The organism is Paraburkholderia sp. SARCC-3016 (assembly GCF_031119615.1).
Classification (GTDB): Bacteria; Pseudomonadota; Gammaproteobacteria; order Burkholderiales; family Burkholderiaceae; genus Paraburkholderia.
Window position 1 is genome coordinate 55430 of the sequence record NZ_JAVHZD010000004.1, and the last position, 114940, is coordinate 170369.

99 protein-coding genes and 2 pseudogenes (2 of these 101 cut by a window edge) are annotated in these 114940 nt (G+C 64.0%); 49 read left to right on the top strand and 52 right to left on the bottom strand.

Annotated elements, in window-relative coordinates; translation table 11 throughout:
• From cydB to QYH69_RS05625, 12 genes are all read right to left on the bottom strand, one after another.
• Nucleotides 1-446 carry the 5' portion of a cytochrome d ubiquinol oxidase subunit II gene (cydB, locus tag QYH69_RS05570; protein WP_308830895.1) on the bottom strand. It extends 556 nt beyond the left edge of the window, so the window shows 446 of its 1002 coding nt (coding positions 1-446); the start codon lies at nucleotides 444-446; the stop codon falls past the left edge of the window.
• Between the two features lie 57 nt (nucleotides 447-503).
• Entirely contained in the window at nucleotides 504-1895 is a 1392-nt protein-coding gene (locus QYH69_RS05575) for a cytochrome ubiquinol oxidase subunit I (protein WP_308830896.1), read from the bottom strand.
• Between the two features lie 295 nt (nucleotides 1896-2190).
• A complete protein-coding gene (locus QYH69_RS05580; protein ID WP_308830897.1) occupies nucleotides 2191-2382 on the bottom strand; it encodes a 4-oxalocrotonate tautomerase in 192 nt (63 codons plus the stop codon).
• Between the two features lie 42 nt (nucleotides 2383-2424).
• Nucleotides 2425-3201, bottom strand: a complete 777-nt coding sequence (locus tag QYH69_RS05585; protein WP_308830898.1) for a class II aldolase/adducin family protein — start codon at nucleotides 3199-3201, stop codon at nucleotides 2425-2427.
• 109 nt (nucleotides 3202-3310) lie between these two features.
• A complete protein-coding gene (locus tag QYH69_RS05590) occupies nucleotides 3311-3874 on the bottom strand; it encodes an N-acetyltransferase family protein (RefSeq protein ID WP_308830899.1) in 564 nt (187 codons plus the stop codon).
• Nucleotides 3875-4041: 167 nt separating this feature from the next.
• Nucleotides 4042-4689 carry a TetR family transcriptional regulator gene (locus QYH69_RS05595; RefSeq protein ID WP_308830900.1) on the bottom strand — a complete coding sequence of 216 codons (648 nt, stop codon included), beginning with the start codon at nucleotides 4687-4689 and terminating at the stop codon, nucleotides 4042-4044.
• A 5-nt stretch (nucleotides 4690-4694) separates the two neighbouring features.
• Nucleotides 4695-8000 carry an efflux RND transporter permease subunit gene (locus QYH69_RS05600; protein WP_308830901.1) on the bottom strand — a complete coding sequence of 1102 codons (3306 nt, stop codon included), beginning with the start codon at nucleotides 7998-8000 and terminating at the stop codon, nucleotides 4695-4697.
• An 11-nt stretch (nucleotides 8001-8011) separates the two neighbouring features.
• Complete coding sequence (locus QYH69_RS05605) at nucleotides 8012-9295, bottom strand: efflux RND transporter periplasmic adaptor subunit (RefSeq protein WP_308830902.1); 1284 nt, start codon at nucleotides 9293-9295, stop codon at nucleotides 8012-8014.
• A gap of 138 nt (nucleotides 9296-9433) precedes the next feature.
• A complete protein-coding gene (locus tag QYH69_RS05610) occupies nucleotides 9434-11029 on the bottom strand; it encodes an efflux transporter outer membrane subunit (protein ID WP_308830903.1) in 1596 nt (531 codons plus the stop codon).
• A 592-nt stretch (nucleotides 11030-11621) separates the two neighbouring features.
• Nucleotides 11622-12725, bottom strand: coding sequence for a TAXI family TRAP transporter solute-binding subunit (locus tag QYH69_RS05615; protein WP_308830904.1), 1104 nt, complete (start codon nucleotides 12723-12725; stop codon nucleotides 11622-11624).
• Between the two features lie 75 nt (nucleotides 12726-12800).
• Nucleotides 12801-13913: a hypothetical protein gene (locus tag QYH69_RS05620; RefSeq protein WP_308830905.1), complete on the bottom strand. Its 1113-nt coding sequence runs from the start codon at nucleotides 13911-13913 to the stop codon at nucleotides 12801-12803.
• 493 nt (nucleotides 13914-14406) lie between these two features.
• Nucleotides 14407-15927, bottom strand: a complete 1521-nt coding sequence (locus QYH69_RS05625) for an MDR family MFS transporter (protein ID WP_308830906.1) — start codon at nucleotides 15925-15927, stop codon at nucleotides 14407-14409.
• Nucleotides 15928-16083: 156 nt separating this feature from the next.
• Between QYH69_RS05625 and QYH69_RS05630 the strand changes: the two genes are divergently transcribed.
• The gene (locus QYH69_RS05630) at nucleotides 16084-16842 is read left to right on the top strand and encodes a TetR/AcrR family transcriptional regulator (protein ID WP_308830907.1); all 759 of its coding nucleotides are present in this window, start codon (nucleotides 16084-16086) and stop codon (nucleotides 16840-16842) included.
• A 99-nt stretch (nucleotides 16843-16941) separates the two neighbouring features.
• On the opposite strand, the gene kdgT is transcribed toward QYH69_RS05630, so the two are convergent.
• Entirely contained in the window at nucleotides 16942-17988 is a 1047-nt protein-coding gene (gene kdgT, locus QYH69_RS05635; protein WP_308830908.1) for a 2-keto-3-deoxygluconate transporter, read from the bottom strand.
• Between the two features lie 325 nt (nucleotides 17989-18313).
• Here kdgT and QYH69_RS05640 point away from each other — a divergent pair.
• A pseudogene (locus tag QYH69_RS05640) lies at nucleotides 18314-18639 on the top strand (IclR family transcriptional regulator C-terminal domain-containing protein); the annotation flags it as partial.
• Between the two features lie 291 nt (nucleotides 18640-18930).
• Nucleotides 18931-19323, top strand: a pseudogene (locus tag QYH69_RS05645) (response regulator); the annotation flags it as partial.
• Between the two features lie 196 nt (nucleotides 19324-19519).
• Here QYH69_RS05645 and QYH69_RS05650 read toward each other — a convergent pair.
• The 3 genes from QYH69_RS05650 to QYH69_RS05660 form a co-directional block, all read right to left on the bottom strand.
• Nucleotides 19520-20086, bottom strand: coding sequence for a Fur family transcriptional regulator (locus QYH69_RS05650; protein WP_308830909.1), 567 nt, complete (start codon nucleotides 20084-20086; stop codon nucleotides 19520-19522).
• 34 nt (nucleotides 20087-20120) lie between these two features.
• A complete protein-coding gene (locus QYH69_RS05655; RefSeq protein ID WP_308830910.1) occupies nucleotides 20121-20747 on the bottom strand; it encodes a glutathione S-transferase N-terminal domain-containing protein in 627 nt (208 codons plus the stop codon).
• A 78-nt stretch (nucleotides 20748-20825) separates the two neighbouring features.
• Nucleotides 20826-21452, bottom strand: a complete 627-nt coding sequence (locus QYH69_RS05660; protein WP_308830911.1) for a glutathione S-transferase — start codon at nucleotides 21450-21452, stop codon at nucleotides 20826-20828.
• Nucleotides 21453-21655: 203 nt separating this feature from the next.
• Between QYH69_RS05660 and QYH69_RS05665 the strand changes: the two genes are divergently transcribed.
• Nucleotides 21656-23365, top strand: coding sequence for an ATP-binding domain-containing protein (locus tag QYH69_RS05665; RefSeq protein WP_308830912.1), 1710 nt, complete (start codon nucleotides 21656-21658; stop codon nucleotides 23363-23365).
• Here QYH69_RS05665 and QYH69_RS05670 read toward each other — a convergent pair.
• The gene (locus QYH69_RS05670; protein ID WP_308830913.1) at nucleotides 23343-24290 is read right to left on the bottom strand and encodes a phosphoribosyltransferase; all 948 of its coding nucleotides are present in this window, start codon (nucleotides 24288-24290) and stop codon (nucleotides 23343-23345) included. The genes QYH69_RS05665 and QYH69_RS05670 overlap by 23 nt on opposite strands.
• Before the next feature lie 364 nt (nucleotides 24291-24654).
• On the opposite strand from QYH69_RS05670, the gene QYH69_RS05675 reads away from it, so the two are divergent.
• A complete protein-coding gene (locus QYH69_RS05675) occupies nucleotides 24655-25074 on the top strand; it encodes a molybdopterin-dependent oxidoreductase (RefSeq protein WP_308831075.1) in 420 nt (139 codons plus the stop codon).
• Nucleotides 25044-26939: a hybrid sensor histidine kinase/response regulator gene (locus tag QYH69_RS05680; protein WP_374992353.1), complete on the top strand. Its 1896-nt coding sequence runs from the start codon at nucleotides 25044-25046 to the stop codon at nucleotides 26937-26939. The genes QYH69_RS05675 and QYH69_RS05680 overlap by 31 nt, the downstream gene beginning before the upstream one ends.
• Nucleotides 26940-26987: 48 nt before the next feature.
• Here QYH69_RS05680 and QYH69_RS05685 read toward each other — a convergent pair whose 3' ends face one another.
• Together QYH69_RS05685 and QYH69_RS05690 are read right to left on the bottom strand one after the other, a co-directional pair.
• Nucleotides 26988-27842 carry a helix-turn-helix domain-containing protein gene (locus QYH69_RS05685; protein ID WP_308830914.1) on the bottom strand — a complete coding sequence of 285 codons (855 nt, stop codon included), beginning with the start codon at nucleotides 27840-27842 and terminating at the stop codon, nucleotides 26988-26990.
• Nucleotides 27843-28054: 212 nt separating this feature from the next.
• Nucleotides 28055-28789, bottom strand: a complete 735-nt coding sequence (locus QYH69_RS05690; RefSeq protein ID WP_308830915.1) for a GntR family transcriptional regulator — start codon at nucleotides 28787-28789, stop codon at nucleotides 28055-28057.
• A gap of 194 nt (nucleotides 28790-28983) precedes the next feature.
• Between QYH69_RS05690 and lhpH the strand changes: the two genes are divergently transcribed.
• From lhpH to zwf, 3 genes are all read left to right on the top strand, one after another.
• On the top strand, nucleotides 28984-29991 hold the full coding sequence (gene lhpH, locus QYH69_RS05695) for a trans-3-hydroxy-L-proline dehydratase (RefSeq protein WP_308830916.1): 1008 nt from the start codon (nucleotides 28984-28986) through the stop codon (nucleotides 29989-29991).
• 110 nt (nucleotides 29992-30101) lie between these two features.
• Nucleotides 30102-31064, top strand: coding sequence for a bifunctional Delta(1)-pyrroline-2-carboxylate/Delta(1)-piperideine-2-carboxylate reductase (gene lhpI / locus QYH69_RS05700; RefSeq protein WP_308830917.1), 963 nt, complete (start codon nucleotides 30102-30104; stop codon nucleotides 31062-31064).
• A gap of 306 nt (nucleotides 31065-31370) precedes the next feature.
• Nucleotides 31371-32855: a glucose-6-phosphate dehydrogenase gene (zwf, locus tag QYH69_RS05705; RefSeq protein WP_308830918.1), complete on the top strand. Its 1485-nt coding sequence runs from the start codon at nucleotides 31371-31373 to the stop codon at nucleotides 32853-32855.
• A 150-nt stretch (nucleotides 32856-33005) separates the two neighbouring features.
• On the opposite strand, the gene QYH69_RS05710 is transcribed toward zwf, so the two are convergent.
• On the bottom strand, nucleotides 33006-33965 hold the full coding sequence (locus QYH69_RS05710; RefSeq protein WP_308830919.1) for a LysR family transcriptional regulator: 960 nt from the start codon (nucleotides 33963-33965) through the stop codon (nucleotides 33006-33008).
• 666 nt (nucleotides 33966-34631) lie between these two features.
• Here QYH69_RS05710 and QYH69_RS05715 point away from each other — a divergent pair.
• The 3 genes from QYH69_RS05715 to QYH69_RS05725 all read left to right on the top strand — a co-directional run bounded on the left by QYH69_RS05715 (nucleotide 34632) and on the right by QYH69_RS05725 (nucleotide 36437).
• On the top strand, nucleotides 34632-35549 hold the full coding sequence (locus tag QYH69_RS05715; RefSeq protein ID WP_308831077.1) for an AraC family transcriptional regulator: 918 nt from the start codon (nucleotides 34632-34634) through the stop codon (nucleotides 35547-35549).
• 139 nt (nucleotides 35550-35688) lie between these two features.
• Nucleotides 35689-36015, top strand: coding sequence for a hypothetical protein (locus QYH69_RS05720; RefSeq protein WP_308830920.1), 327 nt, complete (start codon nucleotides 35689-35691; stop codon nucleotides 36013-36015).
• A gap of 119 nt (nucleotides 36016-36134) precedes the next feature.
• Entirely contained in the window at nucleotides 36135-36437 is a 303-nt protein-coding gene (locus tag QYH69_RS05725) for an antibiotic biosynthesis monooxygenase (RefSeq protein WP_308830921.1), read from the top strand.
• Nucleotides 36438-36443: 6 nt separating this feature from the next.
• On the opposite strand, the gene QYH69_RS05730 is transcribed toward QYH69_RS05725, so the two are convergent.
• Nucleotides 36444-37877: a sensor domain-containing diguanylate cyclase gene (locus QYH69_RS05730; RefSeq protein ID WP_308831078.1), complete on the bottom strand. Its 1434-nt coding sequence runs from the start codon at nucleotides 37875-37877 to the stop codon at nucleotides 36444-36446.
• 234 nt (nucleotides 37878-38111) lie between these two features.
• Between QYH69_RS05730 and QYH69_RS05735 the strand changes: the two genes are divergently transcribed.
• Together QYH69_RS05735 and QYH69_RS05740 are read left to right on the top strand one after the other, a co-directional pair.
• A complete protein-coding gene (locus QYH69_RS05735) occupies nucleotides 38112-38501 on the top strand; it encodes an MAPEG family protein (protein WP_308830922.1) in 390 nt (129 codons plus the stop codon).
• A gap of 62 nt (nucleotides 38502-38563) precedes the next feature.
• Entirely contained in the window at nucleotides 38564-39235 is a 672-nt protein-coding gene (locus QYH69_RS05740) for a dienelactone hydrolase family protein (RefSeq protein WP_308830923.1), read from the top strand.
• Between the two features lie 88 nt (nucleotides 39236-39323).
• On the opposite strand, the gene QYH69_RS05745 is transcribed toward QYH69_RS05740, so the two are convergent.
• Together QYH69_RS05745 and QYH69_RS05750 are read right to left on the bottom strand one after the other, a co-directional pair.
• Nucleotides 39324-40376 (bottom strand): AraC family transcriptional regulator, encoded by a 1053-nt coding sequence (locus QYH69_RS05745; RefSeq protein WP_308830924.1) that lies wholly within the window; start codon nucleotides 40374-40376, stop codon nucleotides 39324-39326.
• 229 nt (nucleotides 40377-40605) lie between these two features.
• Nucleotides 40606-40830, bottom strand: coding sequence for a hypothetical protein (locus tag QYH69_RS05750; RefSeq protein ID WP_308830925.1), 225 nt, complete (start codon nucleotides 40828-40830; stop codon nucleotides 40606-40608).
• A 36-nt stretch (nucleotides 40831-40866) separates the two neighbouring features.
• Between QYH69_RS05750 and QYH69_RS05755 the strand changes: the two genes are divergently transcribed.
• From QYH69_RS05755 to QYH69_RS05780, 6 genes are all read left to right on the top strand, one after another.
• Nucleotides 40867-42273 (top strand): GH1 family beta-glucosidase, encoded by a 1407-nt coding sequence (locus QYH69_RS05755; RefSeq protein WP_308830926.1) that lies wholly within the window; start codon nucleotides 40867-40869, stop codon nucleotides 42271-42273.
• 102 nt (nucleotides 42274-42375) lie between these two features.
• Entirely contained in the window at nucleotides 42376-43656 is a 1281-nt protein-coding gene (locus QYH69_RS05760; protein ID WP_308830927.1) for an ABC transporter substrate-binding protein, read from the top strand.
• A 211-nt stretch (nucleotides 43657-43867) separates the two neighbouring features.
• Nucleotides 43868-44701, top strand: a complete 834-nt coding sequence (locus QYH69_RS05765) for a sugar ABC transporter permease (protein ID WP_308831079.1) — start codon at nucleotides 43868-43870, stop codon at nucleotides 44699-44701.
• Between the two features lie 3 nt (nucleotides 44702-44704).
• Entirely contained in the window at nucleotides 44705-45667 is a 963-nt protein-coding gene (locus QYH69_RS05770) for a carbohydrate ABC transporter permease (protein ID WP_308830928.1), read from the top strand.
• Nucleotides 45668-45715: 48 nt separating this feature from the next.
• Nucleotides 45716-46861 (top strand): ABC transporter ATP-binding protein, encoded by a 1146-nt coding sequence (locus QYH69_RS05775; protein ID WP_308830929.1) that lies wholly within the window; start codon nucleotides 45716-45718, stop codon nucleotides 46859-46861.
• A 26-nt stretch (nucleotides 46862-46887) separates the two neighbouring features.
• Nucleotides 46888-47913 carry a substrate-binding domain-containing protein gene (locus QYH69_RS05780; protein WP_308830930.1) on the top strand — a complete coding sequence of 342 codons (1026 nt, stop codon included), beginning with the start codon at nucleotides 46888-46890 and terminating at the stop codon, nucleotides 47911-47913.
• Nucleotides 47914-47940: 27 nt separating this feature from the next.
• On the opposite strand, the gene QYH69_RS05785 is transcribed toward QYH69_RS05780, so the two are convergent.
• The 3 genes from QYH69_RS05785 to QYH69_RS05795 all read right to left on the bottom strand — a co-directional run bounded on the left by QYH69_RS05785 (nucleotide 47941) and on the right by QYH69_RS05795 (nucleotide 50452).
• Entirely contained in the window at nucleotides 47941-49554 is a 1614-nt protein-coding gene (locus QYH69_RS05785; RefSeq protein WP_308830931.1) for an AMP-binding protein, read from the bottom strand.
• A gap of 170 nt (nucleotides 49555-49724) precedes the next feature.
• Nucleotides 49725-49895 carry a hypothetical protein gene (locus tag QYH69_RS05790; protein WP_308830932.1) on the bottom strand — a complete coding sequence of 57 codons (171 nt, stop codon included), beginning with the start codon at nucleotides 49893-49895 and terminating at the stop codon, nucleotides 49725-49727.
• Nucleotides 49892-50452 carry an FAD-dependent monooxygenase gene (locus QYH69_RS05795; RefSeq protein WP_308830933.1) on the bottom strand — a complete coding sequence of 187 codons (561 nt, stop codon included), beginning with the start codon at nucleotides 50450-50452 and terminating at the stop codon, nucleotides 49892-49894. The genes QYH69_RS05790 and QYH69_RS05795 overlap by 4 nt, the downstream gene beginning before the upstream one ends.
• A 429-nt stretch (nucleotides 50453-50881) precedes the next feature.
• Here QYH69_RS05795 and QYH69_RS05800 point away from each other — a divergent pair, with 429 nt between their 5' ends.
• Nucleotides 50882-52273 (top strand): FAD-binding oxidoreductase, encoded by a 1392-nt coding sequence (locus tag QYH69_RS05800; RefSeq protein WP_308830934.1) that lies wholly within the window; start codon nucleotides 50882-50884, stop codon nucleotides 52271-52273.
• A gap of 61 nt (nucleotides 52274-52334) precedes the next feature.
• On the opposite strand, the gene QYH69_RS05805 is transcribed toward QYH69_RS05800, so the two are convergent.
• On the bottom strand, nucleotides 52335-53639 hold the full coding sequence (locus QYH69_RS05805; RefSeq protein ID WP_308830935.1) for an MFS transporter: 1305 nt from the start codon (nucleotides 53637-53639) through the stop codon (nucleotides 52335-52337).
• Nucleotides 53640-53721: 82 nt separating this feature from the next.
• The gene (locus QYH69_RS05810; RefSeq protein ID WP_308830936.1) at nucleotides 53722-54672 is read right to left on the bottom strand and encodes a LysR substrate-binding domain-containing protein; all 951 of its coding nucleotides are present in this window, start codon (nucleotides 54670-54672) and stop codon (nucleotides 53722-53724) included.
• 280 nt (nucleotides 54673-54952) lie between these two features.
• Here QYH69_RS05810 and QYH69_RS05815 point away from each other — a divergent pair, with 280 nt between their 5' ends.
• The 9 genes from QYH69_RS05815 (at nucleotide 54953) to QYH69_RS05855 (ending at nucleotide 69864) form a co-directional block, all read left to right on the top strand.
• Nucleotides 54953-55972 carry a spermidine/putrescine ABC transporter substrate-binding protein gene (locus tag QYH69_RS05815; RefSeq protein ID WP_308830937.1) on the top strand — a complete coding sequence of 340 codons (1020 nt, stop codon included), beginning with the start codon at nucleotides 54953-54955 and terminating at the stop codon, nucleotides 55970-55972.
• A gap of 15 nt (nucleotides 55973-55987) precedes the next feature.
• The gene (locus QYH69_RS05820) at nucleotides 55988-56905 is read left to right on the top strand and encodes an ABC transporter permease (protein WP_308830938.1); all 918 of its coding nucleotides are present in this window, start codon (nucleotides 55988-55990) and stop codon (nucleotides 56903-56905) included.
• The gene (locus tag QYH69_RS05825; protein ID WP_308830939.1) at nucleotides 56902-57822 is read left to right on the top strand and encodes an ABC transporter permease; all 921 of its coding nucleotides are present in this window, start codon (nucleotides 56902-56904) and stop codon (nucleotides 57820-57822) included. Before QYH69_RS05820 ends, QYH69_RS05825 begins: the two co-directional genes overlap by 4 nt.
• Before the next feature lie 45 nt (nucleotides 57823-57867).
• Entirely contained in the window at nucleotides 57868-58971 is a 1104-nt protein-coding gene (locus QYH69_RS05830; protein ID WP_308830940.1) for an aminotransferase class V-fold PLP-dependent enzyme, read from the top strand.
• Nucleotides 58972-59162: 191 nt separating this feature from the next.
• Nucleotides 59163-66905, top strand: coding sequence for a hemagglutinin repeat-containing protein (locus QYH69_RS05835; protein WP_308830941.1), 7743 nt, complete (start codon nucleotides 59163-59165; stop codon nucleotides 66903-66905).
• Between the two features lie 2 nt (nucleotides 66906-66907).
• Complete coding sequence (locus QYH69_RS05840; RefSeq protein WP_308830942.1) at nucleotides 66908-67417, top strand: Imm42 family immunity protein; 510 nt, start codon at nucleotides 66908-66910, stop codon at nucleotides 67415-67417.
• Nucleotides 67418-67506: 89 nt separating this feature from the next.
• On the top strand, nucleotides 67507-67704 hold the full coding sequence (locus QYH69_RS05845; RefSeq protein ID WP_308830943.1) for a hypothetical protein: 198 nt from the start codon (nucleotides 67507-67509) through the stop codon (nucleotides 67702-67704).
• Nucleotides 67705-68088 (top strand): DUF6572 domain-containing protein, encoded by a 384-nt coding sequence (locus QYH69_RS05850; RefSeq protein WP_308830944.1) that lies wholly within the window; start codon nucleotides 67705-67707, stop codon nucleotides 68086-68088. It begins immediately after the preceding gene.
• 48 nt (nucleotides 68089-68136) lie between these two features.
• Nucleotides 68137-69864, top strand: coding sequence for a ShlB/FhaC/HecB family hemolysin secretion/activation protein (locus QYH69_RS05855; protein WP_308830945.1), 1728 nt, complete (start codon nucleotides 68137-68139; stop codon nucleotides 69862-69864).
• 37 nt (nucleotides 69865-69901) lie between these two features.
• On the opposite strand, the gene QYH69_RS05860 is transcribed toward QYH69_RS05855, so the two are convergent.
• Nucleotides 69902-70378 carry a hypothetical protein gene (locus QYH69_RS05860; protein ID WP_308830946.1) on the bottom strand — a complete coding sequence of 159 codons (477 nt, stop codon included), beginning with the start codon at nucleotides 70376-70378 and terminating at the stop codon, nucleotides 69902-69904.
• Between the two features lie 354 nt (nucleotides 70379-70732).
• Nucleotides 70733-71686, bottom strand: coding sequence for a LysR family transcriptional regulator (locus QYH69_RS05865; RefSeq protein ID WP_308830947.1), 954 nt, complete (start codon nucleotides 71684-71686; stop codon nucleotides 70733-70735).
• 96 nt (nucleotides 71687-71782) lie between these two features.
• On the opposite strand from QYH69_RS05865, the gene QYH69_RS05870 reads away from it, so the two are divergent.
• Nucleotides 71783-73072, top strand: coding sequence for an MFS transporter (locus tag QYH69_RS05870; RefSeq protein WP_308830948.1), 1290 nt, complete (start codon nucleotides 71783-71785; stop codon nucleotides 73070-73072).
• A gap of 43 nt (nucleotides 73073-73115) precedes the next feature.
• On the opposite strand, the gene QYH69_RS05875 is transcribed toward QYH69_RS05870, so the two are convergent.
• The gene (locus QYH69_RS05875; RefSeq protein WP_308830949.1) at nucleotides 73116-73589 is read right to left on the bottom strand and encodes a hypothetical protein; all 474 of its coding nucleotides are present in this window, start codon (nucleotides 73587-73589) and stop codon (nucleotides 73116-73118) included.
• 363 nt (nucleotides 73590-73952) lie between these two features.
• On the opposite strand from QYH69_RS05875, the gene QYH69_RS05880 reads away from it, so the two are divergent.
• Nucleotides 73953-74999 (top strand): diguanylate cyclase domain-containing protein, encoded by a 1047-nt coding sequence (locus tag QYH69_RS05880; RefSeq protein ID WP_308830950.1) that lies wholly within the window; start codon nucleotides 73953-73955, stop codon nucleotides 74997-74999.
• Between the two features lie 85 nt (nucleotides 75000-75084).
• Here the strand turns inward: QYH69_RS05880 and QYH69_RS05885 are convergent, their stop codons facing one another.
• Entirely contained in the window at nucleotides 75085-75246 is a 162-nt protein-coding gene (locus QYH69_RS05885; RefSeq protein WP_075160405.1) for a DUF1328 family protein, read from the bottom strand.
• 368 nt (nucleotides 75247-75614) lie between these two features.
• Between QYH69_RS05885 and QYH69_RS05890 the strand changes: the two genes are divergently transcribed.
• Together QYH69_RS05890 and QYH69_RS05895 are read left to right on the top strand one after the other, a co-directional pair.
• On the top strand, nucleotides 75615-77537 hold the full coding sequence (locus QYH69_RS05890; protein ID WP_308830952.1) for an AAA family ATPase: 1923 nt from the start codon (nucleotides 75615-75617) through the stop codon (nucleotides 77535-77537).
• Nucleotides 77538-77631: 94 nt separating this feature from the next.
• Nucleotides 77632-78345, top strand: coding sequence for an SDR family NAD(P)-dependent oxidoreductase (locus QYH69_RS05895; protein WP_308830953.1), 714 nt, complete (start codon nucleotides 77632-77634; stop codon nucleotides 78343-78345).
• A 40-nt stretch (nucleotides 78346-78385) separates the two neighbouring features.
• Here the strand turns inward: QYH69_RS05895 and QYH69_RS05900 are convergent, their stop codons facing one another.
• Nucleotides 78386-78697 (bottom strand): hypothetical protein, encoded by a 312-nt coding sequence (locus QYH69_RS05900; protein ID WP_308830954.1) that lies wholly within the window; start codon nucleotides 78695-78697, stop codon nucleotides 78386-78388.
• 364 nt (nucleotides 78698-79061) lie between these two features.
• On the opposite strand from QYH69_RS05900, the gene QYH69_RS05905 reads away from it, so the two are divergent.
• The 3 genes from QYH69_RS05905 to QYH69_RS05915 all read left to right on the top strand — a co-directional run bounded on the left by QYH69_RS05905 (nucleotide 79062) and on the right by QYH69_RS05915 (nucleotide 82149).
• Nucleotides 79062-80117 (top strand): ABC transporter substrate-binding protein, encoded by a 1056-nt coding sequence (locus tag QYH69_RS05905; RefSeq protein ID WP_308830955.1) that lies wholly within the window; start codon nucleotides 79062-79064, stop codon nucleotides 80115-80117.
• A 161-nt stretch (nucleotides 80118-80278) separates the two neighbouring features.
• Nucleotides 80279-81229 carry an ABC transporter ATP-binding protein gene (locus QYH69_RS05910; RefSeq protein WP_308830956.1) on the top strand — a complete coding sequence of 317 codons (951 nt, stop codon included), beginning with the start codon at nucleotides 80279-80281 and terminating at the stop codon, nucleotides 81227-81229.
• Complete coding sequence (locus QYH69_RS05915) at nucleotides 81226-82149, top strand: ABC transporter permease (protein ID WP_308830957.1); 924 nt, start codon at nucleotides 81226-81228, stop codon at nucleotides 82147-82149. The genes QYH69_RS05910 and QYH69_RS05915 overlap by 4 nt, the downstream gene beginning before the upstream one ends.
• 128 nt (nucleotides 82150-82277) lie before the next feature.
• Here QYH69_RS05915 and QYH69_RS05920 read toward each other — a convergent pair whose 3' ends face one another.
• The gene (locus tag QYH69_RS05920) at nucleotides 82278-82838 is read right to left on the bottom strand and encodes a cytochrome c (protein WP_308830958.1); all 561 of its coding nucleotides are present in this window, start codon (nucleotides 82836-82838) and stop codon (nucleotides 82278-82280) included.
• Complete coding sequence (gene soxC / locus QYH69_RS05925) at nucleotides 82831-84141, bottom strand: sulfite dehydrogenase (RefSeq protein ID WP_308830959.1); 1311 nt, start codon at nucleotides 84139-84141, stop codon at nucleotides 82831-82833. The genes QYH69_RS05920 and soxC overlap by 8 nt, the downstream gene beginning before the upstream one ends.
• Nucleotides 84142-84450: 309 nt before the next feature.
• Between soxC and QYH69_RS05930 the strand changes: the two genes are divergently transcribed.
• Entirely contained in the window at nucleotides 84451-85788 is a 1338-nt protein-coding gene (locus QYH69_RS05930) for an LLM class flavin-dependent oxidoreductase (RefSeq protein ID WP_308831080.1), read from the top strand.
• 38 nt (nucleotides 85789-85826) lie between these two features.
• On the opposite strand, the gene QYH69_RS05935 is transcribed toward QYH69_RS05930, so the two are convergent.
• From QYH69_RS05935 to QYH69_RS05945, 3 genes are all read right to left on the bottom strand, one after another.
• Nucleotides 85827-86552: a sulfite exporter TauE/SafE family protein gene (locus QYH69_RS05935; protein WP_308830960.1), complete on the bottom strand. Its 726-nt coding sequence runs from the start codon at nucleotides 86550-86552 to the stop codon at nucleotides 85827-85829.
• A 107-nt stretch (nucleotides 86553-86659) separates the two neighbouring features.
• Nucleotides 86660-87070 (bottom strand): VOC family protein, encoded by a 411-nt coding sequence (locus QYH69_RS05940; protein ID WP_308830961.1) that lies wholly within the window; start codon nucleotides 87068-87070, stop codon nucleotides 86660-86662.
• Nucleotides 87067-87627 (bottom strand): AraC family transcriptional regulator, encoded by a 561-nt coding sequence (locus QYH69_RS05945; protein WP_308830962.1) that lies wholly within the window; start codon nucleotides 87625-87627, stop codon nucleotides 87067-87069. The genes QYH69_RS05940 and QYH69_RS05945 overlap by 4 nt, the downstream gene beginning before the upstream one ends.
• Before the next feature lie 223 nt (nucleotides 87628-87850).
• Here QYH69_RS05945 and QYH69_RS05950 point away from each other — a divergent pair, with 223 nt between their 5' ends.
• Entirely contained in the window at nucleotides 87851-88111 is a 261-nt protein-coding gene (locus QYH69_RS05950) for a type II toxin-antitoxin system prevent-host-death family antitoxin (RefSeq protein ID WP_308830963.1), read from the top strand.
• Complete coding sequence (locus tag QYH69_RS05955; protein ID WP_308830964.1) at nucleotides 88108-88377, top strand: Txe/YoeB family addiction module toxin; 270 nt, start codon at nucleotides 88108-88110, stop codon at nucleotides 88375-88377. The genes QYH69_RS05950 and QYH69_RS05955 overlap by 4 nt, the downstream gene beginning before the upstream one ends.
• Before the next feature lie 58 nt (nucleotides 88378-88435).
• Here QYH69_RS05955 and QYH69_RS05960 read toward each other — a convergent pair whose 3' ends face one another.
• The 3 genes from QYH69_RS05960 to QYH69_RS05970 form a co-directional block, all read right to left on the bottom strand.
• The gene (locus QYH69_RS05960; RefSeq protein WP_308830965.1) at nucleotides 88436-89578 is read right to left on the bottom strand and encodes an ACT domain-containing protein; all 1143 of its coding nucleotides are present in this window, start codon (nucleotides 89576-89578) and stop codon (nucleotides 88436-88438) included.
• 220 nt (nucleotides 89579-89798) lie between these two features.
• Complete coding sequence (locus QYH69_RS05965) at nucleotides 89799-91772, bottom strand: SMP-30/gluconolactonase/LRE family protein (RefSeq protein WP_308830966.1); 1974 nt, start codon at nucleotides 91770-91772, stop codon at nucleotides 89799-89801.
• Between the two features lie 519 nt (nucleotides 91773-92291).
• The gene (locus tag QYH69_RS05970; RefSeq protein ID WP_308830967.1) at nucleotides 92292-92819 is read right to left on the bottom strand and encodes an N-acetyltransferase family protein; all 528 of its coding nucleotides are present in this window, start codon (nucleotides 92817-92819) and stop codon (nucleotides 92292-92294) included.
• A gap of 62 nt (nucleotides 92820-92881) precedes the next feature.
• Between QYH69_RS05970 and QYH69_RS05975 the strand changes: the two genes are divergently transcribed.
• Nucleotides 92882-93439, top strand: coding sequence for an XRE family transcriptional regulator (locus tag QYH69_RS05975; protein WP_308830968.1), 558 nt, complete (start codon nucleotides 92882-92884; stop codon nucleotides 93437-93439).
• A 10-nt stretch (nucleotides 93440-93449) separates the two neighbouring features.
• On the opposite strand, the gene QYH69_RS05980 is transcribed toward QYH69_RS05975, so the two are convergent.
• Nucleotides 93450-94331 carry a LysR family transcriptional regulator gene (locus QYH69_RS05980; protein WP_308830969.1) on the bottom strand — a complete coding sequence of 294 codons (882 nt, stop codon included), beginning with the start codon at nucleotides 94329-94331 and terminating at the stop codon, nucleotides 93450-93452.
• Nucleotides 94332-94557: 226 nt separating this feature from the next.
• On the opposite strand from QYH69_RS05980, the gene ampC reads away from it, so the two are divergent.
• Together ampC and QYH69_RS05990 are read left to right on the top strand one after the other, a co-directional pair.
• Nucleotides 94558-95703 (top strand): class C beta-lactamase, encoded by a 1146-nt coding sequence (gene ampC, locus QYH69_RS05985; RefSeq protein WP_374992354.1) that lies wholly within the window; start codon nucleotides 94558-94560, stop codon nucleotides 95701-95703.
• A 315-nt stretch (nucleotides 95704-96018) separates the two neighbouring features.
• Entirely contained in the window at nucleotides 96019-97389 is a 1371-nt protein-coding gene (locus tag QYH69_RS05990; protein WP_308830970.1) for a hypothetical protein, read from the top strand.
• Nucleotides 97390-97472: 83 nt separating this feature from the next.
• Here the strand turns inward: QYH69_RS05990 and QYH69_RS05995 are convergent, their stop codons facing one another.
• A complete protein-coding gene (locus QYH69_RS05995; protein ID WP_308830971.1) occupies nucleotides 97473-98528 on the bottom strand; it encodes an aliphatic sulfonate ABC transporter substrate-binding protein in 1056 nt (351 codons plus the stop codon).
• A 259-nt stretch (nucleotides 98529-98787) separates the two neighbouring features.
• Between QYH69_RS05995 and QYH69_RS06000 the strand changes: the two genes are divergently transcribed.
• Genes QYH69_RS06000 through QYH69_RS06015 form a run of 4 tightly spaced genes read left to right on the top strand, consistent with a single transcriptional unit; the run spans nucleotide 98788 to nucleotide 102792 of the window.
• Nucleotides 98788-99783: an ABC transporter substrate-binding protein gene (locus QYH69_RS06000; protein ID WP_308830972.1), complete on the top strand. Its 996-nt coding sequence runs from the start codon at nucleotides 98788-98790 to the stop codon at nucleotides 99781-99783.
• A gap of 26 nt (nucleotides 99784-99809) precedes the next feature.
• The gene (locus tag QYH69_RS06005) at nucleotides 99810-100874 is read left to right on the top strand and encodes an ABC transporter permease subunit (protein ID WP_308830973.1); all 1065 of its coding nucleotides are present in this window, start codon (nucleotides 99810-99812) and stop codon (nucleotides 100872-100874) included.
• Nucleotides 100868-101698 carry an ABC transporter ATP-binding protein gene (locus QYH69_RS06010; RefSeq protein ID WP_308830974.1) on the top strand — a complete coding sequence of 277 codons (831 nt, stop codon included), beginning with the start codon at nucleotides 100868-100870 and terminating at the stop codon, nucleotides 101696-101698. Before QYH69_RS06005 ends, QYH69_RS06010 begins: the two co-directional genes overlap by 7 nt.
• 59 nt (nucleotides 101699-101757) lie before the next feature.
• Nucleotides 101758-102792, top strand: a complete 1035-nt coding sequence (locus QYH69_RS06015; RefSeq protein ID WP_308830975.1) for an ABC transporter substrate-binding protein — start codon at nucleotides 101758-101760, stop codon at nucleotides 102790-102792.
• On the opposite strand, the gene QYH69_RS06020 is transcribed toward QYH69_RS06015, so the two are convergent.
• The 9 genes from QYH69_RS06020 to QYH69_RS06060 form a co-directional block, all read right to left on the bottom strand.
• A complete protein-coding gene (locus QYH69_RS06020) occupies nucleotides 102753-104018 on the bottom strand; it encodes an acyl-CoA dehydrogenase family protein (protein ID WP_308830976.1) in 1266 nt (421 codons plus the stop codon). The two genes, QYH69_RS06015 and QYH69_RS06020, sit on opposite strands and share 40 nt — an antisense overlap.
• A 34-nt stretch (nucleotides 104019-104052) precedes the next feature.
• The gene (locus tag QYH69_RS06025; RefSeq protein WP_308830977.1) at nucleotides 104053-105015 is read right to left on the bottom strand and encodes an ABC transporter substrate-binding protein; all 963 of its coding nucleotides are present in this window, start codon (nucleotides 105013-105015) and stop codon (nucleotides 104053-104055) included.
• Between the two features lie 67 nt (nucleotides 105016-105082).
• On the bottom strand, nucleotides 105083-105724 hold the full coding sequence (locus QYH69_RS06030; RefSeq protein WP_308830978.1) for a cysteine dioxygenase: 642 nt from the start codon (nucleotides 105722-105724) through the stop codon (nucleotides 105083-105085).
• Complete coding sequence (locus QYH69_RS06035) at nucleotides 105724-106554, bottom strand: class II aldolase/adducin family protein (RefSeq protein WP_308830979.1); 831 nt, start codon at nucleotides 106552-106554, stop codon at nucleotides 105724-105726. Before QYH69_RS06035 ends, QYH69_RS06030 begins: the two co-directional genes overlap by 1 nt.
• Before the next feature lie 34 nt (nucleotides 106555-106588).
• Entirely contained in the window at nucleotides 106589-107665 is a 1077-nt protein-coding gene (locus QYH69_RS06040; protein WP_308830980.1) for an LLM class flavin-dependent oxidoreductase, read from the bottom strand.
• Between the two features lie 522 nt (nucleotides 107666-108187).
• Nucleotides 108188-109384 carry a cytochrome P450 gene (locus QYH69_RS06045; RefSeq protein ID WP_308830981.1) on the bottom strand — a complete coding sequence of 399 codons (1197 nt, stop codon included), beginning with the start codon at nucleotides 109382-109384 and terminating at the stop codon, nucleotides 108188-108190.
• Nucleotides 109385-109504: 120 nt separating this feature from the next.
• On the bottom strand, nucleotides 109505-110470 hold the full coding sequence (gene tehA / locus QYH69_RS06050) for a dicarboxylate transporter/tellurite-resistance protein TehA (RefSeq protein ID WP_308830982.1): 966 nt from the start codon (nucleotides 110468-110470) through the stop codon (nucleotides 109505-109507).
• A 525-nt stretch (nucleotides 110471-110995) separates the two neighbouring features.
• Nucleotides 110996-112405: an ATP-binding protein gene (locus QYH69_RS06055; RefSeq protein WP_308830983.1), complete on the bottom strand. Its 1410-nt coding sequence runs from the start codon at nucleotides 112403-112405 to the stop codon at nucleotides 110996-110998.
• The gene (locus QYH69_RS06060) at nucleotides 112402-113064 is read right to left on the bottom strand and encodes a response regulator transcription factor (protein WP_075160422.1); all 663 of its coding nucleotides are present in this window, start codon (nucleotides 113062-113064) and stop codon (nucleotides 112402-112404) included. Before QYH69_RS06060 ends, QYH69_RS06055 begins: the two co-directional genes overlap by 4 nt.
• Before the next feature lie 202 nt (nucleotides 113065-113266).
• On the opposite strand from QYH69_RS06060, the gene QYH69_RS06065 reads away from it, so the two are divergent.
• Together QYH69_RS06065 and QYH69_RS06070 are read left to right on the top strand one after the other, a co-directional pair.
• Nucleotides 113267-113863, top strand: coding sequence for a cytochrome b/b6 domain-containing protein (locus QYH69_RS06065; protein WP_308830984.1), 597 nt, complete (start codon nucleotides 113267-113269; stop codon nucleotides 113861-113863).
• Between the two features lie 359 nt (nucleotides 113864-114222).
• A protein-coding gene (locus QYH69_RS06070) for a universal stress protein (protein ID WP_308830985.1) crosses the window boundary here: on the top strand, nucleotides 114223-114940 show its 5' portion. 287 nt of this gene lie beyond the right edge of the window; the window shows 718 of its 1005 coding nt (coding positions 1-718); the start codon lies at nucleotides 114223-114225; the stop codon falls past the right edge of the window.

Sequence of the window (114940 nt, forward strand, 5' to 3'; positions counted from 1 at the left end):
GCGCTGCCGGCGAAGCTACCGTTTTCAACGGGGATGCCCTGCAGGAACGCGCCGAGCGCAATGCCCTGGAAGAACGCAGCGCCGGTCGACCCGCCGATAAACGCAAGGTCCCACAAATGTTTGGTGCGATTCGCCTTTGCGCGGATTTCGAACGACACGCCGCGGAAGATCAGACACCCGAGCATGAACACGAGCGGCAGATACAGCGCCGAGAGCACGGTCGCATAGACCATCGGAAACGCGGCGAATAGCCCTGCGCCGCCGAGCACGAGCCACGTTTCGTTGCCATCCCAGACCGGCGCGACGGTGTTCATCATCAGGTCGCGTTCCTTCTCGTCGGGAAAGAACGGATACACGATGCCGATGCCGAGATCGAAGCCGTCGAGCACGACGTACAGCAACACGCCAAGCGCGATGATCGCGGCCCACACTACAGTGACGTCCATCTTGTTCCTCGCAAATATCGATCAGGTTCAACGCGCGATGCAAACGCGGTATTCGAATCACGCAACCGGCAACGCATGGCGGGCAGGGCGGCCGCGCACGTCGTCGGGGACGCCGTCGGGTGTCGTGCCGGGCAGCGCCGGACCGTTGCGCATCAGTTTCAGCAGGTAGTAGACGCCCGTGCCGAACACGAGAAAATAGATGACGATAAACGCCATCAGCGAGATGCCGACTTGCTGCGCCGTGAGCGGCGAGACCGCATCGACAGTGCGCTTCATCCCGTACACGACCCACGGCTGACGGCCCACCTCGGTCGTGACCCAACCGGCCAGCAGCGAGATAAAACCGGTCGGCCCCATCGCGACCGCAAATCGCTGGAACCACTTCGCTTCATACAGCCGATCGCGTCGGCGCATCGCCCAGGCAGTCATCGCGAACGCGATCATCAGCATGCCGAGGCCCGCCATCACGCGGAAGCTCCAGAACACGACGGTCGAATTCGGGCGGTCTTGCGGCGGAAATTCCTTGAGGCCGCGAATCTGGCCATCCCAGCTGTGCGTGAGAATCACGCTACCCAGATGCGGAATCGACAGCGCATAGCGCGTGGTTTCTGCCTGCATGTCGGGAATGCCGAACAGATTCAGCGCGGTGCCATTCGTTTCGGTATCCCAGATACCTTCGATCGCCGCGATCTTCGCAGGCTGATATTCGCGCGTATTCAGACCATGCTGATCGCCGACGAATGCCTGGACGGGCGCGAGAATCAGCAGCATCCAGAGCGCCATCGAAAACATTTTTCTCACTGCGGCGTCGCGCCGGCCCTTGAGCAGATGCCATGCGCCGACGGCCGCGACCACGAGCGCGGTCACGATAAAGGCGGCAAGCGCCATATGCGCGAGGCGATACGGAAACGACGGATTGAAAATGATCTTGAACCAGTCGACCGGCACGACATGGTTGTCGACGATCTCGATGCCTTGCGGCGTTTGCATCCAGCTATTCGACGCGAGGATCCAGAACGTCGAGATCAACGTGCCGATCGCGACCATCAGCGTCGCGGCGAAGTGTGCACGCGGGCTCACGCGCTGCCAGCCGAACAGCATGATGCCGAGGAAACCCGCTTCGAGAAAGAACGCGGTCATCACTTCGTACATCAGCAGCGGGCCCGTGACGGGTCCGGCGAAAGCGGAGAAGCCCGACCAGTTCGTGCCGAACTCGTAGCTCATCACGACGCCCGACACGACACCCATGCCGAACGCGACGGCGAAGATCTTCGACCAGAACAGGCACAGGTCCTTGTAGTACGCCTTGCCGGTTCGCAGCCAGCGCCACTCGAGCACGGCGACAAAGCTCGCGAGACCGATCGAGAGCGCGGGAAAAACGATGTGAAACGAAATGGTGAAGGCGAACTGGAGACGAGCCAGATCGAAGGCGGAGAGGGCGGTGTGCATTTTTCGATACCGGGAATCCGAACCACGCACGGCGACCCATGTCGGCGTGCACCGCCTTTTTGTCTGGCAGGTGAACGCAAGCGTAAGGGAGTGTGAAAAATCGTGCTGCGCCGCGACGTGTGTCGAAATTACGCAGCGAGGCGCGTTGCCGCAGCGGCCGAACGCGGCGTAAATAGTTGATTGATATCAGGAAATGCGCATTGGATGAAAGCGCGCGGCGAACCAGGCGCCGATGCGGCGTGCGGCAATCCACCGCGCTGCAACATCGGCTGAACGAGGAGGGAAGCGGGCGAAATCAGGTCTGCGGATCGCACCACAGGCGACCGCCCGTGGCCCAGTTTTCACGCGGCACGTCCACGAGAATGATGTCGACCGATGAAGGCTCGACCTTCAGCGACTCGCAAGTCGCTTTCGTGATCGCTTCGACGAATTCGCGCTTCTGCGCGACGGTGCGGCCCTCGAAGAGTTCGATGCGAAAGGTAGGCATAACTACGTCTCCTGGTTAAGAAATTGTTGAAGCAGTCCGGCTTCAGTCGCGATACGAGAGGTCGATGCGATCGAGCTTGCGCAGCAAGGCCGGCCACTCGATGCCGCCTTCAATGGCGCCGCCATCGTGGAGTTGCCCGGCCGCGCGCCCGGCAACCGCCGCGGACGGCAGCACGAGATGCGTGCCGCCCGCTTGCGCCTGCAGCTGGATTTCGCACGCTTTGATCAGCGTCGCCATCAGCACATACGCTTCGGCCACCGTGCGGCCTGCCGTCAGCGTGCCGTGGTTGCGCAATAGCATGGCGGGCTTGTCGCCGAGATCGGCGACGAGCCGTTCGCCATCGGCCGGCGAGAACGTCACGCCTTCGTAATCGTGATACGCGAGATAGCCGTGAAAGCGCAACGCATGCTGCGAAGCGGGCAGCAAACCGGCGGGCTGGATCGACACCGCAATGCCCGCCGTGTTGTGCAGATGCATGACGCAGAACGCGTCCGGGCGTGCCGCGTGCACTGCCGCATGCAGCGCGAAACCCGTTGCGTTGACCGGATGCTCGCTCGCGCCGACGATATTGCCGTCGATGTCGATTTTCACGAGGTTCGAGGCGCACACTTCATCGAAACCGAAGCCGAACGGGTTGATCAGAAAATGGCCCGGTTCGTCGGGAACGCTCGCGGAGATGTGCGTGTAGACAAGATCGTCCCAACCGTTCAACGCGGCCAGCCGGTAGGCGGCGGCGAGGTCGATGCGCGTGCGCTGCTCGGCCTCGGAAGTCGGGCCGGACGCGGCGACGCGATTCGCAGGGGTGTGGGCGAACGACATGGATGTCTCCTCGTGTGTGCAGGGCGGATGCGAAGCATCAGCACGAGGATGATAGCGGGTTATGTCGAAGCGAGCCGGTCGGCGGGCGCATCGTCCGGCAGCGAGGCGTTTAGCCCGCGGCCGACGTCTCGCCCGTATCGCGCAGCGCGCGCTGCATCAGCGTCGTATCGAGCCAGCGCCCGTGCTTGAAGCCGACGCCGCGCAGCGTGCCGACAAGTTGGAAGCCGGCCTGCCGATGCAGCGACAGCGAGCCGCCTGTGCCGCCGTCCGCGATGACCGCGATCATCTGACGCCACGGGCCCCGCTCGCATCGTTCGATCAGCGCCTGAAGCAGGGCGCGGCCGACGCCGCGGCCACGCAATGCATCGTCGACATAGATCGAGTCTTCGAGCGTGTGCCGGTATGCGATGCGCGGCCGGTACAGCGTTGCATAGCAGTAGCCGGCGACGCGCCCTTCGATTTCCGCCACGAGATACGGCAAGCCGAGTGCGAGCACCGATGCGCGTCGCGCGTGCAGATCGTCGACCGAAGGCGGCGTCTCTTCGAACGATGAGACGCCGGTCAGCACATGGTGCGCGTAGATGGCCTGGATGGCGGGCAGATCCGCATCGGTTGCGTCGCGGATCGCCGGGCCGGACGAAGGGGAAGAAACGGCGGAACCAGGGGCATTCATTGGTGTTCGCTATCGGTCGTGCTTTGGCAACCCTTAATATGCCCGATCAATCTTGCAAATTGAAGCGCGTCAAAAACAACCGGTGCGCCGTCGATGCGCGATCCTGCTCGACGCTGGCAGCGTCGCACTGCTCAAAGCGAGCGGCGCGGTGCTAAAAATGCAGCCGGCTAACCCGCCGCGGTTTCCTCGCGCCGCAGCGCCGGCGAATTCCTCAGCATGCCGATACACGCATCGGCAATCAGCTTCGCGTCGCGCGGCAAGTCCACCGACCCGTAGTCGAGCAGCCAGTCGCGCAGCACGCCGCCGAGAAACATCAGCATCAGGCCCGCGGCACGCGCGGTATCGAGTTCGCGCGGCAACTGGCCCTTGTCGATCGCGTTGCGCAGGCCCAGTTCCATGCGCGTGCGGCCGTCGCGCGCGGCGATGCGTTGCCGCTCGAGCACGGGCGCCATTTCTTCCGTGTATTCGCACTTCGTGAACAGCACTTCGAAAACGCGGCGGCTATGCGGCTCGATGGCGGCCTTGGCGAGACAGAACATGAAAAGATCGCGGATCCGGCCCAGTGGATCCGCTTCGCGAGGGTCGAACGTGGCCGTGACGAGCATTTCCATCGGCAGCTTCACGCGCTCGGCCATCGCACTGAACACTTCGCCCTTGTTCCTGAAGTGTCCATAGATGGCGCCGCGCGTGAGCCCCGCTTGCCCGGCGATCCGGGCAAGCGTCGTATGCGCGAAGCCGTGCTCGAAGAACGTCACTTCGGCCGCGTCGAGAATCCGATCGCGCGTCTTCAGCGCGTCTTCGCGTGTCCGTCTCATTGCCGTTACACGTTCGCTTCCTGCGGATCGCCGTCGTCGTGATGCTGGATCTTCTTCGACGGTTCATCGAGCTTGTCGCCGAGCAGGCGCCGCACGGTGACGTAGAACACCGGTATCAGCATCAGCCCGAAGAACGTCGCGAACAGCATCCCGCCGATCACGCCCGTGCCGATCTCGTGACGCGACGCGGCGCCGGCGCCCGTCGACAGCACGAGCGGCACGACACCGAGGATAAACGCCATCGACGTCATCAGAATCGGCCGCAGACGCAGGCGGCCCGCTTCGATGACCGCATCGTAGAGCGTCATGCCGCGCGCCTGGCCTTCGACGGCAAACTCGACGATCAGAATCGCGTTCTTCGCGGCAAGACCCACCACCGTCACGAGACCGATCTTGAAGTAGATGTCGTTCGGCACCTTGAACCACAGACAGAACGCGAGCATGCCCAGCATGCCGAGCGGCACGACGAGCAGCACGGCCACCGGAATCGTCCAGCTTTCGTACAGCGCCGCGAGACACAGGAACACCACGAGCACGGACAGCCCGAGCAGCACGGTCGCGGAGCTGCCCGCGAGCAGTTCCTGATACGACTGGCCGGTCCAGTCCGCCGCAAAGCCGTTCGGCAGCTTCGTATCGACGATGTTCTGCAGCGTGTCGATCGCCTGACCGGTCGAATAGCCAGGCGCCGAGTTACCGACGATTTCGATCGCCGAGTAACCGTTATAACGCGGCAACACGAGCGGACCAATGCTCCATTGAGTCTTCACGACGCTCGACAGCGGCACCATGTTGTACGGTGCGATGCCGGTGTTCGCAGCCGACGGATTGACCTGCGTCAGATATCCGCTGCTGTTGGCCGCGCCGGTCGAGCTCGACGATGACGTGCTGGCCGTTGTCGCGGTGCTCGCGCTCGACGTCCCGCTCGTGATGCCGTTGGTCCCGCCGGTCGCCTTGGTCGGCGTATACAGATGCTGGAACGCATCGAGACCCATCCGGTACGGCGCGTCGGCCTGGATATACACGCGCTTCACGCGGCCGCCGTATGTGAACTGATCGATATAGAACGGCGCCAGTTGCATCTGGATCGTCGCATAGACATCGCTGAGCGACAGTCCCATCGCTTCGGCCTGCACACGGTCGACCGCGATGTCCAGCTGCGGTGCGGTCGGCAGCGAGTTCGGCCGGATGCCGAACAGCACCGGGCTCTTGGTGGCGTCGGTGACCAGCGTCGCCGTTGCCGCGTCGAGCTCCGCGCGCGACTGGCCTTCACGCGCCTGCAGATACATATCGATACCGCCGAACTGGCTCAGGCCGCGAATGGTCGGCAGGTTGGTCGCGAAGATCTGTGCATCGGGAATTGCGTGCAGGATCTGATTCACTTCGGGAATCAGCTGCATGGCAGTCTTCGAGCGCTTGTCCCAGTCGGTCAGCTTGATAAACGCCATACCGACGTTTTCGCTCGTGCCGACGAAACTGAAGCCTTCCGGCTGGAAGATGCTCGAGATGTCCTTGCCGACCGGACTTTTCAGCAGCGTCTCGCGCACTTCGGTCATCACGTGGTTCGTGCGCTGGATCGTCGCGCCCGGCGGCAGGTTGATCAGCGCGAGAATGAAGCCCTGGTCTTCGTCCGGCACGAAGCCGGTCGGCAGCTTCGTGTACAGGAACCCGGCCAGCACGGTGACGATCAGGAACAGCGTCATCCAGATCGGCACGCGGCGCGCCGAGTGGCCGACATGGCGCACGTAATGGTGCGTCAGCCACTCGAAGCCGCTGTCGAACTTGCGGAACAGCCAGTTCTTCTGCACATGCGAGCCCTGTTTCAGGATCGCCGCGCACAGCGACGGCGTAAACGACATCGCGAGGAAGGCCGAGAAGATCATCGACACGGCGATCGTCAACGCGAACTGCGCGTAAATGATGCCGGTGGCGCCCGGTTGCAGCGCGGACGGCACGAACACGGCCGACAGCACGACCGTAATCGCGACGATGGCGCCCGTGATCTGCTTCATCGCCTTGATGGTGGCGGTGCGAGGGTCGGACTTGTCCTCCGTCATGATGCGCTCGACGTTTTCGATCACGACGATCGCATCGTCCACCACAATGCCGATGGCAAGCACCATCCCGAACAGCGTCAGCTGGTTGAGCGTGTAGTGAAGCGCGGACAGGCCGATGAACGTGCCGAGCAGCGCGACCGGTATCACGAGCGTTGGAATGATCGTGGCCCGGAAGTTCTGCAGGAACAGCAGCATCACGAGGAATACGAGGATGATCGCCTCGGCGAGCGTATGCACGACGTCCGCGATCGACGCGGTGATGAATGGCGTGGTGTCGTACGGCACGCTCCACGACACGCCGTTCGGCAGGTCTTTCGCGAGCGACGTCATTTCCGCTTTCACCGCCTTCGCGACCGCCAGCGCGTTTGCGCCCGGCAGCAGAAACACCGCGAGGCCGCCGGCCGGCTTGCCGTCCCAGACCGGCGAGATGCCGTAGGTCTGCGCGCCGAACGTGATGTTCGCGACGTCCTTCAGACGCACCACCGTGCCGTTGCTGTTCGCCACGATGATGATGTCCTCGAACTGCTTGCGCGTCGAGAACAGCGAATCGCCGGAGACGGTGGCGGTGAACACCTGGCCGGGCAACGCCGGATCCGCGCCGAGCGAACCGGCCGCGAACTGCGCGTTCTGCGCGCTGATCGCGGTTTCCACCTGCGTGGTCGACAGACCGTACGACTGCAGCTTGTCCGGGTTGAGCCAGATGCGCATCGCGTATTCGGAGCCGAGCAGCGTGGTATTGCCGACGCCGTTCACGCGTCCGATCTGCGGCTGGATGTCCGATGCGAGGATGTCCGAGAGGCGCCCGGCGTCGATCGCCGGATTATCCGAACGCAGCGCGAGGAACAGCAGAATATCGGGGCTCGCCTTCGCGACCACGACGCCTTGCTGCACGACCGCGGACGGCAGCAGCGGCTGGGCCACCGTGATCTTGTTCTGCACCTGCACCTGCGCGATGTCGGGATTCGTGCCGGTCGCGAACGTCAGCGTGATGACGGACTGGCCGTTCGAACTCGACTTCGAACTGAAGTACAGCAGATTGTCGATGCCGGTCAGCTGCTGCTCGATCACCTGCGTGACGGTGGTTTCCATCGTCTGCGCGCTCGCGCCCGGATAGGTCGACGTGATCGTCACCTGCGGCGGCGCGATGTCCGGATACGAGTCGATCCCCATCGAGCGCATCGCGATGTATCCGAACAGCGAAATCAGGATCGCGACGACCCACGCGAAGACCGGGCGTTTGATAAAGAAACTCGGCATGCCGGAAACTCCTATTGCGCGCGGCTAGCCGCGTTCGCCGTGTCGGGTGCGGACGCCGCCGCGGCGCTCGCCGTCATGGCGCCCGATGCGGCCGGGGCCGGGGCCGCCGCCGCTGGCGCGCTTGCGGCCGCGGCGCCTGATGCGGCGGCTGCGGGCGGCTGCCATGCAACGGGCACCACCGGCTGGCCCTCGTGGACGCTCTGCAGTTGCGTGACGAGCACGCGGTCGCCGTCGTCGAGTCCGCCCGTGACGATCCAGCTGTCCTTGTACTGATAGGCCGCGGTGATGTCCTTGCGGACGATCTTGTTGTCCGGGCTCACCGTGTACATGTAGGAACCGACCGTGTCGCGCAGCAGCGCCTGCTGCGGCACGAGGATCACGTTGTTCTGCTGGCCGAGGTTGATCGTCAGGTTCACGTACATGCCGGGCAGCAGCACCTGATTCGGGTTGGCCACGAGCGCGCGCAGATTGACCGCGCCGGTCGTCGCATTGACGGTCACGTCGGTGAAGTCGAGCGTGCCGACCTTGTCATACAGGCTGCCGTCGGGCAGCGTGACTTCGACCGTGGTCCGGTTCTGGTTCGATAGCGCGACCGAGCCCTTCGTCGCAGCCTGGCGCAGCGTGACGAGATCGGCGGCGCTGATCGTGAAGTTCACGTACGACGGGTCGATCTGCTGGACCGTGGTGAGCAGCGTGCCCGCCGCGCCGGCGTCGCTGTTGCCGCTGCCGACCACCGCGCCCGCGGTGACGAGTTGCTGGCTTGCGATGCCGCTGATCGGCGACGTCACGCGCGTGTAGTCGAGATTGATACGCGAGCTTTCGACGAGCGCCTGATCCGCTTTCACCTTCGCGGCCGCACTGCGTTCGGCGGCATCGGAGTTGTCGACGGTCTGTTGCGACACCGAGCCGACAGGCAGCAGCTTGCGATTACGCACCGCGGTGATGTGGTCGTTGACGTAGGTCGCCTGGTCCTGCGCGAGCTGCGCGAGGTTGTTGTCGAGCTGCGCCTTGTAGAAGGTCGGGTCGATCTGGAACAGCAGTTGCCCTTCGCGCACCTGGCTGCCTTCCTTGTAGACGCGCTTGAGCAGCACGCCGGACACGCGCGCGGTCACGTTCGCGCTGTAATACGGCGAAAGCCTGCCGACCAGATCCCTCGTGAGCGGCACGTCCTGTTTGTGCACGGTCACCACCGACACATGCGGCGGCGGCGGTGCGGCCGGCTTCTGTTTGCTGCAAGCGGCGAGGCCTACGAGTAAAAGGCACAGCAAAGGCCCGCGTAGCGGGAATGACTTCATGAAGACTCCATTCTTGCTTGACGGCAGTGATGACGACAGCCCGAGGCATCCGGCGCGGCATTCGTCGCATGACGAAGCCGGAACATCGGCCGGAGCACCGCGAGTAGCGGGGGTTCAACCATGCAGGACCGTCGCGGTTCAACGCGGCGGCGGCGTCGACGCCTGCTGCTGCTCCGACGCCGCATCCGGCGCCGAAGCGGTCGTCGCCTTCGAAGACGCGCCGTTGCCGGCGGCCTGCATGTCCTTGTAGTCCCAGCCCCCGCCGAGATTCCTGACGAGTGCGACGCTGCTCTGCGCGAGCAGCGCCTGCGTGTCGCTCAGGTTCTGCTCGGCGAGCAGCAAGGTTAGCTGCTGGGTCAGCACGTCCTGCTGGCTGGCCGCGCCGGCCTCGAACTGCGCGTTCGAACTGGCGAACAGCTGCTGGTTGCGCGTGAGAATATCCGTGAACGACTGCGCCTGCTGACGCAGGTGATTGACCGAGGACAGGCTGTCTTCGACGTTCTGGAACGCGGTGAGCACCGTGTTGCGGTAGGTCGCGACATCCTGGTCGTAGGTGGCGCGCGCCTGGCGTACCGCGGCTGTGCGTTCGCCGCCGTCGAAAATCGTCTGGGCGATATCGGGGCCGAGCGTCCAGAAGCGGTTCGGCAGCGAGAACAGATTGGCGAACGTATTGTGCTGGAAGCCGCCCGTGGCCGACAGCGTGACGGTCGGGAAGAATGCGGCCTCGGCCACGCCGATCAACGCATTGGCCGACGCCGCCGTGCGTTCGGCGGCCACCACGTCGTAGCGGCGCTCGAGCAGTTGCGACGGCACGCCGAGCGGGATTTGGGGCTGCACGAACGCGTAATTCGGATCCGGCGCGATCGAGAAGTTGCCGGGCGGCACGCCTACCAGGACGGCGATCGCGTGCTCGTCCTGCTCGCGCGCGATCAGCGTGGTCTGCAGGTCGGCGATCACGACCTCGAGGTTGTCCTGCGCGGCGAGCACCTGGTCGTTCGACGCCTGGCCTTCGCGATACGCTTCCTGCGTCATATAGAGGATGCGGCTGTCGATGTCTTTTTGTTGCGTGAGCAACTGGATGTCGACGTCGGCCTGGCGCAGTTCGAAATAGTCGATCGCGATGCTCGCGGCGATCGAGAGCCGCTGCCCGGCCAGTTGCGCGTCGGTGGCTTCCGCGGTGCCTCTCGCCGATTCGACCTGGCGCCGGATCGCACCCCAGAGGTCGAGTTCCCACGACGCCGTTGCGCTTGCGACGAAGTCGTTGTTCACGCCCGGCGCGAACGAGCCCGTGGCCGAGCGCGACGTTGCGCCGGCCGGCGTGCCGCTGCGCGTGCCGGACAGGTCCGCCGTGACGATCGGGAACAGCTGCGCCCGGTTCTCCTGGACGATCGCGAGCGCGGCGCGGTACGCGGCTTCGGCGGCGGCGATCGTGAAGTTCGCCTTCTGCGATTGTTCGATGAGCTCGGTGAGCTTGTCGTCGTTATACATGCGCCACCAGTCGCTCGACAGCGATGCCTGCGGGTTCGCCTGGGCGCGGTTCCAGTCGGCGCCTTCCTTGAAGCTTTGCGGCACCTGGACATCCGGCCGCTTGAAGTCCGGGCCTAGCGCGCATGCCGTGACGGCGAGCGTGGCGGCGAGCGCCACGCCGCTCTTCAACAGGCGCCATGCCGGCGACGGCGGCAAGGCGCGCGGCGCTTTAGATAACGATGGGGCAATCAGCGAAACAATTTTCACGCAGGCTTCCTGTCAAGGAATCGAGTGGCAAGTGAAATGCGACGGTTGCAAAAATGAACGTGCCGCTTTGCTCTGTGAGGAACGCTCGTCGCGCATCCGGCGATTCTAGTCGGTATGAGTGAAGTTATGACTGCAGGTTTTGATTACGGCGTGTTTCGTATGGCGACAACAACGATAGCCATGCAAACGGCTATGTAAGGTTAATGAAAAAATATACGGATGGCGACTATTGGAATTGCGTGAATTGTCGAATTCGCACGACGCCGATTGCGAAGTCTGATCGTTCAATGCGAAGCGGAGATGGTCGAAAAATCGTGGAAAGAGGCGAAATCCGGCGAGACGGAATAAGTCGCTCGCAATATTGCTTACATAAAGCTTTTGGACTGTTGTGTCGTGCAGCGCAAGTAGTGGGCAATGCGCGTATCGTTGTTGCGTCATTGCAATAATGCATTGCGGTTTAAGAAGTAATCGTTACGCTGTTTCGTCTAAGCCCCGGTTTTAATCTCGCGCGTCCCGCGCATGATTAACGGGCATCGTGCAAAGAGAAGGGCGTGTCATGCACACCCTTCTTCGGCATTGCGCTTAGGGTGGGTTACTTGCCGCACAGTAGCAGCAGACGCTCCTGATCCGAACATGGCCGCCGGTTCGTTTTCTGGGCGGCGGCGGCGCGCTCCGGTGTGGCCGCCGTGCCCGCCGCTTGCATCGCGGCGCGATGCGCGAGGCACGCCTTCAGATGTTTCTCGACCGGCGGGTAGTATTGCCAGCCCTTGCCGAGACTCGGCAATTCGAGCTTCACCTGTTTCCACTTCGGATGACCATGCTCCTGCAGGTTGTCGAAGTTCTCGCATAGCGAGTCGGCGAAGCGGTTCAGATTGCCGACCGTGTCGCGCAGATTGTAGTCGTAGGTGACAAGAAACGCCTTGACGGTCCACGTCGGCACGTCTTCCTTGAGCCAGTTCGGGTAGCTCGATACGCGGATCGTCGCGGGGAAGTAGGTTTGTCTCACGCGCGCGCTTTGGGGTGCGTTCGGATCGACGCGCAGAAAGCGGATCTGCTGCAGCAAATCGGGGTTCATGTCGGTGAAGAGCTTGGCGGGTTGCCCGGCGACGACGATCGCAACGTCGATCTTCTTCACGATCAGCGCAGCGAGCGCATCTTCGTTGCTCAGGTGCTGGACGTTCTGCTCGGGAATCGGCTGGTTGAACATCAGGCGGTAGAGCGTCGTAGCCGACTGCGCGGTGCCGCTGCCGATCAGCCCGACACTGATCACCTTGTCCTTGATGTCGTTGATGTTCTTCATCGGCGAATCGTTGCGCACGACGAAATAGATCTCTTCGTCGTAGAGCGGCATGATGAGCCGCAGCGGGCGGATCGTCGTGCCGGCATCCTGATTGCCGGAGTTAGCCATGTCCACATAGGCCTGATAGACATCGGACTGCACGAGTGCGAGCTTGACGCCAGGCTCGAAGCGCATCCGCTGCACATTCTCGGCGGAACCCTTCGATGGAATCACTTCGAGATCGATGCCTACCGGCTGCGCGACCCATTTCGACAGGTCATTGCCGATCTGGATATACGTGCCGCGTTCGGGGCCGGTCACGATCTTGTAGTGCGCGTTTGCCGCCGCGGCGACGGCGACTGCCGCGAAGAGCAGGGCGATCAGGCCCGCCAGTCCCGTCAGAATGATTTTCAGCATGGTCTCTCTCCCATTTTCGGCATCGATGTGCGTCAGATTTCAAGACACTTTGGAATACGTATGGTTGACGTGCGGCTAACGTGTGGCATCGGGCGGCGCGGCGTGCTTCCATCCCGATTGCCTGATCGTGCGCTCCTGTGCATCGATACCGTTGTCGTTGCTTGCCGGCGTGGTGGTGCTGGCGGCGGCGGCCGGTTGGTTCGTGTTCGTGCCGGGGTTTGCGGCTGATGGCACGCTTGCCGGTGCGCTTGTGAGTGCGCTTGCCGGTGCACTTGTGGACGCGCTCGCAAGCGCACTGGTTGTCGCGCCGGCGGGGCCGCGCGATGTGCGCGGCAATGGAGGCAGCGCCGCGGCGCCGCCCGGCGATGCGCCCCAATCCTGCGACGACGGCAAACGCATGCTGCTCGCGCCGCGCGGTAGCGGCGGCTCGGACGCGGCCGTCGTGCCCGATGCGGCGGCGCCGGCCTGCGATCCCTTTGGCGGTGTCAATGGTGTCCAGCCTGTCGACAGGATCGCGCGTTCGAGCAGCAATTGAGCGCGCGCGCTGCTCGAATCGATCGCGAGCGCATCCGATGCCTGCCGCTGCACGCATCCCCATGCGCGCTCGCTTGCGCATCGGTCCGCGCTTTGCAGCGCGGTGTCGCGCCGCTGTTCGCGCGCGGCGATGTCGCGTTGAAGGTCGCGCGCGTCTTCGTTGTCGGCCTCGCGCGCGAGTGCGGCGTCCGTCGCGGCCTTCGCATCGGACAAGTTGTTTTGCGCGAGGCTGGCGCGTGCGGCGCGAAGGCTGTCGGGTACGTCCTTGAATTGCGGCATCACGCGCGGTCTGGGCGTGGGCGAAGGCGTACGTGCATCCGCAGCGGGCGGCATGGCATTCGTCTGTTGCGTCGAGTAGGGGGAAATCGAGCCGCCCGATGAACTGGCGATCTGGTCATCGGGTGTCGACTCCGGCGTCCGGTTTTCGCCGAGCAGCACATATGCCGCGTAGCCGAGCGCGACGATGAACGCGAGCAGCAGCAGTCCCTTCGCAACGATCCATTGCGTCGTATGCCGGAACGGCGACTGACGCTCGATCGCGGAGTCGTCGCGGTAGTCGGGCTTGACCGGCGCTTGATCGGTTGCCGCGGCCTCCCCGGTCGACAATGCGACCGGCGCGGGCGTGGCCGGCGCTGCGGGACCGACGGCTCTCAACGTCGCATCCGGGCGCGTGCGCGCCACGGTTTCGAGTGGACGATCCGTGCCGCAGTAGGGGCAAAAATCGACATGCTGATAGAGCACACCGCCACAACGCTTGCAAGGCGTGGGGAAACTCTGGTCACGAGTAATCTGAGCAGACATGCTGTCGACCCACCGTTATGGCGATGCCATTTCGGCATGCTCCGGATCGTCGTTGATGCGATCGGCCAGGACTCGCGGAACTCACGACCTACATGCGCAGGAAAGCGGCGAGGCTGGACCGAGCGCAGCCGCTCGAAGAAAATATGGGTGCTTTCCAACAGCGCGTCAATCGCCGTTGTTACCTACCGCACACACGCGTTGCCGCCTCAAGAATCTGAACGATCGGCGCGAGGGAATTTTCACAGCGAAAACACGTTTGCGTAAGCCGGTTTTTTTAATCATAAGAATAGCTAAACGAGTGACGCGGCGCGTTGACGGATTCGAGCCGTTTCGCACGCGCGGCTCATCAATGCTTGCGTAGCGGATGATCGCGCATGAGCCACGCCAGCGCGAATGCAAGAACGACCACGCAGGCCGCTGTCAGATATACGGTATGCAACGCGCCCGCAAACGACTGAAGATAGACGCTGCGCAATGTATCGGGGAGTTGGTGGATTGCAACAGGGCCGAGCGAGCGCGGCAACTCGGTACCTGCGGGCAACGCCGCTTGCAGGCGCGCCGCAAGGCCATTCGAAAAGATCGCGCCGAAGCCCGCAACGCCGACCGAGCCGCCGATCGAGCGGAACAGCGTCGCGCCCGATGTCGCGACACCGAGGTGCCTGAACTCGACCGTGTTCTGCACCGCGAGAATCAGCACCTGCATCACCATGCCGAGGCCGCAACCGACGAGACCCATATACACATACATGGTGTGCACGGGCGTGGATACTTTCAGCGTGGCGAGCAGCGCCATGCCCGCGGCGACGAGCAGCGTACCGACGATCGGGAACATGCGGTATTTGCCGATGCGGCTGATAAGCCTTCCGCTGATGATCGACATCACGAGCACGCCGCCCATGATCGGCAGCATCTGCATGCCGGCTTCGGAAGGCGTGGAATGCTTGACGACCTGCAGATACATTGGCAGAAACGTGACTGAACCGAACAGCGATACGCCGACGATAAAGCCGATCGCGCTGGACAATAAAAACGTGCGCTGGCGAAACAGTTCGAGCGGCAGGATCGGTTCGCGCGCGTGACGTTCTTCGTAAATGAAGCCGACCACGCATACCGCGCCGAGCACGAGCGTCATCCACAATTGCGCCGACGACCATGGCAACAAACCCCCGCCTTCGCTCGTAAACAGGATGATGCAGGTGAGGGCGCCCGCGAGAAACGCGGCGCCCATGTAGTCGATCGAATGTTTCACCTGCAACGTGCGCGGTTTGAATACCGCACCGATCACCACCAACGCGACGATGCCGAGCGGCACGTTGATATAGAAGATCCAGCGCCACGACAGGTGGTCGACGAGGAAGCCGCCGAGCAGCGGGCCGACGACGGTGGCAAGACCGAACACGCCGCCGAATATGCCCTGATAGCGGCCGCGTTCCGCCGGTGGAATGACGTCGCCGATCGCGGCCATCGTGATGACGAGCAGGCCGCCGCCGCCCAGACCCTGCAGCGCGCGCAGCAGCACGAGCTGCGTCATGTTCTGCGCGACGCCGCATAGCGCCGAGCCGATCAGGAACAGCACGATCGACGTTTGCAACACGATCTTGCGGCCGAACAGATCGCCGAACTTGCCGTACAGCGGCACGACGATGGTGGAAGTGAGCAGGTAGGCGGTGACGACCCACGACAGGCTGCTGAGCCCGCCCAGCTCGCCGACGATGGTTGGCAACGCGGTCGACACGATGGTCTGGTCGAGCGCGGCGAGCAGCATGACGAGCAGCAGCGCCGGAAACAGCAGCCGCAGCGACGGGCGCTGCGCGGTGTGTTCGAAGGGCGCGGGAGCGGGGGAATTCACGTCGATGTCCAGATTCATGATGCGGCAAGCGAACGGGAAGCGCGCTTGAAATTAATTAACACGAAGATTAATATTATTCGACGTCGGCCGTTTCGTCAAATTCGAACGGGGCTCGGGTTCCGGCGATAGCGGACGGGAACGAGGCCTTATAGTCGAGGCCGGGAATGAAGTCTTATGAAAGGCTGGTTTATGGCAAAGGCAGCGCAATCGGGTAATGCGGCAGCAGCGGCAGCAGCGGCAGCAGCGGCAGCAGCGGCAGCAGCGGCGGCAGCGGTGGCAGAGGCGCCGCTGTCGAACAGGGCACGCCGTCCCGGCCGGCCGCTGGGCGCCGCGCGCGCGCCCGAGCAGCGAGCGCGGCTGCTCGACGTCGCGCTCGCGCTATTTGCGCGGCAGGGCATCGTCGATACGACGCTTGGCGCGATCGCGCGCGAAGCCGGCTACACACCGGCCATGGTTCACTACTACTTCAAGACGCGCGATCAGCTCATCGACGTGCTGATCGACGAGCGCTTTATGCCGTTGCGGGTTGCGCTCGCCGGCGCGTTTCGCGAGAACAGCGAAGATCCGGTCGCGGCCGTTACGGAACTGGCTCGCAGGCTTGTCGCGATGGCTCACGACTATCCGTGGTTTCCATCGCTCTGGGTACGCGAAGTCATCAGCGAAGGCGGATTGCTGAAGCGGCGGATGAACGAGCGCTTCGGCGATGCGAAACAGAAGGCCTCGCTGGCCCGCATCGCGAAATGGCAGAAGGAAGGGCGGTTGAATCCCGCTATCGAGCCGTCGCTACTGTACGTGTCGATACTGGGGCTGACAATTCTGCCGCTGGCCGCGTCGAACGCATGGCGCAACGACCCCGCGCGCAGCCGGCTCAACGCCGACGATATTGCGCGCAATGCAGTCGCGTTGCTGACAGGCGGCGTCGGACCTCGCTAACAAGCGTTGTTCATGTGACGCTGGCCGCGTGCGGCCGGCGCGAATCGCGCGGACCGTCGTCGAAGTTTGCGTTTCCCCGCGAACCTGGCTCCCGGTCGCTCACTGTTCGAGCGGCCTGCGTTCGAGCTGCGCGTCGAGCGCTTGCGAATCGGCCAGCGCATCGAGCGATGCATAGGCCGCATCGCGATACTTCGCCGACAGCACGCCCCAGCGGCGCGCCCAGAGCGATGTGACGATCGGCGTCAGCAATGCCGTCACGACAACCGAGGTCGCAACCAGTGCCGTTGCGGCCGGTGCAACCGCCGCATAGCGCGGCTCGATACCCGCGATGATCTGCGGCACCGCGACCGCTGCGCCGGCCGTCGAACAGGCGCCCACGCCCGCCGTGCCGTTGCCTCTCGCGAGAAAAATATCGGCGAGCACGAGCGTCGTGCCGGTCACGAGCATCACGCAGATGCCGACCAGGATGCCAAGCAGGCCCGTGCTCGCGATCACCGCGAAATCGAGGTTGTTGCCGAGCGCGAACGCGAAAAACGGCACCATCACCGGTACGGCCGACCCGAAGAAGCGCCGCAGTTCGGGATCGAGATTGCCGAGCGCGAAGCCGATCAGAAACGGCAGCAGCGCCCCGAATAACGTCGCATACGGAAAGCTCGCGAGGCCGGCGATGCCGAGCGTGACCATCGTCATGAACGGCCCCGATTCGAGCGACATCAGGCAGAACGCGCCAGCTTCCTCTTTCGTGCCGTACTGCTGCATCAGTGCCATATAGAGGCCACCGTTCGTCTCGTTCATCACGCAGATCACGGTCAGGGCGGAGAGACCCGTGAGGAATCCCGACGTGATGCCGCCTGGCGGCAGGAAGTGCGAAGCGGTCACGCCGGCGAGCGCGGCCGTCGCCACTTTCGTCGCGACGAGCACGCCGCTTTTGCGCAGTACGACCGGCGTCGCCTTCAGGCTGATGCTGGCGCCCATGCAGAAGAACCAGACAGCAAGAATCGGCAGCGTGCCGGTGATCAGCGCGTTCGAAAACGAGCCGAGATATTTGCCTGCGTGCGGCGCGAACGTGTGCACGCATGCGCCGAGCAGCAGCGGAACCAGCATCAGTCCGCCCGGAATGCGGTCGATGGCCTGTTTGATCTTCATGCCGCAGTGCTCCTCCACGAAACGGGTCGTGCCCGATCGGTTCTTATTTCTTATGGGTGCGCTGCCGGTGCGTCGTGCGCGCCGAACAGTGCTGGACTGCAATTTATCACTGGTTCGGAGCGGTCTTCTGAAAATATTCGCATTGCTATGCGATCGTTTACACCTACTTCGTTGACTTGATGGGCATCCATGCAGCATAAGATGCGTTGGTGCGCGCGTGCGTCGCATCGGCGTATTCGGGAGGGAGCAAACAATCGTGGACCGCTGTTCCGAAAACAGTTGACCATAATGCCTATGGCCGCGTTGCTTGCCTTGATGAACCGGGGAGGCACGCAATGTGCTACCGAGAGTGGTGTTCCGAAAGTCGACGTCGAAGACACTGGCGTCGGCCGAAGCCGTACCCGGCATCGTGCGCGTGTTCATGAGCTGGGCTACGGCGACGACAACGAAGAGCAGGAGGAAGGGCTGCAATGCATCACGGTACCGGTATTCGAGCGGTTCGGGCGTGTGATCGCGGGGCTTCAGATTTCGTTTCCGGGCATGCGTTGCGGCGCCGATACGAACGCTCGTTATATTGCGTTGCTGAAGGAGGCCGGGCGTGCGATTTCAGCACAACAGGGCTATCACGACAGTGTTCGCGCACCGGATTGAGCATTGTGCGGGGTCCGCATGGTCACGCGCGCGCCTTAAAGTTGGGCTATGTTGGCGTCGCCCGCGTCGCCCGCGTCGCTGCGGTGCATTGCGCAGCAGCGTACACTTCCTTGCAACTCGTCGGACGCAGTGAGGTCAATGGACGGTAGATTGATGGAAACCGCCTGGCGAACAGCGCGCCGGCAGTTTCGAGCAGGTACGTCGTGTAAATCTGCAAGGGTGGCGAAGCTCGTACAGTCAATTCGCTGTCGGCGCTGGCGCGGTGCAAGTACCTGACAAGACCACGTCAGAATGCATAAACAGCTGAACAACAGCTGCTTTTTAGGTAACAACGCAAAAATGAACGGTGCATTAAGGCTCGATCAGGCGACGATCGTGCTTGTAGAAGACGACCCGCAAAATCGCGAGTCGCTCAAGAATTTGCTGGAGTCCGAAGGCGCGCATGTGGTCGCGGTGTCGGACGCGGAGGAGGGAGTCGAAGCGGCGGTGCGTGTGATGCCCGACGCCGTCGTGTGCGACATCGACTTGCCCGCTATGGACGGTTTCTATCTGATCCAGCGGTTGCGCGATCACGAGATTCGCGGCGATCACGCACCTGCGGTTGCGGTTGCGATTACCGGCCATACCGATGAAGCCTACCGCCTGCGCAGCATTGGCGAGGGATTCCAGCACTTCATGACGAAACAAGTCGGAGGCCAAGCGGTCTTAGGAAGACAAAACATTCTACCAACTCCTTGGCTCACAGAACGACATGGCTACGATCCGACTTGGGACGCACGCTTCATGCGTCTGCACGCATCGGCGTCGGCGTGCGTTCTCGAGGGGCCGGGGCCTTGTGCCCTGTCGTGCCCGGCGTCGTGTGTTTCGTGCGCTTCGTGCTTCAGTTGCCGGCGGCTTGCGCCGCCTGGCACGCTGCGCACAGCCCTTTCAGTTCGATCTCTTCGCCGGCGAGCCGGTAGCCCGCGTCTTCGACCTGCGCGATCAACGCTTCGCGCAGCTTCGGCTGATGCAATTCGGCGACGCTGCCGCATTGCTGGCAGACCACTAGCATACCGTGCTGGCATTGCGTCAGATCGTGGCAAACAGTGAACGCGTTGATCGACTCGATGCGGTGCACGAGGCCCGCGGCGAGCAGGAAATCGAGCGCACGATATACGGTGGGCGGCGCCGAGCCGGGATGGATTTGCCGCATCTCGTCGAGCAGCGAATACGCTTTGGTCGCGCGCCCCGAATTGAGCAACAGTTCGAGCACCTTGCGGCGGATCGGCGTCAGTTTTTCGCCGCGCTCGCGGCAGTATTCATCGGCAAGCGCGAGCGCCGCTTCAGGCGAAGCGGGATGGCGATGCGCGGCGTCCCCAGTGTGGGCGGTATGCGCGCGTGCGCGGGCGGGCGCCCGTTTTTCGGGGGCCGGCTTGTCGGTGGCCACCCATGCCTTTGCGGTTTTCATGCGGTGATTATAAAGGGCCGGCACGCTTGCGGATTCAGTCGAGTTTGACCTCGAAACCGCGCCGCACCGCGGGCCGCTCGAACATCATCCGATACCAGCGATGCACGTTCGGGTAGTCGGCGAGATCGACCTTATGGCGTTCATGGCGCCACGCCCAGCCGAGAATCGCGAAATCGGCGACGGACAGATCGCCCGCCACGTATTCGGTTTTGCCGAGGCGCGTATCGAGCACCGAGTAAAGCCGCCGCGTTTCCGCGGAAAAACGCTTGAAGCCGTACGCGCGGTCGCTTTCCGATTGCAGCGTTGCAAAGTGATGTACCTGGCCGGGCATCGGCCCGAAGCCTCCCATCTGCCACATCAGCCATTCGAGCACCGGCACGCGATCGCGCAAGCTCTTCGGCAGGAATTTGCCGGTTTTTTCGCCGAGATAAAGCAGGATCGCGCCCGATTCGAACACGCTGATCGGCTGCCCGTCCGGTCCTTGCGGATCGACGATCGCCGGTATCTTGTTGTTCGGGCTGATGCTCAGGAATTCCTCCTGGAATTGCGCCTTGTTGCCGATGTCGATCGGCTTGACCGAGTACGGCAGTTCCATTTCCTCGAGCGCGACGCTGATCTTGCGTCCGTTCGGCGTGTCCCAGGCGTAGAGCGTGATTGTCATGTCGTGGTGGAGTGAAAGTAAGTCGATCGCGAGGCGCTCGTGCGTGTCTGCGTCTTGCGCACGCGCGCCTCACGTTCATCAGGTGAGCGGGAAATCGACGTATTTGCGAAAACCCGAACGCGTCGCGAGGCGCGAATACCAGCGTTCGAGGTTCGGCAGCGACGGCCGCTCGATACCTTCGAGGCCGAACCAGCGCTTCGCATACGAGCCGATCACCACGTCGGCCAGCGTGAATTTTTCACCTTCGATGTAAAAATGCTTTTGCAGTTGCGCATCGAGCATCTTCCAGATGGCGCCGACCGTGGTCACGTCGGCGGCGAGCTTCGCGGTGTCGCGTTGTTCGGCCGGTGTGCGCACGACGGCGAGAAACACGGGCCGTTCGGCCGGCACGAGCATCGCGAGCGTCCAGTCGAGCCAGCGGTCGATGCTCGCGCGCGCTTTCGGGTCGTTCGGATAGAGGCTGCTCGATTCGCCGTATTGCATCGCAAGATAGCGAAGGATGGCGTGCGATTCCCACAGCACGTAGTCGCCGTCGACGACGGTCGGAATACGGCCGGTCGGATTCATCGCGAGATATTCGGGCGTGTCGTTGCGCCCGAATTGCAGGCCTGCATCGATGCGGTCGTATGGCAGCACGAGCTCGTCGCAGCACCACAAAACTTTCTGAACGTTAACGGAATTGCTGCGTCCCCAGATCGTAATCACCGGCAAATCCCTTTTATGACACGGTTGGCAAGCCGCCCACATGCGCGGCGTTCAATCGTTAACGATACACGAAGCCGAATCATCCGACCGAAGCGCAAGGAGACCGCGGCGCGCGCCTTAATCGCGTCGTAGCCATTGCGTACAATGAGCGCTCGCCGCGAGAGCGGCATCGACAACACGCGTCACTGACCACGAGGCATTGCATGGCCCGCATCGTTCCCGACGACTGGAAGCACGTCGCCGCCGCCGGCGCCGCCGCACGCGAAATCGAAACGCTGAAGCTGCTCGAAGAAGCGCTGCCCGCCGGCTACACCGTCTATCACGGCGTGCACTGGACGCGCGTCAATCAGGGCTTTTCGGTATTCGGCGAAGCCGATTTCGTGATCGTCTCGCCGTCGGGACGCGTCATGATCGTCGAACAGAAAACGGGCTTTCTGCGCGAAACGCCGAAGGGCCTCGTCAAGGCGTACCTGCAGACCGAGCGTAACGTGGCGATTGCGCTCGCGCGCACGATCGAAGGACTTCATCGGCGCTTTACCGCGGCCTTCGGCGCGGGTGCATATTTCATCGAAGGGCTGCTGTACTGCCCCGATCATGCAGTCAGGGATGCGGCAATTGCCGGCGTGGATCCGGCGCGTATCGTCGACGCGACGAGAAAGGAGCGGCTCGCCACGATCATTCGCGAAGCGTTGCCGGCAGATGAACCGCGTTTGCCATGCGCGGCAAAGATCCACCATTTCCTCGCCGACGAACTGTCGCTGACGCCCGATGCGAGCGCGCTGGTCGGGCAGGCGGGCACGCTCGTCACACGGCTCGCGGGCGGCCTCGCGACGTGGGCGCGCCGCCTCGAATTCACGCCGTTCCGGCTGCGCGTGATCGGCACGGCCGGTTCGGGCAAGACGCAGCTCGCGGTACAGGTGATGAACGACGCGGTCGCGCGCGGCGAGCGGCCGCTTTACGTGTGCTTCAACCGGCCGCTGGCCGATCACATTGCGCGCGTCGCGCCGCCCGAAGCGAAGGTCGCGAACTATCACCAGCTTTGCGACTGGATTGCGCGCGACAGCGGCCGCACGCCGGACTTCGCCGCGCCGGACGTATTTGCGCAGCTCGAAACGGTATTCGCGCAGACGCCGATCGATTCGCGCTGGCAATACGACGTGCTGATCGTGGACGAAGGGCAGGACTTCCGCGAGGCATGGGTGCCGGCGCTCGAACGCGTGCTGCGGCCGGGTGGCGCGTGGTGGTGGCTCGAAGATCCGTTGCAGAATCTTTATATGCGCGAGCCGGTCGCGCTGCCGGGCTGGACCGTGCTGAAGGAATCGACGAATTACCGCAGTCCGCGCGACATTCTCGAGTATCTGCGCGACGTGGTCGGCGCAACGGTGCCGCATGCGGCCGGTCTTACCGCGGCGAGTCCGTTTGACGGCTCCGACATCGCGCTATCGACCTACGACGAAGCGCAAGCCGCCGACAGCTGCGTCGACGCGACCAAGCGCGCGATCACGCAGGCGCTGTCGCTCGGCTTTCGCAAGCAGGACATTGTCGTATTGTCGTTTCGCGGGCGTGAAGGCTCGGTGCTCGCGTCGCTCGATCAGTTGGGGCCGCATCGCGTGCGCAGCTTCACCGGCAAATACGATCTGTTCGGCAGCCCCGAGTACCGCGACGGCGACGTGCTGCTCGAATCGATCTATCGCTTCAAGGGCCAGGCCGCGCCGTGCGTGATTCTGACTGAAGTCGACTTCGATGCGTTCGACGAGCGCAGCGCGAGGAAACTTTTCGTCGGTGCGACGCGCGCGACGATGAAGCTGATCGTCGTCGCGTCGGAGCGTGCCGCGCGGCATCTGCAGCCAGGTACGGGTGAAGCGGGCGAAAACGCCGGGACGGCCGCGGTCAACCCCAGCGCGACGCATTGACGAGCGTGCCCGAACGCGTTTGCGCATCCCACCAGATCACGCGCAGCAACGGCGCCGCCTGCGCGATGCGCAGCGCCTGCACCGGATCGCTTTCGATGAAATGCGTGACGCCGCAGCGCAACGCCGCCGCGGCTTTGTGCGCGGCGGCGCCGAGCGGCGTTTCGTCGTGCTTGTCGGGCACGCGCATCACGAGTTCGAGGTGCCCGAAGCCGTGGCGTTCGAGCCACGCGCGCGTGCGTTCGAGGTCCGTTTGCGGCCGGCCCGTGATGACCGCGCGCACATGCTGCAAGTCGATGCCGGGCAGCGCCTCATACGGTTGCAGCGCATCGCGCTCGGCGAGCGCGGCGCCCAGGTCGGCGTCGTAACGCGTGAGCGGCACATCGGGCAGCAGAATGCCGTCGAGGTCGATCGCGTAGGTTGCGTACTGGTGATCGTGCGACATCGATTGCGCGGCGCCGGCTTCGACCTGCAGCCAGTCTTCACGATACCCGTCGGTGTACGCCTGGCGCTCCCACGGGAACAGCGCGAAATAGCCGCTCGCATCGTTGGCGAAGTCGGGGCGGATGCGGCTCAGTTCGTCGAAGGCGCCTGTCAGCGTCTTGACGATGAGTCCATGCTGTTCGAGAAACGCAATGCAGTCGACGAGCGTAAAGCCGCGGCCCGCGATGTCTTCGCATAGCAGCACTTTCGAGCCCGGCGACGGCAGCGGCAGCGACGAATCCCATGTGACGTGGCGCGCACGGCGCTCGTAGCTCAGGAACGCGACCGGCACGCCGATGCTGTGCGAGGCCATCAGTGCGAGCGGCGCGCCGCCGCGCAGAATGCCGATGGCGGCCGAAAATCCTTCTGCGAGCAAGGCGGGCTGCAACGATTCGATCCAGTGGTCGAGCTGTTCGTAAGTGAGCGGAAGAACGGGCTTTTTCATGGGCTGGCGTTCGGTTGCGTTCAGGGCGCGAATTGATGTTGGAAGAGGGCCGATGGGTCGATACGCATGCGCCGCCGGCATGACGGCTTTTTCGGGATGGAGGCGATATTATGCATGCGGTTCACGGGTGCGCGCTCACGATCGTGCGTCGCATGCGAAGAAGCGCACGGTGGGCCACCACGAACAACGGAAAAGAACAGGCCAGATCATGCGGGAAGAACATGGGAAACTGCACGGGAAACCGCGCGAAGCACGGTACGCGCCGGCGCGGCATGCGAGCCGCCGGGGGCGCGATGCGATATGTCACAAGCTGACCTTTGCGATACTCGGATGCTGCGTCGCAGCGGCGGCTCATGCGACGCCAATGGCGCTCGACGTGACGGGCAAGATCGCGAACACGACGGACAGCGCGCACCACGTGTTTCATTTTTCGGAAGCGCAGATTATCGCGCTGCCCGCGCACTCGATTACGACTTCCACCTCCTGGACGCCGAAATCGACCTTCACGGGCCCGCTGCTCGCGGATATCCTGAAAAAGGTGGGCGCGTTCGGCAAGCGCATCGAAGTGCACACATACGACGACTACACCTACACGGTGCCGGTGTCGGACACCGATCGCTACGGCGTGATCGTCGCGTATAGCATGAACGGCCAGCGGCTCAAGATCAGGGATTTCGGACCGCTTTTCCTCATTTATCCGCGTGACGCGTATCCGGCGGAGCTGACCGGCGCGGCCACGGATGCGAAATTCGTATGGCAGATCAAGGCTTTGATCATCAAGTGACGCAAGGGCGGCCGCGACCGCCGGCGTCGATGCGCCGCGCGCTGCGACCGTGGCGGCGCCGCATCGTTTATGTGCTGATCTGGCTGACGGCGCTGGCTGCGCCGACCGCGGCGATCGGCTATCTGCTGTACGCGACGCTGCTGAGCCCGCGCGTCACCCAGCTCGCGGATTCGTACGACGGCGTCTACTGGGACGCGGCGCAGTTGCAGATTGCCTATGCGCGCCTCGAAAGCCAGCTGCTTCAATACGAAACGGGCATCGACGGCGACTACGCGAAGCTGCGGCTGCAATATCACGTGCTGCAGTCGAAGCTGCGCGTGATGGCCGGCTCGACGCGCCAGCTTGCCGGCAAGGCGGTGCAGTCCGAAGAGCAGCAGCGTGAAATAGCGGCGCTGGCCGGAATGCTCGACGCGCTCGGGCCGACGCTCGACGCGCTGCCGCGCGACCCGTTGCTGGCCAACAAGATCGTGCTCGAACTGCGTCGCCATTGGGACGAGATCAACCATCTCGCGCTGTCGCGCCGTTCTTCGGAAGTCGCGACCCGCGCGGCGCTCGATACCGATTTCCTCGCGAAGCGGCGCATGCTGTTCGCGGCGGTCCTCGTGCTGATGCTGCTGTCGGCGGCGGCGAGCGTGCAGCTCGTCGTCAACGCGCGGCGGCGCACGAAGCTCATCAGACAGCAGCGCGCCGCGCTCGAAGCCGAGCATCAGGCCACGCGCGCGGCCCGCGAAGCGAGCCTCGCGAAGGACGCGTTTCTCGGCATGATCAGCCACGAGCTGCGCACGCCGCTGCACGCAATCGTGTCGTCGATCGAATTGCTCGGCTTCAATTTCCACTCCGAGGCCGATCGCAAGGTCATCCGCCGTCTCGAATCGGCTGCGCGCCAGCTCGAAACGCAGATGAAGGACCTGACCGACTATGCGCGGCTCGGCGCGGGCAAGCTCGAACTGCGCGACGAGCAGTTCGAGCCGCGCGAACTGCTCGCGTCGGTCGTCGACGAAAGCGAGCCGGCCGCGCACGCACGCGGCCTTGTGTTCGCGAGCAGCGCAAGCGGCGTCGAGGGGCTCGTCGAGTCGGACCCGCACCGCATCCGTCAGATCGTCACGAACCTTGTGACGAATGCGATCCGCTACACCGAAAAGGGCACGGTAACGCTGCATTTCGAGCAACGCAGCGACGCGCTGGCGATCGTGGTCAGCGATACCGGGCCCGGCGTGCCGAAGGCGCAGCTTCCGTTGATCTTCAAGGAGTTCACGCGGCTCGACGAATCGCGCGCGCGGCGTTTCGACGGCGCGGGCATGGGGCTCGCCATCGTGCAGGGACTCGTCGACCTGTTTGGGGGCGAGCTTACGGTCGATAGCCTCGTCGGCGTCGGCACGACCTTTACGGTGACGATCCCGGTGAAGCCGGTCGAGCCGCCGGCCGCCGCAAGCCTGGGCGCGCGAGCGCGGCGGCGCGGCGCGCGCCCTCGCGTACTGGTGGTGGACGACAACCAGCCCGTGCGCGAATCGCTGTGCGAGATGGTCGAGCACATGGGCTACGAAGGCGCGGCGGTCGGCGGCGCGGATGCCGCGTTCGCGTGGCTCGAGACGCAGCGGTGCGAACTGATCCTGCTCGACCTGCAGATGCCGGACAAGGACGGTTATGCGTTCATCGTCGAATTCAACGCCGACGAGGCGCGTGCGCGCGGCGTGCCGGTAATCGCGGTCACCGCTTATGCGCCCGAATTGCAGACGCATGGCGCGGCGCCGCTCTTCTTCGACTGTCTGACGAAGCCCGTGCATTACGACGTGCTGCATGCGGCCGTGCATCGGGCACTGGCCGCGCAAGGGAGTACGGCGGGCGGCGCGGCCGCGGTTCTATGAGCCATGGCCGCGGGCCTGCGACGGGCGGCCGCGCCGCGCGTGCGCGACCTATAACCGGCGCAGCCGCTTCGACAGATCGGCCACCAGAATCGCCATCCGCGCGGGCTTCTCGTAGCACGCGACATCGAATGCGCGCACGATCTCGCTGATATCGGACTCGCTGGCCTTGCCCGTCAGCAGTTCGCCGGTCAGCACGAAGATCGGCGCGTCCGGGTTTTCCGACGCGCGCACCGCGCGGATCGCGTTGGCCGATGTCTGGTCGCCGAACAGCCAGTCGATTACGACGCCGTCGAATACTTGCGTCTGCAACGATTCGTTGAACGCCGCGAGACCGTAGATCGCCACGGCCGCGAAGCCGTTGCGCTCGAGATAGTCGCGCAGGTTGTCGGCCGATGCACGATCGTCGTCGACGACCGCGATCAGCGGCTTGTCGGTTTCGGCACGCCGCGGGTAGATTTCGATCTTGTGGACTTCGAACGCGTTCTGATAGAGCGCGCCGTCGCAGCGCACGACGCGCCACTGGTCCTGCTTCGACCACGCGATGAATTCGGGCCGGCTGCCCGGCTCGATCGGTGCGCCGACCCAGGCGGTGCAGGCGATCTCGGCTGTGCCGATGCTGAACAGCGCCTCCTGTGCCGTTGCGCCGACCATGCCGGGGTCGAGCGATTGCGCGCCGAACAGTTGCGCGGCGGGCTCGCCGAACACTTCGGCGACTTTCCTGATCTGGGAGAGCGTCCACGGGCTGTTGCCGCGCAGTTTGCGATGGCCCTGCGAGAAGCTCAGGTCCAGGATGCGGCACAACTCGCTGGTTTGCTGGCGCTTGGCAATGCCGTGCCGGCTCATCAGTTCGCGCACGCGTTCGGCAACAGCGAGAGAGTCGGCGGAAAGGGCGTCGTTAGACATGCTGGATGTAGGTTCAGTCGTCGAGTTATTCATTGGGCATCGTGCGCCTCACGTATTCTAACGAGGAAGTGCATGCGAATTGCATCAGGATGACTACTGGATTGACGCTTGACGTCCGGCGCCGATAAGACGAAGTGCTCCCTTCACTACGTTACCGTCGCCGCGTGGCGTTTATTCGGGTGTGCTCATTGGGGGCGCTCATGTTGGGACGCTCATCTGGGCGCAATGTCCCGACGCACACGCATGATGTGCTGCTCGACGTAAAACGCCGCGGCATCACCGTCTCCGTTGACGATCGCCTCGTAGATCAACCGGTGTTCGGACACATAGAGACGGATGCGGCCAATGTCGTAGATCGCGTCGTCCTTCAGACGCTTCCACAGCGGCTGGTTCATTGCCTTTGCAACTTCATCGGCGATCTTCACGAACAGCGCGTCGCCGGTCATGATGGCGAGCTGACGGTGGAACAGCCGGTCGCTGTCGTTCCACAGCGCGCGTTGCGCGGCGTCGGTTACGTCGGTCAGCGAATCCATCTGCGCGAGATAGTGCTCGGCGATCTCGTCGCGCCGCGCGTGCATGGCCGCGCGCCTTGCAATAGCGGGTTCGAGCACGAGACGTACGTCGAGTGCCGAGGTCGGGCTGAAGTCGGCATCGGCGCCGAGCGCCGCGCCGCCGCCTGGCGCCGTGGCGAGCCGCTGCAGCGCATCGGCGCAGACATAGGTGCCGGAATTGCGCCGCGTCAGTACGAGCCCTTCGTTCTGCAACGCGCCTATGGCCTCGCGCACGGCGGGCCGCCCGACGCCGAAGCGCGCCGCGAGATCGCGCTCGGACGGCAGACGCGACTCCGGCGCGAACTGCCCGTTGCGGATATCGGCGCGCATCCGTTCGGCGACCTGTTCGTAGATCTGTTTGGGACGAAACGGGTTATCGGGCGGCAGCAATGTCATGGCCGGAAGCGCCTCAGTCGACTGATCCAGAATCAAACCAGTTCGAGGCGGTTTTTTTGAAATTGGTTGATATGGAACCAAAGCTGGTCTACATTCAGCGCCAGTATAGAACAGTCTGAGTCGGAGACAACAATGGTCTGCATAAAGGATCATTCGTCGGCATTGCCACAAGCAATGCAGGGAGCCGGGAAGCCATGAAATTGAACCGCGTGATCAGCACGGTCGAAGTCCATACCGCGGGTGAGCCGTTTCGCATCGTCACCAGCGGTCTGCCGAAAATTCCGGGTAAAACCATCGTCGAACGGCGTGCCTGGCTCAAGGAGCACGCGGACCATCTGCGCCGCGCGCTGATCTTCGAGCCGCGCGGCCACGCCGATATGTACGGCGGGTATCTGACTGATGCGGTCAGCGAGGGCGCCGACTTTGGCATCGTTTTCGTTCACAACGAGGGGTATAGCGATCACTGCGGGCATGGCGTGATCGCGCTGGCCACCGCCGCCGTATCGCTTGGCTGGGTCGAGCGGACCGAACCGGAGACGCGCGTCGGCATCGATGCGCCGTGCGGGTTTATCGAAGCGTTCGTCAAATGGGACGGCACGCACGCGGGCAGCGTGCGCTTCGTCAACGTGCCGTCGTTTATCTGGGAGCGCGACGTGACCGTGCGTACGCCGAGCTTCGGCGAGGTGCGCGGCGATATCGCGTTCGGCGGGGCGTTCTATTTCTATACGTCGGGTGCGCCGTTCGAACTCGCGGTGCGCGAGTCGGAGATCGACCGGCTGATCCGCTTCGGCGCCGAAGTGAAGCGCGCGGCCAACGACGCGTTCGAGGTCCGGCATCCGCATATTCCCGAAATCAACCACGTGTACGGCACGATCATCGATAACGCGCCGCGCCATGCGGGCTCGACGCAGGCGAACTGCTGCGTGTTCGCGGACCGCGAGGTCGACCGGTCGCCGACGGGTTCGGGCACCGCGGGGCGCGTCGCGCAGCTTTATCTGCGCGGACGGCTGAAGGACGGCGAGACGCTCGTCAATGAATCGGTGATCGGCACGATTTTTCGCGGCCGCGTACTGAGCGAGACGAAGCTCGACCGCTTCGATGCGGTGATTCCCGAGATCGAAGGCGATGCCTATATTTGCGGATTCGCGAACTGGGTTGTCGATGAGCGCGATCCGTTGTCGTATGGGTTTCTCGTGCGCTGACGCGGCTCCCGGCTTGCGCCGCACGCACGCGACATGGGAAAGCACCGCGCGAAGGCGCAGCCCGATCCGGTCGTAGCTCGACCGACTGCATTGACGGAGGCTTCATCGATATGCCGCATAGCCTGTCCACACCGCTTTTCGATGCCGCCGAGACCGCGCGGCTCACACCGTATGCGGCGCTGGTCGACGCGCTGGCCGGTGCCGTCGTCGATTACACCGGGAAGCGCATCGCGAGCCCCGAGCGGCTTGTCGTGCCGCTCAACGACGATGGCGTGCTGCTGTCGATGCCGGCCACCGCGCCGGACCTCGCGATCCACAAGCTCGTGAACGTCTGTCCGCGCAACCGCGAGCGCGGGCTGCCGACGATCCACGGCCAGGTGATGGCGATCGAGCCCGACACCGGCGAGACGCTGTTTATCCTCGATGGCCCGACGGTGACGGGCCGCCGCACCGCCGCGATGACGATGCTCGGCGTGCGCCTGCTGAGCCATGCGGCGCCGCGCGATGTGCTGCTGATCGGCACCGGCACGCAGGCGGCGAATCACGTCGAGGCGTTGAGCGAACTGTATCCCGACGCGCTCGTGCGCGTGCGCGGCAGCACGCCGGCGCGCTCGCATGCGTTCTGCGGCGAACAGGCGGCGAAGTTGCAGACACAGGCGGGGGCGCAGGCACGCGCGTGCCGCTTGCAGCCGCTCGACGAAACGACGGTGCCCGCTTCGGTCGACCTCGTCATTACGCTGACGACGAGCCGCACGCCGGTCTATGACGAAGTGCCGCGCGCGGAACGGCTCGTGGTCGGCGTCGGCGCATTCAAGCCCGATATGGCGGAGCTCGGCGCACGGACACTGCATGGCAGCGCGCTGTTTGTCGACGACCCGGCCGGTGCACGGCATGAGGCGGGGGATCTGATTCAGGCGAACGTGGACTGGGCGACAGTCGCGGGGCTCGCGGCCGCGCTGAGCGGCTCGGTGCGTGACGGTGACGGTGCGCCGCGGGTCTTCAAAACGGTCGGCTGCGCGGCGTGGGATCTCGCGGCGGGGCGCGTCGCCCGAGGCGTGCTGGACGCCGCTTAGCGGGACCCGCCGCGGGAGTCGCACGACCGTTCACTATCCAGGCCCGGCCGCGCGCAACGTGCAAACAATGCGAAAACGTTGCAACATAGGCGTCTCGCGAAAACGCTGCGACCGGATACCGGACGTCCGATCCGGCTCCCTTCGGCCACGATCGGCGACTAGGGGCGACTAGGGGCGACTACGGCGACTACGGGCCGCCACCGGCCCGGTTCGCCGAACCCGCATGACGTCACCCCGGGCTCGACCGCCGCGTTTTTTGCCGATCCAGTTCCTCGACCGCTGCTTCTTATTTGGTGCGACCGCGCTATGACCACTTCCAACGCTTCCGCTACGCCGGATCTCCCGCTCGACATGATCATCTTCGGCGGCGCCGGCGATCTGTCCGCCCGCAAGCTGCTGCCCGCGCTCTTCATGGCGCATTCGCACGGCAATCTGCCCGCCGACACGCGCATTCTCGCGATCGGCCGCCGCGACTGGACGCGCGAACAGTATGTGAACTTCATGGAAGAGCATTCGAAGCCGTTTATCGAACGCAAGGCGCTCGATGCGGCCGCGTGGGACAAATTCCTTGCGCTGTTCGACTATGTGCGCATCGACGTCGACAAGGGCGACGACTATGCGCGTCTTGCCGAGGCGTCGCGACCGAACGCGCGGCGCATCTTCTATCTCGCGACGTCGCCCGAACTGTTCACGACGATTTGCGACAACCTCGCCGCGCATGCGCTGATCGACACCCATTCGCGCGTCGTGCTCGAAAAGCCGCTTGGCCATAACCTCGAATCGGCGCAGGCGATCAACAACTCGGTCGGCAAGCACTTCGAAGAAACGCAGATCTACCGGATCGACCACTATCTCGGCAAGGAGACCGTGCAGAACCTGATGGTGCTGCGCTTCGGCAATGCGATCTTTGGGCCGCTGTGGCAGGCGCCGTATATCCGCAGCGTGCAGATCACAGTGGCGGAGACGGTCGGCGTCGGCAGCCGGGCCGGCTTCTACGATCAGACCGGCGCGATGCGCGACATGGTGCAGAACCACTTGCTGCAGCTGCTGTGCATCGTCGCGATGGAACCGCCCGTGTCGCTCGATCCCGATGCGGTGCGCGACGAGAAGCTGAAGGTGCTGCGCTCGCTGCGCCCGATGACGGCCGAGGATATTTCGCGCGACACCGTGCGCGGTCAGTACACGGCGGGCGCGGTCGGCGGCGAACCGGTGAAGGGTTATCTCGAAGAAGACAACGTGCCGAAGGACAGCCGCGCCGAAACCTTCGTCGCATTGCGCGCGCACATCAACAACTGGCGCTGGGCACATGTGCCGTTCTTCCTGCGCACCGGCAAGCGGATGGCGAAGAAGCTGTCGGAGATCGTCATCGAATTCGCGGATCTGCCGTTCTCGATCATGCCGAACAGCCCGTGCGGTCCGCGCAGCTGCGGCAACCGGCTCGTCATCCAGCTGCAGCCGGCCGAGTCGATCCAGTTGCAGATGCTCGCGAAGGAGCCGGGCAGCGGCATGCGCACGTTGCCGGTCAACCTGAATCTCGATCTCGAACAGGCGTTCACGGGCCGCCGCGCGGAAGCGTACGAGCGCCTGCTCATCGACGTCGTGCGCGGACGCCTCACGCACTTCATGCGCCGCGACGAACTCGAAGCCGCATGGGCATGGGCCGATCCGATCATCGAAGGCTGGAAGCAGGCCGGCGACCGGCCGCGGCCTTACACGGCGGGCACGTTCGGGCCGGGCGCGTCGACCGCGCTGGTGACGCGCGAGAATATGGTCTGGTCGGAAGAGTCTTGACTTGCCTGCCTCGATCGCTTCAAACCCGCTTCAAATCCGCTTCAAATTCGCTTCAAACGAATCGATGGACTCGCGGGGCAGCGTCGCTTGATAAACGCGGTCGCCCCGCGAGATCGTCCAGTCGACATAACGGTTTTTCAGACGGCCCCCTCACGCCGTATGCAAGCCCCCACGCATCAATTCGCGCACGCGCGACATGTCGGCCTCCACGTGTCCCGTGCGCTCGAACAGCTCCGCGAGCCAGTCGACGAACGCGCGCACGCGCGGCGACACGCGCCGACCCTTGACGTACGCGATCGAGACGGCGGTCGGCACCGGTTTCCACTCCGGCAGCACTTCGCGCAGCAAGCCCGCGTCGAGCCACTGCTGCGCGGCGATCCGCGCCGGCTGGATCAGCCCGAGCCCTTGCAGGCCGCAGGTCAAACAGGCCTGCTCGTCGTTGACGTTGACGAAACCGTCGACCCTCACCGCAAGCGGGCTGCCGTCCACTTCGAAATCGAAGCTGGCCGAACGCTCGCTTTGCCGCGCCGTGCAGTTCACTGCGACGTGCCGCGCGAGATCGTCGAGCGTCGCGGGCACGCCGCATCGCTCGAGATATGCCGGGCTCGCGCAGGTCACATGCTCGAGCGTGCCGAGGCGCCGTGCCGCGAGGCCCGAGTCGGGCAGCTCGCCCAGCTGGATGCTGCAATCGACGGCCTCGCCGACCAGATCCACCATGCGGTGGCTTACGCCGATCGACAGTTCGATGTTCGGAAAGCGCGCGTGGAAATCGTCGAGCGCGGGCAGCACGAGCGCGGTCGCGACCGCGCCCGGCATTTCGACGCGCAGGCGTCCGCTCGGATTCGCGTCCGTCTGCCGCAGGCTCGCTTCCATTTCGTCGATATCCGCGAGAATCTGCGCGCAGCGCTCGTAATACGCAGCGCCTTCCGGCGTGAGACTCAGGCGCCGCGTCGTGCGGACCAGCAACGCGGTGCCGAGCAAGGCTTCGAGGTTCTGCATGATCGTCGTCGCAGTCGCGCGCGGAATGTTCAACGACTCCGCGGCGCGTGTGAAGCTGTTCGTATCGACGATCCTGATGAAAGTGCGCATAGCCTGAATACGGTCAATCACAGTGACTTCTCCAAGGAGAGCTACTTGACAAAAACATGCAGCAACGACGAGCGGCCGGCGCACCTATCGGAAAGGCACGCCGGCACTGCGGGGCGAGACTCGGTTATGCCGCTGGACTGCGCGCGGCGGCTAATGGGCAGTTAATCGGCGCGATGCCGAAAACGCGGTACTACCGCCCGTCGTGGTCATGTGGGTTCCTGCAAGAGAGGCCTTGCGGCCGCAGCCTTCAAACAGGCGGCAGGCTCGCTTCGTTCGGGTCGGCGCGTTTCCGGCATCGGCATCGGGGCAGGCGTAGCTGAGGTACGCAATCGGCACGGCGAACGCTATGTGACGTGGATCGAAGCGCGAATCGAAGGTCTCTCGTCAGGGTTCCTATACTACGGAGCGAAAGCGTCCCGGGGAATACCTGAACGTCTTGAATATTTGCCTATTTCTCGCGCCGCCTCACTGAAAAGCCCATTTAGTGCTAGATTTCAAGCCTTATTCTGTTGCGCGCGAGAATTGTGTGTGCGGCGGGCGCACTCCGTCCGCACCGTTTCGACGCAACGCCGTTTCATCTCAGGTATGGCAATGACCTTCGCTCCCGATCTCTCCGTTATCCCCGCTTCGCACGTTGCGCCGGACGTGCGTTCCAGGCCGCGTCCCGTCAGCCGCGCGCAGCGGCATATGGTCGAGTTGTTCGACCGCCTCGCGCCGACCGACGGCTTTACGTATTCGTGTGTCAATGGCGTGAAGCTGATGCGCGCCAGCCGGCCGATGCCGCGCCACCCGGTCATGTATGAGCCGAGCATCGTGATCGTCTGCCAGGGGCGCAAGCGCGGCTTTCTCGGCGGCCAGTCGTACGTGTACGACGCACAGCAGTACCTCGTGCTGTCGGTGCCGCTGCCGTTCGAATGCGAGACCGAGGCGAGCGAAAAGGAGCCGTTCCTCGGGATTGCGATCGATGTCGATCTGGCGATGGTCGCCGAACTGCTGATGCTGCTCGAAGAGAGCCGTACCGACACGCACGAGGCGCCGCGCAGCATCTACTCGACGCCGCTCGACCCGACGCTTTGCGATGCGGTCGAGCGTCTGCTCGAAGCGCTCGCCGCGCCGCTCGACGCGCGCGTGCTTGCGCCATCGATCGTGCGCGAAATCTGCTATCGCGTACTGACCGGCGTGCAGGGCCATGCCATTCGCGCGGCACTGACGCATCAACAGCACTTCGGGCGCATTGCGAAGGCGCTACGGCGCATTCATAGCGATTACGACCGCGCGCTCGACGTCGACACGCTCGCGCGTGAAGCCGGTATGAGTCTCGCGGTATTCCATGCGCAGTTCAAGATCGTGACGTCGACCTCGCCGATGCAGTACGTGAAGACGACGCGCCTGCATCAGGCACGTCTGCTGATGGTGCAGGACGGCGTCAACGCGAGCGTGGCGGCCGCGCGCGTCGGTTACGAGAGCGCGTCGCAGTTCAGCCGCGAATTCAAGCGCTTCTTCGGCCTTACGCCGACCGACGAAGTGCGGCGCATGCGCGGTGCGCTCGAAGCGCCGCCGGCAAGCATCGCGCCGCCGCCGCGGCATCTGGTCGAGGCGCGCTGATATCCAAGCGCCGCCGTTGTTGCGCAGCGCCGCACCGTGGTAATCGCTATACCAGCATGAGCGCTTGACTGGTTAAAGCCGCGCGGCTTTCATACGATGGTCTTTCGCAGTCCCCATTCGCACAGAGGGAGAGAGACGCATGAAACGCTTTCATATCGCCCTGGCCGTCGCCAATCTCGAAGCATCGATCGAAGATTACAGCCGCCGTCTCGGGCAAACGCCTGCGGCGGTCGTGCCAGGCCGTTACGCCATGTGGCGCACCGATCTGCTCAATTTTTCGATTAACGAGAATCCGCCGCGCGCGGGCCAACTGCGTCATGTGGGCTTCGAAGACGATGGCGCCGAGGGGTTCACGAGTACCGTCGACGTGAACGGCATCGAATGGGAGCAGTTTTCCGCGCGTGAGCAGGATCGGCGTATCGTCGGGATGTATGGCGTGCCGGTGCGATCTGAAGGCGGCGCGTAAGGGAAAGGCGCGCAAAAACACGGCGAACCGTGCGCCGTTGCGCGCCTCGCTGAAGCCCTTTAGACGCGCGACTATACTGATCGGACCCAACGCGATGTACTCGAACACAGGAGGAGCAAATGGTCAAACTCGCGCTTTACGTCCGTCTCGAAGCCAAGCCCGGCAAGGAAAACGATGTCGAGCAGTTTCTGCGTGGCGGCTTGCCGCTTGCCGAAGCGGAACCGGAGACAATCGCATGGTTCGGCGTGCGGCTCGGCCCGTCGACGTTCGCGATTTTCGACGCATTCAACGATGAAGCGGGCCGCAACGCGCATCTGTCAGGCAAGGTCGCTGCCGCGCTAATGGAAAAAGCGGGCGACCTGCTCGCCGAGCCGCCGAAAATCGAAAAGATCGACGTGCTCGCGGCGAAGCTGCCGCACTGAAACGGCCTATGGTTTCGTTGCCTCGCGCGCCTGCGCTTCGTCGTTTGCATAAAGCGCGCGTTTGTCCTCGTACATCAGCAGATCCGCGCGCTGTACGCCCGCTTCGAGCCGTTCGCCGCGCTGCACCGTGGCGGCGCCCATCGAAAAGCTCAGCGGCGTGCCCGGATAGAACTGATTGTTGAGTTCGACCAGTTGCCGGATCGTCTCGATCATCGTCGCGCCGCCGCGCTCGTCGGTGCCGGGCAGCAGCACGGCGAACTCGTCCCCGCCGATGCGCGCGGCGACGAACGGGACTTCCATCGCCTTCGCGAGCACCTCGCCCGCGCGACGCAGCAGCGCGTCGCCGGCCGCATGCCCGAGCTGGTCGTTCACGCGCTTCAAGCCATTGAGGTCGGCCATGATGACGGTAACCGGATACGGGCCTTTGCGCTCGAGCCGATTCAGCTCGTCGACGTAGAACGAGCGGTTGCGCAGTTTCGTCAGTACGTCGTGCTTGCCGAGGTACTCGAGGTACGCTTCGGCCTTCTTGCGCGCGGTGATGTCGGTCAGCGCGACGAGTACGAGATCCCAGTTCCGTTCGTGGCCCGGCAGCACCGAGAATTGCAGGTGCACGTGCAATTCGCTCGCATCGAGCGAATAGTTGAGTACTTCGCGCTGCTGGAACAGCTTGCCATCCCACAGGTCGATCAGCTGCTCGCGGAAATGCGGGCGCATGTCGTCGCGGAACACGTCGGCGAGGCGCGCGAGCAGCGTGTGTTTGTCAGGTGCGGCAAACATTTCGAGCGTGTGCTGGTTGACGTCGAGCACATGAATTTCCTGCATGCAGCGCTCGACGAATTCCGGATGCACATCGGTAAACGTGCGGAAATCGACGATGCCCTGCGCGCGCGCATCGTCGAGCAGGCGCTTGACGGCGCTGAAATCTTCGACCCATAGCGACACCGGCGAATGCTCGAATAGCCCGCGCGCGTATTGCTCGGCGTGCGCGATGCGTAGACGCGTGCGTTCGAGTTCGGTGACGTCTTCGACCGACACGAGCACGCGGTCCCATAGCAACGCGTGGCCGGGCAGCACCTGGCCCTTGAGCAACACGTCGAGACGCCGGCCGCCAAGCGTGTAGTTGACTGTCTGGCTCGTGAAATGCGTCTGGCCGGACCACAGTTGGCACAGTTCTTCGAGATGCGTCTTCAGCATGTCGTCGCGGAACACGGCCGAAAGGTTGCCGGTCAGCTCGCCGAAATCGGTCGCGTCGAATAGCGCGAGCGTCTTGCGGTTGACCTTGATCACGCGGATGTGACCTGCGCACTCGGCCACCCGCAGCGGATTGGCCTGCAGGAACGTGCGCAGATCAGTCACGCCTTGCGCGCGCCAGTCGTCGAACAGCGCGCGCACGCCGCTGAAGTCTTCGAGCCACAGCGAGACGGGGGCGAGCTCGAACATATCGGCGTCGTCGCTGGGCGTGGCGTCGCCGGGCGGGCGCGGATCGACCGGGGCGGGGACTGGCGGGAAAGTCGGCATGGCAGCTTTGAATTCGTCGAAGCCGCTATTTTAAGATGCGACGGGGCGCGCCAGAAAGCAGGGTAAGTTTGAGTATCTGCACACCGCAATAATCAACTGACCGCGACACCCGTTCGCCGTAACCGGCGTTTTCGCCGAAAGCCAGGGAAACGACAAATGACCATCGAACTGACGCTGCTCGCGTGGACGCTCCTGCTCGCACTGATCCAGGTGCTATTGCCCGCGCTGTTGCGTAACCGCGAGACCGGCATTGCGTACAACACGGGCGCGCGCGACCAGCCGGGCGCGCCGGTCGGCAAGATCACCGGGCGGCTCATGCGCGCGCAGAGCAATCTGTTCGAGACGCTGCCCGTGTTTGCCGCAGCCGTGCTGATCGCGCACGTCGCGGGCCGCGACGATGCGCATACCGCACTCGGCGCGTGGCTGTATCTGTGCGCGCGAGTCGTGTATGTGCCGCTCTACGCGGCCGGCGTGCCGTATGTGCGCTCGCTCGTATGGGTGGTGTCGCTAGCGGGTATCCTGCTGGTTCTCGGCCGGCTGATCTGACGCCGGCCTTTATCCACGAGCGCCGCCATTGCCACCCGTGTCACGAAAGGAGCCTTGAACACATGAACGATCCGACGTCGACGATCGAAATCGAAACCGCGCCGAACCCCGAATTCGCCGTGATCCTGATGCATGGCCTCGGCGCCGACGCGAACGATTTCGTGCCGCTGATCCCCGAACTGCGCCTCGCCGGCGCACCCGCGGTGCGCTTCGTGTTCCCGAATGCGCCCGAGATTCCGGTGACAGCGAACAACGGCTGTGTGATGCGCGCGTGGTACGACATCCTGTCGTTTCAGGGCATCAACCGGCAGGTCGACGAAGCGGGCATCGACGCGTCATGTGCGACCGTGCGGCAGCTGATTGCCGAACAGAACGCACGCGGCATCGCGACATCGAAAGTGTTTCTCGCGGGCTTTTCGCAGGGCGGGGCGATGACGTACTCGGCCGGGCTCACGCATCCGGACGCGCTCGCCGGCCTGATCGTGCTGTCGGGCTATCTGCCGTCGCAGCCGTATGTCGAAAGCCGTGCGAGCGAAGCGAACCGCCGCACGCCGGTGTTCGCCGCGCATGGCACGCAGGACGACGTGCTGCCGGTCACGCTCGGCGAAACGGCGCGCGACTATGCGCGGGCGCACGGCAACGAAGTTCAATGGCATGCGTATCCGATGCCGCATTCGGTCTGCGCGGAGGAGATCGTCGCGCTGCGCGCGTGGCTCGTGGCGCGATTGAAGTAAAAAGCAAACGCGCCATCGAACGAGCGGGCGGCAACGGAAAAGCGCGGCACGCGCGAGGCGCCGCGCGCCGCCGCCAGTACCGCTTCGCTCATGCCGACGACGGGGCGGCTCCAGTCGAAGGCACGGCCTGCGCGGCTTTCGACGCGTCGTCGCCGGAAGCGCAAACGACATCGCAATCGACCTCGCCGGTGCCGTTCGCGGCCGCGGTTTTTCGGTTTGCCGCGTAAGCACGCGGTGTCATCCCGTAGCGTTCCTTGAACGCGCGGCTAAAGTGCGCGGCGCTTGCGAAGCCGCACCGATACGCGATTTCCTGAATCGCGCCCTGCGGCGCACCGGCCAGCATCCGCGTCGCGTGTTCGAGACGCAGCGTCCACGCGTAGCGCATCGGCGACAGCCCGTTTGCTTTCAGCGCGCGCGTGAGACAGCTCGCCGAGATATTGAGCTCTTCGGCGATGCGCACGACGCTCAGATCAGGATCGCCGATACGGCGCGCGATCACCTGTCTCGCGCGCAGCATCGTTGCCGCACTCGCGCGGCGCGACGCACGCGAATCGCGTTCGGTGACGAGCACGTCCATCAGATCGAGGCACTGGTCGCCGAGCCGCTCGAGCAGCGGCTCGCTGGCCTTGCCGGCCTGCGCCGTCAGATTGAGCACGAACTCGCGAACGGCGCCGACGTCCGCCGACGCCGCATCGGGACGGCACACCATCGGGAAGCGGTGGCGCAAGCCACGCTCACGCAAGGCCGCTTTCGGAAAACGCAGGACCGCGAGGCGCGTCGGCTCGCGAAACGATTCGTTGAACATATGCAGCGGATCGACCACGGCGATGTCGCCGGGGCCGAACTTGACGGTCTGTCCACGCTGTTCGACCGACATCATGCCGCTTCTGACCACCTTCACGAACAGATGATCGCCGTTCCAGGACGGCGGACGCTGCATGATCGGCGAAACGGACTGCCACGCGATGTCGACGTTGATGATGTCGGTTTGCCCCGCGTGCGCGAGATGCGCGGTCGATGGGGCCGAGCAGGTCGTGTCGAGCCGGCAGTGCAAACCATGCGTCGTCGAGATTGCGTCGATCCATGCGCTGCGACCCGATGGCGCGCCGTCCCAGCTGTGTTCGATAAAACGGGTATCCATGGCCGTACATCTCCTTTCCTGTGGGGCGCGAAGCCTTGGACGAATGCAAATGCGGCATTGCTGCGAGTCGTCCCGTGGATCGACATGCCTCGCTCAGAGCGGCGCTGAGGCGGTGCAACCAGGTCCGGTACGCGGCACCTCCCGTATAAGCCGGGAGAACAGCGCAAAAGCGAAGAATATTCCGTTCGCGCCGTGTGAGTCGACGAATGCTGATATGCGCCGCGCACAGTCAAATCATTTGCCTTGCACGGTCAATATCGCGCGTGTATCCGTGCGCGGCGAACCCGCTACGACAAACCCGCCGGATGCGGCGCGCATGCGGGATCTTGCGCTTTTCATGCGCGCCGCGGCACGTTGCCTTCTCCTCCAGACAAACCCGGATTGCTGCGTCAAAAGCGCCGCTGATATCGTGCGCAACGGACGGATGGAAGCGCTTCCATTCCTGCTTGATCAACGATCCCTGCGGTTCAACCTTGCCTGAGGAGTGCCCGTGGCTCAAGACGCAGTTGAATCCCTCGATGTCGCCGGCGGCAGCAATGTGGGCGGCGATCCATTCACGCCCGCTGCCGGTTCCGCGCTGTGGCGCAAGAACTTCCTGATCGGCGCGGCGACGGCCTCGTATCAGATCGAAGGGGCCGTCAACGAAGACGGCCGCCTGCCGTCGATCTGGGACACGTTCTCGGCCACGCCCGGCAAGGTGCTGCACGGCGATACCGGCGCACAGGCGTGCGACCACTACCACCGCTGGGAAAGCGACGTCGAACTGCTTGCGTCGCTGAATTTCGAAGCGTACCGGCTATCGATCGCCTGGCCGCGCGTGATGGACGAAGCGGGGCGGCCGAACCGCAAAGGGCTCGACTTCTACAAGCGTCTGCTCGGCAAGCTGAAGGACAAGGGCCTGCAGACTTTCGCGACGCTCTATCACTGGGACTTGCCGCAGCATCTCGAAGATCGCGGCGGCTGGCTGAACCGCGACATCGTCTACCGCTTCGCCGATTACGCGGATCTGATGAGCCGCGAACTCGCCGGCCATGTCGACGCATGGATGACGCTCAACGAGCCGTGGTGCTCGGCGTTTCTCGGTTACGGCAATGGCCATCACGCGCCGGGCCGCGCGAACCTGCGCTATGCGGCGCAGGCGATGCATCATCTGCTGCTCGCGCATGGCGAGGCGCTCGCGGTGCTGCGCGAGAACGATCCCGCATCGAAGAAGGGCATCGTCGCGAACGTCGGGCGCGGCACGGCCAACACGCAGAGCGCGGCCGACACGCACGCCGCGCATCTGTTCGAAGTGCAGCACAATGCGTGGATTCTCGATCCGCTTCTGAAGGGCACCTATCCGGCCGATCTGTGGACGCTTTGGCCCGGCGCGGAACCGCTCGTGCTCGACGGCGACATGCAGACCATCAGTGCACCGCTCGATTTCCTCGGCATCAACTATTACTTCCGCACCAATGTAAAAAGCGACGGCGCGAACGGCTATATCGAAGTGCCGCTCGCCGGCGTCGAGCGCACGCAGATGGGCTGGGAAGTCTATCCCGACGGCCTGCGCGATCTGTTGACCGGCTTTCACCGCAACTATCGCGCGCTGCCGCCGATCTACATCACCGAAAACGGCATGGCCTCCGACGACAAGGTCGACAACGGCCAGGTCGACGACGCGCAGCGCATCGCGTTTCTGAAGCGCCACCTCGCGGCTGTCGACGAAGCGTTTGCGCAAGGCGTCGACGTGCGCGGCTATTTCGTCTGGTCGCTGCTCGATAACTTCGAATGGGCGTACGGTTACGAGCGCCGCTTCGGCGTGGTCCATGTCGACTACCGGACCCAGCAGCGCACCGTCAAACGCAGCGCGCAACTGATCTCGAAGTTCCTGCAGGAACGCGCCGCGCGCGCCTGATCCTGCATCTTTCGTCCTCGTTTTCATCGGGCTTGCCGGCGGCGCGCCGGCAAGCATGCAGCCGACTTCAAACAAGCAGGCGCAACGCCTGGAGGAGATGCGATGAAGAGCAGAAGACCCGCAGCGCGCACGAACATCGCCGTGGCAAGCGCTTGCGCGCTGGCCCTATGCGGCGCGTTCGCCCAGCTGGCCGCCCCGGTAACCGCACAGGCGGCCGAGCCGCTCAAGGCGAACGTGATTCACTGGTGGACGTCGGGCGGCGAATCGGCCGCGATCCGCCAGTTTGCCGAGGCGTACGACAAGGCCGGCGGCCAGTGGGTCGACAACGCGGTGGCCGGCGCCGATCAGGCGCGCGCGACCGCGATCAACCGCATCGTCGGCGGCGATCCGCCGACTGCCGCGCAATTCAATACGTCGAAGCAGTTTCACGATCTGATCGACCAGGGCTTGCTCAACAACGTCGACACGGTGGCCGCGAAAGAAAACTGGGCGGCCATTTTCCCGCCGTCGATTCTGAACAGCATCCGCGTGAACGGCCATTACTACGCAACGCCGGTCGATATTCACATGCAAGGCTGGTTCTTCTATTCGAAGCCGCTGTTCCAGAAGGCCGGCATCGCCAACGAACCGCAGAACTTCGACGAGTTCGTCGCCGATCTCGACAAGCTCAAGAAAACCGGCGCGATTCCGCTCGCGTTCGGCGGGCAGCCGTGGCAGGAAAAAATCACGTTCGACGCGATTTTCGCGGACGTCGGCGGGCAGGACCTGTATCTTAAGGTGTACCGTGATCGCGATGTCAACGCGGTGAAGTCCGATGCCTTCAAAAAGGTGCTCGCCTCTTTCAAGAAGCTGCACGACTACGTCGACCCTGGCTCGCCGGGGCGCAACTGGAACGATGCGACCGCGCTCGTCATTTCGGGCAAGGCCGGCGTGCAGATCATGGGCGACTGGGCGAAGGGCGAGTTCTCGGCGGCGAAGCAGTCGGCGGGCAAGGACTTCGGCTGTTTCCCGGGCTTCGGACCGCATTCGCCGTATCTGGTGGCCGGCGATGTATTCGTGTTTCCGAAGACCGACAATCCGAATGCGATCAAGGCGCAGAACCTGCTTGCGACGGTGATGACGTCGCCCACGGCGCAGGTGGCGTTCAGCGAGCGCAAGGGCTCGATTCCGATTCGCCCGGACGTCGATACGAGCCAGCTCGATATGTGCGCGAAGGAGGGCATTGCGATCATGAAAGACAAGTCGCGGCAGTTGCCGAATCCGGAGATGCTGATTTCGCCCGATGTGCAGGGCGCGTTGACCGACGTCATCACGAACTTCTGGAATAGGAACCAGTCGGTCGACGATGCGCAAAAGGCCTTCGCCGGCGCGTTGAAGGGCTGAGCGAGCGATGAGCGCGCTCAAATCGCAGGCTCTCGCGGACGTGGCCGGCAAGCCGCGTCATGGCGGCGCTCATGCAGGCGCGGGTTCAAGCCCAGGCACGGGCGCAGGAACAGGCGGCGAGACTGCCGCCGCGCACCGGCGCCGGCCCTTGCGGCCCAGGCGTCCGTTAAGCAGGCGCTGGCCGGTCGCTGCCTGGATCGCGCTGTTGCCGATGCTGCTGACGGTGATATTCGCGTATCTGGGCACGATGGTCTGGACCGCGCGCGTGTCGTTCAGCAACTCGCGCACGTTTCCGTCGAACGACTTCGCCGGTTTCACGCAGTACGCGCGGCTCTTTCATAACGACCGCTGGCTCGTGTCGCTGCAGCATATCGTGCTGTACGGCGCGTGCTTTATCGTCGCGTGCATCGTGCTCGGCATGCTGCTCGCCATCTTCATCGATCAGCGCGTGAGTGCCGAAGGCGTGTTGCGCACGATCTTTCTCTATCCGTATGCGATGTCGTTCGTCGCGACCGGCCTCGTCTGGCAGTGGATCCTGAATCCCTCGCTCGGCGCGCAGGCCGTGCTCAGAAAGATCGGCTTCGCGCATGCGCATTTCGACTGGATCGTCGATCAGGACCGGGTCGTCTATACGCTCGTCATCGCAACGGTCTGGCAGGCGTCGGGGCTCGTCATGGCGCTGATGCTCGCGGGGCTGCGCGGCGTCGACGACGAGCTATGGAAAGCCGCGCGCCTCGACGGCATTCCGCGCTGGCGCGTGTACGTGAGCATCGTGATTCCGATGCTCGGGCCGTCGCTTTCGACGGCGTTCGTGCTGCTGTTCGTGATGGTCGTGAAGCTCTACGACGCGGTGGTCGCGATGACGCAAGGCGGCCCCGGCACCGCGAGCGAAGTGCCGGCGAAGTTCATCATGGATTACCTGTTCGGCCGCGCGAACATCGGGCTCGCGTCGGCGGCATCGGTCGTGATGCTGCTGACGGTGCTCGCGATCCTCGCGCCGTTTTTCTATGCAAGAAGCCGCGCCGCTGCGCGAAAGGACGTGTGACACATGAGCACGCTCGATCCTGCCGAAGGCGCCGCCGCTTCGCCGCAACGGCGCGGCCCGGGCAAAGACGCCGTAGCCGCGGCAGCGCGCGCGCCGCGTCCGCGTGCGCGGCGCCCGCGGTTTTCTCCGGCACGCCTTGGCATCTACGCGTTCCTGATAGTCTGCGCGATGTTCTTCCTGCTGCCGCTCTACGTGATGCTCGTGACGTCGGTGAAACCGATGGACGAAATCCGTCTCGGCAATCTGCTCGCGTGGCCCGCGCATCTGACGTTGCGGCCGTGGGTCGACGCATGGCAGGCCGCGTGCACCGGGCTCGACTGCAACGGCATCCAGGTCGGTTTCTGGAACTCGGTGCGCATCGTCGTGCCGAGCACCGTGCTGTCGATCGCGGTCGGCGCCGTGAACGGCTACGCACTGTCGTTCTGGCGGCCGCGCGGCGCTGGATGGCTGTTCGGCGTGCTGCTCGTCGGCGCGTTCATTCCGTATCAGGTGATGATCTATCCGATGGTGCGCGTGCTCGCGGGCGTGCACCTGTTCAGCTCGCTGCCCGGCATCGTGGTGATCCACACGATATTCGGCATGCCGGTCATGACGCTGCTGTTTCGCAACTACTACGCGGGCATACCGCTCGAGCTGTTCAAGGCCGCGCGCATCGACGGCGGCGGCTTCTGGCGCATCTTTTTCCATCTGATGGTGCCGATGTCGCTGCCGATCATCGTCGTCGCGATGATCCTGCAGGTGACCAATATCTGGAACGACTACCTGCTCGGTCTCGTGTTCGCGGGCACGAAAAACCTGCCGATGACGGTGCAGCTGAACAACATCATCAATACGACGACCGGCGAGCGTCTCTACAACGTGAACATGGCCGCGACGATCCTGACGTCGCTCGTGCCGCTCGCGGTCTACTTCGTTTCGGGGCGCTGGTTCGTGCGTGGCATCGCGTCCGGCGCGGTGAAAGGTTGAACGGAGTCGTAACGGAGCCGTAACGGAAACGTAAAAGAAGGGGAAAAGATGGCGACCGTAGCGAATGGCGCGGGCCTCGCGAATGTGGCGGTGCGCGACCTCAAGGTGCAACTGGGCGCGAACACCGTCATCGACGCGCTCGATCTCGACGTGCGCGGCGGCGAGTTCGTCGTGCTGCTCGGCCCGTCAGGCTGCGGCAAGTCGACGCTGCTGCACAGCATCGCGGGGCTCATCGACGTGAGCGACGGCAGTATCGAGATCGGCGGCGAAGACATGACATGGGCGGATCCGAAGGACCGCCGCGTAGCGCTCGTGTTCCAGTCGTACGCGCTGTATCCGACGATGAGCGTCGAGCGCAATCTGTCGTTCGCGCTGCGCATCAACGGCACGCCGAAGGCCGAGATCGAGCGGCGCGTCGCGCGCGCATCGGACATGCTGCAACTGGGGCCGCTGCTCAAGCGCAAGCCCGCGCAACTGTCGGGCGGGCAGCGGCAGCGCGTCGCAATCGGCCGCGCGATCGTGCGCGAGGCCGACGTGTTTCTGTTCGACGAGCCGCTGTCGAACCTCGACGCGAAACTGCGCACCGAACTGCGCCGCGAGCTCAAGCAACTGCATCAGCGCCTGAATGCGACGATGATCTACGTGACGCACGATCAGGTCGAAGCGATGACGCTCGCGACACGCATGGCCGTGATGAAAAGCGGCGTGATCCAGCAGTTCGGCACGCCGGCCGAGGTGTACGCGCGGCCCGAGAACCTGTTTGTGGCGACGTTCCTCGGCTCGCCGGCGATGAATCTGCTCAACGGCACGCTCGTGGTGCAAAACGACGGCGTGCGTTTCGCCGGCACGCATTTCACGCTCGACGTGTCGCGCTATCCGTTTCGCGAGGCGCCTGCGGCGGGCCGGCCATGCGTGCTCGGCGTGCGGCCCGAAGACGTGCGCGTGCATATCGGCAACAGCGGCGAGAGCGGCGAGAGCGGCGCGGACACGGCCGCGCATGCCGGCGAGCGGGCAAAAGTGTCGCTTGTCGAGCCGATGGGCAACCACCGCGTTATTTGGCTCGATTATCATGGCGCGCAGATCGCGTCGATCGATCAACAGAAAACGCCGGTCGCGGTGGGCGAAACCACCGCGTTTACGGTCGACGGCGCGCATATCTCGCTGTTCGACGAGGCTAGCAGCATGCGCCTCTGACCAGCACACCGGCAGATGGAGGCACTGTGGCAACCCTGAAAGACGTGGCGCGGCGCGCCGGAGTCGGGCTTTCGACGGCTTCGCGCGCAATTTCCGGTAAAGGGCCGGTGTCGGCCGATGCGGCCGCGCGCGTGCACGCGGCCATCGCGGAACTGAACTTCCGGCCGTCGTCGATCGGGCGGGCGATGGCGACACGCTCGCTCGGCATCATTGGCCTGTTCGTGCCGACCTTTTTCGGCTCGTACTACGGCACGATCCTCAAGGAAACCGACACGCAGTTGCGCGCCGTCCACCGTCACGTGGTGGTCGCGACAGGCTGCGGCGAGGCGTCGCCGCGCGATCAGGCCATGGAAGCCGTGCGCTTTCTGATCGGGCGCGATTGCGACGGTGTGGTCGTCATCAGCCACGATCTGCACGACGAAGACCTGCATGCGCTGCACCGCATGCATCCGCGCGTCGTGTTCCTGAACCGCGCATTCGATGCGATGCCCGACGCGTCGTTCTGCGCCGATCACCGCCGCGGCGGCGAACTCGCGGCGTCGACCTTGCTTGCGCACGGCCACCGGCAGATCGCGGTGATTTCCGGGCCGTTCACGGCATCGGACAATATCGAGCGCCTCTCCGGTTTCTTCGACGAGCTCGCGCGGCACGGTATTGCGCGCGAAACGGTGCCGTTGATCGAATCGGACTTTTCGCCCGAAGGCGGCTATGCGGCCGCGCAAGCGTTGCTCGATGCGAAGCGGCCTTTCACGGCGCTGTTCGTGGCGAACGACACGATGGCGATCAGCGCGCTCGCGAAATTCCAGCAGGCCGGCATCGTCGTGCCGCGCGACGTGTCCGTGATCGGCTACGACGACGACTATGCGGCCGCGTACGCCGCGCCTGCGCTGACGTCGGTGCATATTCCGACCGCCGAGCTCACGCAGAACGCGGTCAGGTGGCTGATCAACCGTTGCTATCGCACGTCGTGGGATATCGTCCGCGAGTTTCCGGTGACGGTGACGATGCGCGCGTCGGTCGGGCCGGCGCCGCGCATCGCGTTCAACGCGTGACTATGCAACCGCGCGGCATCCGCATGTTCACGATCCGGCCGTGAAGCGTTCACGCAGCACGTATTTCTGGATCTTGCCCGAAGGCGTTTGCGGAAAACTATCGACGAAGCGCCAATGCCGTGGCGTCTTGAACGCCGCGAGATGCCGCCGGCAGTGGTTGAACAGTTCGTCCTCGTTCAGTTGCGCGCCTGCGGCCGTGCGAATGAACGCGACCACCACTTCGCCCCACGTCGTATCCGGCGCGCCGACGACGGCCGCATCGGCCACGCCCGGGTACGTGACGAGCACGTCCTCGATCTCGCGCGGATAGATGTTTTCGCCGCCGCGGATGATCACGTCCTTCAGTCGTCCATGAATGCTGCAATAGCCGTCGGGATCGATGCTGCCGAGGTCACCCGTGCGCAGCCAGCCATCGGCATCGAGTGTCAGGGCAGTCGCTTGCGGATTGTCGTAGTAGCCGCGCATGACCGCGTAACTGCGCGCGCAGATTTCGCCGATGTCGCCGACCGGCACGATCTCACCAGTGTGCGGGTCGACGATTTTCACTTCGGTGTTCGGCAGCGGGCGGCCTACGGTCAACGCGCGGCGCTCGAACGGCTCGTCGGGACGCGTGTGCGTGATATACGGCGAATGCTCGGTCAAACCGAAGCCGATCGTCACGCGCGCGGGCACGGTGTTCTCGATGCGCTCGGCGAGTTCGGCCGACACCGGCGCACCGCCGAGCCCCGCAATCCGCCACGACGACAGGTCGCGCTGCGCGAGCGTCGGATGTTCGAGCAGCGCAATCGCCATGGTCGGCACCGAAAGCGTGAACGAACCGCGTTCCGACTCGATCAGTTCGAGCATCAGGCCCGCATCGAAGCCGGGCAGCATCACATGCGTGCCGCCCGTCTGCAACGCGCCGAGCGTGACGAGGCCGCAGCCGGCGGTGTGGAACATCGGCAGCGGGTTGATCCAGACGTCGCGCTCGCGCACGCCGGCCGCTTCGGCGTTGAAGCGCGCATTGTTCACGAGCCCGCGATGACGCAGCATCGCGCCCTTTGGAAAGCCCGTCGTGCCCGATGTGTACTGGATCTGCGCGATGTCGCCGGGTTGCACGGCCGGCAGCCGCGCGTCCGGCGATTCGTCGGCGCTTGCGTACGGCAGGTCGTGCAGCGACGCGATCTCGCGCAGCGCGGGCAATTGCGCGCGCACGCCGGCGAGCGTGGCGAGCATGTCGCGGTCGCGATAGTGCGGCACGGCGAAGCAGCCGGCCGCGCGCGACTGCTTGAGCACGTACGCGAGCTCCGCTTCCTTGAAGGCCGGATTGACCGTGACGAGCACGAGGCCAGCAAGCGCCGCGCCGAATTCGAGCAGCAGCCATTCGGGGCTGCTATTGCCCCATACGGCGATGTGTTCGCCGGGCTGAAAGCGCCGTGAGAGGCCGAGCGCGATGCGCTCGGCTGCGTTCAGCAATTCGCCGTAGGTCCACGCGCGGCGCGCGTGGCGGTCCGCGCTCCCCTCGACCAGTGCGATATCGCCGGCATAGACGCGTGCTGCGCTGCGCAGCGCGTCGCCGACGGTTCGTTCGATGACCGGGTTCGACGGATCGGGGAGCCAGTGCGAATGCTGCAGGCGAGCGCGGACGGACGGCGGCGTCATCGGGCGATTTCCCTTCGTTCGTTATGGGGCGGGTCGCAACGACGCGTTCACCCGCCTACGAAAACAACGAAGGGCTTGGGTTTATTCCGCGAAACGGCGCCAGGGCACTGGCGCATGCGGATCGAAGATCGATCCGGGAGCGCGCCTCGATACACGCCGCCGGTCGGGCTTCAGACGATCTGTGCGTGCCTTAGCCACGCGTCGATCGCGTCGGCCGAAACCTGCGCGCTGCGCCAGCCGATATAACCGTCGGGCCGCACGATCCAGCCCATGCCGCCGATGCCGCCGTGCGCGCCGAACGCGGCGGCGAATGCGCCGGCCGTATCGATCAAGGTTGTCATTGTTTCGTCATGCGGCGGCGTGCAGCCGGGCGCGGCGAAGCGATGCGGTGGCTCACGCGATACACCACCGAACCGCGCACCGGTACGGCCGCGAGCGACGACACAGCACGCATGGCATCGGACCAGTTGAAACGGTACATCGGCCCGCGCGGCAGTGCCCAGTCGACATCGACGTCGGCAAGCGCAAAGGTCTGCGGATAGCGTGCGCCTTCGTACGGCAGATTCAGTTGCGCGCGCACCGTGCTGCGCGCACCGTCGCAGCCGACGAGCCATTGGCAGCGCAGCGTATGCGTCTCGCCTTGCGGACCGCGTAACAGGGCCTCTACGTCGTCGTTGGCTTCGCTAAACGCCTCGAGCGTCCAGCCATATTCGACGTGGCCGCCGTGCCGATGCAGTGCTGTTTCGAGCAAGCGTTCCGTATCGAATTGCGCGAGCGACAGCGCGCCATACGGCAGCCCTTGCAGCTGCGACAGCTGCATGCCGCCCGCGGGCGCGCCGTCCTGCCATGTTTCGCTGCCGGTCAGCCATACGCCGGTTCGGCTTGAAACGCGGTGCATACCTGTGTGCGGCAGCGCACATTCGCGCGCGGGCGCCGACCGTCACGATGATAGGCGATCTGTCTGCGCATGACGAGCGCGCCGCACGTAGCCGCCGGATCGGGAAGTTAGGAGCGCTTGTCTTCAATGACCATTCAATGACCACATCGCATCGGCATGCACCCGGTAGTTGAGGGCGCAAGCATCGAATGCACCGACCGCGGCGTCGCCGCAATCGCCGCAAACGCACGCGCGGCGAACGCCCGCATGAGCTGAACGTAATACGGCATGCCACGCCGCTTATGGAATAACGCGTGGATGCTAGCTGTTCTAGTTGCGTTGCCGCGGTCGCCCTCATGCGTTTTGCTGTTGACGGCACGGCCTTTTCCAGCCGGTCCGGCGACATCCGGGCCGAGATGTCCCCCTTCGACTCTTTCTGAGGAAAAAACAATGCACGCAGCCACGCTAAAGCAGCGCGACGGCAAGAACGTCGACCCCGCAGCCATCGCCACGTTCCGCAGCGAATTCAAAGGAGAGGCGTTGTCGCCCGGCGATGAAGGTTATGATGCGGCGCGCACGATCTGGAATGCGAGCATCGACAGGCATCCGGGTCTGATCGCGCGTTGTTCGAGCGCGTCCGACGTGATTCGCGCAGTGAAGTTCGCGCGGGCGAACGACCTGCTCGTGTCGGTGAAGAGCGGCGGCCACAACGTCGCGGGCCGCTCGCTGTGCGACGACGGCCTCGTGATCGATCTGTCGACGATGAAGCGCGTGTCGGTCGACGCGGCAACGCGCACGGTTCATGTGCAGGCCGGCGCGCTGCTCGCCGATGTCGACCGCGAGACGCATCTGCACGGCCTCGCGGTGCCGGCCGGCGTGGTCTCGAAGACCGGTATCGCGGGGCTCACGCTCGGCGGCGGCGTCGGCTTCCTCGTGCGCAAGTACGGGCTCACGATCGACAACCTGCTGTCGTGCGAAGTGGTGACCGCGAACGGCGAGCTCGTCACCGCAAGCGCCGATTCGAATCCCGATCTGTTCTGGGGGCTGCGCGGCGGCGGCGGCAACTTCGGCGTCGTCACGTCGTTCGTGTTCCGCGCGCGTCCGGTGAAGACGGTGCTCGGCGGCCTGCTGCTCTATCCGCGCGCCGATGCGCGCGACGTGTTGCGCCATTTCCGCGAGTTCATGGCGACCGCGCCCGAAGAGCTGACTGCGTATGCGGGCTTGCTGTCGACGCCGGACGGCGTGCCCGCGGTCGGCATGATCGTGTGCTATTGCGGCGGCGACCTCGCCGAGGGCGAGCGCGTGCTTGCGCCGCTGCGCCAGTTCGGCACGCCGATGCTCGATGCGATCGAGCCGATGCCGTTCCCGGTCATGCAGTCGTTCCTCGAGCAATCGTTTCCGGACAAGTCGTACAACTACTGGAAATCGACGTTCGTCAAATCGTTCAGCGACGATCTGATCGATCTGCTGATCGACCATATGGCGCGTCCGGTTTCGCCGCTGACCGCGGTCGTGGTCGAGTACTACGCCGGTGCGCCGACGCGCGTGCCGGCCGCGGAAACGGCGTTTCCGCATCGCGACCATCTGTATTACATCAACATCATGCCGCAGTGGCTCGACCCGGCTGACAACGATCGGCACGTCGCCTGGGCGCGCGGCCTGTTCGATGCGCTCCGGCCGTATTCGAACGGCGCTTATCTGCCGAATTTCTTCAGCGACGAAGTGCCCGAGCAAAGCCGCGTCGCGTATGGCGATAACTATGCGCGCCTTGCCGAGCTGAAGGCGAAGTACGATCCGTCGAACTTCTTCAGCCTCAACCAGAACATCAAACCGACCCGTTAGGCGACGCGGGTTGCGATCGCGCCTGCTATTGCGTTTGAAATTGCGCTTGAAATTGCGCCTGTTACGCGCGCGCCGCTTCGACCGGTAACTTCGTGTCTTCGACAACGGTGTCGTCGATCGGAAAGTGCAGTAGCGCCGCGAACAGGCTGGCCAGCGCGGTCGCCCCCCAGACCAGCGAGTACGAGCCCGTCACGTCGAATACGAAGCCGCCGAGCCACGCGCCGAGGAACGAGCCGAGCTGGTGGCTCAGAAAGACGACCCCGAACAGCGTGCCGAGATGCCGCGTGCCGAACACCTTCGCAACGAGTCCGCTCGTGAGCGGCACGGTGCCGAGCCATGTCAGTCCCATCACGGCCGCGAACAGCACGACCGACGTCGTCGTCTTCGGCAGCAGGAAGAATGCCGCGATGGCCGCGCCGCGAATCAGATAGAGCCAGCCGAGCACGATCTGTTGCCGGTAGCGTCCGCCGAGCCAGCCGCACGCCCAGCTGCCGGCCATGTTGAACAGCCCGATCAGCGATAGCGCGGTTGCGCCGAGGCCGATCGGCATATGGCACAGGAAAAGATAGCCGGGCAGATGCGTTGCGATGAACGCGAGCTGGAAGCCGCACGTGAAAAAGCCGAGCGTGAGCAGACGGTAGCCGCGATGGCGCGATGCATGGGCGAGCGTTGCACGTAATGAGGCCGGCTGTGCTTCGCTCGGCTTCCCCGCCGTGATGGGTGTCGCGATGGATGCCGCCACGGCGCGCGGTGCATTGGCAGGCTGCGCGCGCTCGCGGCGATCGAGCACGATGCCGAGCGGCGCCGCGAGCAACATCACGAAGGCAAGGACCAGCAGCGACGTGTTTGCGCCCGAATCGAGCCGCACCGTCTGTGCGAGCGGCACCATCAGCACCTGGCCGAGCGACCCGCCCGCGCTTGCAAGGCCCATCGCAAGGCTGCGCTGTTCCGCCGATGCCACGCGCCCCACCGCGCTCAGCACGACGCCGAAGCTCGTGCAGCTGATGCCGACGCCGACCAGCACACCGAGGCCAGCCACGAGCATCCAGCCCGACGACGAAGCCGCCGCAAGCGCGAGACCCGCGGCAAACACCGCAGCGCCGAAGGCGACCACCGGCGCTGCGCCGTGACGGTCGGCGGCCGCGCCTGCAAACGGCTGCGCAAAGCCCCAGACGAGGTTGTGCAGCGCGATCGCAAACGCGATCAGCGTGACCGGCACGCCGCGATCGAACGAGAACGGCCCGATAAAGAGGCCGAAGGTTTGCCGCACGCCCATCGCCGCGCTCATGACGAGCGCGGCCGCGGCGATCACGAGCAGCAGGTGGGACCTAAAGGGTTGCGCAGGACTGCGCAGGGCCGTCGACATCGTGGGTTCCTCCTCGCGGCCATAGTGGCAGCGCTTCGGAACGGCGACAAAGGAAAAGATTTTGATGACAGGTGAAAAATTTTCATGTCTCTTCCGGCACGCCGGAACCGGTTGCGTCCGCAACCGGTTCGACGCTCGCCGCTTCGGCGAGCAGCCAGCGCCTGAACGCAATCATTTCGGGGCGTTCGTCGTCGGCGTGTGCGCTGACGAGCCAGTAGGCCGGCCCGGCCGTGACGACGAGGCCGCTTGCGGCGACGAGCGTGCGGGCGGCAAGGTCTGCGTCGGCGAGCGGCAGCCGGCCGATGGCGACGCCGAGTCCGCCGGCGGCGGCCTCGAGCGCGAGCTGGACCGTGTCGAAGCGCAGGCCGCTCGAGGCGTCGAGGTCCTTGCAGTTGGCATCCGCGTGCGCCCCGTCCAGCCACGCTTGCCAGTCGGCGCTCGCGGTATCGACATGGATCAGCGTCGCGCGGCGCAGGTCGACCGATCCGTTGTCGCGCCCGATCAACGTCTCGAGATACGCCGGGCTGCACACGGGCACGAGCCGCTCGCCGAACAGGCGGTCGCACGTCGCGCCGGCAATCGGGCCGCGCGATAGACGCAACGCGAAATCGAAGCCGTCGGCCGGAAAGCCGACGAGCCGCCGCGACGTGTCGACGGTAACGTTGACGTTCGGCCAGCCTTCGCGAAAGCGCGCGAGGCGCGGCACGAACCAGCGCATCGCGAGCGTCGGCGCGCAGCTGACGGCGATGGTGCGGTTCGCGCGCCGGTCGGGCAGCCGCTGCGTGCCGATCGCGATCAGCGCAAAGGCCTCGGCGATATACGGCAGATACAGCTTGCCCTCGCGCGTCAGCGACAGTCCGCGGGGCTCGCGCACGAACAGCTCGACGCCGAGCGCCTCTTCGAGCCCGACGATGCCGTGACTGACCGCGCTCGGCGTCACGTTGAGCTCCGCCGCGGCGAGCTTGAAGCTTCGATGCCGCGCGGCCGCTTCGAAAAAGCGCAGCGACGATAAGGGCGGTAAGCGAAGCGGCATCGAATGTCCCCGGTGGCGTTGTGCGAGTCGTAAGGTCGGGCGAGCCCCGCCCCGCGAGGCGGCCCGACACTGAACGATAGCAAAAACGATGAAATAATCAGCCCGCTCAGGCGTTGTCCTTCGAATAGGTGCACCGCGTTCATTGCAAACGAGGCTTGAAATCGACGTGAAAGAACACCAACCCCAACACCCGGTCGCGCACGTTGGCCTGCGAGGACGCACGGCTGGCCGCATCGAGCGGCGTCGCTCGGTCTTGCGGATGCTCGGAGCCGCCGCCGTCATGGCGCGGTTCGCCGGCTCGCCGTTCGCGCGTGCGGCGACGGTGCGTCAACTGAATATCTACAGCTGGCCCGACTATTTCTCGACCACCGATCTGCGTGCCTATGCGCAGCAGTCCGGCGTCACGCCCGCGGTGTCGACATTCAATTCGAACGAGACCCTGTTCGCGAAGCTCAATAGCCCGGCGGGCGCGGGGTTCGACATCGTGATTCCGTCGTCGAGCTGGATCGCACAGTTCGCGAAGCGCGGGCTGCTGCAGGAGCTCGATCACGGCCGGCTCGATCTCGCATCGCTCGACCCGAAGCTGCTCGATCGCGAATACGACCGCGGCAACCGCTATTCGATACCGAAGGATTGGGGGCTCCTCGGCGTGCTCTACGATCCGCAAGTGACGGGCGAGATCGTCACATGGGAGGACTTCTTCAAGGCCGGCGAGAAGCCGGGCGTATCGGGCAAGGTGCGTCTGTCGGTATCGGGCTGGGAGACGATCGGGCCCGAACTGTGGATGCGCGGGCAGGACTGGAACAAGGCAAGCGCCGATCAGATCCGTGCGGCGGCCGAGCCCGTCAAACGCTTTGCCAAGCACGTGAAAACCTTTGCGACGCTGCAGCCCGATGCGGCGGCGAACGGTTCGATCGTGCTTGCGCAGACGCATCAGGCCGGCGCGCGCGCGGCGATCATGCTGAATCCGCGCCTCAAATGGGTCGTGCCGGGTCCGTTGAGCGAGCTTTGGGTGGACAACTATGCGATTGCGAAGCATGCGCCGCATCTCGACGACGCGTACGGTTTTCTCGCGTATCAGTTGCGGCCCGAAGTGCAGGTCGCCGAAACGCGCTACCTCGGTTTTCCGGCGGCGATCGCGGGTCTGCGCGACAGGATCGGGCCCGACGTGCACGACGCGGATCTGATCTTCGGCGGCAAGGGTCTCGACTTCAGCAAGCTGACGTCGTTTGTCGTCAACCCGGAAACGATCGGCGTCTATCTGCAGACGCAGACCGAAATCCGCGCGGCCGCGGGCTAAGGGCGGGGCATCGCGATGCGCGGCTTGCGCGGCGATTCGTCCACGTCGGCGTCCGGGTCGGCTAAAACGCCGTCGCGCGCGGTGCCGCTCGCCTTGCGCGAGGCCCCCGATCATCTGCTTGCGGCGCTGCCCGCGTCGTGGCTCACGGTGTTCTTTCTCGTACCGCTTGGACTGACGGCTGTATTTTCGTTCGGCCACTCGACGTTCGGCGGCGTCGAGGCCGGTTTTACGCTCGATAACTATGCGTCGGCGCTGACCGGCTTCTACGGCGCAACGCTCGCCCGAACGCTGCGTTTTGCCGCGACTGCGTCGCTGCTATGCGTCGGTGTGGCGTATCCGGCTGCCTGCTTTATCGCGTTTCACGCGCGCCGCAAATTGCTCGCATTGACGCTGATTCTGGTGCCGTATTTCTCGAGCTTCCTGATTCGCGTGATGTCGCTGCGCATGGTGCTCGCGCGGCACGGCCTGGCCGAAGCGCTACTCGACGCGGTGGGATTGCATACGGGCGCACTCGATGTGCTCGATACGCCGGTTGCGGTGTTTATCGGCATGGTCTACGTCTATTTGCCGATTGCGATCGTGCCGCTTGCGGTCGTGCTTGAACGGATTCCGCGCGAACTGATCGACGCGAGCGAAGACCTCGGCGCGACGCGCTGGCGCACGTTCTGCGCGGTGATTCTGCCGCTGAGCCGCCCCGGCATCGCGACCGCGCTGTTGCTGACCGCCGTGCCGATGCTCGGCGAAATGGTTATTCCGACGCTGCTCGGCGGCGGACGCGGCGTGTTGATGGGGCAGGCGATTGCCGAGCAGTATCTCGATGCGCAGAACTACGCGTTGGGTTCGGCGATGGCGATGGCCGTGCTGATTGCCGTCGCGGTACTGGTCGCGTTGCTGGCGCGCGTAACAGCGGGCTTCGCGGAGACGGGGCGATGAACGGGCAGCGTGCTTCGTCGTCCGACAGGTTGCGTGCGCAACAAGCTGCGACGCGACCGCGCTTCAGTTCACGCTTGAGCTTCGCGCAAACGGGCCTCAGGGCCTGGTACGCACTCGTCGTCGTGTTTCTGTTCGTGCCGATTGCGACCGGCATCGTGTATTCGTTCAATCTCGGCGTCGACAACAAGCAGACCGCGACGCTGACCGGCTGGACGCTGCAATGGTATGCAGCCGCGTGGAGTGACCTGTCGCTGCGGCATGCGGTTGAAGAGAGCGTAATCGTCGCGGCGTGGTGCGCGCTGCTGTCGGTGCTGCTCGGCACGATGCTCGGGTTTGTCGTCGTGCGGCATCGGGTGCGGCGCGTGCGGCGCCTGCTCACGCTGATCACGTATCTGTTGCTGATCGTGCCCGAATCGGTGATCGGCATTTCGCTGCTGCTGTTCTATGCGGTGACGGGCGTGCCGCTCGACACGGCGACGCTCGTCGCGGGCATCACGCCAACCGGCATCGCCGTGGTCGCGCTCGTGGTGCGCGCGCGCATGCTGACGCTCGATCGCGACCTCGAAGACGCCGCCGCCGATCTGGGCGCCACGCGCACCGCGACGCTGCGCCATATCGTGCTGCCGCAACTCGCGCCGGCCGTCGCGGCGGGCGGCGTGATGGCTTACACGTTCTCGTTCGATAATCTCGTGATTTCGGCCTTTCTGACGACGCCGCAAACAGGCACGCTGCCCGTGTATCTGTACGGCAGCCTGCAGTATGGTCCGTCGCCGGCCGTGTACGCGGCTGCGTCGGCGGTGTTCGTCTTTACGGTGGCGATGCTCGCGGTGGCGGCGCTGTTGTATCGGGCGATGCGGCAGCGCTCGTCGTCGCGGGTTTGTTCGCCTGAACACGCTGCGCAGACCGCGTCCGCGTAAGCGATCGGCGCTAACGGGCAAAACGCTCAAAGGTAAAGGTATTCGATGTCCCGCTTCGATCTTCGCTTGCTGCTCGATCCGCCGCGTTATCCCGCTGACCGTTACGCGCCGCTTGCCGATCGCATCAAGCGGCTGTTCGCGACGACGCGAGGCGACGTCGTGTTCGTGCAGGCCGAGGCGACTCTCGCGCTCGAGGCCGTGGCAACGAGCATCGCGCGGCCCGGACTGGTCGCCGTCAACGTGGTGACGAGCCCGTATGGCGCCTGGTTCGGCGCGTGGCTCGCGCGCGGCGGCGCGACGGTTCATCAGGTGAACGCGGCGCCGGGGCAGCCGATCGAGGCCGCCGCGGTGTCCGCCTGTGTCGACCGATTGGCGCATGTGGATGTCGTCGCGGCCGTGCATGCGGAATCGTCGAATGGCGCGCTCAATCCGCTGGGCGCATTGGCGGCGCTCGCGCGATCGCGTCAGGCCTTGTTCGTTGTCGATGCGGTCGCTTCGGTGGGCGGGCATCCGATCGACTTCGACGAGCATGACATCGATATCGCGGTGATCGGGGCGCAAAAAGCGCTCGCGGGGCCGGCCGGCGTCTCGGCGGTCGCGGTCAGCGCGCGTGCGTGGGCGCATATCGACGCTCGGCCGGACTTCGCGCCGTCGAGCCTGTCGCTTGCGGAACTCAAGCGCAACTGGCTCGACCGTGGCCGGCTTGCGTTGCCAGGCACGCCGCCCGCGCTCGAATTCTGGGCGCTCGATGCGGCGCTCGATCGCGTCGAAGCCGAGGGCGTCGCACAGGTTATCGCGCGGCATCGGCAGGCGGCGCAGGCGAGCCGTGCGGGGTTGCGTGCGCTCGGCGTCGAGCCGTGGATAGCAGCGGACGAGGCGGCGTCCGCGCTCGTGACCTCGGTGCGGGCGCCGGAGGGCATTCATGCAAACGTCCTGATCGCGGATGCGGCGAAGCTCGGCGTGGAATTGCTGCCGGGCTTCGGCGAAATCGAAGGACGGATCGTGCGGCTCGATCACACCGGTTTGCGCGCGTCGTTCGACGCGGTGCTCGCGAATGTGACGGCGTTTGGCGCGGTTCTCGAGCGGCGCGCAGTGAAGGTCGATATTGGTGCGGCGGTGAGGGCCGTGAGGGATGTCTATGCCGTCTGAGCGCGATGTGCATCGTTAGAAGCGACATCTCCTGAATGGGCTAACGCTTTAGCGGCTGGTGCTCGATAGGAGAAATCCGATTTAGCGCGAAGCGTTGTATCCGGCTCATTGCTGTCTCGTGTGACGAGACGGAAAGCGCGGTCGCGCGTTAGTTTACGCGTCGTTAGAAGTTAGCAATCCAAACGACGCGGATGAACCGGAATAACTACCGGCTGATTTATAGCCGGCTCAGAGAAATGCCTGTCGCAGTCAGCGAAACGACGGCGGCAAGTGGAAAAGAAACGGGGCGGACTGGAAGGACCCGAAGCGCGGCGCGGAAAATTCCTGCTGTCTTGCCGTTCGAACTGAAACAGATCGCCATTGTCGCGTCGGTGCTAACGGGCGCTTTGCCTGCGGGGGCTGATGCGCAGACGCCGGGCGGAATCGTTCCGTGGGGTCCGAATGCGCCTGCAATCGTTCAGACGCACAACGGACTGCCGCAGGTGAATATCAACCGGCCGTCCGGCGCGGGCGTGTCGATGAACACCTACGGCCAGTTCGATGTGCAGCCGCGCGGCGCGATTCTGAACAACTCGCCGGCGATCGTGCAGACGCAGCAGGCCGGTGCGATCGACGGCAACCCGAACCTGCGCGCCGGCGAGGCCGCGCGCGTCATCGTCAATCAGGTCAACAGCGGTGCCGCTAGCCAGATCAACGGCTATCTGGAGGTGGCAGGCCGACGCGCCGAAGTGGTCATTGCCAACGGCAGCGGGATTTCGGTCAACGGCGGCGGATTCATCAACACTTCGCGGGCGGTGCTCACCACTGGAACGCCGAACCTTGCAGCCGACGGTTCGTTGTCCGGCTTCAACGTATCGCACGGGAACATCAGCATCGCGGGCGCGGGGCTCGATGCGTCCAGTGCGGATCAGGTCGACCTGCTTGCGCGAGCAGTGCAGGCGAATGCAGCGATCCATGCGAAGAACCTGAACGTCGTGACCGGCGCGAACGCGGTCGGGCATGACACGCTCAACGCGACGCCGATTGCCGGCGACGGTCCTGCGCCGGGTGTGTCGATCGACGTCGCGAGCCTCGGCGGCATGTACGCGAACCGTATCTGGCTGGTCGGCACGGAGCACGGCGTTGGCGTGTCGACGAAAGGCGTGCTCGCGGCGCAGGCCGGCGACCTCACGCTGACGACAGAGGGCAAGCTGGTGCTGGCGGGCCAGGCGAACGCGAGTGGCGATCTGATCGTCACTGCGCGCGATGGCATCGACAATATCGGCACGACGTACGCAAAGCAGAACGTGATGCTGAGCACGGCCGGCACGCTGGCGAACAGCGGTCTGTTTGCCGCGCAGCAGAACACGACCGTCAGCGCCGGCTCGGTGAGTTCGACCGGCACGCTCGCGGCCGGCCTGAACGGCGATGGGTCGCTCGCGCAGTCTGGCGACCTGAATGTCAGCGCGTCCGGCGCTGTCACGGCGACTGGCCGCAATGCGGCGGGCGGCAATGCGGTCGTAAGCGGTGCGGCGGTCAATCTCGCGGGCAGCACCACTTCTGCCAACGGCGCGATAGCGCTCGCGGCGAACGGCGGGGACCTGAATCTGTCGGGCGCGACCACGACCGCGGGCGGCTCGCTCGACGCGCGCGCGGCAGGCACGCTCACGAACGACAGCGGTGCGATGTCGTCGGGCGGCGCGCAGACTATCACGGCGCACGCGGTTTCGAACCGGGGCGGGCGGATGGTCGCGCCGCATCTGACGGTGACAGCGAGCGGCACGCTCGACAACAGCGGTGGCGACATCGACGCAAACGAGCTCGCGCTGCACGCGACGAACCTGCTGAATCACGCGGGCACGATGACGCAATACGGCCTGTCGTCGATGGGATTCGACGTTAGCGGCACGTTCTCGAACGTCGGCGGCCAGATCATCGCGGCGGGCCAGATCGACATGCAGGCCGGAAGTCTGAACAACGCGCAAGGCGTGGTCGCCGCACACGGAAACATCGCAGCCACGATTGCGGGCGACCTCAACAACGCGCAAGGCACGGTCCGTTCGCTCTCGTCGCTGTCGCTCGCAAGCGGCGGCACGCTGACGAACACCGATGGACAGATCCAGTCCGGCACGGGCACAGCGGGCGACGCGGGCACGCTCGCGATTCATGCCGCTGCCGTCGAGAACACGGACGGTCTTATCAGCAACCTCGGCACGGGCAACACGACGGTGCAGGGCGGCAGCCAGACCGTCAACCGCGGCGGCGTGATAACGGGCAACGGTCGTGTTGCCGTCGACACGTCGGCACTCGTGAACACGCAGAGCGGCCAGCGCGGCGGCCAGATCAGCGGCGCAAGCGTCACGCTGCACGGCGATACCGTCGACAACAGCGGCGGTCAGATAGGCACGCTCGCCGGCTCATACGGCGACGTCGCAATCACAACGAGCGGCGCGCTCACGAACGCGAACGGCCGGATCGGCGCGACGCACGACCTCGCCGTCCATGCCGCGACGCTCACGGGCGGCGGCTCATATAGCGCAGCCCATGACGTTGCAGTGACCGTTCAGAGCGATTTCGCGGTGACGCCCGATGTCCGGTTCAACGCGGGGCGTGACCTGTCCTTTACGCTGCCGGGTACGTTCAGCAATGGCGCGCTGGTTGAGGCGGCGAACAACCTGAATATCCGCGCGGGTGACGTGCGAAACAGCGGCACGATGATGGCGGGCGGCATACTCGCGACGCATTCGGACACGCTGGAAAACACAGGCGCGATGGTCGGAGGCAGCGTCTCGCTGAATGCGACACAAAGCCTGTCGAACGTGGGGCCGACCGCGCTGATCGGCGCGACCGACAGCGACGGCACGCTCGAACTGCTCTCGAACGACATCGAAAACCGCGACGACACGACGGCGACCGACACCCAGGCGACGACCGCGATCTACGGTTCCGGCAAGGTGGTGCTCGCAGGCGGCAAGGACGCGAACGGCAACTATACGAATGCGGGCCTGGTCCGCAACCAGTCGGGGCTGATCGAATCCACCGGCGATATGGAACTGCACGCCGGTCAGGTGACGAACACCCGCACGACGATGACGACGACCGGCCTGAACCAGCCGGTGGACCCGGGCCTGCTTGCCGGGCTCGGCATCGGCCTGTCGGGCTGTACGGCGATTCACATGGACGCCTGTTCCGCGGAGCATCCGTATGTCGGCTGGACCACGCAGGGCGACGCGAACGCAATCGGCGGCGCATACATCGAACCGCCGCACGGCGGCCAATGGAACAGCGGCTACCAGTACACGACCTACACGGGCGCGGCGGTCGCGAACCTGATTGCCGGCATCAGCCCGCAGGCGCAGGTCATCGCGGGCGGCAACCTCGATGCGTCGAATGTGGGCGTGTTCCGGAATCACTGGAGCGCGGTGGCGGCGGCCGGCGACATCGCTGCGCCCATGGCGCTCGACCAGGACAGCTGGCAGGGTCAGACAGCACCGGGCGTACAGGTTACGTATTCGGGCTACTACCACTACACGAACTACGACCACAGCGTTACGGACTGGACCTTGCCGTTCGGCGATGCGCCGTTCATCGGCTCGCGGCCGGGCGGTTACGCGCAGGCCGCGCCGGCCGATGTCCGCCATTACGCGCTGCCGTCGTATGAGTCGAGCTTCGTGGCGGGCGGCACGCTATCGGGCAGCGGCATCCGCATCGACAACACGGCGGGCAATGCGGGCGTTCCGCCGGCAGGTCTCGCGCCGGGTCAGGCGATGCCGGGCGTCGATATCGGCGGCATGGTCAATCCTGTCATCGCCGGCGCGACGGCGCAGGCCGTGCTGCAGAACCTGTCGATACCCCAGGGGGGCCTCTTCAGTCCCGCAACCGCGCCGGGCGCAACGTATCTCGTCGAAACGAACCCGGCGTTCACGAACCGGAAGACGTTCATTTCGAGCGACTACTACCTGCAACAGCTTGGCCTCGATCCGCAGACGACTGCGAAGCGCCTGGGCGACGGGTTCTACGAGCAGCAGCTCGTGCGCAACCAGGTGACGTCGCTCACGGGCAAGGCGGTGCCCGGCCCGTACACCGACCTCCAGTCGATGTACGAGTCGCTGCTCGAGGCGGGCGCGTCGCTGTCGAAGTCACTCGATCTGCCGCTCGGCATGAGCCTGTCGCCGGAACAGGTGGCGGCGCTGACGGGCAACGTCGTCATCATGCAGACCCAGGTAATTGACGGGCAGGCCGTGCTCGTGCCTGTCGTCTATCTCGCGAAGGCCAGTCAGCAGAACATGAACGGCCCGCTGATTGCCGCAACCGACATCGACATCCAGAACGCGCAGACGTTCACGAACAGCGGCACGGTGCAGGCTGGAAACGCGATGTCGATTCAGAGCAACCGCATCGGCAACGCATCTGGCACGCTGCAAAGCGGCGGCCTCATGTCGCTGACGACCAGGGGTGATGTCGACCTGACATCGGCAACGGTGAACGCCGGCAGTCTCGCGCTGAACGCGGGCGGCGACCTGTTGCTGAACACCGCGGTCAGCACAGTCGATCAGGTGAGCGCGACCGGCGCGACACGCAGGACGACGACGCTCGGCCCGATGGCGAACCTGAATGTCGCTGGCGATGCCGTCATCGTGACGGGCGGCAACGTCGAGCAAAACGCGGGCAATCTGAACGTCGGCGGCAACCTCGGTATGGCCGTGGGTGGCAACTATGCCATCGGCTCGGTGCAAACGGGCGAACACAAGATCGTCGAACGCGCGAACGGGGTGTCGAATACGGATATCAACCAGGCGACCGGTAGTTCCATCAAGGTCGGCGGCGTTTCGCAGATTGGCGTTGGCGGCGACCTGACGGCGACCGGCGCAGACATGAATCTCGCGGGCGGCGGAACGCTTGCCGCGAACGGCAATGTGACCCTGCACGCTGCGAAGTCAACTTCAACGGTCGACAGCAACAGTTCAGGCAGCGACAGCCACGGCAGCTACTCGGAATCGCTGCACCGTTCCGACGATACGCTGACGGCGACCACGCTCAATTCGGGCAATTCGCTGAGCGTCGTATCGGGCAAGGATATCAATGTCACGGGCAGCGCGATCAGTCTCGACAAGGGTACTGCGACGCTTGCGGCGGCGGGCAACGTCAACATCGGCGCAGCGACGGCAACACACGGCGAGAATTCACAGGAGCAGCATAGGCACAGCAACGTCGTGAGTGGCAAGGACGTATCCAGTTCGGGCAACGCATCCGCCACGCTCTCGCAGGGCAGCATGGTTTCGGCAGATGCCGTGACCATCGCCAGCGGCAAGGACATCAACGTGAACGGCAGCACGATTGTCGGCACGAACGACGTTGCGGTGAGTGCGGCGCATGACGTGAACATCACGACGACGCAGGACATCATGCGGTCGTCCAGCAGCTACCAGGAGAAACGCACTGGCCTGGGCGCGAGCGGCCTGACCGTGACGGTTGGCACGAACAAACTCGCGACGACGAATGAAGCGTCGAGCGTCACGAACAACGCAAGCACGGTCGGATCGCTGAACGGCGACCTGTCGATCCAGGCGGGCAACACCCTGCACGTCACGGGCAGCGACCTGGTTGCGCGCGGCAATCTCGCGGGCACGGCAGCGAACGTCATCATCGACGCGGCCGCCAATACGTCGCACGAGGCGCAGACGCAGAAGACCAGCAGCAGCGGCCTCACGATTGGTCTGGCGGGTTCGGTCGGGGATGCGATCAATAACGCCTATTCGGAAAGTCAGGCGGCGAAGCACTCTGCCAGCACGGGCAACGACCGCGCTGCTGCCCTGCACAGCATTGCCGCGGCGGGCGATATCAGTCTGGCGGGCTTAGCCAGGGCCGGCATGACACCGGACGGCAAGCCCGACATCGGCGTCAAGGTCAGCATCGGGTCGAGCAGGAGCGAAAGCCAGTCGTCCGAAGACCAGACGGCACACCGCGGCTCCAGTGTGCAGGCACGCGGCACAGCCGGGTTCGTGGCGACGGGCGGCGACCTGACTATCGCCGGGTCGAACGTCAGCGCGAACGACGTCATGCTGGCGGCGAAGAACCAGGTGAACGTCGTCAACACGACCGACACGGATTCGACGCGTAGCTCGAACAGGTCGAGCAGTGCAAGCATTGGCGTGCAGTACACCGCGGGCGGCGGCTTTGGCGTTTCTGCTGCGATGTCGAACGCACATGGCGACGCTAATAGCGATGCGTCGATCCAGAATGCGTCGCATGTGAACGGCGCGAACAGCGTCACGGTGGTATCGGGTGGGGACACGAACATCGTCGGCTCGCAGATCAACGGCAGGCAGATCGCGGCGGACGTAGGTGGCAACCTGAACATCACGAGCGTGCAGGACGTGACGAACAGCGCCGCGCACCAGAGCAGCACGGGTGGTGGATTTACCGTCAGCCAGGGCGGCGGCAGCGCTAGTTTCAGCGCGCAGAACGGCCATGCCGATTCGAACTATGCGGGCGTAAACGAACAGGCCGGCATCAATGCGGGCGACGATGGATTTGACGTCGACGTCCGGGGCAACACGGGCCTGACGGGCGGCGTGATTTCGAGCACGGCGCACCCGTCGAAGAACAGCCTGACGACTGGCACGCTCACGTTCAGCGACATCCGGAACCGGTCGCACTACAGCGCGAACAGCAACGGCATCAGTGCGGGCGTGGGTGTCGGCCCCAACACAGGCAAGGCAACCGGCCCTGGCTCGGTGCCGGGTTCGGGCGGCGTCACGCCGATGATTTCGCAGAACGAGAACGGCGATTCGAGCGCGACCACGCGCAGCGCAATCAGTGCGGGCACGATCGACGTGACGAACGGTGCGGGCCAGACGCAGGACGTTGCGGGCCTGTCGCGAGACACGACCAACACGAACGGGTCCGTTGCAAAGACACCAGACGTGAACAACATCCTGAATCAGCAGGCCGACACGATGGCGGCGGCACAGGCTGCGGGTCAGACGGTGTCGCAAGGCATCGGTGCGTATGCGGATATGAAGCGCGACGATGCGGCGGCGGAGTACAAGGCCGCTTCTGACCGCGGCGACAGCGCGGGCATGGCCGCGGCGGCGGCGGACTACAACAACTGGAAGGAAGGCGGCGATTCGCGTGCGGAACTGCACGTCGCAGGCGGCGCGCTGATTGGCGGGCTCGGCGGTGGCAGCGCGTTCAGCACGATTGGCGGCGCGGCTGGCGCGGGCATGGCGTCGAAGATGGCTGGAGCGCTGAGCGATATCTCGAAGGGTGTCGCGTCAGCGACGGGGTCGGACCTTGTCGGCAGTCTTGCCGCCAATATTGCTGCGGGCGTGAGCGGTGTTGCGCTCGGCGGTACAGCGGGTGCGGCGATGGGCTCGAACGTCCACCTGTACAACCAGTCGGTCGACGATGAACGAGCGCTGACGGGCGATCCTGAGAAGAAGTCAACGTCATTGTTCTCTCTCGCGATGCAAGGCATTGCGAACGGCTTGAGCGCGATCGTTGGTATGGGCGGTGGCGAACCCCCTGTCGCAAGTCCTGGGTTAGTTCTCGCAGATGCGAGTGCCGTAAACGCCGCGTTGACAACGCCGGGATATGTGCCAGGCAACGCGATCTTCTCAAAGGGTTCGGACAACGGCACCCCCAGCCCTGCGCTATCAGATGATCCCTATAACCCGTCAAACGTTGATGCTCGGGTGAAGCCCACCTACCAGACGAATCCGGCGCACGATACTAGCAGCCCACTGTATAACCCCAAAAAAACTCCCGAGCCGGCAGATGCTCAGAGTGCGTACCAGGACGGCGCGGTGCGTGGGGGCATGGGAACTTGGTACGCGCTGGGTGAGACCGGCTACTATCAATACTTCTCGGACAACGCTGGGACAGTCCATTTCAGCGGCACGATCCCGGCTTCGAAGGTTCCGGCGAGCGTTCTGAAAATCTTAGGGAAATGAGAATGCTACACGGCGATAAAGCAAGGTTTGGTATTGAGTTTGAACTGGACGAACATTCTGGCGGCGCGTGGATGTTTGGCAAATTTTGCTATTGGATCGGTGGAGAACAAGTCGGTGACTTTGACGAAGGAACATCCTTACGCGATGTCCTGTTTTCGATGCGATACATCATTGGCGATGCTGGAAAGCGCACGGCACCGTCTGTGGCGTCGTGCGATGGCAGAGATATCTTTCGCGTTATCTATGGATACCTGAACAAGAATGGCGACGACCTGATAAAGCTGGTACCAACAGATGCCATGCCGGCGTGCTTTGACGTTTGCCCACCTGTCGACATTTTCAGAGCTTGCCATATCTACCTGGTGGATACGGGAGAGCTTTCTAAAATCGTTTACTCGAGCGACGGCGGATGTACCGTCAAGGCAGTTGAGTTAGCGGCAGGTGAATTCGACGGAATCGCATCGACTGTCTACGGTGAACTCAACCAACTTCTGGGAGCGAAGCAGGAATAGGTAATGAGAGCCAATGCTGTGACGACTTCTCAACTTATACGGAACAGCAGGACTGGATAAGTCTGACGCCTTCTCGAAGGTCGAAAAATATGACGCGCAAAATTGCGGGAAATCAGGAGGCGGCCTTCGCGGTATTGGTGAGCGAAGGCGCGGTAATCGTCGGGAAAGGCACGAATTGCGAAGGTGTTGTTGTCGGCAAGGGAAAGCCGGGGTTTCCTGGCGGGACGGTGATTCCGCCAACCGAAGTTAAGATCGTCCGCCCGCCCACAGTGAACGGAGGGAAATGAATGTCCATTTTAGACACGGACGTCGTTGACGTTATCGGCATCGACGCGGCCAACGGAATCGCTCGCTTGGGGATATCCGATCATCTGGAATGGGATCAGGCGGAACAGGACCACCTTGCGCTCTTGCAAGACAAGATCAACACCTATCTTGTCGATCTGGAGAGTGGACAGGTCTACGAAAACAATCCAAATACAAGGGATTGCAAATTCGTCGTTGAGGTTATTTCGAAATACGACCTTTCTCCGCGGGCCTTGGATTTTTTCAAAGAAGCACGCGCTATTGTCCGCGGAGCTGGCTTTGAGCTTGCCTACAAGGTTCCACCGTCCGGTGAATCGTCCCAGGCTGCGATGCTCATTGAAAAACTAGAAACGCTAAACGCTTAATCAGTACGCTGGATGTCAGACGGGGTCCGGCGCCATCTCGCATCTCCTATGAAAATCAAAAACAGCCTGGCGGCTTTGCCGCTCACGGCTTTGGTCGTGCTCGCGCCCAATGTACAGGGACAAAGCCTCGGTGGCCTTGAAACCGAACAGAACCAGCAGCAGCGGCGCGACGCACAGCAGCGTGAAGCGGCGGTAACGGCACCCACCGTGCGGTCCACGTTGACGAAGCTCGAAGCCTTTCCTGCCTTGCCTTCCGAAACGCCGTGCTTCCGCATCGACCGGTTCGCGCTCGACGTACCCGACAGCCTGCCAGCCGCAGCGAAAGCAAAAGGCGCTTCGGCATTGCCGCTCGACCCGTTCGCATTCGCCCGCGAATGGCTGGACCACTACAAGGGGCAATGCGTCGGCAAGCAAGGCATCGACATACTGATCAAAGCACTGCAGCAGGCGGTGCTCAGTCGCGGCTACGTGACCACCCGCGTACTGGTGGTACAGCAGGACCTGACGGCCGGCACGTTGTCGTTCGCGCTCGTGCCCGGCCTCGTGCGGCAGGTTCGACTCGCAGACCCTTCCATGCGGGGCACATGGAAGACCGCGTTTCCCGTCACGGGCGGCAGTCTGCTGAACATGCGCGACCTTGAACAGGGTCTCGAGCAGATGAAGCGCGTCGCGAGTCAGGACGTGGACATGAAGATCGAACCCACCGATAGCCCAGGCGAAAGCGACGTCGTCGTGACGGTCAGACGCGCGAAGCCCTGGACTTTCGTTGCATCGGTCGACAACGCGGGCACGTCGTCGACAGGAAAATGGCAAGGCAACGTCAGCCTCGGCATCGACAACCCGCTCGGGCTCAACGACATATTTTACGTAGGCGCGAATCAGGACCTGTCGTTCGGCAACAAGTCGCTCGGTTCGCACGGCTTCAATGGTTCGTACTCCGTTCCGTTCGGCTACTGGACCGCGACCCTGTCGGGCAACACAAACACTTACTACCAGCACATTGCCGGCGTGAACCGGACGTTTGTTTCGAGCGGCAATTCACAGACCGCCGCCCTGCGCATCGCGCGCGTGCTGTCGCGCAGCCGGAACGACGTGCTCGGCGGTTATGTGCAGCTCTCGAAGCGCTTCGGCGACAGCTTCATCGACGACGCAACGATACCGACACAAGCCCGCAACAACACGTTTTTCGAACTCGGCGTAACAGACCGGCATTACTTCGGCGCGGCCCAGTTCGACGGCACGCTCGCCTGGCGCCAGGGAATCGGCGGCCTTGGCGCAACGCCAGACCCGTACATCGACGGCCCGACGTACCGTTTCCATATGGCCGCGCTCGACGCGAACCTGTCCGTGCCGTTCGCAATTGCATCGCAGAATTTCCGCTACGTCACGACACTACATGGTCAATACACGCGCGACACGCTGTTCTACATCGATGACCTGACCATCGGCAGCCGCTACACCGTGCGCGGTTTCGACGGGGAAACGATGCTTGCCGCAGAACGAGGTTTCTTCTGGCGCAACGAACTGCAATGGCCGGTCCTTGCAACCGGACAAACGCTATACGTGGGACTCGACTATGGGCGCGTATTCGGACCGAACACGGCATTTCTGGCGGGGACTCAACTGGCAGGCGCGGCGATTGGCCTCCGCGGCGCCGTACCCGCGAAGTATGCCGGCGTGACCTACGATCTGTTCGCGGGAACCCCGCTGTACAAACCAGCGGCATTCCCGACTGCGCGCGTGACGCTTGGCGTCTCGCTGGCCGCAAGCTTTTGAACGCACGAGCCACGGCACCGGCTCGTCCTGGCAGCACTCACCCGATCTGCTGCTTGAACCGCTTCCAGCGAGGCGTGTGCTTCAGCTGCGCGATAGACATATGCTCCATATCCATGCGTGCCTCGGACGCGTAGTTTCGCGCGAGGCTTTCGAGCCCCTCAAGAAGCGCCTTCCGTTCTCTGGACGATCCCTGATCGCGCGCGATCATGCCGGCCATGGCGCTGATCTGGTCGAGTTGCCGGCTCGCCCGGATCGCCTGATGAACAGCCGCTACGCTGAAGCGCTCCAGATGCGCGTACCGCTTCTTGCGCTGTTTGGGCGAAATGGATTGGCGCGTGTCGTTCGACGCGTCACCCTGGGCCGTGTCGAGCGCGATCCGTTGCGCGTTTCGCAATGTCTCGTCGCGAAGCTTCCGTTGTTCGTTCGAAACTGTTTTTGCGTTATTGGTCATTCTGCTTCCTCCGCTATAAGAGAAGGCCCGCGACCCAACGAATGAAAGGGTGAGCGGGCACATGACAGGGTTAGCGGACCGGCGTCGAAACCAAAACCGGCAGACCCGAAGGCCTCCCTGCCAAGGCCCGCCCGTTGAGGGCAGACGTGCAGAGGGAAAGCACGGCCTGCTTGCGCAGGCGTGCCGGTTTCGACTGATCAGGCCGCTAAACCTGAGCCATCAAATCGTGATGGAATCCGAAGTATAAAGCGCCGCACATGCTCGAGGCCAACCATATAAGCTATTTTATCACCCGTCGGGATATGAATATTTCTAATCCTAAATAAATGAATGAAACCTCGTCGAAATCTCAAGTCTATTAAGCAATTTCGCGAGGCATATAGAGAATTCGCATGTCGTTCTACAAACCCCATGCACTTACCGCACCGACGAAACAATGCTCTCCACAGAACGCGATGTCTCGTCAGCAAGAGCTTGCTCTTGTCCCAGCATCCCTGCCAGCGCATCGCGCATCAACGCAACGGGCCGCACCAAACGCCCGGGCAGGGCCGCATGGACGAGCCAGATATTGAGCATGCTCTCGAAATCCGTTGCATCCATAACCTGCAACGACTCGCGATGCGGGCTGCGCTCGAGCACCTCGGGCGAGGCAAGCCCAATGCCGAGTCCACGCGCAACAAGCGACAATTGCAGCTCCGAGCCGAATGCTTCCACCGCGACGTTCAGCTCGAGGCCTTCGGCCGACATCGCGCGGCTCAACGTCGAGCGCATTCCACAGCCATCCTGATTCAGTACCCACGGGTAGTGCGATAGCTCGGCAAGCGTCTTCGGTTCATCGTCGAGGCCGAATGCGCGCGGCGCGACGATGACCGAGGGCTTGATGCCGAGCAGCGTGGCGCTCAGCGTATCGGGTATCGCAATGCCGGCCGGCACGAGTACGACGGCCATATCGAGTGCGGCCCGCTCGACGTTCTGCACGAGACCCGGCGACCAGCCCGCCGTGACGCGCAGCGTCAACTTCGGAAACGCGCTGCGCAGCATATCGATAGGTTGTTCGAGCGCCAGATCGGACAGGAACGGCGGAACGCCGATTTTCATTTCGCCGGCCGGCTCGCTGTCGGGCGAAGTGACGGCCATCAGGTCGTCGACGGCGCGCAATACCGCGCGCGCCAGGCCGTAAACCTCCTTGCCCGCCGCCGTCGGCTTCAATGGTTTGCTTTGCCGGTCGAGCAATTCGGCACCCAGTAACGTTTCGAGGTTTTGCACGCGGCGCGTGAGCCCCGGCTGCGTCAGGAACAGCTTCTCCGCCGCGCGAATCATCGACCCGCTTTCGACCACCGCCACAAACGCCTGCAAGTCTCGCGTGTTCAAAACAACCTCGCATAATCATTATCGAGATATTTCAATTGTCGCATAGAGTCGGTGTCCGTACGATAACCGGATCGCTATAGAAACGGACTCCGCACGATGACCCAATCCGCCGATAGCTGTGCGCGCAGCCTGCCGCATGGGCCTTCCACACTCGCCGAGTCGGCGGACCATCCGGCCGCGCCCGAGGCCGTGCTCACCGCGCCGCTTACGTTTTTCTTTGCCGCGGCAGTCGGTGTGATCATCGTGAACCTCTCGGCGGCGCAGCCGCTGACGGGCCCGATCAGTGAATCGCTGAAACTGCGGCCCGAACTGGCCGGGCTCGTCGCGATGCTGCCGCAGCTCGGCTACGCGGCCGGCCTGCTGCTGCTCGTGCCGCTGTGCGATCTGGTGGAAAATCGTCGGCTGATCGTCCGGACGCTATTGAGCTGCGCGATCTTTCTTGGCGTGTCGGCGCTGGCGCGCTCGGGCTCGTCGTTTTTCGTCGCCGCGTTTCTGGCGGGCGCGACATCGAGCGTGATCCAGATGCTGGTGCCGATGGCGGCGTCGATGGCGCCGGCGCATCGGCGCGGCCGCGCGGTCGGTAATGTGATGAGCGGCGTGATGCTCGGCATTCTGCTGTCGCGTCCGCTTGCGAGCGTCGTGGCCGGTTCGTTCGGCTGGCGCGTGTTCTACGGAATCGAGGCCTGTGCCGACGCATTGCTCGCCGTCGTGCTGGCGATGCGGTTGCCGAGACGCACGCCTCATGCTCACGCGCGCTACACCGCGTTGCTGCGCTCGTTGTGGACACTGCTGCGCACCGAACGCGTCTTGCAGCAACGCGCGACGCTCGCGGCGCTCGCGCTCGGCGCCTTCAGCGCATTCTGGACCGCCATTGCCTTGCTGCTCGCACAGCCGCCGTTTTCGCTCGGCATGCAGGGCATCGCTGCGTTTGCGCTGGCCGGCGCGGTAGGCGCGATCGTCACGCCGCTCGCCGGTTATCTCGGCGACCGCGGCGCCGAGCGCGTCACGCAGGTCGTCGCCCATCTGCTGACGATTGCCGCTGTCCTCGTGCTCGCCGTGGCCGGCGCGGGGTGGGGCGGATTTTCGCCGGCCGCGCATCCGGGGCTCGCACTCGCGCTGCTCGTCGCGGGAGCGGCGTCGCTCGATGCGGGCATCATCGTCGATCAGACGCTGGGCCGGCGCGCGATCAACCTGATCAATCCGGAGACGCGCGGCCGGATGAACGCGCTGTTTGTCGGCATTTTCTTTGTCGGTGGGGCGCTCGGTGCTGTGTTGTCCGGCGCGGCGTGGGCGGCGGCCGGATGGAGCGGCGTTTGCCTCGTCATGCTAACGTTCTCGATCGCGGTGTTCGTGTGCGGCTTCGTCGCCCGTGAGCGACGTGGTTGAAGAGCAGATCGAGACGACGAACACCGGCACGCTTGCATCGCCTTTACTTCGCTGCGCCAACCAGCGAAAACGCATCCCACTTCTGATCGACCGGCGTATGCGGGTTGTGCTCGAGCGCTTCTTCGACGAGCGGTTCGCAAGCGCCGTAATCGGACCCGATGCTATCGCTATGCGCTTGCGGGAAATTGACCTCGAGCACTTTGCCGCCCCAGCGCTCGACCGTCGCCGTCATGCTGCATTTGCCGGCGCCGCCAATTTTCAGGTCGAGCACGAGCGCATTCAGATCGAGCGCCGCGTCCGAGTTCGTGAAGTTCCATTGCGCCTCCATCCGGTCATTCGGACCTCCCGTATCGACGAGCTTCATCGTTTTGTCGGGAATGCCGACCGACTGCACCAGATCGAGAATGTTCGAACCGATCAACTCGCCTTGCGGATCGCGTGCTTCGTGCGTTCTGAATGCGCCGCACGCCGTTAGCGTGGTTAAAGCAAAGGCAAGGGGAATCGTCAGGTATCGCATGCATGCTCCCAATAAATGAACGGGTTGGCGTCCGGCACGCACTCACGCGGTGCGAGCAACGCTGTGTGCGAACGGCGCAAACCATAGTGCGACAAGCCTGCATGGACCGGGTTCCATGCATGGATGGTCGCGCTCGAGCGCTAATGCCGCGCTGACGGTCAGCGAGAAGGAATGCGGCCCCTCGCTGCCGTTGCTCGAACAGGCGACCGAGCGTCCGTTATAGTGGAAAACCCGTGACTGCCCTTCAGAAGAAGCCTGTCGTTACCGTAGATAGAGCTATGCGTCGGGCCGATAAAGATCGGGAAACGATCCGGGAACTGCCGTGACGGAAGACAAACGCATGCAACCAGCGGCAATCACATCATGACGGACCACGAACACCCGAAGCATTCTCTGGAGGCCGCCTTTCTGCGGCACGAGGAATCCCTCGCACCGCCGAACCGCGTGTTCGGCGACGACGACAGCGCCGTCTACCGCACGCTGCTCGAATCGACCAAAGCCATTCCGTGGAAAATCGACTGGGCGACCATGGAGTTCGCCTACATCGGCCCGCAGATCGAAGCGCTGCTCGGCTGGGCGCCGTCGACGTGGAAGACCGTCAACGATTGGGCCGAACGCATGCATCCGGACGACCGCCAGGCCGTGGTCGATTTTTGCGTCGCGCAGTCGAAGGCCGGTACCGATCATGAAGCCGACTATCGCGCGCTGAGGCGCGACGGCGGCTATGTGTGGCTGCGCGACGTCGTGCATGTGGTGCGCAACGACAAAGGCGATGTCGAGGCGCTGATCGGATTCATGTTCGACATCAGCGAACGCAAGCGCACTGAAGACAAGCTCGTGCAATTGCAACGGGAACTCGAATATCTGTCGTTTCACGACAGTCTGACGGGCACGGGCAATCGCCGCAGATTCGACGACGTCATGGCGCGCACGTGGACCGCGGCGCAACAGTCCGGCCGCGCGTTGTCGGTCATCATGGTCGATATCGACTTTTTCAAGTCGTACAACGACTATTACGGACATCTGCAGGGCGATGAATGTCTGCAGCGTGTCGCCCGCGTGCTCGCGGAAGCGGCGGGCCCCGATCACTTCCTGGGCCGTTTCGGCGGTGAGGAATTCGTACTCGTGCTGGCCGATACCGACGCCGACACGGCCGTCAAAATTGCCGAGCAGTGCCGCGCGCTGATCGCGGAAGCAGCGATCCCGCACGTACGCTCGCCGCATCAGCAGCGCGTGACCGCGAGCTTCGGCGTCGGCACGATCGTGCCGAACGAGCGCACGGACAAGACCGCGTTTATCAATCTGATCGACGCGCAGCTTTACCACGCGAAGGAAAATGGCCGCAATCGCATCGCCGCGGTCGATCGCGCCGGCATGCAGGGGGAAGCGTTCAAATCGCATTCGCGCTGACGCGCCCCGTTTCGAACGTAAAAAACAACGCAGCCCGGATTCACTCGGTGAATCCGGGCTGCGTTTCTTTGCGCGGCCTGCTTCGTCAACGTCGCATGATGCCCATCACGAGCGTGACGAGGAAGATGATGAGGAAGATAAAGAACAGCACTTTTGCGATGCTGGCGGCGCCCGCCGCGATGCCGCCAAAGCCCAGCGCGGCGGCGATGATCGCGATGATGAAGAAGACCAGCGCGTAATAGAGCATGATGTGACCTCCGTCGGTGGGGAACACCGTGCGAACCGTTGCACGGACGTACCGATGCAATTGCAATGTGTGTTCCCGACCCTGTCTCGAAGCCTACGGGGCCGCAAAGCGGCGAATTGACCGGTTTTAGCCTTTTGATCAGATTTTTACCTGTCGACGACTCCAGGCATAATAGCGATGGTGCAATGCGATCAATAAGGGTCGTGTTCGCATTGCTGAATATCAGGCGTCTTTTACCGACGGTAAAACTGCCTTATTTCTACAGCGCATCGCCAGTCATCCGGTGCACGAACGCGCTGCGCCTGTGCCACTCAATCTCCAGACTTACTCCGGCGCCGCCGTATCGCGGGCCTTTCAGGAACCAGCTGATGAAACCGGTAAGGAATTCACTTTGGTCGCGTATCGGCCGATACGTGACCCTTGGCGTGCTCGCGTCCGCGCTTGCCGCCACATTCATGTTCCTGCATTGGCGGCACGAGCAGCGCGTCATGCAAGCGTCTTCGACGGCTTTGGGCGGCATCGCGAGCCAGATGCGCGCGGACGCGTCGGCGTGGACGCGTAACGAAAAGAGTGCGTCGGAGATGGTGCGCGACGTACAGGATCACGATGTCGCGGCCATTGGCTTGAGCCGGAACGCGATTCTCGTGTCGACGCTGCACGGCGAAAAATATTATGTGGCCGACCATAACGGCACGTTCTCGAATGCGCTGCTGCTTGGCGACCTGAAACCGGGCGCCAGGTCGCCGTATCAGCTCGTCTGGCTGCCCGACGCCGATGTGCGAACGGCGGGGGCACGCTGGACCGACGTTGTCGATCACGCGCGCGACGCGCTGAGCCTGCTGCTGCCGGTCTTGATGCTGGGCGGGATTGTCTGGTTCATGCGCCGCGAGATGATGGGCGGCGCGCGCCTGCTCAGCAAGTCGCCGACGCTGCGTTTCGACGACGTGATCGGCGCCGGCGAAGCGAAAGCGGCGCTCGCCGACGTGCAGGCCTGGCTGACCGAGCCGGCGCAATTCAGCGGCATGGGCGTGCGCGCGCCATGCGGCATTCTGATGACAGGCGGGCCGGGCGTCGGCAAGACGCGCCTCGCGCAGGCGCTCGCCGGCGAATGCGGCGCGAACTTTATCGCGATTACGGGCAGCTATTTCAGCGCGAAGTACTACGGCGTCGGCATCCAGAAGGTCAAGCATCTGTTCGAGCTTGCACGCAAGAATGCGCCGACGGTGATTTTCATCGACGAAGCCGACGGCCTCGGCAAGCGTACCGATACCGGCAGCGGCCCCGTCGAAGCCGAAAGCAATCGCATCATCAATCAGCTGCTCGCGGAGCTCGACGGGTTCGAGTCGAACGAGGGCGTGGTCGTTGTAGCCGCAACCAATCATCCGGACAACCTCGACGAAGCGCTCAGGCGTCCAGGCCGTTTCGACCGCACCGTGCAAGTGCGCCTGCCCGATCTCGAAGATCGCGCGCAAATCCTGCGCTTCTATGCCGCGAAGCTGAAAACGAAACCGGGCGAGCTCGACTTCAACCAGCTTGCGCGTCTGACGACGGGCCTGTCGCCGGCTACGCTGTCGATGATCGTCAATCAGGCGGGCCTCGTTGCGCGCAAGGCCGGCGAACGCGAAGTGGCCGCTACGCATTTTCTCGAAGCGATCAAGATCGCGCGCATTGGCGATATCAACGGCGCCGAGCGCGCGTTGTCCGATGACGAGCGCACGCGCATCGCCGTGCACGAAGCGGGGCACGGCCTCGTTGCCGCCTTGCTCGACACGGGCGTGCTCGAAGAGGTGACGATCCTGCCGCGCGGCGGCGCGCTCGGCGTCGCACTGATCACGAAGACTCAGGACAAATACCTGTACCGCGAAACGGAAATGCGCAACGAGATTCAGGTGCTGCTCGGCGGGCGCAATGCCGAACTGCTCGTGTTCGAAGAAGCCTCGAGCGGCGCCGCGCAGGACTTGCAGGAGGCGTCGCGCATCGGCCTCGATATGGTTTCGAAGCATGGCTTCAACGCGGACGGCAATCTGTTCAGCCTCGCGTCGCTGCCGCAGCAGTATGCGGGGCTGCAACTGAAGAATTCGATCGAGCACGCGAACGCGCTGCTGCACGATCTCAACGATGCCTGCTTTGCGCTGTTGCGCGCCAACGAACCGGTGCTGCGCGCGATCGCGGAACAGTTGCTCGAATCGGAGACGGTGCCGGGCGAGACGGTTTATCGTCTGATTCGGGAACACGCAGTTGCGCTCGCGAAGCGCGAAGCGGCTATCGTGACTGAAGCGGCCGCGGCGTAAATTCCGCGGGCGCATCGGGGCAGCCTGCACTTTCTGCAGGTTGCATGTACTCTGCGCTTTACCGTAGTTCACACCCGACAGGACGGTGAAGCTCATGAACGACAAGTCCCACGCTATTCCCTACCGCAACGCATTGATCATCGGAACGGGTCCCGGCATCAGCGCATCGGTGACCCGCATGCTATGCGCAGCCGGCCTTCCGGTCGTGATCGCGGCGCGCGATGCGGGCAAGCTCGCAACGCTTGCCAAGGAGACCGGCGCGATCGCGCTGCCCGTCGATGCCACCGACCCCGCGCAGGTCGAGCGGCTTTTCGCCGAAACGGATGCACGGATCGGCGCACCGGAGATCGTCGTCTACAACGCGAGCCGCCGTGTGCCCGGACCGATCGCCGAACTCGACCCGGCACAGGTCGACGCTGCCGTGGCGGTCTCGGCGCTGGGCGCGTTCTATTCGGTGCAGCAGGCGGCAAAGCGCATGGAGCCGGCCGGCAAGGGCGCGATCCTGCTGACGGGCGCGACCGCCGGCGTCAAAGGCTTCACGCTGTCCGCGCCGTTCGCGATGGGCAAGTTCGCGCTGCGAGGCCTCGCGCAAAGCGCCGCGCGCGAACTCGCCCCGAAGGGCATCCATGTTGCGCATATCGTGGTGGACGGCAGCGTGCGCGCCGAGCATCGTCCCGACCCGGCCGATCGGCCCGACAGCACGCTCGACCCCGATGCGATCGCGGAGTCGTATCTCGCTCTGCTGCGCCAGCATCGCAGTGCGTGGTCGTGGGAGCTCGAAGTCAGGCCTTGGGTCGAGAAATTCTGAAAGCGCCGGGCTGGGGGTGCATCACGTCGTGTTGTAATCGCTACGCGGTCGCGTTGTAGCGTCGATTACCGGCGGCCGGCGTGGCGGGAATGGTGGACCGCGCAGCGGCTTCCCACTCGATCACGAGCTTCGCCGCGTCTGCGCACCGACGGGCCAGAAGACGGTCGGCCAGCACCTTGCAAAAGATCGGCAGGTCGTCCGCCCCGCGATCTCGCACCAGCGCCCGCAGCACCTCGTCGACGCACCGGCTCATCGACTCGGCTGTCATGCAGCTGGCGAGGTACGACGCGCTTCGAGCGAGTTCCACCTGATAGGCCTCTTCACATCGCCGATAGCGTTCGGCTTTTGTCATCTACTGGCTCCGATTGTGATTTTCGTTGAGTGGTGAGCCAGTGCTTGCGCAAGAAACAGTCCCGCTACGGCCGACCGCCGCCGGACGGCAAGCGTCGGAACGAAAAAAAGCCTCGACATCCGTTAAGGATGCCGAGGCCAATCCCATGTCCGTAGAAGGACGTCATTGAGGAGACGGTTTCATTCTAGCGGCCATCGACTTTGCCGCGAACGATGTGTTTTCAATAAGGTTATGGCACGCGCGCATTCATGCTTGTGACGCAGCGCCTTTAGCACCGGCACAGATAACGGTATCCGATTTGCTTCGTTGACGCGCGATGTGAGCGAAACGTAAATTCGCGTTCTTTGTTTTTCGGGGATTTACGATGTCGATTCCGTTCCGCGCAATCGCGCGGCGTGCTGCCGCGCCCGCGCGCCGCGTATGCGCCGCCTTGCTGACGACCACCCTCGCGTTCACCGGCCTTGCCGGCGCGAATGCGGCCCGCGCCGAAGGCAGCATCCGCATTGCCGAGCAGTTCGGCGTCGTTTATCTGCTGCTGAACGTGGCGCGCGAGCAGCACCTGATCGAACAGGAAGGCCGCAAACAGGGCCTCGACATCAAGGTGGACTGGGTGAAGCTGTCGGGCGGCGCCGCCGTCAACGACGCGCTGTTGTCGGGCTCGATCGATATCGCGGGCGCCGGCACGGGGCCGCTCTTCACCGTATGGGATCGCACGCGTGGCCGTCAGAACGTGAAGGGCGTGGCCTCGCTCGGCAACTTCCCGTACTACCTCGTGAGCGACAATCCGAACGTCAAGACCATCGCCGATTTCACGAGCAAGGATCGCATCGCGGTGCCGGCCGTCGGCGTATCGGTGCAATCGCGCGTGCTGCAGTACGCGGCCGCGAAGCGCTGGGGCGACAAGCAGTTCGACAAACTCGATAGCCTCACGCAGGCCATTCCGCACCCCGACGCCGCCGCGGCGATCATTGCGAACAGCAGCCTCATTACCGCGCACTTCGGCAATCCGCCGTTCCAGCAGCAGGAACTCGCGGGCAATCCGAAAGCGCATATCGTGCTGAACTCGTATGACGTGCTCGGCGGTCCGAGTTCGGCCACCGTGCTGTATGCAACCGAAAAGTACCGCAACGAAAATCCGAAGACGTACCACGCGTTCGTCGCTGCGCTTGCCGACGCCGCGCGCCTGATTGCGGCGAATCCGGAGCAGGCGGCCGACATTTACATTCGTGTCAACGATTCGAAAATCGACCGTGCGCTGCTCGTGAAGATTCTGCGCGACCCGCAGGTGCAGTTCAAGATCGCGCCGCAGAACACGCTCGGCCTCGCGCAGTTCATGTACCGCGTCGGTGCGATTCGCAACGAGCCGAAGTCGTGGCGCGACTATTTCTTCGACGATCCGGCGACGGCAGGCGGCAGCTGAACGCTCACGTTCCCGTTCGAGGCGCCGCTGTGGTGGCGCTGCGCTGTCGCGGCACTGAAATCGCTGCTTATGCGTCAACGTGTTTTGAATATGCGTAACCATTGGTTGGTTTGCGCATCACGTCCCGCTAAGGTGGCGTTTTGTCCGCAGGATCTTTCATCGTGACTGTTTCCACACCCAATATCTGGGTGCCCGTGCGCTCGCTGCGCGAAGCGGGCGGCCATGCGCACGCGCCGCTCGCGGATCCGATGCACGAGCCCGAAGCGACCGGACCCGAAGCAACCGAACCGGGCGATCACGGCGATCAGGGCGCGACGGTCGCGCACACCGACCGCCTGCTCGCAGCCGACCGCGTGACGCTCGAGTACCGCACGCGCGACCGGCTCGTGCGCGCGACGTCGCAGGTCAGCTTCGACGTTTACGGCGCCGATCGTTTCGTGCTGCTCGGTCCGTCGGGCTGCGGCAAGTCGACCTTGCTGAAGGCCGTGGCGGGCTTTATCGAACCCGTTCACGGCTCGCTCTCGCTCGATGGGAAACCGGTGCGCGGACCGGGCGCCGACCGCGTCGTCGTGTTTCAGGAATTCGATCAACTGCCGCCGTGGAAGACGGTCGTCGAAAACGTCGCATTTCCTTTGCGCGTCGCGAACAAGCTGCCGCGTGCCGAAGCGAAGGAGCGTGCGCTGCATTATCTCGGCAAGGTGGGGCTGGCGGCGTTTGCGAACGCCTATCCGCATACGCTGTCGGGCGGCATGAAGCAACGTGTCGCGATCGCGCGCGCGCTGGCGATGCAGCCGCGCATATTGCTGATGGACGAACCGTTCGCGGCGCTCGATGCGCTGACGCGCCGCAAGATGCAGGAAGAACTGCTGCGGCTCTGGGACGACGAGCGCTTTACGCTGCTGTTCGTCACGCATTCGATCGAGGAAGCGTTGATCGTCGGTAACCGCATTCTGCTGCTGTCGCCGCATCCGGGGCGCGTGCGCGCGGAACTGAACAGCCACCAGTATTCGCAGCACAGCCTCGGCCGTGCGAACTTCCAGCAAAGCGTCGCGCGCATTCATCGGCTGCTGTTCGATACCGACGCCACGCGGGAACAGGAGCAACCACAATGAGTACGCCCGCGCAAAACGTGCGGCTCGTGCCGCCGGTCCGCACTGAATATGAATTGCCGCTCGATGCGCTGGCCGATGCGCAATCGGGCGAGCCGGGCGAGTCGGATGCAAACGCGGCACGTCCGCTGTCGTCGGCGTTGCTGCGCCGCGTGGTGTCGGCCGGCTGGTTCAGCCGCACGCTGATCGCGCTCGCGTTGATCGCAATCTGGGAAATCACGGCGCGAGTCATTGCAAACGATCTTTTGCTGCCGTCATTCGGTGCAACGTTTTCCGCATTCGTACAGGGCATCGCATCGGGCGAGCTGCTCATGAAGACCGCGATCTCGATGTCGGTGCTGTTGCGCGGTTATCTGATCGGCGTCGTGCTTGCCTTTGCGCTGACTTCGCTTGCGGTGTCGACGCAAGTCGGCCGCAACCTGCTGTCGATGCTGACCGCGATGTTCAACCCGCTGCCGTCGATCGCGCTTCTGCCGATCGCGCTGCTGTGGTTCGGTCTCGGCACCGGCAGCCTGCTGTTCGTGCTGGTTCATGCGGTGCTGTGGCCGCTTGCGCTCAGCATGTACACCGGTTTTCTCGGCGTGCCCGCGACGCTGCGGATGGCCGGCCGCAACTATGGTTTGAGCGGCCTGCGGCATGTGATGCTGATTCTCGTGCCCGCCGCATTGCCTTCGATTGTCGCCGGCTTGCGCGTGGGCTGGGCATTCGCGTGGCGCACGCTGATCGCGGCGGAACTCGTGTTCGGTGCGAGTGCGGGGCAGGGCGGGCTCGGCTGGTACATCTTCCAGAACCGCAACGAGCTCTATACGGACCGCGTGTTTGCGGGGCTCGCGGCGGTCATCATCATCGGTTTGCTCGTCGAACATCTGGTGTTCGATACGCTCGAACGGCTGACCGTGCGGCGGTGGGGCGTGCAGCACTAAGACGCGCGGCATCGGATGCGCGAGTCGATCGAGGCCTGTCCGGCTGCGGTGAGAAACAGAAAAAAGAGAAGCAGGGAAGCGCCGCCCGGATCGCGGCGCTTCTCGCCTCGGCAATGGCTTGCAACGGCTTACAGCGCACCGGGCCGCGGGTCCGGAATAAACCCGTCGCGATTCGGCATTTTCACGCGCGGCAGCGACCTGGCATCGAGCGTGGTGTGCTCGGGTACGATGCCGTTCTTGTAAAGCAGCCATGCGCTGACCGAATAAACCTCGTCGGCGCTCAGCGATTCGGGCGCGTTATACGGCATCGCGCGGCGAATATAGTCGAATAGCGTCGTCGCGTAAGGCCAGTAACTACCGACGGTTTTCCTCGGCTTGGCGCTGGTCAGCGTGCCCGCGCCGCCGACCAGCGGATCGCCAATGCCGCCTTCGCCTGCCTTGCCGTGGCACATCGCGCACTTCGCGGCGAATACTTTTGCGCCCGCGGCGACAGTGCCGGAGCCTGCAGGCAGCCCGCGACCGTCAGGGCTCACGTCGATATTCCAGCGGGCAATCGCCGCGTTGTCGATCGGTTTGCCGATGCCGTACCTGTCCGAATCCGCGGACACCGAACCGGACGCATTCGCACCGTCGGCATAGGCGGCCCCGCATGCGAATATCGTTGCAACCGCAACGAGGGTCTTAAGCATTGCGCACCTCGCCATTCGCATCGACGCGCCAGCTTTGAATGCCGTTGTAGTGGTAGTACGAGTTCAGCCCGCGCGCGGCGACGAGCGCATCGCGGGTCGGCTGCACGTAGCCGGTTTCGTCGGTCGCGCGGCTTTGCAGTTGCGCGGGGCCGCCGTCCCATCGCCAGTCCGCTTCGAAGCGCGTCAACGCGCGGTCGTGAACCGCGCCGACGAGGCGCGCCGGGCGCCAGGTCTTGCCGCCGTCGATGGAAACGTCGACGGAGCGGATACGGCCGCGGCCCGACCACGCGAGGCCGCTGATCGCGTAGTAACCATGCGCCGTCAGTGTATGACCCGGCGACGGCCGCGTAATGACCGACTTCGCGTCCATTTCAAACACGAATTGCCGTGCAAGCCCATCGGGCAGAAGGCCTGTGTACTTCGAGGTTTCCTCGCGCGTCATCTCGGGCGCGGTGATCAGCTTGAGCCGCCGCAGCCATTTGATATTGGTGTTGCCCTCGAAGCCGGGCACGACGAGCCGCAGCGGATAGCCGTTCTCGGGCCGCAGCCGCTCGCCGTTCTGTGCATAGACGACAAGCGCGCGTTCGATGATGGGCTCGAGCGGCAAGCTGCGCGTGAGCGCCGCGCCATCGGCGCCTTCGGCAAGCAGCCATTTGGCGGAAGGCGAGATGCCGCTTTCGTCGAGCAGCGTCGAGAGCCGCACGCCGGTCCATTCGCAGCACGACAGTAATCCGTGCGTAAACTGCACTGGCTTTCCGCTCGGACCTTTCCATTCGCTGCTCGTATTGCCCGAGCATTCGAGAAAGTAGATATGCGATTCCGACGGAAAGCGCATCACGTCGTCGATCGTATAGATGCGCGGCTCGCGCACGAGGCCGTGCACGACGAGCCGATGCTGGTCCGGGTCGATGGCCGGCACGCCCGCGTGATGCCGCTCGTAGACAAGGCCGTTCGGCGTGATGCTGCCATGGAGGTCCGCGAGCGGCGACATGGCGGACCCGGAGCCCGGCATCGCGGGTGCGCTCGCCACGCGGCGGATGACGTCATGCTCGAACGATGCGGGCTGACCGTAAGGCGGCGAGACGAGCGGCGCGCCCGGTTCGAGCGTCCAGCTTGCGGGCGCGAGCGGAGACTGCGATGCGGTAGCCGCGCCGGAGTGGGTGTCGGCAACGGCCAACGCACGTTGCACCGGCAGTGTCGCCGCGGCGACGCCGCCGGCCAGTCCGCCCGCGAGGCGGGCCAACGCGCGCCGGCGCGGGCGCGACTCGGGCGATGATGGAGTGGAAGTGGGAGCGTTGTTCATTCGAGTATGAAGTGTGAGGAGGGCTCGCTTCGCGCGGCGAAGTCAGGCAGTTAGCACACCATGTGCCGCGCCAATCAAAAGCGCGGTCATTCAATCGCTGCGCCGCTGCAATTGCGGCGTGACCGCGAGCAGCGAACCAGCCGGTCATCGTAAGGCGCCAGTTGGGTGTGCGCAAACAACGATTGCCTCAAACGATATTCCACGTTCGCCCGTATGCATAGCACGCCGTGACGCTTTGCGCCCGATTGGCGAAATCGGCGTATGTTAGAGGCCTACCTATCGCGGACGGCGCGCGTGCGCCTCGACACCATGACCCAGTTCCGCCAGCTTCACCTCGGCGCTTTCATGCGGCCTGTCAGTCTTCATACGGGCGCGTGGCGTTATCCGGGCGCCTACCCCGATGCGAATTTCAACTTCGCGCATCTCGCGCGATTAGCGCAGACTCTCGAACGCGGCCGCTTCGACGCATTCTTTATGGCCGACCATCTCGCGGTGCTGAACATGCCGGTCAATGCGTTAAAGCGCAGTCATACGGTGACGTCGTTCGAACCCTTCACGCTGCTTTCGGCGCTATCGGCCGTGACGCAGCGAATCGGTCTGGTCGGCACTGCGTCGACGACGTTCGACGAGCCGTATCACGTCGCGCGCCGCTTCGCCTCGCTCGATCATATAAGCGGCGGTCGCGCCGGATGGAATCTCGTGACGACCGCAAACCCCGACTCCGCGCTCAATTTCGGTCTTGACGAGCATGTCGAACATGGCGAGCGCTATCGACGCGCAAGGGAGTTCTACGACGTCGTCGTCGGGTTGTGGGATAGCTGGGCCGACGATGCGTTCGTGCGCGATGTCGAAAGCGGCATCTTTGTCGATCCTGAGAAACTTCACGTGCTCGATCACAGAGGCGAGCATTTCCGCGTGCGCGGACCGCTGAATATCGCGCGGCCGGTGCAGGGCTGGCCCGTGGTCGTGCAGGCGGGCTCGTCGGAAGCGGGGCGCCAGGTCGCAGCCGAAACCGCCGATGCCGTCTTCACCGCGCAGCCGAATCTCGAAGCAGGCAAGCGCTTTTATGCGGACGTGAAGGGCCGGCTCGATAAACTGGGCCGGCCGCGCGAGCATCTGAAGATTCTGCCGGGGGCATTCGTTGTGGTCGGCGATTCGCTCGATGAGGCGCGTGAGAAGCGCGCGTTGCTCGACACGCTGGTTCACTACGACAGCGGCATCGCGTCGCTGTCGATCGCGTTGGGCCACGATGTATCGGGCTTCGATCCCGACGGCTTGCTGCCCGACATTCCCGAGTCGAACGCGAGCAAGAGTTCGCGCGAGCGCGTCGTGAACTGGGCGCGCGCCGAGCAGTTGACGATCCGCCAGCTTGCGCAGCGCCTTGGCGGCTACTCGGGGCTCGAGATGGTCGGCACGCCGAGGTCGATCGCGGACCAGATGGAGCAGTGGCTCGTCGAAGAAGGCTCCGACGGCTTTAACGTGATGTTTCCGTATGTGCCCGCGGGCGTCGACGAGTTCGTCGACAAGGTCGTGCCGGAGCTGCAGAAACGCGGCATTTTCCGGCGCGAGTACGAAGGCTCGACGTTTCGCGAGCATCTCGGCCTCGCGCGTCCGGAGAACCGGTTTTTTGCCGGGGGGAAGGGCTGACTGCTAGCGTACGCGCGCTGACGCCCGCCGGCTCCTGCCTACCGGCTTGCGGCAAACAGAAGCGATAACCCCGATGTCAGCATCAATCCATCGACGACGGCCTTGAAATGATGCGCCGACATGCTGGCCACGATGCGTCGCGCGCCGAATGTACCGAGCATGATCGACATGCCCGTGATCAGTCCGTTCGCCACGATGCGCGGAGGAAGCGCGCCGAACTGCTCGAAGATCGCGACTTTCGCACCATACAGGCCGAGCGATGCCGCGGCCTCGGTCGCCAGAAACGCGCCTTTTATCAGGCCATATCCGACGAACACGGGCACCGTGATCGGCCCGGTCGATACGACGATGCCGGTCAGAAATCCGACCACGCCGCCGATCAGCGACAGATGCAACTTCGTAAAGCGGAACGATTCGCGACGCGCCAGCCAGCGGCGGGTAGGCACCATCGCGACGAAGAACAGGCCCAAGGCGATGTCGACGGCGCGAGGCGGCAAGGCGAGCAAGGTGCGAACGCCGAGCATCGCACCGGGTATGGCGGTCACGCAGTAGGCGAGGCACGCCTTCCAGTCGATGTCGCGCCACCACGACAGCACCTTGCCCAGATTGCCCATGATGGCCGCGATCGCCATGATCGGCACGGCCTCGCGCGGCCCATGGAGGATCACAAGCACGGGCATCAGCAACATCGACGAGCCTGTGCCCACCACGCCGCTTAACAGGCCGGCCATCAGGCCGACGCCCAGTATGAGCAGATGGCTCACTCGTCCCCCGTGTCATTTCCATTCGCTTCGAATGATGACGGGAGCGATCGATTCATACAACCAGGAATTTCTGGCGTATTGCGTCAGTAAAACTCACGCAAGCGCGCTTAGCCCTTGCGCGCCTCGATCATCTTCCATCCGTTGCCGGCGGGGTCGCGAAAACCCGCATCGACGCTGCCATAGCGGTCGACCGGCTCCTGCGTGAATTCGACTCCGCGCGCTTTCAGCTGTGCGTAGCGCGCGCGGCAGTCGGCTACGGTGAGCACGAGCGGCGGCATTGCACCCTTCGCGACCATTGCGCGCAGTGTTTGCGCGGTCGCTTCATCGTGGATCGGCGGCCCCGGTGTGAAAAGGCCGAGCTGAAACGACGGCTGATCCGGATGCTGGACCGTGAGCCACCGGTACGGGCCGTTGCGCACGTCGGTATGCACGCGAAACCCGAGTTTGTCGACGTAAAACGAGAGCGCTTCGTCCTGGTTGTCGACGTACAAGCCCACCACATCGATCCCTTCGTTCATGGCATGTCCTCCTTGTTGAGTGTTGGCGGCAGCGTATCGTCGGCGACGCGGCGGCGCTTCTCCAAAACTGCGATCGTGAGGTCGGGGCGCTGTGCGGCTTTCAGCACGCAGGCGGGCACGCGGTCTAGCTCGTGCATCGCGGCGCGCGCGTCGATGCGCATCGCGCTCGGGCTTTTGCCGGTGATGTCGTGGAACGTGCGGCCGAAGGTGCCCAGGCTTTCCCAGCCGGTTGCGAACGCGATGTCGGTAATGCCGAGATCGGTGTCGCGCAGCAAGGTCGTGGCCTGTTCGATGCGGCGCGTCAGCAGATAGCGATGCGGCGGCAGGCCAAAGGCTCGCTTGAACGAACGCGCGAAATGCGCTTCGGAAACGCCGCTCACTTCGGCGAGGCGTTTGACGGGCCAGGCCTCGTGCGAGGCGGCGTCCATGCGGTCCTTGGCGCGCAGCAGGCGGCGCAGCAGGGCGGGATCCTCGAGTGCGCCGGCGTCGACGGCGGCGTTGCGCGCTCGAGGCGGCGAAACTGTTGGCCGGGACAAATGGGCGTTGCGCGAGGGCATGGGTATGGGCAGAGGCACGGGCCAGCGGGTAGTTTAGCGCGGCGCATTGCCCGCCAGGCGGTCCATGTCACCCCCTTCTGCCGCTTGATCGAGCCAGTCGCGTCAACGATGTGAAGCAGCGCGTGGTGACTGGGTATAAAACAGTACATGTACCATATTCTGTACAAGTAAAGTGCACTTCAGTTATACTGGCACCAGTTAAAAGTTCGTTTGGAGTAATTCGATGCGTACGATTCATTTTTCCGACGCCCGCGGCAATCTGAAAACGGTGATTGATCAGGTTGTCGACGATGCGGATGTGACACTCATCACTCGTCGTGACGCACCGAATGCAGTCATCATGTCGCAGGACTATTTCGACAGTCTGATGGAGACAGTCCACCTGCTGCGCTCGCCTGCCAACGTCGCGCATCTCGAACGTTCCATCGCGCAGTTGCGCAAGGGCAAGGCAAAGCAGCGCAAGCTTGAAGAGGACGATGAATGACCATGCGCAGCGTGCTGTTTACGCCCGACGCGTGGGACGACTACGTTTACTGGCAAGGGCAAGACCGCAAGACGCTCAAGCGCATCAATCAGCTCGTTCGCGAAGCGCAACGCTCGCCGTTTGAAGGAGTCGGAAAGCCCGAGCCGTTGAAGGCCAACCTCTCGGGCTTCTGGTCCCGCCGCATCGACGATACGCACCGCCTCGTCTACCAGGCGGACGACGCCCAGCTCAGCATTATCTCCTGTCGCTATCACTATCAGGCATAGCTTCGGCGTCGCCGCCGCCTGACACCGAACTGTTGCGTCGCGTTGCGTCGCGCCGCGATCAGGCGCCGCTTTCGCCGAGCGCCATATCGGCCATCAGTTCGGCCGCGAGCGACTCGAGCAGCGTACGCAGCGCGTCGATCGACAGCGCCGCCGGTACTGCGAGCACGGCCTTGACGCCGAACTGATGCGGCCCGACCGAAGCATGCGCGAGCTCGGTGCTCAGTTCCTCGATGCTGATGTTGTGCGAAGACAGGCTCGCGGACAGATCCTGCACGATGCCGGGACGGTCCGGCGCGGTCAGTTCCAGCGACACGCGCCGCAAGCCGTGGCCGAGCGGCGGCAGATCGCTGCGTGCGATCACGAGGCGCAGGCCGGCGCTTTCGAGATCGCGTAAGGCGGTCGTAAGCGCATCGGCATGGCGCTGCGCGACTTCGAATTGCACCATGCCCGCGAACTGGCTGCCGAGGCTCGCCATGCGGCTGCCGGTCCAGTTCGCGCCGAACGCGCGTGCACGCTCCGAAAGCAGGTTGACGATGCCGGGACGGTCGGCGCCGATCGCGGTCACGACGAGCGATGCAAGCGGTCCGGACGGCTCTTCGGTCAATTCGATGCGCCGGCGAATGATCGGCGCGCGCGTCGCGAATTGCTCGTCCTGCGTGTGCGCCGGCAGTTCGCCGTGATCGCGCGCGTAATGCACGACGCGCAGCAGCAACGCGAGTCCCATCGGCGCGAGCGCGCGCTCCCAAAGTTCGCGCGCGGTTTCGCCCTTCTTGACGAAACACCAGTCCTGCGCGGCAATCGCGCCCGCATCCCAGCCATGCGCGAGGTGATAGACCGAACCGCCGGCGATCGGATCGCCTTCGAGGATCGTCCATTCGACCGCCGCGATGCCGCGATGGCGCGGCAGCAACGAAGGGTGATAGCCGACGCCGCCAAGGCGCGAGCGCGCGAGCGCCTCGTCGTTCACGCGTGCATGCGTGTGTGCGGCGATGATGAGGTCGGTGCCTTCGGGAATCGCGCTTGCTTCGACAAGCCGCGGGTTGTCGTGGATCGCTGTCGGCAGGCCGGCCGCACGGCCCGCCGCCGCGAGGCGATCGTCGGCGGCCGGGGCCACTACGCCGGCAATTTCAATGCCGTCGGCGCGGAACGCTTCGAGCACCGAGGCGCCGAAATAGCGCGATCCCACGATTGTGCATTTCATCAGGCTGTCTCCGTCCCATCCTGTCCGGTTGCGAGATGCGCGGGCATCCGCATCGGAGCCGATACGCCGCATCGAGTGCTGCTGGTCGCGGACATTGTCGGCGATTTGCCGGGCGGTGTCGAACAGGAGACGCTGGAGTGGGCGACGCGCTTGCTCGACAACGGCAAGCGCGCCTGCTCGGGCATTTTTCTCGAGCCGGCAAACCCGGGCATCGAACCGATTACTGCGCGGGCGCCGAAGCCGTGGCCGCCGTTCCCGGCGTCCATCGATAGACGACGAGGTTCGAGTCGTTGTAGTTGTCCTTCGTCACCACATACTCGCCGGTCGAGCGCAGATACGCGCGCACGCCGTACATCGAATCGACGTTGGCGCCGAGGCTCACCTGCGCGGGATTCGTATTCGCGAGCGTCATGTCGAGCGAGCCCGTCGTCAGATTGAACGCGTCGATGTTGGGCGATGTGATGTAGCCGACGAACAGATAATTGCCCGCCGCCGCGATCGACTTCGGCTCGACCCCGCTCGGGAACGTGATGACCGGGTTAGGCGTGGTGTCGTTGCCGGCCGTCCAGCCGTGATAGACCTCGATGCGGTTGCCCATCGACGTAAAGTCGGCGCTGCCGATCACGCCTTGCCCGAGAATCATCGTGTCGCTTTCGGGCAGATAGACGATGCGCGTGAGCGGCCGGATCGAGACCGGCACGAGCGTCGTCATGGGGACTCCCCATGTCGGCTTGCCGGTCGCGTCGACGCCTGTCAGCGGGTAGTGGAAAATCTGGTTGGTGCGGTCGAGACCGGCCCACGCGCCGCCCTGGCTGTCGAGGCTGAACCCGCCCGTCACCGGGCGCGTCGTGGCGAATGCTGCGCCGGGCAGCGTGGCGTCCGGTATCGCGATGTAGCCGCTTTGCGGGCTGAAGTGATAAAGGTAGAACGTCGAGGGATTCTGGCCCGACGCCGCGAGAATCCGGTTCGGACCGACGGCGGCAATCTGCGCGAAGTGCGTGTCGCGCTCGGGGTTGTTGATGTTCAACCGCGGATCGTTCGGATACGCGATCGGGTCGACCGTGTTCGCGACGAGCGTGCCCGCGGTTGAGCCACCTGCCGCGCCGCCCGCGGTGCCGCCATACACGTTGGTGCCGCCGAAGAAAAGCGCGCCGTCGGTAAGCGGGTCGGGCGCGCCGTTGCCCTCGAAGTTCAGCGACTGAAGCGTCGTTGTCAGATTGCCCGCGCGGTCGTACACGTGGATGCTCGTCGCGCCGTTGCGGCCGAGATCCCAACTGCCGCCCCACGGGTTGTCGAGCACGGCCAGATTGCCGGCGGCATCCCTGCCGATACCGACCACGCGCGTGAAACGCGTCTGGCTCACTTGCCCTTTCGCGCCGGTGGTCGTGTTGAGAAATCCGCCTTGCACGCCGAACGTACCGACTTGCGTGGGTCTGCCGGCGACGGCCGCATAGAGCTTGATATCCATATCCGGACCCTCGTCGCCGGCCATCAGGCGGCTTGAAGCGAGATCGAAAAACAGCGCGGACGGCTGTGCGCCGGCGGGCATCTGGATCGTGTTCATCGGCGCACCGGTGGGACTGAACTCGACGATGCGGCCTTCGCTCTTCTGCGCGACCCAGATATTGCCGGCGCTATCGATCGCGAGCGCGCCCGGATCCTGCACGCTGATGTCCTGCTTCCAGACGCCGTCGGTCGTGTACATGCGCACGCGGTTGCCCGGATTGTCGCTGGCGACGAACAGCGAGTTCGCCGTCGCGCATCCGGTGATCACGTCGCCGCGCGCGACATTCGTTGCGGCACTGACCTGAATCTTGAAATCCTGCGCGCCTGTCGCGCGGTTATAGCGGCCGACATAGCCGCTGCCGAAGTTTCTGCTGAACTGCAATGCCGCGAACAGCGACGTGCTGTTGCCGGTAATGCAACTGCCCTGAAAATCGTTGTGCAGGCCGATCGAGCCGACGGTCTTGCCGTTCTGATAAATGGAGATACCGCCATAAACTTCGTCCCATAGCGAGGCCGTGTAGATCGTGCCATCGGGCGCGACCCACATCGAGCGGGCCGTATTGCCCACATGAGTGCTGTCGGTGCCGAAAGTATTTGCAACCCAGTCGGTCATATATTGCGCATGGCCCGGCGGAGCAATCGCGAAACAGAACACTGCGGCAACCGACAGGGTGTTGAGTCGTTTCATGAACAGCTGACTCCTGCACGGCCGACGGCCGGCGGAAAGGGGATCGATGCAATGAACAAGAGCGGGCGCGATTCAATCTTTATTGATTTATTCTTGCCTGAAAAATATTCGTCCGAACAAAATAATTAATATTGGACGGGGTCGCCAATTCATTGCATGGCGTTGCATAGGCGGTGCTAAAAGTACTCGTGCTCGCCTTCTGACGGTTAGCATTACGGAGCCTTGCATTCGAGAGAATGCCTGCCGCATAAAAACCAGAAATTACGAGTGATCGCGTCTTTTATTAATTGCAAAATCAGCGCGAGCCAATGCAAATCGAATGAATAACCGATAAGCGCGGATATAAAATTCCTGAAAAATTATCTGCACAATCGGGTATTGTGCAATTAATACCTGATTCGATTTTCGCGTTGCGATGCGCCGATCCGATGGCTTGAAACCCGAAGCGCGCATGGCTTGAACGGCTTGCATCCGTCATCGGGGCACCGTCGCGGTGCGCACCGGACGGACGAAACGGCATCATCGCGGCGAGACGTCGCCGGGAGTCGGACGGGCATCGAGCTTCAGTTGCATGAAAGCGAGGTCGAGCCAGACGCCGAACTTCATGCCGACTTCCGTCATCAGCCCAACATGCTCGAAGCCGAGTTTCTCGTGGAGCCGGATCGACTCGATGTTGTTCGCCGTGATGCCGGCCACCATGACGTGCTTGCCGATGGTGCGCGCGCTGTCGATCAGCTGTTCCATGAGCGCGCGGCCGACGCCCTTTCCGCGCTGGTCGCGGCGCACATAGACCGAATGCTCGACCGTGTGACGGTAGCCGTCGAATGCACGCCAGTCGCCGAACGACGCAAAACCGAGCACGGCCCCGCGATCGTCGACCGCGACCAGCACCGGATAGCCGGCGTTCTGCCGCGCCGACAGCCAGGCCGCACGGTTCAGGCGATCGACGGTCAAATCATTCCAGATCGCAGTGGTGTTCTGAACTGCGTCGTTGTATATCGCCGTGATGCCTTCGATATGTTCTGGGCCCGCGTGACGGATCTCCATTTGCTGTGCCCCGCATCGATCCACTATAGTGAGACGAGTGTACATGATAATAGACAATACAGATGAACGATGTCGATGAGCGAATAGGCGCCCGCGTTCGAGCCGAACGGGAGGAGCGCGGCTGGTCGCTGAGCTTGCTTGCCGAGAAGTCCGGCGTGTCGCGGGCGATGATCCACAAGGTCGAACGAGGCGAGAGCAGTCCGACGGCTTCGTTGCTGGCCAAGCTCACCGGCGCATTCGGCATGACGATGTCGGCGCTGATGGCGCTCGCCGAACTCGAAGAAGGGCGGCTGCTGCGTGTGGCCGACCAGCCCTTATGGGTCGATCCGCAAAGCGGCTATCTGCGGCGGCATGTCTCGCCGAAGTCGGCGACCGCGCTGAATCTCGTGGAAATCGATCTGCCGCCGGCCGCCGTGGTTCCGATGCCGGCTGCAGCCTTTCGGCACAGGCAGCAGTTGATCTGGGTGCTGGATGGCACGCTCGTGTTTATCGAAGGGCGCGAGCGTCATGAACTGAACGCCGGAGATTGTCTTGAACTCGGCACGCCGAGCGACTGCGTCTTCAGGAACGAAAGTTCGTCCACTTGCAAATATGCGGTCGTCATCGCGCGCAAGAGCTGAATGACCGCGCTCAGGCGAGGCCGCCGTCGGCCTTCGTTTCGCTTGCAAGCCATTGGCTGAACGCGCGCATTGCCGGTGTGGCGGGCTTGCCCTTGTGCGACGTGAGCCAGTAGCTGCCCGCATGCACGTCGATGTCGAATGGCCGCGCAAGGCGTCCCATCGCGAGATCGCGTTCGAACATCGACCCGGGCGCGAGCGCCACGCCCGCGCCCTGCATCGCCGCTTCGACCATCAGGCGCGACGAATCGAACACGGGGCCGCGCACCGGACGCGGCGCGAGGCCTGCGGCGTTGAACCAGTTTGCCCAGTCGTCGGCACGATACGAGCGCAGCAGCGTTTCGCCTGCGAGGTCCGCGGGCACGCGCAGACGTTGCGCGACATCGGGCGCGCACAGTACCGAAAGCGGCGCATCGAAGAGCTTCAGCGCACGTGAGCCGGGCCAGGTGCCGTCGCCGAAACGGATGGCGAAATCGAGGCCTTCGCCGGCCAGATCGACGAGATTGTTGTTCGTCATCATCCTCAGTTCGACGAACGGATGCGCGTCATGAAACGATTTCAGACGCGGCATCAACCAGCCGACCGCGAAGGTTCCGACGGCGCCGACCGTCAAAACTTCGTGAAAGTGGCCGCCTTCGAATTGCCGCAATACGGCCTCGATGCGATCGAACGCATCGCTGAGCACGGGGCGCAGAGCGAGCCCTTCATCGGTAATCGCGAGGCCGCGCGGCAGGCGCTTGAACAGCGTCGCGCCGAGGCGCTCTTCGAGCATGCGCACCTGCTGGCTGACCGCGGCCTGCGTGACGTTCAGTTCGAGCGCCGCACGCGTGAAACTCAAATGCCGGGCCGACGATTCGAACGCGCGCAGCGCGTTTAAAGGCAGATACGGTCGCATGGTCGAGACATTAGATTTTCTGGGGCAGCGGGCAATTTATCATCGTTTGTCAGCCTGCGGTGAAAACGCGATATTGGCGGCTTTTCAAGGAGAAACAATGATCGCGCGGCGCAGATTCATATTGACGGCATCGGGTAGTGGGATAGCTGAGATTGCGGGTCGCGCATATGGCTCGTCGGCTGCGCGGATCTTGTCGCTGCTTGGTGCGCTGTGCATCGCACCTGCGATGAGCCACGCGAATGCGGCCACAGTCGAGGGAGCGGCCGCGCGTGCCGGCGGTCCCGCTCGCAGCAGCATCGAGCGTGCGGTGGATCATGCGATACGCCCGATGATGGCGAAGGACCAGATCGCAGGCGTCGCGGTCGGCGTCATCGTCGACGGCAAGCCGCAGGTGTTCAACTTCGGCGTCGCGTCGACGCAAACGCGCAAGCCGGTGGCGAACGACACGCTGTTCGAGCTCGGCTCGGTCAGCAAGACCTTTACGGCCACGCTGACATCGTGGGCGCAAGTGAACGGTCAGCTGTCGCTGTCCGATAGCGTCGGCAAGTATTTGCCGACGCTGCGCGGCAGCCCGTTCGGCAATCTGAGCCTGCTCAATCTGGGCACGCATACGCCCGGCGGGCTTCCGCTCCAGGTGCCCGACGAAATCGAAAACGACGCGCAGCTGATGCGTTATTTCAAGGCATGGCGTCCGCAGTATGCGCCAGGCACGTACCGGACCTATACCAATCCCGGCATCGGCACACTCGGCCTGATCGCGGCGAAGAGCATGAACGACGATTTCACTTCGCTGATCGAGCAGCGCCTTTTTCCGGCCCTCGGCCTGAAGCACAGCTTCATTGACATTCCTGTCGAGCATGTGTCCGATTACGCGCAAGGCTATACAAAGGACGGCAAGCCGATCCGGTTGAAGGGCGGTGAACTGGCGCCCGAAGCATACGGCGTCAAATCGACGGCGGCGGACATGCTGCGCTTTATCGAAGCGAACATGAATCTGATCGAACTCGATGCGCCGCTGCAGCGCGCGATCGCCGATACGCACACCGGATACTTCAAGGCAGGGCCGATGACACAGGACCTGATCTGGGAGCAGTACCCGTATCCGGTTACGTTGAACTCGCTGCTCGAGGGCAATGCGCCATCGATGGTTACGAACGGGATACCCGTAACCGCGATCGATCCGCCGCTGCCGCCCATGAACAACGTATGGATCAACAAGACGGGTTCGACGAACGGCTTCGGTGCTTATGTCGCGTTCGTACCCGCAAAACGGCTCGGGATCGTGATTCTGGGCAACCGTAACTTCCCGATCGCGGACCGCGTGGCTGCCGCGCACGAGATTCTCACGTCGTTCGCGGGCGGTGCACAGTAATCACGTTATATAGCGTCGCTCACGCAGACCACGCTTCGCCCGCGCGAAAGCCGTACTTGTCGAGCGAAGCCGCTTGCATCTCGATGCTGTACCCGGGCTGTTGCGGTGGCATACGCAGTCGTCCACCTCTGCTCGTCGACGCGTTTCATTCGGTCACGCGGGCGTTCGTCAATTCTCAACATCCTCCCCGGTCCGGAATATCGCCCTTAGCCGGTTGTTGTGGGTTTTGCAACGGCGCGCGCAGGCGGCGATATTTTGGTCCGCCATTCGAAGCACCACGCGCGTGCCTGTCACCTGACTCATCTGGAGAAGGCCATGTATCTGGGAAAGCGCGCAGTGGTGATCGGAGCCGGAGTCGGTGGATTGGCGGCCGCGCAGGCGCTTGTCGGCAGCTTCGAGCACATCGTGCTGATCGAACGCGACGTGTTGCCCGCGCAAGCCGAGGCGCGCCCCGGCGTGCCGCAGGGCCGCCATCCGCACGGACTGTTGCCGGGCTGCGTGGCGGCGCTCGATGCGCTGTTCGATGATTTTGCGACCAGGCTGTGCGATGCGGGTGCGAAGGAGTCGGACTTCGGCCAGAAGCTTCTGCTGGAATTCTCGGCGCAGGCGGCGCTACCTGCGCGTCAGCTAGGGATTCCTGTCGTGAAGTGTTCGCGCGGCCTGATCGAATGGGTCGCGCGGCGCGAGTTGCAGCGGCAAACAAGCATCGCAAAACTCGATGGGCGCCGCGTCACCGGAATCGTCGCGACGCCGGATGGCAAGGCGGTCGCCGCAGTGCGCTATGAAACACAAGCGGGCGCACAGGAGACGATCGCGGCGGACCTTGTGCTCGATGCATCTGGCCGGGGCGAGCCGACGCTCGAGTTTCTGCGTGCGACGGGACGCGAGGCGCCCGAAGAAACGGTGATGCGCATCGACATGAATTACTCGACGGCGATCGTCGAATTTTCACCGGGGAATCGGCCCGCGTACGACGTGCTGCGCACGATGCCGGCGCCCCCCGGCAACACGCATCAGGGTCTGCTGCTCGTACGCGAAGACGATCGCTTCTTCGCAGGATTCGGCGCGCGCGGCGACGATGCCCCGCCGTCGGAATGGGCAGACCTTCTCGAGTTCGCGAAGACGCTGCAAACCTCGACGATCTACGACGTGCTGATGCATGCGAAGCCGTACGGCAAGATCTACCGGCACAAGTTTCCGGAGAATCGCCGCAGGCACTTCGAGCGCTACACCGATTGGCCGCGCGGACTGATCGTGCTCGGCGACGCGATTTGCCGCTTCAATCCAGTCTATGGGCAGGGCATGGCCGCTGCGGCGAAAGAGGCGCTGCTGCTTCGCGATCTGCTTGCTAGCCGCAAAAATGAAGCGCAACCGCTCGACGGCCTGTTCGAGGCACTGATGAAAGCAGCGAGCCCGGTGCTCGACAATATCTGGGCGCTCGCCGCGATGCCCGATCTCGCGTTTCGCGAGACGCACGGCGTGCGGCCCGACAACTTCGAAGACGCGCTCGGATTCAACGCAATGATGCAGCAGGCAGCGTGCGTCGACGCCGGCATCCACAAGCTCGTGGTCGAGGTCATGTCGCTGCTCAAGCCCGGCTCCGCACTCAAGGAGGAGCCCGTCGTCGCAAAGATCAGGCAGCTTGCTGCGCAGTTCGATGCGGCGAAGGATAGTCTCGAAGCCTGAGCGCGAAGCGGCGGCGTGCTGCGCGAGGCGCATCGTGAACGCTGCGTCGATGTAGGGTTGCGCAAGATCGATGCGCAATGTCATCAACTGCCGATCGTCTGCGCCCGTCGCGCCGCGAAATCCCAGTACCACGCCTGTTTCGTCGGTACCTCGGCAGGCAGCAGGCCGTTGCGGTAGAACGCGTCGGCGATGGTCTGCTGTTCGCCGAAATCGTGCGCCGTGACTGGACGCACGAGATAGCTGCGCCGCGCGTTGGCGCGCTCGATCGTCGCGGCGTCGAGCCCCCAGACGGGCGCCAGCGTGTTGGCGGCTTCCTGTGGATGTGCGCGCAACCAGTCGCCGGCTTCCTTCAGTTGCTCGAACAGCACGGCGACGATTTGAGGATGCGCGTCGGCAAAGGCCCGTGACGCGAGGTAGTAGCGCTGGTACGACGCGAGGCCGGTGCCGTCGGCAAGAATGCGCACATCGGCTTCGCGCTCGACCGATGCGACGTACGGATCCCATGTCACCCAGGCGTCGACGCTGCCGCGCTCGAAGGCAGCGCGCCCGTCGGCAGGCGTCAAATAGCTCGTTTTGACGTCCGCCGGTTTGAGCCCGGCGCGCGCGAGCGCCGCGAGCAGCAGGTAATGGCTCCCCGCCGCCTTGGTCACCGCGATGCGCTTGCCCTTGAGGTCGGCAAGCGAATGCAACGCACTGTCTTTCTTGACGATGATTGCCTGCGCGCCGGGCGACGGCGCCTCCTGCGCGACATAAACGAAGCGCGCGTGCGCAGCCTGCGCAAAGACCGGCACCGTGTCCGCGACGTCGGCGCTGAAATCGACGGCGTCGACGTTCAGCGCTTCGGTCAACGGCAGGCCGCTTGCGAATTCGTTCCACGAGATACGCACGTTGAGCGGCGCCAGCGCTTTTTCGAGCGACCCGCGCGTCTTGATCAGCGTGATCAGCGTCGACGACTTCTGATAGCCGATGCGAAGCGCGATCGGCGCGGCAGTCGAGGTATTCGACGCGTTCGTGGCCGCGGGCGTTTGAGCGAAGCCCGTTACGCCGCCCGTAGCCAGCAGCGAAGCGAGGGCGAGGCGGGCCAAGAGGGCCAAGAGGGTGAAGCGGGCGGCGATGCGGCGGCGGGTGTGTTTCAGCATGGCGCGATGTCCTTGTTGTCGTTGAACGAAACGGCTGCGCCGTAGCGTCGAACCGTCGATCCTAGCAACCTCGGCGTTTCGCGCGAACTGCCGGTTTCAGCTAAGGATTTGACGGATGCAGATAAGCGCGGTCGATTGGAGCCGCTGAAGCGGTCCTTTGAGCGACAAAGAGCAAACCGATATAAAGATATCGAAAACCAATGATTCTCACGCGGTCGCTTCATCGATACGCTTTACTAACTATCGATTCCGAGGCTTTATGACCAACGCTTCCGACCTGATTTCGTTTCAGACGCGCCGCCGCATGCTTGCCGCGATACCGACGATGGCCGTGCTGGGTGCGACGGCGGGCATAAGCCTCGCGCGCGCCGCGCAAGCCACCGGCCATGCCACGCTGGTGCTCGGCGATCAGGCCGGCGGCACGCGTGCGCTGATCGAAGCCGCGAGAGTGCTGGAAGGCGCACCGTATGCGTACCGCTGGGCAAACTTCCAGGGCGCTGCGCCGCTATTCGAGGCACAGCGCGCAGGCGCCGTCGATCTTGCGCCCGCCGGCGATCTGCCGGTGCTCGCCGCGGCCGTCGGCGATCCGACGCTCAGAATCGTCGCAACGCGCGTCGGTTCGGCTACGCAGCTGGGCATTCTCGTCAGGCCCGAGTCGTCGATACGCAGGGTCGCGGACCTCAAAGGGCGCACGGTGTTCGTGTCGTCTGCGCGCGGCAGCATCTCGCAGTTCCAGCTGTATGGCGCGCTGGCCGAAGCGGGGCTGTCGAAGGACGACGTCTCGGTGCGATTTATCCTGCCTGTCGATGCATTTGCGGCATTCGCATCTGGCTCGATCGAAGCATGGGCGACGTTCGATCCTTATTACGGCATCGCAGCGCAGCGCGGCGGCCGGGTACTGCGCGACGGCACAGGCATCAACAGCGGTCTGGGCTTTATCACCGCGTCGGGTGCATCGCTTGCCGACCCGGGAAAGCGGGCCGCGATGAGTGACGTGCTGGTTCGATATCAGCGCGCGGGCGACTGGGCGATCGCGCATCCCGACGCGTATGCGTCGATCTATGCGACGCTCACACGTTCGCCGCTCGAGGCGGCGAAGCAGATCACCCGGCGCGCGGCGTTGCGTCAGCGTTTCGTTGCCGATGCGGATATCGAGGCGTTGCAGAAAGTCGCCGACAGCGCATACCGCGATGCGATTCTGCCGAAACGCATCAATGTGCGGGCGATTGCGGAAACGCATATCGCTAATGCCTGACAAAACTGTTCACGGAAAACGCACGCATGTCCACGACCCATACCCATACCGTCGACGCCGCCGGCGCGGCAGTACGCGAGGACACAACGGCAGCCGCGAGCCGCAAACCGGCGATCGCGCTGCTGGCCGCGCTTGCATGGTCTGGCAGCGCGGCCGTCACCGCATGGTGGCCGGCCGCCGACATCTGGCCGCACACGCGGGAATTACTGGTCCTGAAGCTGCTGCTCGCCGCGCTGTCGGCAGCGATTGTTGCCGCTGCTCGGTATGCGGCCACGGGGCATGCGGCCCGAACCACGCAAGCGGCGGTCCGAGCGGTCCGTGGGCATATCGATGCATGCCTTGCCGCGACGCCGTGGCTGCTCGTAATCGCCATCGGCGTGAGCGCGTGGGAAATCGCGACCGCACAGCTCGAATGGCTACCGCGCCCGTTTTTCGCACCGCCTCAAGCGCTGATCTCGGTCTACGCGGACGATCTGCCGAGGCTCGCGGCAAGCGTTGTGCATTCCCTTGTGCTGCTCGTCTATGGCTATCTGCTCGGGGCGCTGACCGGTTTCATGATCGGCGTGAGCATCGGCTGGTCGCGCGCGGTCGGCTACTGGCTGCATCCGGTGTTGCGCCTTGTCGGTCCCTTGCCCGCAACCGCATGGCTGCCGCTCGCGTTTTTCTTTTTCCCGTCGAGCTTCAGCGCAAGCGTGTTTCTGATCGCGCTGGCAACGGCATTTCCCGTCGCGGTGCTGACATGGTCTGGCGTCGCGAGCGTGAACTCCGCCTACTATGACGTGGCGCGCACGTTGGGCGCGCGCCCATCGTTTCTGGTGTTCCGGGTGGCGATTCCCGCCGCGTTGCCGTCGGTGTTCGTCGGGCTTTTCATGGGGCTCGGTGCGTCGTTCGCGGTACTCGTCGTTGCCGAGATGATGGGGGTGAAGGCGGGGCTAGGCTGGTATCTGCAATGGGCGCAGGGCTGGGCCGCGTATTCGAACATGTACGCGGCGCTGCTTGTCATGGCGCTGATGTGCTCGGGGCTTGTCACGCTGCTTTTCCGCGTGCGCGATCGGGTGCTCGTCTGGCAAAAGGGATTGCTCAAATGGTAGCCGCCACCGCTCGACCCGCGCCGCCGACGCGGGCGCACGACCAGACGAAAAACGGCGTAAAAGCGTCCGCGGCAAACGGCGTTCGCATCGACGTGCGCCACGTCAGTCACCACTTTGCGTTACGCGGCCAACATCTGCCTGTTCTCGACGACGTGAGCCTCACCGTCGAGCCAGGAGAATTCGTCGCGCTGCTCGGGCCGAGCGGCTGTGGGAAGTCGACCTTATTGCGCCTCGTCGCGGGGCTCGAGAAACCAGCGCACGGCGCGTTGCACGCGCACGGCGAGCCGATCGCGGGACCGGACCCGTCGCGCGTCGTCGTATTCCAGGACCCGACGCTGTTTCCGTGGCGTACGGTACGCGACAACGTCGGTGTCGGCCCGCAAGCACAGCGCGCCATACGCGGCGCACGCGAGCGGATCGACGCGGCGCTCGAACTCGTCGGACTCCTCGCATTCGCCGACGCGTTTCCGCATCAGCTATCGGGCGGTATGGCGCAGCGCGCGGCACTGGCTCGCGCGCTCGTCAACGACCCGCAATTGCTGGTGCTCGACGAGCCGTTCGGCAAGCTCGACTCGCTGACGCGCATCCGCATGCAGAGTGAACTCGTGCGTCTGTGGCAATCGGCCGGCTTTTCGGTGCTGTTCGTGACGCACGACGTCGAAGAAGCACTCTATCTCGCGAACCGTGTAATCGTGTTCAGCGAGCGGCCCGCTCGCATCGTCGCGCAGGTACGCAACGACGCACCGTATCCGCGGCATCGGGACGATTCGAAGCTCGTTGCGCTGCGCCGCGATGTGCTCGCGCAATTGGGCCTTGACACGTGAGGGCGCGCGCAAGGGCGGCTTCACCCCGCAATCGCATCGAATATGGGGAAACACAAGCGATGAATCCGATCGATATCGATATGCCCGCTCAGCCGTCGCGCCGCGCATGGCTGCGCAACGCCGCATGGACGGCAGGCGCGGCCGCGCTCGGCGGCGCGACGTTCGGCCTACCGGGCGTGCATGCTGCCGCCGACGAAAACCTCAAACCGCTCAAGCTGTCGTGGAACGCGGGCGCGATCTGCACGGCGCCGGTGCCCGTGGCGGCGCAGCAAGGCTTTTTCCGCCGGCATGGCCTCGACGTCGAGACGGTCAACTTCGCGGGCTCGACCGACCAGCTGCTCGAAGCGATCGCAACGGGCAAGTCCGATGCGGGGGTCGGCATGGCGCTGCGCTGGATCAAGCCGCTCGAACAGGGCTTCGACGTGAAATTGACCGCCGGTATTCACGGCGGCTGCATGCGCCTGCTTGCCACGAAAACATCTGGGATCGTCGATTTGCAGGGGCTGAAGGGCCGCACGGTCGGCGTCAGCGATATGGCCAGTCCCGCGAAGAATTTTTTCGCGATCTCGCTGAAAAAGATCGGCGTCGATCCGGATGGCGACGTGCATTGGCGGCAATACCCGGCCCCTCTGCTCGGCGAGGCGCTGAAGAAGGGCGAAGTCCATGCGATTGCCGACGGCGATCCGACCATCTGGACGTTGCGCGAGACCGACCATCTCCAGGAAGTGTCGAATAACCTGTGCGGCGAATACGCAAACCGCGTGTGCTGCGTGCTCGGCGTGCGCGGCTCGCTCGTGCGCAAGGACCGTGCGACCGCGCAGGCGCTGACGCGAGCGCTGCTCGAAGCGACCGAGTGGACCGCGAACCATCCGGACGAAGCGGCGGCGATCTTCGCGCCGAACGCGCCGGGCGCCAGCGTCGCGCAACTGGCCGCGATGCTCAGAAGTCACACCGATCACCATCATCCGGTCGGCGCTGCGTTTCGCAACGAGATCGCGCTTTACGCCGACGATCTGAAATCGGTCGGCGTGATCAACGCGAGCACCGATTCCCGTCAATTCGCAACGCGTGTGTTTTCGGACGTGCTGGTTTGATCGAGGTGCGCGCCGAATGCGGCGCCCCCGAGATTGCCGAGAATCGTGTCGTCCTGCGGCGTGTGGATGCGCGCGCAAAGCACGTCGCGGTAGTGGCGCTCGAGCGGATTGTTGCGACTCAAGCCCGGGTTGCTGCTCGCTTCGAGCGCCAGCTGGACGGCTTCGATCGATTGCCTGCCGACGAGATATTTGATCGTCGGCGCGTGCGCGGCATCGACGGCGCCGGCGGCACCGGCGTCGAGCAGCGTGCGGTTGCTGAAAAGCAGCGCATCGATGCGGCCGGCTAGCTGCTGAAAGCGATCGAGGCTCGCGAGGGGCGCGTTGAGGCCCGAAGGTACGCGCTGCGCGGCCCACACGGTGAACCAGTCGCGTGCGGCGCGCGCGACGCCGTCGTAGATGGCCGGCAACAGCACATTGCTCCATATCGACGTTATCGGGTCGAGCCCGGCCGCGGGCCCGGGCGGCGGCTGCAGGTCAGCCGCGCGCTCGCGCGGCACGCGCACGTTTTCGAAGATCACTTCATGGCTGCCCGTCGCGCGCATGCCGAGATGATTCCATCGTTCGCCGATACGAATGCCGGGCGAATCACGATGCACGAGCCACGTGCCGACGCTCGGCGATGCTTCGTCGGTGCGGCCCCATACCGCGAGCCACGTGAGACCTGGGCTGCCCGTGGAATACAGCTTGCGCCCGTTGAGCAGCCACTCGTCGCCGTCGAGACGCGCGACCGTCGCCGGCAAGCCGCCGCGCGACGGCGAACCGAGTTCCGGTTCGACGCGCAGCGAATTGATCAGCGCGCCTCGTTCGACCGCGTCGCGCGCGAGCCGCTCCTTCAATGCGACGGGCCAGTTCGGGTTTGCCTGCAGCCGAAGATGATAGAGGCACTGCATGACCAGAATCAGCGCAGTCGACGGCTCGCCGCGTGCCGCCGCACGCACGACCTTCAGCGCCTGTGCAAGCGTGGCTTCGCGTCCGCCGAGTGCACGCGGCACAGTGAGCGAGAGCAGGCCGGCACGACGCAGCAGCGCGAGATTGTCGTGCGGAAAATGCGGGCCGGCGTCGAGTCCGGCGGCGCTCGCGGCAAATGTGCTGGTCAGTTCACCAAGCCAGGCCGCCGCGCGAGGACTGTCGAGGTCGGCGAGCGCGTCGAGCGCGTTGGCGTCGCGCTCGAGGTCGCGGTCGAGGTCGAAGGGGCCAAGCGCGTGTTCGAGACGGCGTTGGGTCATGGGCGAAAGCAGCGGTTTGTTGAGCGAGCGGACATCACGGTGCATCGAGCGGAAATTGCCGGTCGAAGCTCGGCTTTACGTCGAGCTGCGTTTTTATTACGTCCGCGCGCAGATAAAGATCTGCTGTCCTTTGCTGTTCGGCGATCAGTGCGTCGTCGATTGCGACCGGATGCAATTGCGCGCGTCGATAGACGGTTTTCAGCACCGACGGCGGCAAACCCGTGACTTTCGATTGCATGGCGGCGACTTCGTCGGGATGCGACAACGCCCAGCGCTGCCCGGCGGCAACGCGCTTGAGGAAATCGGCTATCTGATCGTGCTTTGTTTTGATCGACGCTTCGGTTGCTGCCTGAAAGCTCAATCCCGACGTCAGGTTCACGCCGTTTGCGATACTGCGCGTGCGGTCCAGCTGTTCGGACAGTGCGACGTACGGGTCCCAGGTCGACCATGCGTCGACGTCGCCGGAGGCGAGCGCGGATTTCGCGTCGGCCGGCTGCATGAAGCGAAGCGATACGTCGGACGGCTTGATTCCGGCACGCCCGAGCGTCGCGACGACGAGGTAATGGCCGATGGACCCGCGCGTGGTCGCGATGCGTTTTCCCCTGAGATCGGCGGGCGTGAGGATCGGCGAGCCGGCGGGGACGATGATGGCGAGATCGAGCGGCGTGGAGCGCGTCGCGGCGACCGCGCGCACCTTCGCGCCGGCCGCATACGCGAAAATCAACGGGGCGTCGCCGAGGCCGCCGATGTCGATCGCGCCGGCATTCAGCGCTTCACCGAGCGGCTGGGCGGCGGGGAAATTGAACCATTCGATCGTGTATGGCACGTCCTTCAGTTGCCCCGAAGCCTCGAGAATGCCGCGCGTCTGCAATTGCTGGTCGCCCACCTTTAAAGCCGCGTCGGCGGCTGCGGCGTTTGCCGCAAAAGGGGCCGCGCATGATGCGGCGAGCAGGACATGGATAGCGTGGATGAGCAGACGGTTTGTCGAGCGACGCATAAGCAAATGGGGGACATGTAAAGAACGGGGAAGAGCATGGGAGGCGCGTGCTTTATCGAACACGAACTTATCGAACGCAAACGCATTGATCTTCGTGGCGAGGCGCGGCGATGCACTGCTTGTCGAGCACCTCGCTCAGGTCCCACAGATTCGGCAGCGTGTTGTTCGAATAGCCCGAGATGAAGTGCTTGCGCGCGCCCTCGGCCGGATACGTGAAGCGTCGTACCGCGCCGATGTTCGCGCCATAAACGTGAATGCTGATCGACGTGCGATCGTCGTACGCATTGCGTACGCGGTGAATGTCGCCGATCGACGGCGACACCGCGTCGACGTCTCCCGCGGCGAGGCGGATTTCGCTGCCCGACTCGCGAAGCACGCCGCTGCCGTCGCGCGCGTAGGGCGCTGCGAATTCCGCACCGCGCAGCACCCCGATCAAGCCCCACACCGTGTGGTCGTGAACGGGCGTGCGCTGCCCCGGACCCCAGACGAAGCTGACGACGCTAAAGCGCTGACGCGCGTCCGCATACAGCAGGTATTGCTGATACCGCTCGGCTGAAGGCCGCGCATACGCTTGCGGCAACCAGTCGTCGACGCGTACGAGTTCCCGCAATGCCGCTGCGCCATATTCGAGCAGTACGGGTTCCGCCGCGTTCGAATCGACGATTTCCGCGATCTCGCCGACAAAACGGCGCAATTTATCGTGCGCCATCAGTCGAGCAGCGCCGGTTCGTCTTCAACAAGGCCCTCGTACAGGCTTTCAAACGCATGTTGCGCGCTGCCGGGGCGGCCGATCTGCTGGTGCGTCAATGTGGCGATGTCATGTGGAATCTGCTTCGGCGTGCCGGCGGCTTGCGCGAGCAGTTGCGCATGGCACGCATTGTCGAATGCGATGTACCACCACGCCGCTGCCTCGACGCTCGGTCCTGCCGTCAGAATGCCGTGGTTCTTCAGAATCACGGCCTTGTTCGTGCCGAGCGCGTCGGCGATACGCGCACCTTCCGTCGTGTCGAGCACGACGCCGCGAAAATCGTCGAAGAGCGCCTGGTCTTCGTAGAACGAACACGAATCCTGCGTGAGCGGATCGAGCTTGCGGCCGAGCGTCGACCACGCCTTGCCGTACAGAGAGTGCGTGTGCGCGGCGGCGACGACGTCAGGCCGCGCTTCGTGAATCGCGGCATGAATCGCAAACGCTGCCTGATTTACGGGACCTTCGCCGACGACGATTTCACCGTGCCGGTTGACGAGCAGCAGGTCCGACACGCGGATACGGCCGAAGTGCCGGCCAAGCGGATTGACCCAGAAGTGATCGGTCCATTCCGGATCGCGCGCGGTAATGTGGCCGGCGAGTCCCTGAGCAAATCCGTAGCGTGCGAAGAGGCGGAATGCGCCTGCGAGGCGCTGCTGTCGATGCACGCGTTCTTCGGCCAATGTGCGCCGTGGCGCGGCGTCGTCGTCGAACCAGAACTTGCGGACGGGCTCCTGGCGCGGCGCAGCATGAGCGGCGGATGCGGGATCGTCGAGGAGAAGCGCGTTGGTCATGATGTGTGCTCGGTGGAATGAGGGCGTTGTTGGCTTATGCCGCGCGTGGCACGCGCGAAGTCAGTTCCCGTGTGACGGGAATCAGTTCGCGGCCGTAGTCGATCGCGTCGTCGAGCGGATCGAAGCCGCGGATCAGGAACGTCGTCACACCGAGCGCGTAGTATTCGGAAAGTGTCTGCGCGACCTGCGACGGCGTGCCGACAAGCGCAGTCGAATTGGACCGTCCGCCGATTTCTTTTGCGACCGCCGTCCACAGGCGCTCGTCGGCGCGCACGCCGTCGCCGGCCGCGGCAAGCAGCCGCCGGGCGCCTTCGCTCTGCTGCGGACCGCCGCGCGAAAAGCCCTGTTCGACGCGCAAGCGGCGGGTCGCTTCGAGGATGTGTTCGGCGCGTTCCCAGGCAGCTTTTTCGGTTGCCGCGAGAATCGGCCGGAACGACACCGAGAAGCGCACCGTGCGGCCGTGTTTTGCCGCTTCGGCACGCACGCGCGACAGTTGCTCCGCGACCTGCTGCTTCGATTCTCCCCAAAGCGCATAGACGTCGGCATGCTTGCCGGCGACGGCGAGCGCGGCTTGGGACGCGCCGCCGAAATAGATCGGCACGTGCGGTGTCTGTTTCGGCTTGACTTCGGAGAATGCTTTTTCGAAGCGATAAAAGCGGCCCTCGTGGTCGAACGGCGCGCTTTCGGTCCAGATGCGGCGCAGGATCTGCAGATACTCATCGGTGCGCGCATAGCGATCGTCATGGCTCAGGAAATCGCCGTCGCGCCGCTGGTCTTCATCGCTGCCGCCTGAAATGAAGTGCACGGCGAGCCTGCCGCCCGAGAAATGATCGAGCGTCGCGATCTGCCGTGCGGCGAGCGTCGGCGCAACGAAGCCGGGTCGATGCGCGAGCATGAAATGAATGCGGGACGTGACGCCCGCCGCATAGGCAATCGTGATCGTCGCGTCGGGACTCGTCGAACTGTGCGGCACGAGGATGCGGTCGAACCCCGCGCTCTCGTGCGCCTGCGCAAACGAACGGACGTAGTCCGTATCGATCGCAGGTCCCTGCGGACGATGCGTCTCCGATATCTTGCGCTGCTGGATCATGCCGATGAATTCGACGCTCACGTTCGCTCCTGCTGTGGGTTTTCGTTATGGCGAACGGGTCGCTGCGAAAGCAGACGTGCGGCATGCATACGACGTCGACTCGTCCCACCGTGGATTGAATCAGGCTAACACCGCAGTACGCGAGCGCTAAATGGTAAATATCGATATCGTTATCGGCAGAACGGCAACTGCTGGAGTCGGTCGTAGCCGGCTTCGGCCAGGATAACTCAATGTTCCCGCCGTTCGCCTCGCGAAGCACGCAATCCGCCGCGCACTGCACGATCGATGCATCGTCGGCGGCTCGAACGCGAGAAGGTGTCCTCCGTCGTCGACGACGGCGATGCTCACGGCCAGTTTCCGCCGTGCGGCTTCGGCGCTCGCGGCTGCCATCAACGCGTCGCCGCCATGCTTATTCCGCGAAAGCGGTTTCACACTCGATATACGCGGATTCCAGAATCTGGACCGAACCGATCCGTAGGCATGCAGAGGAACGAACTGATGTCGGCGGCCTGCAATGTCCGCGTCCGATCGGGCGTAGTCCGCTCACCACTGGGCGGCCAACGCCTTGACGCCGCGCAGATTTCCGCGGTGCCGCCACTGCAGGTCGTCGAGTGCCGTCAGATGTAGCCGCGGCAAACGTTCGAGCAACACAGTCAGCGAGGTCTCGAGTTCGAGCAGCGCGAGCCGATATCCGAGGCAATGATGAATGCCCGCGCCGAACGAGATGAGCCGCGCGTCATTGCGGGCGATGTCGAGCCGGTCCGGCGCGTCGAACTTCGCAGGGTCGCGATTCGCCGAGCCGAGCATGACCATGATGACGGTACCGCGCGGTATCGTCGTGCCGCCGATCTCGACGTCTTCGAGCGCGGTGCGCACCGTGGACTGGACCGACGTGTCGTAGCGCGCGCATTCGAATACGGCTTGCGGGATCCGATCGGGATGCCGCCTCAGCGCGTGCAATTGCTCCGGATGGCGATGCAGCGCAATCAGCGCGTTGCCGAGCAGATTCGACGTCGTTTCATGACCCGCGCCGAACAGCAGTATCACGTTGGCGATGATGTCTGCTTCGCTCATCTTCGCGCCGTTTTCCTCGATGCGCAGCAACAGCGAGACCAGATCGTCGCCGGGCTTTTTGCGGCGCGCTTCGATGACGTCCGCAAAGTATCGTTCCAGCTTTGCGCACGCTTCGTTCGGACCTGCGAGTTCGTCGAAAGGAATCGGCACCGCGTCGAGGGCGCGCGTCAGCTCGCGCGTGTCGTCCGCCAGCGCGCCGGCATCTTCGACGGGAACGTCGAGCATGCGGCAGATAATGCGGACGGGCAACGGCAAAGCGTAGCTTGCCATCAGGTCCGCACCGTCGGCCTTCGCCATCGCGTCGATCAGTTCGTGCGCGGTCGTGCGTGCGATTTCGCGAATCGTTTCGACCTGCCGCGCATTGAACGCTCTCATCATCAGGCTGCGCAACGGCGTATGGGCGGGCGGATTGATCGAGAACATCATGCGGCTCAGCGTCTGGAACACCGGCAGTCGCGGCCCGTCTTCGCCATACCTCGCGCGAATGCTCTCCAGATAGGCCTTGCCGACGCGGCGGTCATGCAGCAATGCGTCGACGATGTCGTAATGCCCAGTCATCACCATGTTCGGTGCGATCGGCACGAGCGAACCTTCCGCACGCAGGCTGGCGTAAACGGGATACGGGTTCTCGAAGAACGATGCAGTTTGAAAATCGGCGAATTCCATGGGCGCGGCGCTCCAGGCGGTCGGTGCGCAATGCGCACGGTACTAATCTGAACGCGCGGCGTCGCGGCGATATTCCTTATAGTCGCGGTGTTTAATGTCGGGGTGCAAATCGTATCGCGTTCAAGCTTCTTCCTGGCGCGCGGGTGCGGCAACGTGCGGTACGAGCTTGCGTTGCAGCAGCAGTGTCAAGGTGCCGATGACGATCAAGCCAAGTACGACGTTGGTGAAAACGAATAGAACCGGCGACATGTCGGCAATCGCACCTTGCGCACCGCGAAGCGTCATCTGGATGCCGCCGCCGGACAGCGCAGTCAGACCGAAGGTAAAGGCCCAGTAAGATGGTGCAAACGGTTGTTTGAAGATCCAGGGCAGCAGGCGGATCAGCAATAGCAGCTGGAATATCCCATATCCCCAGGTGGCCTGTACAAGCCACTCCGGGGCGCCCTGCGTGTTGGCCAGCCAGGCTGTCACGGCGACCACAGGCGGCGCGAGCTGGATGCCGAGCGTCGGGCGCAGCGGCGCTTGCAGCGCTGCCGCGTGCAACAGGCGGTTCACGATGATCGACTCCATCGCCAGCCACATGAAGAGGCCGGCGCCAAAAAACAGCAAACCCCACGACGCATGACCGAGCGTACCGGCCGTAATGGCAACGATGAAATTGCCGGCGACCGAAGGCAGATAGGTAACGGGCGTGATGGTTGCAATATCGCGGTCGCCCTGCAGCATCGCGCCCACGCGCCACACGCTGAACAGAAGATGCCCGGCTGCGCCGAGCCATAAGGCCAGATTGGCGAGTTCGCGGCTATAGGGCGCAAGGGCCACGCCCATGAGTGCCGTCGTGGCGGGAATGAGACCGATATAGCAGCACTGCACCGGATGCTGCCATTCCGCGAGCGCGGCCTCGCGTTGCCCGACCCATTTGAAGACGTAGCAAACCGCCAGTAGTGCCCACGTTGCAAACGCCGTGGCCATGAGGATCTCGCCGATGACAGGCGGCATGCCCCATAGATGGACCGCGCCGCGCCAATTGCTGGCGAGGCTGACAAGACCAAGCACGATGCCGAAAAAGGAAGCGGGAATGGACATACGCACCTCGGGAAAATTATTCCTTTTTGAGTATCGGGCGATGCGTGAGCGCTTATAAATGGCGAATACCGTGCGTCGCGACCCTTATCGGCAGCAAACCTCGAATGCTTCCCCGGGTCGATGCTTCAAGCAAGGCCGATTCGCCGGAAGCTGCGTACGGCAATCTGCATCGACGGCAATCCAGGGATGATGCGGCGAATGGCAAAAAGAGGGAACGCCTTCGCGGTTGTGACTTACGCCCCTGAAAGTGAACCTTAAGTGCTTCCTCAGCGCCGCGTGTCAGTCTATGCCGATCGGCTCTGACAAGTTTGCTTTCGACTGGAGTGCGTCGAACCATGTGGCAAGAAAGGATCAGCGGCCAGGCTGCGCGGACTGTTCGAGCGTACCTTTCGATCGCGGCAGCGGCGTGCCTGACACTCCAGTTACCGGTGCTCGGCCTGATCTTTGTGTTCAGGGTTTCGGAAAAGATGTTTGAAACGGCTTCGTTTCACCGCTTTTCCATGATCTACATCATCTGCTTCGTCCTTATTTTCCGGCTGGCAATGTGGATCGCGCACCATCGAACGCAAGATGGACGGACAGTCCGCGCCCGCCGATGCCTGGGCCGAAGTGCAGCGTCGCGTCGAAGTACTGAGCGATACGCGCGACAATCGAAAGTCCCAGTCCGGTCCCTCGCGCAGTCACGTTCGAGCCCCGGAAAAAGCGATCTGTAATCCGCTCGCGTTCGGCCGGCGATACGCCGGGCCCATCGTCGGACACGCTCAGCACGGTCGATTGCCGCTCGCGTGCGATCCGGACGGCGATCTTTCCGCCCGCGCCACCGTATTTGATTGCGTTGTCCAGCACGTTGTCGATCAGAATGCGCATTAACGTCGCGTCGGCGCGGACCATCGCCGCGTGCGCCGCGTCGAACGACAGATCGATGTCTTTCTGTTCCATTTCATCGTGCCGCGCAAGCACGGCGTCCTCGGCGATCGCAACCATGTCGACGTCGGCCGCGGCAATTTTCTCGTGTTCGTCGAGACGTGCGAGCAGAAGCAACTGTTCCGCAAGCCGCGCACTGCGGTCGACGCCTTGTGCGACACGCTGCATCGCGACACGCGATACCTCGGGGTCGCATGACGAAAGCGCCACTTGCGCTTGCACCTTGATCGCGGCGAGCGGCGTCTTCAGTTCGTGCGCCGCATCGGACGTAAAGGCGCGTTCGCGGCTGAATGTTGCTTGCACGCGCGCAAGCAGCTGATTGAGCTCTTCGACCAACGGCCTGACCTCGACAGGCTCCGGCCCCACAGCGATCGGATCGAGGCGCGTCGCGTCGCGCGCGCGCACGGCCCGCGACAATGCCGCAAGCGGCGCAAGGCTTCGTCCGATGCCGATCCATACGAGCAATGCGAGCGCCGGAAGTCCTATCAGCATCGGCCGCGCGATCCTTCCCGCGACGCCGCTCACGAGGTCGCTGCCCGTGAGCGCGGGCTCGATGAGGTCGATTGTGTTTCCGCTGTCCGCATCGCGCACTGAGACGGCGTTCCACAAAGCATTGTCGACGACGAAAGTGGACAAGCCGTTTGCGTCGGGCAAACTGCGTTTGTATGCGGACAAGCGACCGAAATCGGGACTGCTTGCAATGATTCGGCTGTCCCGGTCGCGCACTTCCAGCAGCGCCCGGCGAGGAACCTGGTCGCCATCGGTGTTCGAACTGGAACCGGGGCCGTCCGGGTATTCGTTCCGGACGTCGACGCCGCCCGAGGCCACGCGCGCGAGACTGTTCGTGTCGAGCGGCGTCAGCAAGGACGCGATCTGGAGCAGTCGCGTGCGGTCCCACTGGCGAACTTCGTGCGCCGTCTGGTGGTAGCTCCACGCGATAGCAATGCACCAGACCGCGCCGATGCCCGGAAGCATCAGCGCGAGCAGGCGGGCACGGATAGAAGTGGTCATGACAATTTATCCATCACATATCCGAAACCGCGCACCGTCTTGATGAGGTCGCCGCCCAGTTTCTTTCTGAGGTTCGAGATATGCACTTCGATAGCATTGCTTTCGATCTCCGAATGCCATCCGTACAGACTGTCTTCGAGACGTGCGCGCGATTGAGGCTTGCCAAGATGAGCGAGCAGGTGATTCAGCATGGCCCACTCTTTTGCGGTCAGCGAGACCGGCGTGTCGTCGACGGTGACGGTTTGAGAAAGCGGGTCTACGCGCAGGTTCCGGTACTCGATCGCTTCGGTGCTGCGTCCATGTGAGCGGCGCACGAGCGCGCGGCAGCGCGCGATCAGTTCGGTCAGATCAAACGGCTTGCCGAGATAGTCGTCTGCTCCCGCCTCGAGGCCGATGACCCTGTCCGCCACCGTTCCCTTCGCCGTCAGCACGATGACGGGCACGTCGTTGCCCGAATGTCGAATCGCGGCCAGCACTTCGTTTCCTGACATGCGCGGCAAACCAAGGTCCAGTACGACGAGCGCATAGCTCATCGTGCGCAACGCGAGCAGCGCCTCGACGCCATCGTGTGTCCAGTCGACGGCGAATCCCGCCTGACGCAGGCCTGCGTCGACGCCGCTACCGATCAGGTCGTCATCTTCGACGAGGAGAATACGCATCAGGTGCTCCGCGAGATCAATCGTTACTCGATACGACACGCAGTCTAGCCGTTTCCGCCTGGCGGGCATACCCGCCGCCGCTTAAGGTTTTCTTCAGGCAAGGCCAGTACATTTTCGGATGGCGACGGGCCTGTCGCCTCTCCACATTAACGCGTGTCGGCGAGTATCGGTCTCTCCGGCCGCTTAACAATCTCAGCCTATCTTGACGAAACTATCTGTCCAATACGACGGCATTGCCCGCACGCTGCACTGGCTGATCGTGCTGTTGATCGTCGCGCAGTTCCTGCTGGGCTGGACCATGCCCGACATCCATCGCGACACCGTGCCAGACGGGCTGATCGCATGGCACCTGAAGGTGGGCGCCACGATCGTTGCGGTGATGGTACTGCGCGTTCTGTGGCGCATTAGCCATCGATCGCCGCCCGAAGATCTGCCCAGGGCGGTCGCCATGCTTTCGCGCGCGACACACGTGTTGCTTTATGTCGTGCTCGTAAGCGTGCCGGTGCTCGGCTGGATCAATGCATCATCGAGAGGGTGGACGGTCGCGCTGCCCGGTGGCGTGCCGTTGCCGGCCCTCTCCGCGAAGGGCGCTTCGTTCGGGCATGCGATGGGCGACGTCCACGGCGTGCTCGCCTGGGTCCTGCTCGTGCTGCTCGCGGTGCATATTCTGGCTGCGCTTTTTCATCACTTCGTATTGAAGGACAACGTCATGCATCGCATGGTGCCGTGGACCGCGCGATCGTCCACGCGCGGCAAGCGGGCTGATGACAGGGTGAGCCAGGACGATCGATGCGCGTGATAACGCCTGTCGCCGCATTCGTCCTCATCGCCGCGGCCCCCGGTGGGTCCGACGCGCGCAGCACCGTTGGCGAACCCGCGCGACACCCGGGGCGACCCGGCTCGTTGCCGATCTGACCACTCTCGGTTCAGTCTCAATTTGCGCCTCGAACTGCCTGCCGCTCGCTGAACCACAGCTATCTCCCCACTATCCCTATCTCCATTCCAGAAATTCTTCAGCGCACCGCCGCCAGCCACACGCGTCTGCTTGATGTACGTCAAGCGGCCGCCCGTCAATGCCGCCCATGATGAACCGGTGATAGCACGCCGCGCCTCCGGACACCGCCCGGAGGCCGGACACCCGATGGGATGGAGGCAGATATGGCAGGCTCGCAGGGCGCAACGGATGCTCCACGCGCATTCTCGCGAATCGCGGTCGCATGCGAACGCGGCAGCGGTCTGCTGATGCTCGCGCGATTCGCGCTGAAGTTCGCGGCGAACCATGCCGCTGTCAGACTGATTGACATCGTTAGCAACCCGGCATCGCTGTTTCCGACGCTGATGCTGAGCTACCCCGATTGGAGCGAAGCGCATCGTGCAATGACTCATGCCGCATCGACGATGTTGAGGCAGGCATCGGCCGAACTGGCCCGCGCCGGCATCGACGTGGACACGCAGTTGCTCGACTCGCCGGCCCTGCATATCGACACCGCCGTGGTACTCGGCCGCGCCGCGAAGTGCTGGCAAGCCGATCTTGTGGCGATTTCGTCGCCGTCGCGCAAGCACCATTGGGCCTGCCACTTCAATCCGGAGGAAGTGGCCGCCTCGACTCATTGCCCCGTGTTGTACGTTCCCAACTCGCAGCTTTCGACCGAGATTCCACGCCGCCCGCGCGTGCTGACACTGGTCGACGGCACACACGCGTCATTACAGATGCTGCGCGCTGCGCTGCCGGCGGTTCCCGCCGATGCGGAGTTGAAAGTCGCCTACGTGATCGACGGCCTATTCCATCTGCGCGCATGGTGTCCGCGCGATCTGCTGCGCCGTCAGGGCGAACGCGCACTCGAAGCGGCCGCCGGGGTGTTACGCGAGCACGGAG

What these genes read in the sequence shown, in the direction of transcription:
- QYH69_RS05770 (WP_308830928.1), top strand. Translation starts at nt 44,705, where the DNA reads ATGAGCACGCTCGATCCTGCCGAAGGCGCCGCCGCTTCGCCGCAACGG.
- QYH69_RS06005 (WP_308830973.1), top strand. Translation starts at nt 99,810, where the DNA reads ATGTCCACGACCCATACCCATACCGTCGACGCCGCCGGCGCGGCAGTA.
- QYH69_RS05810 (WP_308830936.1), bottom strand. Translation starts at nt 54,672, where the DNA reads ATGCCGCTTCGCTTACCGCCCTTATCGTCGCTGCGCTTTTTCGAAGCG.
- QYH69_RS06015 (WP_308830975.1), top strand. Translation starts at nt 101,758, where the DNA reads ATGAATCCGATCGATATCGATATGCCCGCTCAGCCGTCGCGCCGCGCA.
- QYH69_RS05980 (WP_308830969.1), bottom strand. Translation starts at nt 94,331, where the DNA reads ATGCGACCGTATCTGCCTTTAAACGCGCTGCGCGCGTTCGAATCGTCG.
- QYH69_RS05830 (WP_308830940.1), top strand. Translation starts at nt 57,868, where the DNA reads ATGTCCCGCTTCGATCTTCGCTTGCTGCTCGATCCGCCGCGTTATCCC.
- QYH69_RS06030 (WP_308830978.1), bottom strand. Translation starts at nt 105,724, where the DNA reads ATGGCGCACGATAAATTGCGCCGTTTTGTCGGCGAGATCGCGGAAATC.
- QYH69_RS05850 (WP_308830944.1), top strand. Translation starts at nt 67,705, where the DNA reads ATGTCCATTTTAGACACGGACGTCGTTGACGTTATCGGCATCGACGCG.
- QYH69_RS05765 (WP_308831079.1), top strand. Translation starts at nt 43,868, where the DNA reads ATGCTGCTGACGGTGATATTCGCGTATCTGGGCACGATGGTCTGGACC.
- QYH69_RS05740 (WP_308830923.1), top strand. Translation starts at nt 38,564, where the DNA reads ATGAACGATCCGACGTCGACGATCGAAATCGAAACCGCGCCGAACCCC.
- QYH69_RS05805 (WP_308830935.1), bottom strand. Translation starts at nt 53,639, where the DNA reads ATGTCGACGGCCCTGCGCAGTCCTGCGCAACCCTTTAGGTCCCACCTG.
- QYH69_RS05600 (WP_308830901.1), bottom strand. Translation starts at nt 8,000, where the DNA reads ATGCCGAGTTTCTTTATCAAACGCCCGGTCTTCGCGTGGGTCGTCGCG.
- QYH69_RS05745 (WP_308830924.1), bottom strand. Translation starts at nt 40,376, where the DNA reads ATGGATACCCGTTTTATCGAACACAGCTGGGACGGCGCGCCATCGGGT.
- tehA (WP_308830982.1), bottom strand. Translation starts at nt 110,470, where the DNA reads ATGTCCATTCCCGCTTCCTTTTTCGGCATCGTGCTTGGTCTTGTCAGC.
- QYH69_RS05605 (WP_308830902.1), bottom strand. Translation starts at nt 9,295, where the DNA reads ATGAAGTCATTCCCGCTACGCGGGCCTTTGCTGTGCCTTTTACTCGTA.
- QYH69_RS05795 (WP_308830933.1), bottom strand. Translation starts at nt 50,452, where the DNA reads ATGCACCGCGTTTCAAGCCGAACCGGCGTATGGCTGACCGGCAGCGAA.
- QYH69_RS05735 (WP_308830922.1), top strand. Translation starts at nt 38,112, where the DNA reads ATGACCATCGAACTGACGCTGCTCGCGTGGACGCTCCTGCTCGCACTG.
- soxC (WP_308830959.1), bottom strand. Translation starts at nt 84,141, where the DNA reads ATGAACAACGCTCCCACTTCCACTCCATCATCGCCCGAGTCGCGCCCG.
- QYH69_RS06020 (WP_308830976.1), bottom strand. Translation starts at nt 104,018, where the DNA reads ATGACCCAACGCCGTCTCGAACACGCGCTTGGCCCCTTCGACCTCGAC.
- QYH69_RS05725 (WP_308830921.1), top strand. Translation starts at nt 36,135, where the DNA reads ATGGTCAAACTCGCGCTTTACGTCCGTCTCGAAGCCAAGCCCGGCAAG.
- QYH69_RS05905 (WP_308830955.1), top strand. Translation starts at nt 79,062, where the DNA reads ATGTCGATTCCGTTCCGCGCAATCGCGCGGCGTGCTGCCGCGCCCGCG.
- QYH69_RS05590 (WP_308830899.1), bottom strand. Translation starts at nt 3,874, where the DNA reads ATGAATGCCCCTGGTTCCGCCGTTTCTTCCCCTTCGTCCGGCCCGGCG.
- QYH69_RS05800 (WP_308830934.1), top strand. Translation starts at nt 50,882, where the DNA reads ATGCACGCAGCCACGCTAAAGCAGCGCGACGGCAAGAACGTCGACCCC.
- QYH69_RS05785 (WP_308830931.1), bottom strand. Translation starts at nt 49,554, where the DNA reads ATGACGCCGCCGTCCGTCCGCGCTCGCCTGCAGCATTCGCACTGGCTC.
- QYH69_RS05650 (WP_308830909.1), bottom strand. Translation starts at nt 20,086, where the DNA reads ATGAAAACCGCAAAGGCATGGGTGGCCACCGACAAGCCGGCCCCCGAA.
- QYH69_RS05970 (WP_308830967.1), bottom strand. Translation starts at nt 92,819, where the DNA reads ATGGAGATCCGTCACGCGGGCCCAGAACATATCGAAGGCATCACGGCG.
- QYH69_RS05915 (WP_308830957.1), top strand. Translation starts at nt 81,226, where the DNA reads ATGAGTACGCCCGCGCAAAACGTGCGGCTCGTGCCGCCGGTCCGCACT.
- QYH69_RS05585 (WP_308830898.1), bottom strand. Translation starts at nt 3,201, where the DNA reads ATGTCGTTCGCCCACACCCCTGCGAATCGCGTCGCCGCGTCCGGCCCG.
- QYH69_RS05955 (WP_308830964.1), top strand. Translation starts at nt 88,108, where the DNA reads ATGACCATGCGCAGCGTGCTGTTTACGCCCGACGCGTGGGACGACTAC.
- zwf (WP_308830918.1), top strand. Translation starts at nt 31,371, where the DNA reads ATGACCACTTCCAACGCTTCCGCTACGCCGGATCTCCCGCTCGACATG.
- QYH69_RS05845 (WP_308830943.1), top strand. Translation starts at nt 67,507, where the DNA reads ATGACGCGCAAAATTGCGGGAAATCAGGAGGCGGCCTTCGCGGTATTG.
- QYH69_RS05685 (WP_308830914.1), bottom strand. Translation starts at nt 27,842, where the DNA reads ATGTCTAACGACGCCCTTTCCGCCGACTCTCTCGCTGTTGCCGAACGC.
- QYH69_RS05950 (WP_308830963.1), top strand. Translation starts at nt 87,851, where the DNA reads ATGCGTACGATTCATTTTTCCGACGCCCGCGGCAATCTGAAAACGGTG.
- QYH69_RS05675 (WP_308831075.1), top strand. Translation starts at nt 24,655, where the DNA reads ATGGCGCTCGACGTGACGGGCAAGATCGCGAACACGACGGACAGCGCG.
- QYH69_RS05885 (WP_075160405.1), bottom strand. Translation starts at nt 75,246, where the DNA reads ATGCTCTATTACGCGCTGGTCTTCTTCATCATCGCGATCATCGCCGCC.
- QYH69_RS06025 (WP_308830977.1), bottom strand. Translation starts at nt 105,015, where the DNA reads ATGCGTCGCTCGACAAACCGTCTGCTCATCCACGCTATCCATGTCCTG.
- QYH69_RS05960 (WP_308830965.1), bottom strand. Translation starts at nt 89,578, where the DNA reads ATGAAATGCACAATCGTGGGATCGCGCTATTTCGGCGCCTCGGTGCTC.
- QYH69_RS05890 (WP_308830952.1), top strand. Translation starts at nt 75,615, where the DNA reads ATGAAACCGGTAAGGAATTCACTTTGGTCGCGTATCGGCCGATACGTG.
- QYH69_RS05670 (WP_308830913.1), bottom strand. Translation starts at nt 24,290, where the DNA reads ATGAAAAAGCCCGTTCTTCCGCTCACTTACGAACAGCTCGACCACTGG.
- QYH69_RS05835 (WP_308830941.1), top strand. Translation starts at nt 59,163, where the DNA reads ATGAACCGGAATAACTACCGGCTGATTTATAGCCGGCTCAGAGAAATG.
- QYH69_RS05880 (WP_308830950.1), top strand. Translation starts at nt 73,953, where the DNA reads ATGACGGACCACGAACACCCGAAGCATTCTCTGGAGGCCGCCTTTCTG.
- QYH69_RS05875 (WP_308830949.1), bottom strand. Translation starts at nt 73,589, where the DNA reads ATGCGATACCTGACGATTCCCCTTGCCTTTGCTTTAACCACGCTAACG.
- QYH69_RS06060 (WP_075160422.1), bottom strand. Translation starts at nt 113,064, where the DNA reads ATGCGTATTCTCCTCGTCGAAGATGACGACCTGATCGGTAGCGGCGTC.
- lhpI (WP_308830917.1), top strand. Translation starts at nt 30,102, where the DNA reads ATGCCGCATAGCCTGTCCACACCGCTTTTCGATGCCGCCGAGACCGCG.
- QYH69_RS05855 (WP_308830945.1), top strand. Translation starts at nt 68,137, where the DNA reads ATGAAAATCAAAAACAGCCTGGCGGCTTTGCCGCTCACGGCTTTGGTC.
- QYH69_RS05840 (WP_308830942.1), top strand. Translation starts at nt 66,908, where the DNA reads ATGCTACACGGCGATAAAGCAAGGTTTGGTATTGAGTTTGAACTGGAC.
- QYH69_RS05655 (WP_308830910.1), bottom strand. Translation starts at nt 20,747, where the DNA reads ATGACAATCACGCTCTACGCCTGGGACACGCCGAACGGACGCAAGATC.
- QYH69_RS05630 (WP_308830907.1), top strand. Translation starts at nt 16,084, where the DNA reads ATGAAAGGCTGGTTTATGGCAAAGGCAGCGCAATCGGGTAATGCGGCA.
- QYH69_RS05720 (WP_308830920.1), top strand. Translation starts at nt 35,689, where the DNA reads ATGAAACGCTTTCATATCGCCCTGGCCGTCGCCAATCTCGAAGCATCG.
- QYH69_RS05680 (WP_374992353.1), top strand. Translation starts at nt 25,044, where the DNA reads ATGGCAGATCAAGGCTTTGATCATCAAGTGACGCAAGGGCGGCCGCGA.
- QYH69_RS05760 (WP_308830927.1), top strand. Translation starts at nt 42,376, where the DNA reads ATGAAGAGCAGAAGACCCGCAGCGCGCACGAACATCGCCGTGGCAAGC.
- QYH69_RS05825 (WP_308830939.1), top strand. Translation starts at nt 56,902, where the DNA reads ATGAACGGGCAGCGTGCTTCGTCGTCCGACAGGTTGCGTGCGCAACAA.
- QYH69_RS06055 (WP_308830983.1), bottom strand. Translation starts at nt 112,405, where the DNA reads ATGACCACTTCTATCCGTGCCCGCCTGCTCGCGCTGATGCTTCCGGGC.
- QYH69_RS05995 (WP_308830971.1), bottom strand. Translation starts at nt 98,528, where the DNA reads ATGCTGAAACACACCCGCCGCCGCATCGCCGCCCGCTTCACCCTCTTG.
- QYH69_RS06035 (WP_308830979.1), bottom strand. Translation starts at nt 106,554, where the DNA reads ATGACCAACGCGCTTCTCCTCGACGATCCCGCATCCGCCGCTCATGCT.
- QYH69_RS05790 (WP_308830932.1), bottom strand. Translation starts at nt 49,895, where the DNA reads ATGACAACCTTGATCGATACGGCCGGCGCATTCGCCGCCGCGTTCGGC.
- QYH69_RS05975 (WP_308830968.1), top strand. Translation starts at nt 92,882, where the DNA reads ATGAACGATGTCGATGAGCGAATAGGCGCCCGCGTTCGAGCCGAACGG.
- QYH69_RS05990 (WP_308830970.1), top strand. Translation starts at nt 96,019, where the DNA reads ATGTATCTGGGAAAGCGCGCAGTGGTGATCGGAGCCGGAGTCGGTGGA.
- QYH69_RS05940 (WP_308830961.1), bottom strand. Translation starts at nt 87,070, where the DNA reads ATGAACGAAGGGATCGATGTGGTGGGCTTGTACGTCGACAACCAGGAC.
- QYH69_RS05665 (WP_308830912.1), top strand. Translation starts at nt 21,656, where the DNA reads ATGGCCCGCATCGTTCCCGACGACTGGAAGCACGTCGCCGCCGCCGGC.
- QYH69_RS05945 (WP_308830962.1), bottom strand. Translation starts at nt 87,627, where the DNA reads ATGCCCTCGCGCAACGCCCATTTGTCCCGGCCAACAGTTTCGCCGCCT.
- QYH69_RS05815 (WP_308830937.1), top strand. Translation starts at nt 54,953, where the DNA reads ATGGCGCGGTTCGCCGGCTCGCCGTTCGCGCGTGCGGCGACGGTGCGT.
- QYH69_RS05900 (WP_308830954.1), bottom strand. Translation starts at nt 78,697, where the DNA reads ATGACAAAAGCCGAACGCTATCGGCGATGTGAAGAGGCCTATCAGGTG.
- QYH69_RS05965 (WP_308830966.1), bottom strand. Translation starts at nt 91,772, where the DNA reads ATGAAACGACTCAACACCCTGTCGGTTGCCGCAGTGTTCTGTTTCGCG.
- QYH69_RS05870 (WP_308830948.1), top strand. Translation starts at nt 71,783, where the DNA reads ATGACCCAATCCGCCGATAGCTGTGCGCGCAGCCTGCCGCATGGGCCT.
- QYH69_RS05775 (WP_308830929.1), top strand. Translation starts at nt 45,716, where the DNA reads ATGGCGACCGTAGCGAATGGCGCGGGCCTCGCGAATGTGGCGGTGCGC.
- QYH69_RS05575 (WP_308830896.1), bottom strand. Translation starts at nt 1,895, where the DNA reads ATGCACACCGCCCTCTCCGCCTTCGATCTGGCTCGTCTCCAGTTCGCC.
- QYH69_RS05920 (WP_308830958.1), bottom strand. Translation starts at nt 82,838, where the DNA reads ATGCTTAAGACCCTCGTTGCGGTTGCAACGATATTCGCATGCGGGGCC.
- QYH69_RS05820 (WP_308830938.1), top strand. Translation starts at nt 55,988, where the DNA reads ATGCGCGGCTTGCGCGGCGATTCGTCCACGTCGGCGTCCGGGTCGGCT.
- QYH69_RS06045 (WP_308830981.1), bottom strand. Translation starts at nt 109,384, where the DNA reads ATGGAATTCGCCGATTTTCAAACTGCATCGTTCTTCGAGAACCCGTAT.
- QYH69_RS06000 (WP_308830972.1), top strand. Translation starts at nt 98,788, where the DNA reads ATGACCAACGCTTCCGACCTGATTTCGTTTCAGACGCGCCGCCGCATG.
- QYH69_RS05730 (WP_308831078.1), bottom strand. Translation starts at nt 37,877, where the DNA reads ATGTTCGAGCTCGCCCCCGTCTCGCTGTGGCTCGAAGACTTCAGCGGC.
- QYH69_RS05895 (WP_308830953.1), top strand. Translation starts at nt 77,632, where the DNA reads ATGAACGACAAGTCCCACGCTATTCCCTACCGCAACGCATTGATCATC.
- ampC (WP_374992354.1), top strand. Translation starts at nt 94,558, where the DNA reads ATGAGCCACGCGAATGCGGCCACAGTCGAGGGAGCGGCCGCGCGTGCC.
- QYH69_RS05690 (WP_308830915.1), bottom strand. Translation starts at nt 28,789, where the DNA reads ATGACATTGCTGCCGCCCGATAACCCGTTTCGTCCCAAACAGATCTAC.
- QYH69_RS05625 (WP_308830906.1), bottom strand. Translation starts at nt 15,927, where the DNA reads ATGAATCTGGACATCGACGTGAATTCCCCCGCTCCCGCGCCCTTCGAA.
- QYH69_RS05860 (WP_308830946.1), bottom strand. Translation starts at nt 70,378, where the DNA reads ATGTGCCCGCTCACCCTTTCATTCGTTGGGTCGCGGGCCTTCTCTTAT.
- QYH69_RS05930 (WP_308831080.1), top strand. Translation starts at nt 84,451, where the DNA reads ATGACCCAGTTCCGCCAGCTTCACCTCGGCGCTTTCATGCGGCCTGTC.
- QYH69_RS05580 (WP_308830897.1), bottom strand. Translation starts at nt 2,382, where the DNA reads ATGCCTACCTTTCGCATCGAACTCTTCGAGGGCCGCACCGTCGCGCAG.
- QYH69_RS05715 (WP_308831077.1), top strand. Translation starts at nt 34,632, where the DNA reads ATGGTCGAGTTGTTCGACCGCCTCGCGCCGACCGACGGCTTTACGTAT.
- QYH69_RS05595 (WP_308830900.1), bottom strand. Translation starts at nt 4,689, where the DNA reads ATGAGACGGACACGCGAAGACGCGCTGAAGACGCGCGATCGGATTCTC.
- kdgT (WP_308830908.1), bottom strand. Translation starts at nt 17,988, where the DNA reads ATGAAGATCAAACAGGCCATCGACCGCATTCCGGGCGGACTGATGCTG.
- QYH69_RS06010 (WP_308830974.1), top strand. Translation starts at nt 100,868, where the DNA reads ATGGTAGCCGCCACCGCTCGACCCGCGCCGCCGACGCGGGCGCACGAC.
- lhpH (WP_308830916.1), top strand. Translation starts at nt 28,984, where the DNA reads ATGAAATTGAACCGCGTGATCAGCACGGTCGAAGTCCATACCGCGGGT.
- QYH69_RS05615 (WP_308830904.1), bottom strand. Translation starts at nt 12,725, where the DNA reads ATGCTGAAAATCATTCTGACGGGACTGGCGGGCCTGATCGCCCTGCTC.